At 74.1% G+C, this 112722-nt stretch carries 95 protein-coding genes, 1 tRNA gene and 2 riboswitches (1 of these 98 running past the window's edge); of the genes, 54 read left to right on the plus strand and 42 right to left on the minus strand.

Translation table 11 applies throughout. The features are described 5' to 3' along the window. Positions 1-578: the 5' portion of a LacI family DNA-binding transcriptional regulator gene (locus WA788_RS20630; RefSeq protein ID WP_335979443.1), read on the minus strand. It extends 508 nt beyond the left edge of the window; the window shows 578 of its 1086 coding nt (coding positions 1-578); it begins with the start codon at positions 576-578; its stop codon lies beyond the left edge, outside the window. Positions 579-733: 155 nt separating this feature from the next. Here WA788_RS20630 and WA788_RS20635 point away from each other — a divergent pair, with 155 nt between their 5' ends. The 3 genes from WA788_RS20635 to WA788_RS20645 all read left to right on the plus strand — a co-directional run bounded on the left by WA788_RS20635 (position 734) and on the right by WA788_RS20645 (position 3352). Further along, on the plus strand, positions 734-1171 hold the full coding sequence (locus WA788_RS20635; RefSeq protein ID WP_335979445.1) for a hypothetical protein: 438 nt from the start codon (positions 734-736) through the stop codon (positions 1169-1171). A 210-nt stretch (positions 1172-1381) separates the two neighbouring features. Then, positions 1382-2374, plus strand: coding sequence for an aldo/keto reductase (locus tag WA788_RS20640; protein WP_335979447.1), 993 nt, complete (start codon positions 1382-1384; stop codon positions 2372-2374). A gap of 102 nt (positions 2375-2476) precedes the next feature. Then, positions 2477-3352: a LysR family transcriptional regulator gene (locus WA788_RS20645; protein ID WP_335979449.1), complete on the plus strand. Its 876-nt coding sequence runs from the start codon at positions 2477-2479 to the stop codon at positions 3350-3352. On the opposite strand, the gene WA788_RS20650 is transcribed toward WA788_RS20645, so the two are convergent. Both WA788_RS20650 and WA788_RS20655 read right to left on the minus strand, forming a co-directional pair. Then, positions 3349-4116 (minus strand): alpha/beta hydrolase, encoded by a 768-nt coding sequence (locus tag WA788_RS20650; protein WP_335979451.1) that lies wholly within the window; start codon positions 4114-4116, stop codon positions 3349-3351. The genes WA788_RS20645 and WA788_RS20650 overlap by 4 nt on opposite strands. 413 nt (positions 4117-4529) lie before the next feature. Then, positions 4530-5063, minus strand: a complete 534-nt coding sequence (locus tag WA788_RS20655) for a MarR family winged helix-turn-helix transcriptional regulator (RefSeq protein ID WP_335979453.1) — start codon at positions 5061-5063, stop codon at positions 4530-4532. A 39-nt stretch (positions 5064-5102) separates the two neighbouring features. Between WA788_RS20655 and WA788_RS20660 the strand changes: the two genes are divergently transcribed. After that, positions 5103-6059, plus strand: coding sequence for a DMT family transporter (locus WA788_RS20660; RefSeq protein WP_335979455.1), 957 nt, complete (start codon positions 5103-5105; stop codon positions 6057-6059). On the opposite strand, the gene WA788_RS20665 is transcribed toward WA788_RS20660, so the two are convergent. After that, complete coding sequence (locus WA788_RS20665) at positions 6022-7407, minus strand: FAD-dependent monooxygenase (protein ID WP_335979456.1); 1386 nt, start codon at positions 7405-7407, stop codon at positions 6022-6024. The genes WA788_RS20660 and WA788_RS20665 overlap by 38 nt on opposite strands. An 83-nt stretch (positions 7408-7490) precedes the next feature. On the opposite strand from WA788_RS20665, the gene WA788_RS20670 reads away from it, so the two are divergent. Beyond that, positions 7491-8084: a TetR/AcrR family transcriptional regulator gene (locus tag WA788_RS20670; protein WP_335979458.1), complete on the plus strand. Its 594-nt coding sequence runs from the start codon at positions 7491-7493 to the stop codon at positions 8082-8084. Between the two features lie 79 nt (positions 8085-8163). Here the strand turns inward: WA788_RS20670 and WA788_RS20675 are convergent, their stop codons facing one another. Next, a complete protein-coding gene (locus WA788_RS20675) occupies positions 8164-8304 on the minus strand; it encodes a hypothetical protein (RefSeq protein ID WP_335979459.1) in 141 nt (46 codons plus the stop codon). Between the two features lie 200 nt (positions 8305-8504). On the opposite strand from WA788_RS20675, the gene WA788_RS20680 reads away from it, so the two are divergent. After that, positions 8505-9401, plus strand: a complete 897-nt coding sequence (locus tag WA788_RS20680; RefSeq protein ID WP_335979461.1) for an ABC transporter substrate-binding protein — start codon at positions 8505-8507, stop codon at positions 9399-9401. A 72-nt stretch (positions 9402-9473) separates the two neighbouring features. Here WA788_RS20680 and WA788_RS20685 read toward each other — a convergent pair whose 3' ends face one another. Together WA788_RS20685 and WA788_RS20690 are read right to left on the minus strand one after the other, a co-directional pair. After that, positions 9474-11855 (minus strand): phosphoketolase family protein, encoded by a 2382-nt coding sequence (locus WA788_RS20685; RefSeq protein WP_335979462.1) that lies wholly within the window; start codon positions 11853-11855, stop codon positions 9474-9476. A gap of 575 nt (positions 11856-12430) precedes the next feature. Then, entirely contained in the window at positions 12431-13201 is a 771-nt protein-coding gene (locus WA788_RS20690; protein WP_335979463.1) for an AraC family transcriptional regulator, read from the minus strand. 103 nt (positions 13202-13304) lie between these two features. Between WA788_RS20690 and WA788_RS20695 the strand changes: the two genes are divergently transcribed. Beyond that, on the plus strand, positions 13305-13472 hold the full coding sequence (locus WA788_RS20695; RefSeq protein ID WP_200823292.1) for a hydrophobic protein: 168 nt from the start codon (positions 13305-13307) through the stop codon (positions 13470-13472). A gap of 103 nt (positions 13473-13575) precedes the next feature. On the opposite strand, the gene WA788_RS20700 is transcribed toward WA788_RS20695, so the two are convergent. Further along, entirely contained in the window at positions 13576-13953 is a 378-nt protein-coding gene (locus WA788_RS20700; RefSeq protein ID WP_335979465.1) for a DUF6221 family protein, read from the minus strand. Between the two features lie 99 nt (positions 13954-14052). Further along, positions 14053-16050, minus strand: coding sequence for an APC family permease (locus WA788_RS20705; RefSeq protein WP_335979467.1), 1998 nt, complete (start codon positions 16048-16050; stop codon positions 14053-14055). A 327-nt stretch (positions 16051-16377) separates the two neighbouring features. Here WA788_RS20705 and WA788_RS20710 point away from each other — a divergent pair, with 327 nt between their 5' ends. Beyond that, positions 16378-19113, plus strand: coding sequence for a DUF4118 domain-containing protein (locus WA788_RS20710; RefSeq protein ID WP_335979469.1), 2736 nt, complete (start codon positions 16378-16380; stop codon positions 19111-19113). Continuing rightward, positions 19110-19802, plus strand: coding sequence for a response regulator (locus tag WA788_RS20715; RefSeq protein ID WP_335979470.1), 693 nt, complete (start codon positions 19110-19112; stop codon positions 19800-19802). The genes WA788_RS20710 and WA788_RS20715 overlap by 4 nt, the downstream gene beginning before the upstream one ends. 28 nt (positions 19803-19830) lie before the next feature. Here the strand turns inward: WA788_RS20715 and WA788_RS20720 are convergent, their stop codons facing one another. Both WA788_RS20720 and WA788_RS20725 read right to left on the minus strand, forming a co-directional pair. Then, the gene (locus tag WA788_RS20720) at positions 19831-21453 is read right to left on the minus strand and encodes an FAD-dependent oxidoreductase (RefSeq protein ID WP_335979472.1); all 1623 of its coding nucleotides are present in this window, start codon (positions 21451-21453) and stop codon (positions 19831-19833) included. A 129-nt stretch (positions 21454-21582) separates the two neighbouring features. Continuing rightward, a complete protein-coding gene (locus tag WA788_RS20725) occupies positions 21583-22653 on the minus strand; it encodes a LacI family DNA-binding transcriptional regulator (RefSeq protein ID WP_335979473.1) in 1071 nt (356 codons plus the stop codon). Positions 22654-22896: 243 nt separating this feature from the next. On the opposite strand from WA788_RS20725, the gene WA788_RS20730 reads away from it, so the two are divergent. The 9 genes from WA788_RS20730 (at position 22897) to WA788_RS20770 (ending at position 33922) form a co-directional block, all read left to right on the plus strand. Beyond that, positions 22897-24615 carry an extracellular solute-binding protein gene (locus WA788_RS20730; RefSeq protein WP_335979474.1) on the plus strand — a complete coding sequence of 573 codons (1719 nt, stop codon included), beginning with the start codon at positions 22897-22899 and terminating at the stop codon, positions 24613-24615. 11 nt (positions 24616-24626) lie between these two features. Further along, complete coding sequence (locus WA788_RS20735; protein ID WP_335979476.1) at positions 24627-25631, plus strand: ABC transporter permease; 1005 nt, start codon at positions 24627-24629, stop codon at positions 25629-25631. Next, on the plus strand, positions 25632-26540 hold the full coding sequence (locus WA788_RS20740) for a carbohydrate ABC transporter permease (protein ID WP_335979477.1): 909 nt from the start codon (positions 25632-25634) through the stop codon (positions 26538-26540). Between the two features lie 44 nt (positions 26541-26584). Beyond that, the gene (locus tag WA788_RS20745; RefSeq protein ID WP_335979479.1) at positions 26585-27796 is read left to right on the plus strand and encodes a glycosyl hydrolase; all 1212 of its coding nucleotides are present in this window, start codon (positions 26585-26587) and stop codon (positions 27794-27796) included. Next, on the plus strand, positions 27789-29399 hold the full coding sequence (locus WA788_RS20750) for a glycoside hydrolase family 26 protein (RefSeq protein ID WP_335979480.1): 1611 nt from the start codon (positions 27789-27791) through the stop codon (positions 29397-29399). Before WA788_RS20745 ends, WA788_RS20750 begins: the two co-directional genes overlap by 8 nt. 58 nt (positions 29400-29457) lie before the next feature. Then, positions 29458-31593: a glycoside hydrolase family 36 protein gene (locus WA788_RS20755; protein WP_335979482.1), complete on the plus strand. Its 2136-nt coding sequence runs from the start codon at positions 29458-29460 to the stop codon at positions 31591-31593. Between the two features lie 10 nt (positions 31594-31603). Beyond that, positions 31604-32638, plus strand: a complete 1035-nt coding sequence (locus tag WA788_RS20760) for a hypothetical protein (RefSeq protein WP_335979484.1) — start codon at positions 31604-31606, stop codon at positions 32636-32638. Positions 32639-32840: 202 nt separating this feature from the next. Next, the gene (locus tag WA788_RS20765) at positions 32841-33221 is read left to right on the plus strand and encodes a toxin-antitoxin system YwqK family antitoxin (protein WP_335979487.1); all 381 of its coding nucleotides are present in this window, start codon (positions 32841-32843) and stop codon (positions 33219-33221) included. Positions 33222-33313: 92 nt separating this feature from the next. Continuing rightward, positions 33314-33922: an NIPSNAP family protein gene (locus WA788_RS20770; RefSeq protein WP_335979489.1), complete on the plus strand. Its 609-nt coding sequence runs from the start codon at positions 33314-33316 to the stop codon at positions 33920-33922. A gap of 72 nt (positions 33923-33994) precedes the next feature. On the opposite strand, the gene WA788_RS20775 is transcribed toward WA788_RS20770, so the two are convergent. The 4 genes from WA788_RS20775 to WA788_RS20790 all read right to left on the minus strand — a co-directional run bounded on the left by WA788_RS20775 (position 33995) and on the right by WA788_RS20790 (position 40555). Beyond that, entirely contained in the window at positions 33995-37066 is a 3072-nt protein-coding gene (locus WA788_RS20775) for an alpha-mannosidase (RefSeq protein WP_335979491.1), read from the minus strand. Between the two features lie 74 nt (positions 37067-37140). Beyond that, the gene (locus tag WA788_RS20780) at positions 37141-38046 is read right to left on the minus strand and encodes a carbohydrate ABC transporter permease (RefSeq protein WP_335979493.1); all 906 of its coding nucleotides are present in this window, start codon (positions 38044-38046) and stop codon (positions 37141-37143) included. A 179-nt stretch (positions 38047-38225) separates the two neighbouring features. Then, positions 38226-39176, minus strand: coding sequence for a carbohydrate ABC transporter permease (locus tag WA788_RS20785; protein WP_443034071.1), 951 nt, complete (start codon positions 39174-39176; stop codon positions 38226-38228). Further along, positions 39173-40555, minus strand: coding sequence for an extracellular solute-binding protein (locus tag WA788_RS20790; protein ID WP_335979494.1), 1383 nt, complete (start codon positions 40553-40555; stop codon positions 39173-39175). Before WA788_RS20790 ends, WA788_RS20785 begins: the two co-directional genes overlap by 4 nt. A gap of 554 nt (positions 40556-41109) precedes the next feature. Here WA788_RS20790 and WA788_RS20795 point away from each other — a divergent pair. Beyond that, a complete protein-coding gene (locus tag WA788_RS20795; protein ID WP_335979495.1) occupies positions 41110-42369 on the plus strand; it encodes an ROK family transcriptional regulator in 1260 nt (419 codons plus the stop codon). A gap of 34 nt (positions 42370-42403) precedes the next feature. Here the strand turns inward: WA788_RS20795 and WA788_RS20800 are convergent, their stop codons facing one another. Then, positions 42404-43099 carry an alpha/beta hydrolase gene (locus WA788_RS20800; RefSeq protein WP_335979497.1) on the minus strand — a complete coding sequence of 232 codons (696 nt, stop codon included), beginning with the start codon at positions 43097-43099 and terminating at the stop codon, positions 42404-42406. Positions 43100-43182: 83 nt separating this feature from the next. On the opposite strand from WA788_RS20800, the gene WA788_RS20805 reads away from it, so the two are divergent. Beyond that, complete coding sequence (locus tag WA788_RS20805) at positions 43183-43800, plus strand: TetR/AcrR family transcriptional regulator (RefSeq protein WP_335979499.1); 618 nt, start codon at positions 43183-43185, stop codon at positions 43798-43800. A gap of 23 nt (positions 43801-43823) precedes the next feature. Here WA788_RS20805 and WA788_RS20810 read toward each other — a convergent pair whose 3' ends face one another. After that, positions 43824-44447, minus strand: coding sequence for a DinB family protein (locus WA788_RS20810; protein WP_335979501.1), 624 nt, complete (start codon positions 44445-44447; stop codon positions 43824-43826). 89 nt (positions 44448-44536) lie between these two features. On the opposite strand from WA788_RS20810, the gene WA788_RS20815 reads away from it, so the two are divergent. Further along, complete coding sequence (locus WA788_RS20815) at positions 44537-44932, plus strand: NUDIX hydrolase (RefSeq protein WP_335979503.1); 396 nt, start codon at positions 44537-44539, stop codon at positions 44930-44932. Positions 44933-44937: 5 nt separating this feature from the next. Here the strand turns inward: WA788_RS20815 and WA788_RS20820 are convergent, their stop codons facing one another. Next, complete coding sequence (locus WA788_RS20820) at positions 44938-45672, minus strand: peptidase E (RefSeq protein WP_335979504.1); 735 nt, start codon at positions 45670-45672, stop codon at positions 44938-44940. Between the two features lie 96 nt (positions 45673-45768). Beyond that, positions 45769-46737 carry an ArsR/SmtB family transcription factor gene (locus tag WA788_RS20825; protein ID WP_335979505.1) on the minus strand — a complete coding sequence of 323 codons (969 nt, stop codon included), beginning with the start codon at positions 46735-46737 and terminating at the stop codon, positions 45769-45771. A 211-nt stretch (positions 46738-46948) separates the two neighbouring features. Between WA788_RS20825 and WA788_RS20830 the strand changes: the two genes are divergently transcribed. Both WA788_RS20830 and arr read left to right on the plus strand, forming a co-directional pair. After that, positions 46949-47320 (plus strand): hypothetical protein, encoded by a 372-nt coding sequence (locus tag WA788_RS20830; protein WP_335979506.1) that lies wholly within the window; start codon positions 46949-46951, stop codon positions 47318-47320. Positions 47321-47613: 293 nt separating this feature from the next. Further along, entirely contained in the window at positions 47614-48024 is a 411-nt protein-coding gene (arr, locus tag WA788_RS20835) for an NAD(+)--rifampin ADP-ribosyltransferase (protein WP_335979508.1), read from the plus strand. 88 nt (positions 48025-48112) lie between these two features. On the opposite strand, the gene WA788_RS20840 is transcribed toward arr, so the two are convergent. Further along, positions 48113-48931: an SDR family oxidoreductase gene (locus tag WA788_RS20840; RefSeq protein WP_335979510.1), complete on the minus strand. Its 819-nt coding sequence runs from the start codon at positions 48929-48931 to the stop codon at positions 48113-48115. Between the two features lie 124 nt (positions 48932-49055). On the opposite strand from WA788_RS20840, the gene WA788_RS20845 reads away from it, so the two are divergent. The 3 genes from WA788_RS20845 to WA788_RS20855 all read left to right on the plus strand — a co-directional run bounded on the left by WA788_RS20845 (position 49056) and on the right by WA788_RS20855 (position 52985). Beyond that, positions 49056-49904: an MmyB family transcriptional regulator gene (locus tag WA788_RS20845; RefSeq protein ID WP_335979513.1), complete on the plus strand. Its 849-nt coding sequence runs from the start codon at positions 49056-49058 to the stop codon at positions 49902-49904. A gap of 393 nt (positions 49905-50297) precedes the next feature. Beyond that, positions 50298-51719, plus strand: coding sequence for a glycoside hydrolase family 76 protein (locus WA788_RS20850; protein WP_335979515.1), 1422 nt, complete (start codon positions 50298-50300; stop codon positions 51717-51719). A 93-nt stretch (positions 51720-51812) separates the two neighbouring features. Beyond that, complete coding sequence (locus WA788_RS20855; protein WP_335979516.1) at positions 51813-52985, plus strand: ricin-type beta-trefoil lectin domain protein; 1173 nt, start codon at positions 51813-51815, stop codon at positions 52983-52985. A 108-nt stretch (positions 52986-53093) separates the two neighbouring features. Here WA788_RS20855 and WA788_RS20860 read toward each other — a convergent pair whose 3' ends face one another. From WA788_RS20860 to WA788_RS20880, 5 genes are all read right to left on the minus strand, one after another. Then, positions 53094-53969 carry a geranyl diphosphate 2-C-methyltransferase gene (locus tag WA788_RS20860; RefSeq protein ID WP_335979518.1) on the minus strand — a complete coding sequence of 292 codons (876 nt, stop codon included), beginning with the start codon at positions 53967-53969 and terminating at the stop codon, positions 53094-53096. A 98-nt stretch (positions 53970-54067) separates the two neighbouring features. Beyond that, a complete protein-coding gene (locus tag WA788_RS20865; RefSeq protein WP_335979608.1) occupies positions 54068-55093 on the minus strand; it encodes a family 2 encapsulin nanocompartment cargo protein terpene cyclase in 1026 nt (341 codons plus the stop codon). Positions 55094-55158: 65 nt separating this feature from the next. Continuing rightward, on the minus strand, positions 55159-56598 hold the full coding sequence (locus WA788_RS20870) for a family 2B encapsulin nanocompartment shell protein (RefSeq protein ID WP_335979521.1): 1440 nt from the start codon (positions 56596-56598) through the stop codon (positions 55159-55161). 474 nt (positions 56599-57072) lie between these two features. Then, on the minus strand, positions 57073-58245 hold the full coding sequence (locus WA788_RS20875; protein ID WP_335979524.1) for a GDSL-type esterase/lipase family protein: 1173 nt from the start codon (positions 58243-58245) through the stop codon (positions 57073-57075). Continuing rightward, positions 58242-58844, minus strand: a complete 603-nt coding sequence (locus WA788_RS20880; RefSeq protein ID WP_335979526.1) for a TetR/AcrR family transcriptional regulator — start codon at positions 58842-58844, stop codon at positions 58242-58244. The genes WA788_RS20875 and WA788_RS20880 overlap by 4 nt, the downstream gene beginning before the upstream one ends. A 170-nt stretch (positions 58845-59014) precedes the next feature. Between WA788_RS20880 and WA788_RS20885 the strand changes: the two genes are divergently transcribed. Next, the gene (locus tag WA788_RS20885) at positions 59015-59959 is read left to right on the plus strand and encodes an NAD-dependent epimerase/dehydratase family protein (RefSeq protein WP_335979528.1); all 945 of its coding nucleotides are present in this window, start codon (positions 59015-59017) and stop codon (positions 59957-59959) included. A 59-nt stretch (positions 59960-60018) separates the two neighbouring features. Here the strand turns inward: WA788_RS20885 and WA788_RS20890 are convergent, their stop codons facing one another. The 6 genes from WA788_RS20890 to WA788_RS20915 all read right to left on the minus strand — a co-directional run bounded on the left by WA788_RS20890 (position 60019) and on the right by WA788_RS20915 (position 67563). Beyond that, entirely contained in the window at positions 60019-60948 is a 930-nt protein-coding gene (locus tag WA788_RS20890; RefSeq protein WP_335979529.1) for a GNAT family N-acetyltransferase, read from the minus strand. Between the two features lie 43 nt (positions 60949-60991). After that, positions 60992-63196: a peptidase C14 gene (locus tag WA788_RS20895; RefSeq protein ID WP_335979530.1), complete on the minus strand. Its 2205-nt coding sequence runs from the start codon at positions 63194-63196 to the stop codon at positions 60992-60994. Next, positions 63193-64038 (minus strand): SDR family NAD(P)-dependent oxidoreductase, encoded by an 846-nt coding sequence (locus WA788_RS20900; RefSeq protein ID WP_335979610.1) that lies wholly within the window; start codon positions 64036-64038, stop codon positions 63193-63195. Before WA788_RS20900 ends, WA788_RS20895 begins: the two co-directional genes overlap by 4 nt. Before the next feature lie 140 nt (positions 64039-64178). Then, entirely contained in the window at positions 64179-65027 is an 849-nt protein-coding gene (locus WA788_RS20905; RefSeq protein ID WP_335979531.1) for an amidohydrolase family protein, read from the minus strand. Next, on the minus strand, positions 65024-66211 hold the full coding sequence (locus WA788_RS20910; protein ID WP_335979533.1) for a mandelate racemase/muconate lactonizing enzyme family protein: 1188 nt from the start codon (positions 66209-66211) through the stop codon (positions 65024-65026). Before WA788_RS20910 ends, WA788_RS20905 begins: the two co-directional genes overlap by 4 nt. Then, positions 66211-67563, minus strand: coding sequence for an aspartate aminotransferase family protein (locus WA788_RS20915; RefSeq protein ID WP_335979535.1), 1353 nt, complete (start codon positions 67561-67563; stop codon positions 66211-66213). Before WA788_RS20915 ends, WA788_RS20910 begins: the two co-directional genes overlap by 1 nt. A gap of 216 nt (positions 67564-67779) precedes the next feature. Between WA788_RS20915 and WA788_RS20920 the strand changes: the two genes are divergently transcribed. From WA788_RS20920 to WA788_RS20970, 11 genes are all read left to right on the plus strand, one after another. After that, positions 67780-68658: an IclR family transcriptional regulator gene (locus WA788_RS20920; protein ID WP_335979536.1), complete on the plus strand. Its 879-nt coding sequence runs from the start codon at positions 67780-67782 to the stop codon at positions 68656-68658. Positions 68659-69247: 589 nt separating this feature from the next. Continuing rightward, entirely contained in the window at positions 69248-71062 is a 1815-nt protein-coding gene (locus WA788_RS20925; protein ID WP_443034073.1) for a peptidase C14, read from the plus strand. 100 nt (positions 71063-71162) lie between these two features. Continuing rightward, positions 71163-72467, plus strand: a complete 1305-nt coding sequence (locus tag WA788_RS20930; protein WP_335979538.1) for a Gfo/Idh/MocA family protein — start codon at positions 71163-71165, stop codon at positions 72465-72467. Between the two features lie 83 nt (positions 72468-72550). Next, on the plus strand, positions 72551-73807 hold the full coding sequence (locus WA788_RS20935) for an extracellular solute-binding protein (RefSeq protein ID WP_335979540.1): 1257 nt from the start codon (positions 72551-72553) through the stop codon (positions 73805-73807). Positions 73808-73901: 94 nt separating this feature from the next. Continuing rightward, positions 73902-74813: a carbohydrate ABC transporter permease gene (locus WA788_RS20940; RefSeq protein ID WP_335979544.1), complete on the plus strand. Its 912-nt coding sequence runs from the start codon at positions 73902-73904 to the stop codon at positions 74811-74813. 2 nt (positions 74814-74815) lie between these two features. After that, entirely contained in the window at positions 74816-75730 is a 915-nt protein-coding gene (locus tag WA788_RS20945; protein WP_335979546.1) for a carbohydrate ABC transporter permease, read from the plus strand. Between the two features lie 8 nt (positions 75731-75738). Next, entirely contained in the window at positions 75739-76860 is a 1122-nt protein-coding gene (locus WA788_RS20950; protein WP_335979549.1) for an NAD-dependent epimerase/dehydratase family protein, read from the plus strand. 150 nt (positions 76861-77010) lie between these two features. Continuing rightward, entirely contained in the window at positions 77011-78006 is a 996-nt protein-coding gene (locus WA788_RS20955) for a dihydrodipicolinate synthase family protein (protein WP_443034074.1), read from the plus strand. Then, the gene (locus WA788_RS20960) at positions 77990-79054 is read left to right on the plus strand and encodes a hydroxyacid dehydrogenase (protein ID WP_335979551.1); all 1065 of its coding nucleotides are present in this window, start codon (positions 77990-77992) and stop codon (positions 79052-79054) included. Before WA788_RS20955 ends, WA788_RS20960 begins: the two co-directional genes overlap by 17 nt. Before the next feature lie 91 nt (positions 79055-79145). Then, positions 79146-80006 carry a fumarylacetoacetate hydrolase family protein gene (locus WA788_RS20965; protein ID WP_335979553.1) on the plus strand — a complete coding sequence of 287 codons (861 nt, stop codon included), beginning with the start codon at positions 79146-79148 and terminating at the stop codon, positions 80004-80006. A 51-nt stretch (positions 80007-80057) separates the two neighbouring features. Further along, positions 80058-80909, plus strand: a complete 852-nt coding sequence (locus tag WA788_RS20970) for an SMP-30/gluconolactonase/LRE family protein (protein WP_335979556.1) — start codon at positions 80058-80060, stop codon at positions 80907-80909. Between the two features lie 12 nt (positions 80910-80921). Here WA788_RS20970 and WA788_RS20975 read toward each other — a convergent pair whose 3' ends face one another. The 3 genes from WA788_RS20975 to WA788_RS20985 form a co-directional block, all read right to left on the minus strand. After that, on the minus strand, positions 80922-81881 hold the full coding sequence (locus tag WA788_RS20975; RefSeq protein WP_335979558.1) for an ABC transporter substrate-binding protein: 960 nt from the start codon (positions 81879-81881) through the stop codon (positions 80922-80924). A 136-nt stretch (positions 81882-82017) separates the two neighbouring features. Further along, positions 82018-82791, minus strand: a complete 774-nt coding sequence (locus WA788_RS20980) for an amino acid ABC transporter ATP-binding protein (RefSeq protein WP_443034072.1) — start codon at positions 82789-82791, stop codon at positions 82018-82020. Beyond that, positions 82788-83927, minus strand: a complete 1140-nt coding sequence (locus WA788_RS20985; RefSeq protein WP_335979560.1) for an amino acid ABC transporter permease — start codon at positions 83925-83927, stop codon at positions 82788-82790. Before WA788_RS20985 ends, WA788_RS20980 begins: the two co-directional genes overlap by 4 nt. A gap of 572 nt (positions 83928-84499) precedes the next feature. Next, positions 84500-84614, plus strand: a riboswitch (SAM riboswitch). 36 nt (positions 84615-84650) lie between these two features. Here WA788_RS20985 and WA788_RS20990 point away from each other — a divergent pair. From WA788_RS20990 to cobF, 8 genes are all read left to right on the plus strand, one after another. After that, positions 84651-84794, plus strand: coding sequence for a putative leader peptide (locus WA788_RS20990; protein ID WP_335979562.1), 144 nt, complete (start codon positions 84651-84653; stop codon positions 84792-84794). Positions 84795-85076: 282 nt separating this feature from the next. Then, a complete protein-coding gene (locus WA788_RS20995; protein ID WP_335979564.1) occupies positions 85077-86282 on the plus strand; it encodes an LLM class flavin-dependent oxidoreductase in 1206 nt (401 codons plus the stop codon). A 35-nt stretch (positions 86283-86317) separates the two neighbouring features. Next, positions 86318-87757 carry an NtaA/DmoA family FMN-dependent monooxygenase gene (locus WA788_RS21000; RefSeq protein WP_335979566.1) on the plus strand — a complete coding sequence of 480 codons (1440 nt, stop codon included), beginning with the start codon at positions 86318-86320 and terminating at the stop codon, positions 87755-87757. Next, a complete protein-coding gene (locus WA788_RS21005; RefSeq protein WP_335979568.1) occupies positions 87754-88875 on the plus strand; it encodes an LLM class flavin-dependent oxidoreductase in 1122 nt (373 codons plus the stop codon). Before WA788_RS21000 ends, WA788_RS21005 begins: the two co-directional genes overlap by 4 nt. A 12-nt stretch (positions 88876-88887) precedes the next feature. Then, positions 88888-90021 carry an LLM class flavin-dependent oxidoreductase gene (locus WA788_RS21010; RefSeq protein WP_335979570.1) on the plus strand — a complete coding sequence of 378 codons (1134 nt, stop codon included), beginning with the start codon at positions 88888-88890 and terminating at the stop codon, positions 90019-90021. Continuing rightward, positions 90018-90713, plus strand: coding sequence for a flavin reductase family protein (locus tag WA788_RS21015; RefSeq protein ID WP_335979572.1), 696 nt, complete (start codon positions 90018-90020; stop codon positions 90711-90713). The genes WA788_RS21010 and WA788_RS21015 overlap by 4 nt, the downstream gene beginning before the upstream one ends. Before the next feature lie 52 nt (positions 90714-90765). Continuing rightward, entirely contained in the window at positions 90766-91581 is an 816-nt protein-coding gene (locus WA788_RS21020) for a DUF1684 domain-containing protein (protein WP_335979574.1), read from the plus strand. Positions 91582-91975: 394 nt separating this feature from the next. Next, positions 91976-92767, plus strand: coding sequence for a precorrin-6A synthase (deacetylating) (cobF, locus tag WA788_RS21025; protein WP_335979576.1), 792 nt, complete (start codon positions 91976-91978; stop codon positions 92765-92767). 58 nt (positions 92768-92825) lie between these two features. Here the strand turns inward: cobF and metE are convergent, their stop codons facing one another. Further along, the gene (gene metE, locus WA788_RS21030) at positions 92826-95144 is read right to left on the minus strand and encodes a 5-methyltetrahydropteroyltriglutamate--homocysteine S-methyltransferase (RefSeq protein WP_335979577.1); all 2319 of its coding nucleotides are present in this window, start codon (positions 95142-95144) and stop codon (positions 92826-92828) included. Between the two features lie 175 nt (positions 95145-95319). Further along, a riboswitch (cobalamin riboswitch) is annotated at positions 95320-95538 on the minus strand. A 95-nt stretch (positions 95539-95633) separates the two neighbouring features. After that, positions 95634-97127, minus strand: coding sequence for an MFS transporter (locus WA788_RS21035; RefSeq protein ID WP_335979580.1), 1494 nt, complete (start codon positions 97125-97127; stop codon positions 95634-95636). Positions 97128-97292: 165 nt separating this feature from the next. Between WA788_RS21035 and WA788_RS21040 the strand changes: the two genes are divergently transcribed. Continuing rightward, the gene (locus tag WA788_RS21040; RefSeq protein WP_335979582.1) at positions 97293-97970 is read left to right on the plus strand and encodes a TetR family transcriptional regulator; all 678 of its coding nucleotides are present in this window, start codon (positions 97293-97295) and stop codon (positions 97968-97970) included. A 118-nt stretch (positions 97971-98088) separates the two neighbouring features. Then, positions 98089-98511, plus strand: coding sequence for an SH3 domain-containing protein (locus WA788_RS21045; protein ID WP_335979584.1), 423 nt, complete (start codon positions 98089-98091; stop codon positions 98509-98511). Between the two features lie 82 nt (positions 98512-98593). Here the strand turns inward: WA788_RS21045 and WA788_RS21050 are convergent, their stop codons facing one another. Further along, complete coding sequence (locus WA788_RS21050) at positions 98594-99346, minus strand: phosphatase PAP2 family protein (protein WP_335979586.1); 753 nt, start codon at positions 99344-99346, stop codon at positions 98594-98596. Positions 99347-100281: 935 nt separating this feature from the next. On the opposite strand from WA788_RS21050, the gene WA788_RS21055 reads away from it, so the two are divergent. After that, positions 100282-102453 (plus strand): SpoIIE family protein phosphatase, encoded by a 2172-nt coding sequence (locus WA788_RS21055; protein WP_335979587.1) that lies wholly within the window; start codon positions 100282-100284, stop codon positions 102451-102453. A gap of 53 nt (positions 102454-102506) precedes the next feature. Here WA788_RS21055 and WA788_RS21060 read toward each other — a convergent pair whose 3' ends face one another. After that, positions 102507-103691 carry a type III polyketide synthase gene (locus WA788_RS21060; RefSeq protein ID WP_335979589.1) on the minus strand — a complete coding sequence of 395 codons (1185 nt, stop codon included), beginning with the start codon at positions 103689-103691 and terminating at the stop codon, positions 102507-102509. Positions 103692-104042: 351 nt separating this feature from the next. Continuing rightward, a tRNA-Leu gene (locus WA788_RS21065) sits at positions 104043-104127 on the minus strand. Positions 104128-104370: 243 nt separating this feature from the next. Here WA788_RS21065 and WA788_RS21070 point away from each other — a divergent pair. From WA788_RS21070 to WA788_RS21080, 3 genes are all read left to right on the plus strand, one after another. Next, entirely contained in the window at positions 104371-105708 is a 1338-nt protein-coding gene (locus tag WA788_RS21070; protein WP_335979592.1) for a M20/M25/M40 family metallo-hydrolase, read from the plus strand. A gap of 174 nt (positions 105709-105882) precedes the next feature. Beyond that, positions 105883-106116 carry a chaplin gene (locus tag WA788_RS21075; RefSeq protein WP_335979593.1) on the plus strand — a complete coding sequence of 78 codons (234 nt, stop codon included), beginning with the start codon at positions 105883-105885 and terminating at the stop codon, positions 106114-106116. A gap of 210 nt (positions 106117-106326) precedes the next feature. Next, positions 106327-106944 (plus strand): chaplin, encoded by a 618-nt coding sequence (locus WA788_RS21080; protein WP_335979595.1) that lies wholly within the window; start codon positions 106327-106329, stop codon positions 106942-106944. Between the two features lie 224 nt (positions 106945-107168). Here the strand turns inward: WA788_RS21080 and WA788_RS21085 are convergent, their stop codons facing one another. Further along, on the minus strand, positions 107169-107357 hold the full coding sequence (locus WA788_RS21085; protein WP_335979596.1) for a DUF5703 family protein: 189 nt from the start codon (positions 107355-107357) through the stop codon (positions 107169-107171). Positions 107358-107405: 48 nt separating this feature from the next. On the opposite strand from WA788_RS21085, the gene WA788_RS21090 reads away from it, so the two are divergent. Further along, a complete protein-coding gene (locus tag WA788_RS21090; RefSeq protein WP_335979597.1) occupies positions 107406-108011 on the plus strand; it encodes a hypothetical protein in 606 nt (201 codons plus the stop codon). Positions 108012-108106: 95 nt separating this feature from the next. Here the strand turns inward: WA788_RS21090 and WA788_RS21095 are convergent, their stop codons facing one another. Continuing rightward, entirely contained in the window at positions 108107-110452 is a 2346-nt protein-coding gene (locus WA788_RS21095) for a helix-hairpin-helix domain-containing protein (RefSeq protein WP_335979599.1), read from the minus strand. Between the two features lie 62 nt (positions 110453-110514). Beyond that, positions 110515-111492: an aldo/keto reductase gene (locus tag WA788_RS21100; protein WP_335979601.1), complete on the minus strand. Its 978-nt coding sequence runs from the start codon at positions 111490-111492 to the stop codon at positions 110515-110517. Between the two features lie 133 nt (positions 111493-111625). Between WA788_RS21100 and WA788_RS21105 the strand changes: the two genes are divergently transcribed. Next, on the plus strand, positions 111626-112681 hold the full coding sequence (locus WA788_RS21105) for an LLM class F420-dependent oxidoreductase (protein ID WP_335979602.1): 1056 nt from the start codon (positions 111626-111628) through the stop codon (positions 112679-112681). Positions 112682-112722 lie beyond the last annotated feature (41 nt).

Below are 112722 nucleotides of genomic sequence, written 5' to 3' on the forward strand. Positions count from 1 at the left end.
TGCCGGGTCGCCGCGAGGCCGCCCGGCCAGTTGGTGGCCCCCACCCAGGGCACGCCCGGCGGCGGTTCCTCGGCCGGTGCGATCAGCGCGAACGGCAGCCCCAGCCGGGCGAGTTCGGCCCGGTGCTCCTTCGTCAGCGACGGGACGACCAGGATCGCGCCGCGGGTCGGCCGCTCGGCCAGCGCGTCCAGCCAGTTGCGGGCCGGGCCGCCCTCGCGCTCGTGGGTCGCCGAGACGACCAGGCCCATCCCGACCGCGTGCAGGGCCGCTTCGGCGCCGCGCACCAACTGGGCCGCCCAGGGGCCGTCCAACTCCCCTATCACGAAGTCGATCAGGCCGCCCGGGGCGAGCGCGGTCGGCACCGCCCGCCCGCGCGGCGCGGCACCGTACCCGTGCTGCTCCAGCAGCCGCTGCACCCGCGCCCGGGTGCGCGAGGCGACGTCCGAGCGGCCGTGCAGCACCTTCGAGACGGTCGACACGGACACGCCCGCCTCCGCGGCCACCCGGGCCAGCCCGCCCGCGCCGCCCGCGTCGTCGGGTGCCGCCTCCCGCGCCTCCCGCGACGTGTCCCGCGCCATCGTTCCCCTGCCCTTCGCCTCACGCGCCTTCGCCTCACGCGCCTTCGCCTTACGCGCCCGCCCTGCCGGAGCAGTATCGCGAACCCGCGGCGGCGGCGCGCACAGGTGCCCTACGGTGGGAGGCGCGGGGCACCTGGGAGACGGGGGAGGCACAGGTGGAGGCGGAACTCACCGCGCTTGCGGCGTCCGGCGCGACCACGCTGGTGCAGCTCATGGTCCAGGACGGGTGGAGCCACGTCCGCGGCCGGCTCGCCGCCTTCTTCGCCCGCGGCGGCGACGGCACCGCGGTCGACGGCCAACTCGACGCAGCCCGTACCGAAGTGGTGACCGCCCGGCAGTCCGGCGACACCGGCACCGCGGCCGACGTCGAAGAGGAGTGGCGGGCCCGGCTGCGCCGCGTCCTGCGCGCCGACCCGGCGGCGGCCGCCGAACTGCGGGCGCTCCTGGCGGAGTTGGGCGCCCCGCCCGCGGCCGCCCCGATCAGCGTGGTCCACAACACGATCGACGGCGGCACCCAGAACGCCCCCTTCGTCCAGGCCCGCGACATCAACGGCGCCCTCACCCTGGGCACCCCGCCGCCCCCTCCCGCCTGACCGGCCCGGCCTCCGTACCGCCCGGGCCCCCGGTCCGCGCATGCCGTGCCCGCCGCCCCCGCCGTGCCGGCCGCCCCCGCCGCGCCCGACCCGCCGGCGGGGTGCGGGGCCTCCGGCTTGCCTTCGAGCGTTCTCCAGGTCCTAGCGTCAGCGGCGTCCACCAGCCCTCGACGTACCGCCCGGCCCGCCGGGCAGGAGGAGTATCCGCGCATGATCACCCGAACCACGCTCGGCTCACCCGGTCTCACCGTCAGCGCGATGGGCCTGGGGTGCATGGGCATGAGCGAGAGCTACGGCGCCGCCGACTGGGACGGCGGCCTCGCCACCATCGGCCGGGCCCTGGACCTGGGCGTCACGTTCCTCGACACCGCCGACGCCTACGGCACCGGGCACAACGAGGTACTGGTCGGCCGGGCCGTCCACGGCCGCCGGGACCAGGTGCAGCTCGCCACCAAGTTCGGCATCGACCGCAGCGGCGGCGACCGCGCTCGCCGCATCCGCGGCGCCCGGGACTACGTCCTGCGCTCCTGCGACGCCTCGCTGCTGCGGCTGGGCGTCGACGTGATCGACCTGTACTACGCCCACCGCCCGCCCCAGGACGTGGAGATCGAGGAGACCGTCGGCGCGATGGCCGAGCTGGTCCGGGCGGGCAAGGTCCGCCACCTGGGCCTGTCCGAGGTCGACGGCACGCTGCTGCGCCGGGCGCACGCGGTACACCCGATCGCCGCGGTGCAGAGCGAGTACTCGCTGTGGACCCGCGACGTCGAGGCGGTCACCCCGGTGATGGCCGAGCTGGGGGTCGGGCTGGTGCCGTACTCGCCGCTGGGACGGGGGTTCCTGACCGGCACCCTGGACCGCTCCGCGCTCGGCGAGAAGGACTTCCGGCGCGGCAACCCCCGCTTCGCCGGCGCGGCGGGCGAGGCCAACGAGCAGATCGCGCGGACCGTGCGCGAGGTGGCCGACCGGCTGGGTGCCACCCCGGCCCAGGTGGCGCTGGCCTGGGTGTACGCCCAGGCCGAGCGGCTCGGGGTGGCGGTGGCGGCCATTCCGGGCACCCGCAGCCCGGCCCGGCTGGAGCAGAACGCGGCCGCGCTGGAACTCACCCTGGACGCCGAGGCGCTGGCCGCGCTGGACCCGCTGAGCGACCAGGTGAGGGGCGAGCGCTACACCCCCGCGCACACCGCGGAGGTCGCCCGGGGCTGAGCGGTGGTACGGCCCCGGCCCCCGGGGGTTCCGGTCCGGCCGCCGTGCGGTGGTACATATCGCTGCAAGGTTGCTGAAACGGCGGATCGGTACGCTTCGCGGATGGCCGACGTGCTGGACATCGCTGCGCTGCGCAGCTTCACCTCGATCGCCGACTGCGGCGGGTTCCACCGGGCGGCTGCGGCGATCGGGCTGTCGCAGTCGGCGGTGAGCCAGCATGTGCGGCGGCTGGAGAAGGCGGTGGGGCGGCCGCTGGTGGAGCGGGTCGGGCGGGTGACGCGGCTGACGGCGCCCGGGGAGATCCTGCTCGCCGAGGCGCGGAAGATCCTCGCCGCCCATGACGAGGCGCTGGCCCGCCTCGGCCGGGGCGCGGGCGGCGCCGCGGGGGCGGGCACCCTCGTGGTCGGCGCCACCGAGCACGCCGCCGACCGCATCCTCCCGGCGATCACGGGCGCGCTCAAGGAGCACTACCCGGGCCGCGGGGTACGGTTCCGGCTGGACCGCGGCACCCGGCTGAGCGACGGCGTGGACCGCGGCGCCATCGACGTGGCCGTCTTCGTCGGCGACGCGGGCACGGGCACGGGCGGCAGCGTGCCGGCCGGGGAACTGCCGCTGGCGTGGTTCGCGGCGCCCGGCTGGCGGATGCCGGCGCCCGGGGTGCCCGTCCCGGTGGTCGTCATCGACCACCCCTGCACGATCCGCCGCCGCGCGCTGGACACCCTGGCCCGGCACGGCGTGGCGTCGGCGGTCGTCGTGGAGGCGGCCTACCTCGCCGGGGTGATGAACGCGATCCGCGGCGGGCTGGGCGTCGGCCTGCTCGCCGACGTCGGCCCGCCGCCGGAGGGGCTCCAGCGGTGCGCGGACCTCCCGCCGGTGCCGCCGGAACCGCTCCACCTGCGGACCAGGGCGGACGCGCCGCCGGGACTGGCCGGGGCCACCGCCGCCGCGGTGCGCGACCTGCTGGCCGCCGCCGTCTAGTCGGCGGCCCGCCCGGGCAGCGGCTCGCGCGTCGCGATGGGCGCGAGGTCCGCGCCCTGCCGCAGCCGTTCCAGGAAGAGCACGACGGTCGCGGCGGCACTGCGGTGCGAGATGTCGTTGAAGGCGTCGTGCCGCCCGTCGGCGAGGGTCACCAACTCCGCGCGGGGCGCGGCCGCGTAGGCGGTGCGGGCCGCGTCCACGGGGCTTACGGGGTCGGCCGCGCCGTGCAGGCCGAGCACCGGGACGGCCACCTTCGCGAACTCCGCGCGGTCGTACCACTGCGGGGGCAGCGGCCGGAACAGCGCGCCGCGCTCCAGCCGTTCGGCCGCGGCCAGCCGCCCCTGGTGCGTGGGGCACGCGGTGCGCGTCCCCAACTCCTCCTCCCACTCGGCGCTTTGGGCGCCATCGGCGTCCTTGTCCGTCGGGAGCCCGGCCAGCAGCAGCGCGTCCACGGCCACCTCGCCGGCGGCCACCAGCCCCACCGCGAACAGCGCGCCCGCGTCCGACCCGGCCAGCACCACCGGCCGCACCGTGTCCGCGTCCGCCAGCACCTCCCGCACCTGCGCCGCTGCCTCCCGCGGCCACCTGCTCGGGTCGGCCACCGCCCGCACCCGGTAGGCGTCCGCGGCCAGCCGCGTGCCGAACCGCTCATACAGCAGCGGGTCCTCGCCGCGGCCCGGCAGCAGCACGACGGTGCCGCGCGGACCCAGCGCCGGCGGGATCTCCCAGGCCGCGGGGGCGGGAGCAGCGTTCACGGAAGTCATGGCGGTGTCCTCGGGGGGCAGGGGCGCGCGGGCGCGTGCGTACGGTGACGGGTGCGGGGGTGTACGGGGACGTACGGATACGGGTGCGGCCGCGGACGAGCGGACCCGGGGATGCGCGCCGGCAGCGGGGCGCGGGTCATCCGCGCCAGCACCCGGGCGGCAGCACTGGCCCGCGACGGTCGGACGGTGCCGCTAGCCGCAGCAACAGAGCGCAGGCGCCCCGCCGCGTGCCGGGCCGCAGGGGCCGGGTCGGTCCGCGGGCGGGTGCGTCGTCATGTCCCGAAGCATGCAGCACACGCGGCGCGGCCGTCCAACGACGATTCCTGATCACAGCCGATCACGTATCCGCATCGGTCCGCCCGCCCGTCCGCGGGCGGTCCGCTCTCCTTGCGGAAGCGCCGCGTCGGCGGCGATCACCCTTCCGTGCGCGGCGGTTCGAGGCGGGAGAGCCAGGCGGTCAGGAGGGCTTCGAGTTGGGCGGCCTCCTGCGGGGGCAGCGCGTCGAGGAGGCGGCGCTCGTTGCGCATGTGCTCGGTGAACGCCCGGTCGATCAGGTCCTGCCCGGCGGGCGTGAGCCGGACCACGCGGCCGCGTCCGTCGGCGGCGGCGCGGCGACGGGTGACCAGGCCGCCGCGCTCCAGCCGGTCGATCCGCTTGGTCATCGCGCCGGTCGTGACCATGGTGTGCGCGGCCAGTTCGCCGGGCGCGCGCTCGTACGGGGCCCCGGCCCGGCGCAGGGCGGCGAGCACGTCGAACTCGCCCTCGCTCAGGCCGAACCGGCGGTAGACCACGCACAGTTGCTCGGTGAGCATGCCCGCGACGCGGTGCAGCCGGCCGATCACGCCCTGCGGGGAGACGTCCACCCCGGGCCGTTCGCGGGCCCACTCCGCCTGGATGCGGGCGATGTGGTCGAGCGGCGGGCCGGAGCCGGCGGGTTCTGCGGGCATGGCTTCACTATAGCTTCCGTGGAAGGCATAGTATCTTCCATGGAAGCTAATTTTCGGTGGGTGCTCCTCGCGGCCGTCGCCCCGGTGGCCTGGGGCGCCAACTACTACGTCACCAAGGCGGCGCTGCCCCCGGGCGACCCGCTCTACGGCGGGGCGATCCGGGCGCTGCCGGCCGGGCTGCTGCTGCTCGCGCTGCGCCGCCGGCTGCCGCGCGGGGCGTGGTGGTGGCGGTCCGCGGTGCTCGGGGTGCTCAACGCCGGGGGCTTCTTCGCGCTGGTGTACCTCGCCGCGCAGCGCCTGCCGACCAGCACCGCGGCGACCGTGATGGCCGCGGCGCCGCTGGTGATGGCGCTCATCGCGTGGCCGCTGGTCGGCGAACGCCCGCGCGCCGCCCACCTGTCGGGCGCGGGCGTCGGCATCGGCGGGGTGTGCCTGATGCTGTGGGGCGGGTCGGGCGGCGCGGACCTGCTGGGGGTGGCCGCGTCCGCGGGCGCGATGCTGCTGTCCTCGCTCGGCTACGTGCTGGCCAAGCGCTGGGGCACCGGGGTGGACGTCCTGGCCTCCACCTGCTGGCAGTTGCTCGCCGGCGGCCTCCTGCTGCTGCCGTTCGCCGCGGCCTTCGAGGGCGCGCCGCCCGCGCTCGACGGCCGCGCGCTGTTCGGGTTCGGCTATGTCGCGGTGATCGCCACGGCCGTCGCGTTCACCGCCTGGTTCGCCGCGCTGAGCCGGCTGCCCGCGGCGACGGTCGGCCTGGTGGGATTGCTCAACCCGGTGACCGGGGTGCTGCTCGGCACCGCCGTCGCCCACGAGCCGCTCACCGTACGGCAGTTCGCCGGGCTGCCGCTGGTACTGGCCGGTGTGCTGCTCGGCCGTCCGGCGCCGGCGTCCGGGTCCGCCGCAACTGGTGACGGCGCGGGGAGCGGGAGGATGCCAGGCGGCTTCCGGCGCCGGCGCTCGCTCAGCGGCGCCGGCCGATGTAGCCGTCGGGGCGGATGAGGAGGCTGGTGCCGTCCGAGGCGTCGTAGGCCCGGTAGGCGTGCCCGTGGGTGTCGATGACATGGGGGCCGGTCGCGGCTTGGCCGGGGCGGAGGACCGCGAAGGCGTGGGGGGCGTCCGGTGCGGGTGCGCCGAACGTCAGTCGGGTGGCGTGGGGGCCGCGGTAGAGGTCGAAGAGCCGTATGGCCCGGCCGTCGGCGTCGGTGACGGGTGCGTCCGGAGCGCGGTCGCCCGCCACGACCCGTCCCTCGGCCGTCCGGTAGGAGACGTCCAACTGACGGGTGTTCGCGCCGCGTTCATGGGCGTCCTCAGCTCCCTCCCGGTGCTTGCGCAGGAGTTCGGTGCTGACGGTGAGGACCTTCTGGGCGGTCGCGCGCCGCTCGCTCTCGTAGCTGTCGAGCAGTTCGGGTGAGCCGTCGGCCAGCTTCCAGCCGAGGTTGTAGGCGTCCTGCACACCGGTGTTGAGCCCCTGCCCGCCGGTGGGCGGATGCACATGGGCGGCGTCGCCCGCGAGGAAGGCCCGGCCCACCCGGAAGCGCGCGGCCAGGCGGATGTTCGGCCGCCAGACGGTGGACCAGTCCAGCCGGGTCAGCCGGACGCCCGCGCCGCGGGCGTCCAACGCGGCCTGGAGGGTCTCCAGCGTGGCGTCGTCGTCTTCCTCGACGAGCGGCGCGTTGAACTGGAACAGGCCGGGCGTGCCGGGCAGCGGGCTCAGGCCGACGCCGGCCTGCGGGGCGTCCGCGCGGGCGAACCAGTAGCCCCAGGCGTGATCCAGTCCGTCGGCGGTCACGTCGCCGAGCAGCATCCGGACGGTCTCGTCCGTCGTCCCCTCGAAGGGGACGCCGAGGGTCCTGCGGACGGTGCTGCGTCCGCCGTCCGCCCCCACCAGGTAGGAGGCGCGTACGGTCTCTCCGGTGGACAGGCGCGCCGCCACCCCGTCCTCGTCCTGGGTGAAGTCGACCAGCGCCGTGCCGAGTTCGACGCGCACGCCGAGTCCGGCGAGCCGGTCCCGCAGGATGCCCTCCGTCTGGGACTGGCCGAGCACCCAGGCGTTCGGGTAGGGCACGTCGGGAGTCGCTTCCATCAGTTCGGCCGTCCGCCGGTCCATGACGTGGGCGCCGTCGAGGTGGACGCGGACCGTTGCCACCGCGCGCCCTCGCGCGAGGACCGCGTCGAGGACCCCGAGGTCCTCGAAGACCTCCAGGGTGCGCGGTTGGAGGCCGTCGCCCCGCGAACCCGCGAAGTGCTCGCTCGCCTTGTCGATGACGCGTACGCCGAGCCCGCGCCGGGCGAGGTCGATGCCCAGGGTCAGGCCGGTCGGACCGGCACCCGCGATCAGTACGTCCATGATCTGACCTCTTTTCTGAATCACTATTCAGTGAATGTGGGTTCAGTATGCTCGTTGGTACTGTTCCGGGTCAAGGAGGTGCCGTGAAACGCAAGGAGAGGGCCGCGGAGACCGAGGTCGCACTGAAGGCGGCGGCCAAGCGGGTCTTCGCCGAACGCGGCTACCTGAACACCAAGATCACGGACATCACCGCCGAAGCCGGACGCGCGGCGGGCTCCTTCTACAACCACTTCGCCGGCAAGGAAGCGCTCCTGGAAGCGCTCATGGCCGACATGTCGGCCGAGGGCGACACCCTGGCCGCCGCCCCCGGGCACCGGTCGGACTTCACCGATCCGGAGGCCGTCCGCGCACACATCGCCATGTACGCGCACGTCTACCGGGAGCACGCCGTGACGATGCGCGCCGCGCAGGAGGCCGCGTTGGTGAGCGGCGACATCGCCGCGACACTGGCCAGGTTCGAGGCGAGCGAGATGGCCGACATCCTGGGCCACGTCACCTGTGTCGCCGAGGCCGGCCGCCCCCTGCCCGCCTCGCCGGAGACCTCCCTGCGCATGGCGTTCGACCTGATCCACGCCATCCTGCGGGCCCGCCCGCAGCGCGCCGGCCAGGTGGACGACGAGGCGATCGAGGCGCTGACCCGTTTCGTCTACCGCGGGCTGAACGGCTGCGACTACTGAAGCCCCACTGTCGCGTTCGACGGCGTACGGCCGGCCGACGGGTGCCGATGGCCGTTCGGCGACACAACATGGCAGGTGCTCAGTAGGCCTGGACGCTGGCGAGGACACCGTCCTCACCGTCCCGCTCCCGCACCCCTGCCGCGAGGTCTCCCTCGCCGGTCAGCGCCGCCCAGCGCCGGTCAGCGCCGGGCCGGACCGGCAACCGCGGGATCGCGAGCACGCACCTGGCCGCGCTTCCTCCTCCGCCGAATTCCCCTGCGTCGAAGGCTGATCGCGCGATCCGGCGGGCGAGGCGTCCTTGTCGCGAAGGCGGGTCGGGGCGCAGGGTGGAAAGCGCGGCGCGCAGGGCGGGGGCGGGCCGGCGCAGGCAACGCTGGAGGAGCGAGGCGTCCCGCACGGGACGTGAAGGGGGTGCCGGTGATGGCGGACGACAGGGCGCGGCAGGCGGGTTGGGAGTTCACCGACGACCGGGGCAGCACCGCGACCGGACCGGGCACGCCGCCCCGCGTGGTGGCGTACGTACGGGCCGGGGCGGCGCTGTGGGAGTACGGCATACGGCCGGTCGCGGTCTACGGGTCCGGCCACGACAGCGCGCGGGCCGACCCGGCCAAGCTGGGCGGGCTCGACCCGCGGGAGGCGGCGTACCTCGGCGGGGGAGCGGACATCACCGCGGAGGTGCTGCGCGAGCTGCGCCCGGACGTCGTGGTGGACGTGACCTACGACGGCAAGTCGGCGTACGCCCTCGCGGAGGACGCCGTTGAGCAGGCGGGCGTGCCGGTGGTGGCGCTCGGCGTCGGGGGCGGGGCGCCGCTGCGGACGATCCTCGGCCGGTTCGCGGAGCTGGCGGCGGCGTTCGGTGCGCCCGCGCCCCCGGCCGACGGTGAACTGGCCGCCGCCGAAGCGGAGTTGCGTGAGCTGGCGGCGGGCGCCGGCACCGCCGGGGTGGTCGCGCTGTCGCCGGGCGGGCCCGAGCAGGTGCACCTGGCCCGGCCGGAGACCTGGCCGGAGCTGAGGCACCTGGCCGACCTCGGGGTCCGCACGCCCGACCCCGGCCCCGGCCCGGGCGTCAACTGGCGGACCACCGACTGGGACCAGGCGCTGGAGGCGGTCGGCGGCGCCGGGGTGCTGCTCGCCGACGCCCGCGCCAACGCGGTGCCGCTCGCCGAACTGGCCGGGGTCCCGGCCTGGCAGCAGCTCGCCCGCACCGCCCAGGTGCTGCCCTGGAACCCCGAACTGCCGCCCGCGCCGGGCGCGTACGCGCAGTTCCTGCGCGCGGTGGCGGCCGCGCTGCGCGCACCGGGACCGGCGGCGGGCTGACCGGTGGGCCGCCCGGGACCGCGCGGAAGGGCGGACCCGGACGGCCGTACGGGGCACTTCAGCCCGGCGGGCTCACCCGTCCCAGCGCCACTCGGCGACCTCCGGCAGGTCGGTGCCGTGCGCGCGGATCCAGCCCCGGTGCCGCAGCCGGGTGTCCTCCATCAACTGCCGTACGGGGGCGGCGCGTACGGCCAGCCCCGGCACCCGGTCGATGACGTCCATCACCAGCCGGTAGCGGTCCAGGTCGTTGCTGACGACCATGTCGAACGGCGTGGTGGTGGTGCCGATCTCCTTGTAGCCGCGGACATGCAGCTCGCGGTGGCCGCTGCGGCGGTAGGCGAGCCGGTGGATCAGCCACGGGTAGCCGTGGTAGGCGAAGACGACCGGCCGGTCCGCGGTGAACAGCGCGTCGTACTGCGGGTCGGACATCCCGTGCGGGTGCTCCTTCTCCGGCAGCAGCCGCGCGAGGTCCACCACGTTGACCACCCGCACCGCCAGCTCCGGCAGGTGGTGGCGCACCAACTGCGCCGCGGCCAGCACCTCCTGGGTCGGTACGTCGCCCGCGCAGGCCAGCACCACGTCCGGTTCGCGGCTGCCGTCCTCGGTGCCCGCCCACTCCCAGATGCCCGCGCCGCGGGCGCAGTGCGCGCGGGCGGCGTCCATCGTCAGCCAGTCGAAGCAGGGCTGTTTGCCGGCCACGATGACGTTGACGTAGTCCTTTGACCGCAGGGCGTGGTCGGCGACCGACAGCAGCGTGTTGGCGTCCGGCGGGAGGTAGACCCGCACCACCTCGGGGGACTTGTTGAGGATGTGGTCGATGAACCCCGGGTCCTGGTGGGAGAAGCCGTTGTGGTCCTGGCGCCACACGTGCGACGTCAGCAGGTAGTTGAGCGAGGCGATCGGGCGCCGCCAGGGCAGCTCGCGGGTCACCCGCAGCCACTTGATGTGCTGGTTCACCATCGAGTCGACGATGTGGACGAACGCCTCGTAGCAGGAGAACAGCCCGTGCCGGCCGGTGAGCAGATAGCCCTCCAGCCAACCCTGGCAGGTGTGTTCGGACAGCACCTCCAGGACCCGGCCGTGCCGGTCCAGGTCCTCGTCGGTGGGCAGCAGCCGCTCCTGCCAGGACTTCCCCGACGCCGTGTACACCGCGTCGAGCCGGTTGGACGCCGTCTCGTCCGGGCCGACGATCCGGAAGTCGCGGCGCTGCGCGGTCGCCGCCATCACCTCCGCCAGCAACCCGCCCAGCACGCGGGTGGGTTCGTGCAGCTCGGTGCCCGGGCGCTCGACCGGCACCGCGAAGCGGTCCAGGTCGGGCACCGGCAGCTCGCGCAGCAGCAGACCGCCGTTGGTGTGCGGGTTCGCGCCCAGCCGCCGGTCGCCGGACGGCACGCACGCGAGGACCTGCTCGCGCGGTCGCCCGGCGTCGTCGAACAGCTCGGCCGGACGGTAGGACAGCAGCCACTCCTCCAACTGGAGCAGGTGCTCCGGATTGGTGCGGACCTCCGCCAGCGGCACCTGGTGGGCGCGCCAGGTGCCCTCCACCGGCAGGCCGTCGACCTCCGCCGGGCCCGTCCAGCCCTTCGGCGTCCGCAGCACGATCATCGGCCAGCGCGGGCGGTCCGTGCCGTCCGGGACCGGGCCCGCGCCATGGCGTGCCGCCCGCTGGATCTGCGTGATCCGCTCCAGCGCGGTGTCCATCGCCGCGGCCATCTCCCGGTGCACCGCGGCCGGTTCGTCGCCGGCCACCACGATCGGGTCGTGCCCGTAGCCGCGCAGCAGCGCGTCCAACTCGTCCTCGGGGAGGCGGGCCAGCACCGTCGGGTTCGCGATCTTGTACCCGTTCAGGTGCAGGATCGGCAGGACCGCGCCGTCGTGCGCCGGGTCCAGGAACTTGTTGGCGTGCCACGACGTCGCCAGCGGGCCCGTCTCCGCCTCGCCGTCGCCGATCACACACGCCACCAGCAGGTCCGGGTTGTCGAACGCCGCGCCGTACGCGTGCGACAGCGCGTAGCCCAGCTCGCCGCCCTCGTGGATCGAGCCCGGCGTCTCCGGGGCGACATGGCTCGGCACCCCGCCCGGGAACGAGAACTGGCGGAACAGCCGGCCCATCCCCGCCGCGTCCCGGGTGACGTCCGGGTACGTCTGCGTGTAGCTGCCCTCCAGCCACGCGTTCGCCAGCACCGCCGGGCCGCCGTGGCCCGGGCCCCAGACGCAGATCGCGTCCACGTCCCTGGCGCGGACGATCCGGTTCAGGTGCGTGTGGACCAGGTTCAGGCCGGGGGAGGTGCCCCAGTGGCCCAGCAGCCGCGGTTTCACGTGCTCCGGGCGCAGGGGTTCCTTCAGCAGCGGGTTCGCGTCCAGCAGGTAGATCTGGCCGACGGCCAGATAGTTCGCGGCACGCCAGTGGGCGTCCAGCGCGGACAGTTCCTCTTCGGTCAGGCCGCTCGGCATCCTCAGTGGTCCTTTGTCGGGCATGTGCGCTTGCTTCCGCATGCTCAGGCGTACCCAGCGGCGGCGTGCGGGCGTACGCCCATCCGAGCGAGCCCCTCCGGGCGGGCTTGACGGTTCCCCCCGCCGTCGGGGGTGCGGTGCGGTTCCGGCGCGTGCCTGCGGCGGCCCGCCGTTGGGGGTGCGGTGCGTTCCCGGCTGCCGGCCGGTGGGTGGCTGGTCGCGCAGTTCCCCGCGCCCCTGGTGGGGGTGCTCGGCGTGGTCGGGTGCGCCGGTGCGCTGCGGAGCAGCCGCACGTACCCCAGGGGCGCGGGGAACTGCGCGACGAGCCACGACGTACCGGCAGGTAGCAGCGCTCCGCAGGGGCACTCACGCAGGGGCGCGGGGAACTGCGCGACGAGCCACGACGTACTGGCAGGCGGTTGCGGGCCGGAGGGGGCACTTACGCAGGGGCGCGGGGAACTGCGCGGCCGGCCACCTCTACGGCAGCAGCTACTTCCTGCCCGCCGGCTACGAGGACGCGATCGCGGCACTCGGCGACTTCGAGAAGGCACTCGGTTCGCTGTGACGCGACGCGCTCACTTCGCGGTGAAGTACGCGCCCGGGGTGCGGCCGGTCTCCTGCCGGAAGGCGGCGACGAAGGAACTCGGCGTGGTGTAGCCGACGTGGTGGGCGACCGCCGCGAGCGGGCGGTTGGCCGCCATGTGCTCCAGGCCCGCGCGCAGCCGGGCCCGGGTGCGCCACCGGCCGAACGACATCCCCGTCTCGGCGCTGAACAGCCGGGCCAGGGTGCGGGCGCTGGCGCCCACCTCCCGGCCCCACTCCTCCAGCGCGCGGTGGTCGGACGGGCGGGCGAGCAGCGCCTCGGCGACCTTGCGGGCCCGCTCGTCCAGCGGCATCGGCAGCTCGATGGTGGTCACCGCCACCGGCCGCATCAGGTCGAACAGCACCGCCTCCGCCCGGGCCCGCGGCTGCGCGCCGAGGTCCGGGTCGCCCAGGTGGGTGATCAGCTCGCGCAGCAGCGGCGGCACCCCGACCACCGTCGGCTGGGTCCAGCGCACCGGGCAGCGGTCCGGCAGCAGGTAGACGCTGCGCATCTGGGCCTGGCGGGTCGCCCCCGTGGTGTGCGGCACCCCGGCCGGTATCCACAGCGCCAGCGTCGGCGGCAGCACCCACGAGTGGTCCGCGATGTCCACGGTCAGCACGCTCGCCGGGGACCACACCAGCTGGTGCGTGCTGTGCTCGTGCTCGCCGAACCGCTGGCCGCGGGCCAGGTCGAAGTTGATCACCCGCAGCGCCTCGGCGGGCGGGGCCGCGGGGCGCTGGGCGGGCCGGCTGGTCGGCGACATGGTCACCGAACATAGCGCATCCCGCCCGCCGCGGAACCGCCGGAGGTTGCCCGGTGTGGGGTGCGGGCGGCGGGGCAGGCGCAGGTCAAGGAGGCTGATAACCATGGGACCGTTGCTCGTCGTGCTACTGCTGGCGCTGCTGCTGTTCGGGATCGGGTTCGCCGTGAAGATCCTCTGGTGGGTCGCGGTGGTCGTACTTGTGCTGTGGCTGCTCGGATTCCTGATCCGGCCGGGGTCCGGCTCCGGGAGGGGCCGCTGGTACCGGTGGTGAGACGCGCGCGAGCCGGCTGCCTCGCACCTGGCCCGCGCGTCACGGTGGGCCGCTCCGATCGACCCGGGGCGGCCCACTGCCCTGTCCGGGCCCGGCGCGCGGGCTACGTCTGCGCGGGCGCGCCCGTCCACTGCGTGCGGTAGTCGGGGTGGGCCGCCCACTCCGCGGCCAGCGCCACCAGGATCTGCGCGACGACCAGTTCGCCGTCGCGGGCGCCGGGCCCGGGCGCCGTCCGCTCGAGGTGCCGTTCGCACCGGTCGAGGATCGCCTGCTTGGCCGCTACCGCCCGCACCACCCGGTCCGGGTCGTGGTGCGCGGCGTGCCCGGCCGCCGGCGCGCCCATCTCGAACGCGGCACCGGAGCCGACGACCAGGCGCGGCCCGTCGGCCGTCCACCGCCCGCCGTCCGCCGCGCCGCCCCACGCGCAGGCCAGATCCTCCGCCATGCGGGCACGCACGAAGGCCGTCAACTCCTCGATCACGGCGTCCCCTTCCACCCGGCCGCACGCCCCGGCCCTGCCGGCCGCCCCGGCGTCCTGGCATCGTACGGGCCCGCGCCCGGCGGCGGTGGGGGTGGTCCTTCAGGTGCGGCGGGCGGCGGCCGAGCCGTCGGGCGCGCGCTCCTCGTGCGGCTCGGCGACGTCGAAGGGCACGATCGTGGCGACCACGTCCGGCAGCCGGCCGACCGCGCGGGCGATGTGGTCGGCGGTACGGCGGTGCAGGAGGCGGCCGAGCACCGGGGAGTAGTTGCGCTCGGGGATGAGCAGGGTCACCTGCGCCCGCTGCTCGCGGACCCGGCGGTCGACCAGTTCCAGGACCGCGCGGCTGATCCGGCGGTCGGGGCACTCCACCATCTCCAGCGGCAGGTCGCCCACCTCGGTGCGGTTCCATTGCGCCGCGAGCCGCTTGGCCTCCTGGGCGTCCACCATGACGTGCACCGCGCGGATCTCGGCCGGGCGCAGCGCGCGGGCGTACCGGATGGCTTTGATCACCGCCAGGTCCACCCGGTCCACCAGGAGGTACATCACCTGGGTGCTGGCCCCCGGCAGCGTGGCGTCGGCGGGCGCGGCCGCCAGCGCGGCGGCCTCCTCGCGGTAGCGCTGGTTCACCTTGATCAGCGCCCACACGCCCAGCGGGAAGACCAGCACCACCACCCACGCGCCCTCGGTGAACTTGGTGACCGCGAAGATCAGGGCGACCAGCAGCGACACCCCGCAGGCCAGCCCGTTGAGCGCGAGCTTCGCCCGCCACCGGCCGTCGCGGGCCCGCCAGTGGTGCCGGACCAGGCCCGCGCCGGCCATGGTGAAGCCGGAGAACACGCCGATCGCGTACAGCCCGACGAGCGAGTTGAGGCTGCCCTTGGTGGCGAACAGCAGCGCCAGCGACACCACGGTCAGCACGATGATGCCGTTGGAGAACGCCAACCGGTGCCCGCGCCGGGTGAGTTGGCGCGGCAGGAAGGAGTCCTCGGCCACGAAGCTGGCCAGGAACGGGAAGCCGTTGAAGGAGGTGTTCGCGCCCATGTACAGGATCAGCGCGGTCGCCAGCTGCACGAAGACCAGGCCCGCGGTGCCGTACCAGCTGTCGCCGAAGGCCCAACTCGCCTCCTGCGACACGACGGTGGGGGTCTGCGCGACGTACGGCGTGGCGTGGGTGATGTGCGCGAGCAGCGACACCCCGAGCACGCCGGTGCCCAGGATGCAGGACATCGCGACCATGGTGCGGCGGGCGTTGGGGCCCTGCGGGGCGCGGAAGACGCTCACCCCGTTGGAGATCGCCTCCAGGCCGGTCAGCGAGGAGCCGCCGTTGGCGAAGGCGCGCAGCAGGATCAGCAGCGAGGCGCCGTAGAAGAAGCCGTGGGTGTCGCCGCCCAGGCCCACCATGCCCGGGGTGTGCACGTCGATCCGGGAGTGGTCGCCCAGCAGGAAGCGGGTGAAGCCGGTGACGATCAGCAGCGCCATCGCGCTCATGAACAGGTAGGCGGGCAGCGCGAAGGAGCGGCCCGCCTCGCGGATGCCGCGCAGGTTGCCCCAGCACAGCAGCAGCACCACCCCGACGGTGATGAACAGCTTGTTGTCGTCCAGCGCGGTCAGCCGGGCGTCGCCCCACAGCAGGTGGATCAGCGAGACCAGCGCGTCGGTGCCGGCCGCCGCCTGCACCGCGACGGTGACGATGTAGTCGATCAGCAGCGCGACCGCCGCGACCTGGGCGACCCGCGGCCCGAAGTTCTCCCGCGCCACCACGTAGGACCCGCCGGCCCGGGTGTAGGCCATGACCACGTCGCGGTAGGAGAGGGTGAGCAGCAGCAGGACGCACAGGATCGCGGCGGTCAGGGGTATCAGCGCGGTGAACGCGGCGACCCCGATCGCCGGGATCAGCACCACGAGCATCTGCTCCGAGCCGTAGGCCATCGAGGAGATGCAGTCCGAGGCGAGCACGCCCAGCGCGATCGGGTTGGACAGCCGCTCGGCCGTGAGCTGCTCCGTGACGAGCGGCGTGCCCAGCAGGTGCTTCTTCACCCGGTACCCGGGGCTCTCGGGGAGCGCGGCAGCCGGGGGCCGGGCGGGGGACGACAGCATGGGCGGTCCGTTCGGAAAGGAGTGCGGGCCCTTCTATGAGACGGCACGCAGTCCGGGCGAACCGGACATCCAGGGCGGCGGGCGCGGGATCTTAGCGCGTCCTTAACGCCTTTCCCTCTGGTGCCTTGGCGCGACCCCTTCCCCGTACCGCCCCGCGGGGGGCCGCGGCCGCGCCACCGCTGGTGGGAGGCGTTGCGGCGGCCTTCGGCGGCCTATGCTCAAGGGTGTCCGCGGAGCTTCGCGGCGGGCGCAGTGGTGGGTGCTGCTCGCGGGCGGAGTCCGTGGGCGCGGTTCGCGGGCGGAGCCCGTGGAGAGGGAGAGGCAGCGGTGGGCACGTCGCACGGCGGCAGTCTGCGGATCTACCTCGGCGCCGCGCCGGGGGTCGGCAAGACCTACGCCATGCTCGGCGAGGCACACCGCCGGATCGCCCGCGGCACCGACGTCGTGGCCGCCTACGTCGAGGACCACGCCCGGCCGCGCACCCGCGAGCTGCTGGCCGGCCTGGAGACCGTGCCGCGCCGCCATGTCACCCACCGCGGCGCGCAGTTCACCGAGATGGACCTCGACGCGGTGCTCGCCCGCCGCCCCAAGGTCGCGCTGGTCGACGAACTGGCCCACACCAATGTGCCCGGCAGCCGCCACGCCAAGCGCTGGCAGGACGTCGAGGAGCTGCTGCGGGCCGGCATCGACGTCGTCTCCACCGTCAACATCCAGCACCTGGAGTCCCTCGGCGACGTGGTGGAGGGCATCACCGGGGTGCGGCAGCAGGAGACCGTGCCCGACGAGGTGGTCCGGCGCGCCGCGCAGATCCACCTGGTCGACATGGACCCCGACGCCCTGCGCCGCCGCCTCGCGCACGGCAACGTCTACACCCCCGACCGGGTCGACGCCGCCCTCTCGCACTACTTCCGGCCCGGCAACCTCACCGCGCTGCGTGAACTGGCGCTGCTGTGGACCGCCGACCGCGTCGACGAGTACCTGCTGCGCTACCGCGCCGAGCACGGCATCGCCGCGACCTGGCAGACCCGCGAGCGCATCGTGGTCGGCCTGACCGGCGGGCCCGAGGGCGCCACCCTCATCCGGCGCGCCGCCCGGATCGCCGCCAAGGGCTCCGGCAGCGAACTGCTCGCGGTGCACGTCGTCCGCTCCGACGGCCTGGCCGGACCGGCCGCCGGCGACCTCGCCGGGCAGCGGCGGCTGGTGGAGGACCTGGGCGGCAGCTACCACTCCGTGGTCGGCGCCGACATCCCCGCCGCGCTGCTGGACTTCGCCCGAGGGGTGGACGCCACGCAGGTCGTGCTCGGCTCCAGCCGCCGCAAGGCGTGGCAGTACGTCCTCGGGCCCGGCGTCGGCGCGACCGTCGCCCGCGAGTCCGGCGACATCGACGTGCACATCGTCACCCACGAGCACGTGGCCGGCGGGCGGCCCCGGCTGCCCGGGCGGCTGCCGATCGGCCTGGGCCGGGCCCGCGCGGTCGGCGGCTGGCTGATCGGCGTCGGCGGCCCGCCGCTGCTCACCCTGCTGCTGCGGGCCGGCACCGGCACCCCCGGGCTCACCACGCCGCTGCTGCTCTTCCTCGCGCTCACCGTCGCCGCCGCCCTCGTCGGCGGGGTCTTCCCGGCGATCGCGGCGGCCCTGGTCGGCTCGCTCCTGCTCAACTACTACTTCGCGCCGCCCACCCACACCTTCACCATCTCCGACCCGCAGAACCTGCTCGCGCTGGCGATCTTCGTCGCCGTCGGCATCTCGGTCGCCTCCGTCGTCGACCTCGCGGCGCGCCGCGCCCAGCAGGCGGCCCGCAGCCGCGCGGAGACGGAGATCCTGGGGTACCTCGCGGGGGCTGTGCTGCGCGGGGAGGACGGCACCGACAGCATCACCGCGCTGCTGGACCGGGTCCGGGAGACCTTCGCGATGGAGTCGGCGGCGCTGCTGGAGTTCACCGCGGGCCCGGACGCGGGCGGGCCGCCCGCAGGAGAGCCCGGCGAGGGCGAGGGCGAGGGTGACGGCAAGGGCGAGAGTGACGGCAAGGGCGACGGTGGCGGTCGCGGTGCCGGTGACGGCGGCGGGGCGGGCGACGGCGGAACGACGGGTGACGGGGGCGAGGCGGCCGGGGGCTGGAGCACCGCGGCCTCGGTGGGGCCGCACCCGGCGCTGGAACCCGAAGCCGCCGACGTCGAAGTCCCGGCCGGGGAGCGGCTGGTGCTGGCGCTGAACGGCCGGGTGCTGCCCGCCGAGGACCGCCGGGTGCTGGTCGCGTTCGCCGCGCAGACCGCCGCGCTGCTGGAGCGGCGGCGGCTGGCCGAGCAGGCCGCCCGGGCCCGCCGCCTCGCCGAGGGCAACCGCATCCGCACCGCGCTGCTCGCCGCCGTCTCCCACGACCTGCGCACCCCGCTCGCCGGGATCAAGGCCGCGGTCACCTCGCTGCGCTCCGACGAGGTCGACTGGAGCGAGGAGGACGAGGCGGAGCTGCTCGCGGGCATCGAGACCGGCGCCGACCGCCTCAACCACCTCATCGGCAACCTCCTCGACATGAGCCGGCTGCGCACCGGCGCCGTCCACGCGCTGCTGCGCGAGGTCGCGCTGGAGGAGGTGGTGCCTGCCGCGCTCGCCGACGTACCCGCCGACGCCGTACGCCTGGAGCTGCCCGAGGCGCTGCCGCTGGTGCGGGTGGACACCGGGCTGCTGGAGCGGGCGGTCGCCAACGTGGTGGAGAACGCCGTCAAGTACAGCCCGCCCGGGCGGCCCGTGGTGATCCGGGCCGACCCGCTCGCCCTGCCGGACGGCACCCGGGTCGAGGTGCGGGTGATCGACCGCGGGCCCGGCGTACCGGAGGAGGCGAAGGACCTGGTCTTCGAGCCCTTCCAGCGCTACGGCGACGCGCCCACCGCCGGGACCGGCGTCGGCCTCGGCCTGGCCGTCGCCCGCGGCTTCACCGAGGCCACCGGCGGCACCCTCACCGCCGAGGACACCCCCGGGGGCGGCCTGAGCATGGTCTTCACGCTGCCCACCGCCCCCGGGCCGGCCCCGGCCCCCGAGCTGCGAGAGGCGGCGCCGGAACGATGACACGGGTCCTGGTGGTCGACGACGAACCCCAGCTGGTCCGGGCGCTGGTGATCAACCTCCGCGCCCGGCACTACGAGGTGGACGCCGCCCCCGACGGCACGGGCGCGCTGCGGCTGGCCGCCGCCCACAACCCCGACGTGGTGCTGCTCGACCTGAGCCTGCCCGACATGGACGGCGCCGACGTGATCCGCGGCCTGCGCGGCTGGACCCGGGTGCCGATCATCGTGCTGTCGGCCCGGCACGCCTCCAAGGAGAAGGTCCAAGCGCTCGACGCGGGCGCCGACGACTACGTCACCAAGCCCTTCGGCATGGACGAGCTGCTGGCCCGGCTGCGCGCCGCGGTCCGCCGCGCCGAACCCGGGACCAGCACGGGCGCCGACGACCAGGCGGTGGTGGCCACCGACGCCTTCACCGTGGACCTGGCGGCGAAGAAGGTGCACACCGCCGCGGGCGCCGACGTACGGCTGACGCCCACCGAGTGGCACCTGCTGGAGGTCCTGGTCCGCAACCCCGGGCGGCTGGTCACGCAGACCCAGCTCCTCCAGGAGGTCTGGGGCCCCTCCTACCGCTCCGAGACCAACTACCTGCGCGTCTACCTCGCCCAGCTGCGCCGCAAACTCGAACCCGACCCGTCCCGCCCCCGCCACCTCATCACCGAACCGGGCATGGGCTACCGCTTCGAACCGTGACGTCCCAACTGCCGTGCTCGCGCGCCCGTCAGTAGTACTGCTTGAGGCCGCGGACCCGCTGGGGCCAGGAGAGTTCGACGCCGTGGGCGGTCAGCAGGCGCTGGAAGTCGGCGAGACGGTCGGGGCGGGCGCGGACCTGGCGCGGCCGCAGCCCGGTGTCCAGGCAGTGGGCGGCGAGGGCGCCCGCGGCCTCGCCGATGTTCCACTCCACGGGGTGGAGCCGGTAGCAGCCGTTGGTGATGTGGGTGGTGCCGATGTTCTTGGCCGCGGGCAGGAGGTTGTCGACGCGGACCGGGAGGAGGGCGCCGAGCGGGATCTGGAACGGCCAGGTCTCTATGTCGACGAAGGTACGCGGCCCGCGGGTGCCGCCGGTGCTCGGGTGGAGGTCGATCCGGTAGGAGCCGATGCCGACGGTGTCGGCGAACTCCGCGGCGAACTCGCCCTCGCGCACGTGGGGTTCGCGGGCCTGGGTGCCGACGTGGAGCTCGGTGACGGTGAACTCCGCCCGGATGCGCCGTGCTTCGCGGATGTAGGGCGCCTTGGCGAAGCCGTCCTGGGTGCCGAGCACGTCCGGGCGCAGCCGCAGCCCCGGAAAGCCGGTGCCGCCCTGGGAGTTGGGCGCGTCGGTCTGCATCCAGTACAGGAACGACCGGCTGAGACCGCGCGCGGCGGCGAGGTGGCGGTCGCGCTCCTCGGGCAGCACCCCGACGATCGGGCCGAGCCAGTAGTCAATGTGGGCCCAGTTGACGAGCGTGACGTCGCCGATCCCGGCGGACTCCGCGAAGTGCGCCCGGGCCAGCACCCGACGGAAGTCCCACAGCCCGAAGCCGTCGGGGCGTCCGCTGGTGTCCACGAAGAGCGCCCGGCGGTACTCGCTGAGGTCCCACGGGTCGACCTCGGCCCAGCCCAGCTGCGGACCGGGCCAGAAGGCGGCGCGGTGGTCGCGCCAGAAGGCGTACTCGGCCGGCCGGTCGATGGTGTGGTCCTCGCCGGGCCGGTGCTCCAGCGCGAAGCACCAGCTCACCGCCTGCTGGTCGAGCGGTTCGGCGGCGCCGTCGAGGGCGTGCGGCTCGCCGGTCTCGGCCGCCGACTCCGCCCCGGTGACGTGCTCCACCTTGCCCAGCTCCAGCAGGTCCCCCAGCTCGGTGGCGTCGATGGTGTACGGGGCGGCGATCTCGACCTCCTGCCCGGCGGCGTCCCGCAGCGTCACCGAGGAGATCCGGTCCCCGTCGTGCCCGACGGCGACCGGTTCGTGGCGGGTGAGCAGCCGGATGCGGCCGGCCGCGCGGTAGGGGGCGAGCATCTCCTCCAGCACGGCCACCGCGACCCGCGGCTCGTGGCACAGCCGACTGACCCGGCCCGCACCGGGGTTGAGCCGCTCGTCGGCGCGGGCGGCCGCGGTGAGCGGGTAGTTGCGCCGGTAGTAGGCGCGCACTTTGTCGCGCAGCGTCCGGTAGCCGCGGGTGCAGCCGAACTCCTCGATCCACGGGTGCTCGTCGGGCGGCACCCCCTGCGTGGTCAGCTGGCCCCCGATCCAGTCGGTGGCCTCGGTCAGCACGACGGTACGGCCGTGCCGCGCGGCGGCGAGAGCGGCGGCGACCCCGCCGAGCCCGCTGCCGACCACCAGCACGTCACATCGGTCTTCGCGCATGGGACTCCTCGAATCAGCGGGGTGGGGCGGGGCGAGGCGGAGGGACGAGCGGAGCGGCGGTCGGGCCGTACTGGGCGGCCCGCGGCCCGCGGCCTGTGCGGACCGGTGGGCGGCAGGAGCGGCGGGTGGTCAGCGGGCGGGCGGTGCCTTGAGGGTCTGGCCGGGGCGCGTCCCGCAGGTCGCCACGGCCCGCCGCGGCGCGGTGTCCTGCGGCCTGGCCAGCAGGTCCGCCAGGAGGCGCACCGCCTGCCCGCCCATCTCCCGGCGGGGCGTGAGCAGCGAGGTGATCGTCGGGTCGTCCGGGCGGCTGCCGGCGAAGTCGCCGAGCGCGACGACCGACAGGTCCTCCGGCACCCGCAGCCCCAGCCCGATGGCCCCGGAGCGCACACTCGCGGCGTGGTTGGAGTCGTCGGTCACCACGCAGGTGACGCCCTGGTCGGCGAGGGTGGCCAGCAGGTCGGTGGCCACCGCGTCGGGTTCGACCAGGTGCACCGCGCCGGACTCCACCCCGGCGTGGCCGCGGCACGCCTCGAAGTACCCGGTCTCGCGCTCCAGCACGGCTTCGGAGGCGACCGTGCTGCGCAGCAGGGCCAGCCGGCGGTGGCCGAGCCCGGCGCACCGCTCCACCAGCCCGCGGGTGGCCGCGGCGTAGTCGGCGGTGACGTAGGACATCTCCCCGGAACTCAGCTCCCGGCGGCCGATGTAGACGAAGGGGAAGCCGGAAGCGACGAGTGCGGACAACTCCTCGCGGTCCTCGTCCTGGCCGAGCAGGACCGCGCCGTCGGTGACCTGGAGGGTGTTGACGCCGTCCTTGAAGATCGCCCGGCGGCGGCCGCCGTCCTGCCCGCGGCCGCGCGACCCGGTGAACAGCAGCAGGTGGCAGTCGAGTTCCTCGGCCGCCTCCTCGATCCCGGTCAGCGAGTCGTGGAAGAAGCTCAGCCGGTCGGTGGGGAAGACCGCCTCGTAGGTGAACACGCCCACGATGTTGTTGCGGCCCCCCGCGAGGCTGCGCGCGGCCAGGTTGGGGGAGTAGCCGAGTTTGCGGACCGCCTCCCACACCCGCCGCACGGTCGGCTCGCTGGCGCGCACCGCGCCGTCGTGCCGCCCGTTGACCACGGCGGACACCACCGACGGCGACACCTCGGCGAGCCGCGCGACGTCGGCCTGGGTGGGCCGGCGCGGCGATCGGGGGTTACCCATGGGCCATGTCCCTCTCTCGTCGTCCGGGCGCGGAACCCGACCGCGATGATAATGCGCATCATCAGAGGTCCCGCCATCCCGGCGTTGCTTCCACCTCCGTCGCGCCTGCACGAAAGTGTGACGTCATCGTACACGCTTGTTGACACCTGTGGAGCGCTGCTCATACCTTGAGCGCGCCGTTGATGTAGCGCATCATCACGCCGTTCTTCGACGGGCCGACCCATTCGGGAAGAGGTGACAGCAGTGAGCGGACCGGGCAACGACCCCCGCGATCTGGAAGGCGTCAGCAGACGCCGGGTACTGGGCATGGCCGGTGCGGCCGCAGGCGCGGCCCTGGGCACGGGCGCCCTCACGGCCTGCTCGGCCAGGACCGGCAGCCAGGTGCCGCACGGCGACGTGAAGGACCTGCGACTGCCCACGCAGGCGACCCCGAGCCCGGTGCCCGGGCAGGTGGTCAGCCGCACCGCGGGCGTACCGGCGGCCTTCACCCGCTACCCGCAGCCGTACCGGAGCGTCAGCGGGACCCCCGGCCGCGGCGGTACCGTCACGACGTTCCAGGTGACGTACACCCCGCCGCCGCCCGCGGACAACCGGTGGGCCGACGAGCTGGACAAGCGGCTCGGCGTGCACATCAAGCCGACCCTGGTCTCACCGGCCGACCTCGCGCAGAAGACCGCGACCGTCATCGCCGGCGGCGACATCCCCGACCTGTTCTACCTCAACACCGCCACCGGGCAGGCCCCCGCCGCCGCGCAGTCCGTGCTCCAGGGCGCCTTCACCGACCTGACCGACTACCTGTCGAGCGACGCCGTCCGCGACTACCCCAACCTCGCGCTCTTCCCGTCCTACGCCTGGCGGAACTCCTCGGTCGAGGGCCGCATCTACGGGGTGCCGCGCCCCGAACCACTGCTCCAGAGCGGCATCCCGACACTCCGGCTGGACTGGATGCGCAAGCTCGGCATGACCGCGCAGCCCGCGAACGCCGACGAGATGTTCGCCATGCTCACCGGCTTCAGCGGCAAGGACCCCAACGGGAACGGCAAGAAGGACACCTGGGCGCTGTCCTCGCTCCAGGTCTACTGGCAGTCCACGCCGATCCTCAACATGTTCGGCGTGCCCAACAACTGGCGGCTGGCCAAGGACGGCACCCTCACCAAGGACATCGAGACCGACGAGTTCGAGGCCGCCACGGAGTTCATCGTCAAGCTGTGGAAGGCCGGCGCCTTCCACCCGGGCGCCGCCGCCAACACCTACGACCAGCAGATGGCGCTGTGGAACGCCGGCAAGATCGGCATGTCCGGCGCGGCGCTGAACACCACCTACCTCCCCGACGTGCCGCCGATCCCCGGTGTCCGGAACTGGGCCACCGACCTCGGCCCGCTCATCGCCCCCGGCCACGACGGCGGCACCGCCGCGCTCTACCAGTCCAGCGGCATCTTCGGCATGTTCGCCATCCCCGCGAAGGTCGGCACCTCCGCCAAGGGCAGGGAGCGGGTCAAGGAGCTGCTGCGCATCCTCGACTACCTCGGCGCCCCCTTCGGCAGCGAGGAGAACACCTTCCTCACCTACGGCATCGAGGGCTGGAACTACGACCTGACGCACGGCATCCCGGTGAAGTCCACCAACACCGCCCGCCGCGCGGAACTGGCCGGGCAGTACTTCTGCGAGCCCACCGAGACCGTCCTCTACCTGCCCGGGCCGCCCAACATGTCGGTCACCGCGCAGCAGCAGGCCGAGAAGCTGATCCCGCACACCGTCGCCGACCCGACCGTCAACCTCATCTCGCAGTCCTCGGTGGCCAAGGGCCCCGCGCTCCAGCAGAACCTCAACGACGCATTCGTCGGCATCGTCACCGGGCGCAAACCGCTCAGCGCGCTGAAGCAGCTGCGCAGCCAGTGGGCCGCGCAGGGCGGCGACGCGATCCGCCGGGAATTCCAGCAGTCCCTGGCCAAGAGCCGGTAGGGCGGCCCACGGTGACCGTGCACAGCACCGACCGGCCGGCGGCCGGCGGCGCCCCCGGGCCGCGGCCCGCCCCCAGGCCCCGCACCCGCCGCACCGCCCACCCGGCCGCGGCCAAACGGCCGTTGCGGGTCCGGATCTGGCGCGAGCGGTGGATGTACGCCCTGTTCCTGCCGGGCGTGGTGTTCTTCGTCGTCTTCGCGTACGTGCCGCTGCTCGGCAACGCCGCCGCCTTCCAGGACTACTCGCCCTTCCTGGGCTTCCGCGGCTCGCCGTGGGTGGGCCTCGCCAACTTCCAGGACCTGTTCTCCGACCCGCAGGCGCTCACCGCGATCCGCAACACCCTGGTCATCAGCCTGCTCCAGGTGCTCTTCGCCTTCCCCGCGCCGATCGCGCTCGCCCTGCTGCTCAACAGCCTGGTCTCGCCGCGGATCAAGCGGATCGTCCAGTCGGTCGTCTACCTGCCGCACTTCATCGGCTGGGTGATCGTGATCTCCATCTGGCAGAACGTCCTGGGTGACACCGGCGGCGTCAACCAGCTCCTGTCGCACGTCGGGATGAGCACCTCCCACCTGATGACCGACGCGGGCACGTTCAAGGGCCTGCTCACCGCCCAGGTGATCTGGAAGGAGACCGGCTGGGGCACCATCATCTTCTTCGCCGCGATCTCCACCATCAGCACCGAGCTGTACGAGGCGGCCGTCGTCGACGGCGCCGGACCCTGGCGCCGCACCTGGCACATCACCCTGCCCGGCATCGCCAACGTGATCGCGCTGCTGCTCATCCTGCGGATGGGCGACGTGCTCACCGTCGGCTTCGAGCAGATCATCCTCCAGCAGAACGCGGTGGGCAACGACGCCGCGCAGGTCGTCGACACCTTCGTCTACTACAACGGCGTGCTCGGCGGGAACTGGGGCCTGGCCACCGCCGCCGGGATCTTCAAGGGCGTGGTCGGCACCGTCCTGGTCGTCGTCGCCAACAAGACCGCCAAGCGGTTCGGAACGTCGGGGGTGTTCTAGATGAGCAGCAGGACCGAACGGACCGGCTGGCGGGCCGAACTCCCGGCGTGGCGCGAACGGCCCGCCGCCGCCACCCAGTTGGCCAAGGCGGTGCTGATCGCGCTGATCGTCACGGTGATGCTCTACCCGTTCCTGTACGTGGTCGCGTCCAGCTTCGCCACGCCGGCGGCCGCCGACTCCGGCGGCCTGCTGCCCACCTCCTTCTCGCTGGACGCCTACCGCAGCATCTTCGCCGGCGACGTGGTCACCCGCGCGCTGCTGGTGTCGGTGGGGATCACCCTGGCCGGGACCGCCCTGTCGGTGCTGTTCACGGTGACCACCGCCTACGGGCTGTCCCGCACCAAGGACGTGCCCGGCGCGAAGGCCGCGCTCTACCTGATCCTGCTGACGATGCTCTTCGGCGCCGGGATCATCCCGCAGTATCTGCTGATCAGGAACCTCGGACTGGTCGACTCCTACTGGTCGTTGATCCTGCCGGGCATGGTCAGCGCGTTCAACCTGGTGGTGGTGCGCAACTTCTTCATGGAGATCCCCGCCGAACTCCTGGAGTCCGCGCGCATCGACGGCGCCGGCGAACTGCGCATCCTGCTGCGGATCGTACTGCCGCTGTCCCGGGCGGTGATCGCGGTGATCGCGCTGTTCTACGCCGTCGGCTACTGGAACAACTTCTTCAACGCGATGCTCTACCTCAACGACAGCACCAAGTGGCCCATGCCGCAGGTGCTCAACGAGTACGTCCTCCAGGGCGGGCAGCTGTCCACGGTCACCGACCTGCACCAGGCCGCGCCGCCCTCGCAGACCGTCCAGATGGCCGTGGTGGTCATCGCCACGGTGCCGATCCTCGCCGTGTACCCCTTCGCCCAGCGCTACTTCACGAAGGGAGTCCTCACCGGAGCCATCAAGGGCTGACGCCGCCGCGCGCCGCCCACCGCCCCACCGGAAGGAGCTGCACCATGAACGACCACACCCACGAAGACCGTACGCACGACCGTACGACCGGAACACCCGCCCGCCGACCGATGAGCCGGCGCGCCGCCCTCGGGCTGGCGGCGGGCGCGGGACTCGCCGCGACCGGCGCACTCGCCTCGCCCGCCGCGGCCGCGGCCCGTGCGACCGCCGCGGCCCGCCCCGCCGCGCAGGCCGTGGCGCCCGCCCGCACCGGGGTGCCGCACCTGGGCGCCTACCGGTGGGGGTCGCCGACCGGGCCGGCGAACGTCACCGCCTTCTCCCAGTGGGTGGGCGACCCGGCCGTGTGGGGGCTGGACTTCCTGGCCACCGACACCTGGGACAACATCGCCGACCCCAGCTGGCAGCTGCCCGCCTGGAGCAGCTGGATCGCCGCCGGCACCGGCCGCAACCTGGTGCTGTCGGTCCCGATGCTCGCCGGCGCCTGGGACCTGAGCGGGCCCGTCAAGGGCACCGCCGCGGGCGTGCCGGTGTCGCTCGCGGACGGCGCCGCGGGCGCCTACGACGGATACTTCCAGTCGCTCGCCAAGACCCTCGTCGCCAACGGCCTGGGCAGCGCGTGGCTGCGCGTCGGCTGGGAGTTCAACGGCGGCTGGTACGCCTGGCGGGCCTCCGCCGACCCCGCGCACTGGCCCATCGCCTTCCAGGCGATCGTCGGCTCCATGCGCGGGGTGGCCGGCGCCGACTTCCGCTTCATCTGGAACCCCGCGCTCGGCTACCAGCAGGAGCCCGCCGACCAGCTCTACCCCGGTGACTCCTACGTGGACTTCGTCGGCGTCGACGCCTACGACCAGTCGTGGGCGGCGGGCACCTACCCCTGGGCCGCGGGTTCCACCGCCGCGCAGATCGCCACCGCCCAGCAGACCGCCTGGGACACCGACATCCACGGCGGCGACCACGGCCTCGCCTACTGGAAGACCTTCGCGAGCGACCACGGCAAGTACCTGGTCGTCCCCGAGTGGGGCGTCTGCGACCGCACCGACGGCCACGGCGGGATGGACAACCCCGGCTTCATCCAGAACATGTACGACTTCATGGTCGGCGCGAACGTGCCCTACGCCTCCTACTTCGACGTCAACGCCTCCGACGGGGCACACCAGTTGTCGCCCGGCGTGGACGGCAGCGGCACCCCGATCACGACCGGGTTCCCGCAGTCGGCGGCGAAGTTCCTCGCCCTCTTCGGCGGTCCCGATGCCTGAGCGCGAGCCGGTGGCCGGGATCGGCCGGCGCGGACTCATCGGCGCGGCCGGCGCGGCCGCCGGGCTGGCCGCGCTGTCCGGGATCGCCGCGCCCGCCGCCGGAGCCGCCAGAGCCGTCGGGACCGCCGCCCGTGCCACCACGGCAGCGGCACCGCACGGCCTGCCCCCGGCCCGGCGGGGCCTGGGCGTCTACCACTGGGACCGGCAACCCGGCGCGATCAGCGACTTCGCCGAGTGGATCGACGGCGAGGTCGCCCACGCCGCGGACTTCCTGCTGCGCGACAGCTGGGCGTCGCTGGCCGGCGCCGGGCGGCTGGCGTTCTGGCAGCACACGCCGTGGGCGCGGCGGATGGTGTGGGCCGCCTACCCCTTCCCCGACGGCCAGGGCGACCTGGCGCAGGCCGCCGCCGGCGCGTACGACGGCCACTACGCCGACCTCGCCCGCAACCTCCGCGACGCGGGCATGGGCAACGCGGTGCTCCGCTTCGGCCACGAGTTCAACGGCAACTGGTACCCCTGGTCGCCCCTGCACGACCCGAACGGCACCGCGGCCGGGGAGACCGACTTCGCCGCGGCCTTCCGGCACTTCGCCACCGCCGTGCGCTCGGTGCCCGGCGGGCACTTCACCTTGGTGTGGAACCCGGTCCCGGGCCAGGACGGGGTGGACCTCGCCCGCTGCTACCCCGGCGACGCGTACGTCGACCACGTCGGCGTCGACCTCTACGACCAGGACTGGAACGCCTACACCCCCGGCGTCCCGCCCACCGACGCGCAGCGTGCGCAGGCGTGGCAGGACCTGCGCACCGCCGGTACCTGGAGCCTCGACGCGATCACCGGGCTGGCCGCCGCCCACGGCAAGCCGCTGGCCGTGCCGGAGTGGGGCGTGTGGCAGGACAAGGCCGGGCACGGCGGTGTCGACAACCCCTACTTCGTCCAGCGGATGTACGACTGGATGAACGCCCACGACGTCGCCTGGAACGTGTACTTCAACGTCTACGCCAGCGACGGCAACCACGACCTGTACGACACCTGCCTCTTCCCGGCCGCGTCCGCGCGCTTCCAGCACCTGTGGAACCCGCGCGGGCGGCTGCCCCGCCCCCGGCCGACCGCCACCGGCACCCTCCACCCCTCCGGCGCGCCCGGCCCGACGGCCTACCCGCGCGGCACCGCCGTCGTCGGCGCGCACACCGGCACCTTCACCCAGCCGCCCGGCACCAGGGCCCGGCCCTACGGCGACCCGTGGGCGCGGGAGCGGATGCTCGCCTCCCTCATCCGGGCCGGCGCGGGCGCCGCCCCCGAGGTGGCCTACCCGGGGTCGCCCGCGGCCGCCGCGCTGATGGTGCGCTACCTGTGCCCGGTCGACGGCGACCTGTACGTCTCGGTCTACGTCGACGGCGTGCCGGCCGCCGCGCACGTCCACCTCCCGGCGGTGGACCGGACCCTGCCCGCCCGGTACGCGATGGTCACCGTCCCCGTCGACATCCCCGCCGGCGCCACGGTCGCGCTGCGGATCGACCCGGACGACGACCGCAGCGCGGCCGGCGTCTGGGACTACGTCAACGTGGACACGATCGGCTTCGCCGCGGCGGCCCCCGCCGGCTGAGCCGCCTCCCGCACCGCCTCCCGCCCCGGCCGCCCCCTCACGATCGGACGCCGCCACCGTGCATCTGTTCTCCGTCCCCTGCGGGGACATGACCGCCCGCTACGACCACGACCCGACCTCCGGGGCCGTCGGGCTGACGCTGCTGCCGACCGCCGCCGCGGGCCGCGCGGCGCGGCCGGACGGCGCGGTGGAACCGCTGGTACAGCTGTCGGTCACCGGTGACCGGTCGGTGGACCTGTGGTCCCAGGGCGCGACGCTGCGCAACCGCTCCACGACCCGCGAACTCGCCCTCAGCGCCCACCGGGTGGAGCGGGCCGCGGACGGTGTGACGGTCACCGTGGAACTCGCCGCGCCCGGCGGCCTGCGCGCCGACCACGTGCTGAGGTGGCGCGGCGGCGAGCCCTGCGTCGAGGTCGAGACGGTCGCCGTCAACGGCACCGGCCGCCCGCTCACTCTCCAACTCCTCAGCAGCTTCTGCCTGGACGGCATCCCCGCGGCCGGCGCCCCCGCCGGCACCGTGGTGCACCGGATACGCGGCGGCTGGTCGAGCGAGGGCCGGCTCACCAGCCAGGACCTGGGCGAACTCGGCCTGGAGGGGTGGCCGCGCGAGGCGCTGCGGGTGCTGCGGTACGGCCAGCTCGGCACCATGCCGGTCCGCGACCACGCCCCCTGCGTCGCGGTCGAGGACCGGGCGGCCGGCGCGGTGTGGGGCGCGGCGCTGTGCTGGCCCGGGTCCTGGCAGATCGAGCTGTACCGGCGCGGCGGGCCCCTGTCGGTGGCCGGCGGGCTCGCCGACGGGGACTTCGGGCACTGGCGGAAGACGCTGGCGCCGGGGGAGCGCTTCGCCGCGCCGCGCGCCTGGCTGACGGTGAACCCCCTTGGCGGGGGCGCCGGTTCGGACGCGTCCGGCCGGGACGCGGTGGACGGCTGCTTCCGGCGGCTGGTCGCCATGCAGGACGCGCGCGGCCCGCGCGACCGCGCGGGGGAGTACGAACTGCCCGCCGTCGCCAACGAGTTCGCCACCACCTGGGGTCGCCCCAGCCATGACCGGCTGGTCGCGATGGCCGAACGGCTGGCCGGCACGTCCGTCGCGTACCTGGTGGCGGACGCCGGGTGGTACGCCGGCGGGCACGGCGACTGGGACCGGGTGAAGGAGGACGCCTTCCCAGGCGGGCTCGCGGCGACCGCGAAGGCGGTGGGGGAGCACGGGCTCGCGCTGGGGCTGTGGGTCGAGGCCGAGACGTGCGACGAGAACTCGACCGCCTTCTCCTGCACCGAGCACCTGCTGCACCGCGACGGTGTGCCGGTCACCGCGGGCCGGCGCCGCTTCTGGGACCTGCGGCGGCCGCGCACCGCCGCGCTGCTGCTCGACCGCATCGCCGAACTGGTCGACGCCAACGGCATCGGCTATCTCAAGATCGACTACAACGAACCGCTCGGCGCCGGCTGCGACGGCGCCGAGTCGCCGGGGGAAGGGCTGCGCCGGCAGGTCGCCGCCGCGCTGGACTTCTTCGCCGCGCTGCGGGCCAGGCTGCCGGGCGTGGTGATCGAGAACTGCGCGTCCGGCGGGCACCGGCTGGACCCGGCGAGCATGTCCGTCAGCGACCTCGCGTCCGGCTCCGACGCGATGGAGGGGGCGCACCTGCCGATCGTCGCCGCCGACGCCAACCGGCTGGTGCCCGGGGCCCGTTCGCTGGTGTGGGTGGTGCCGCGGGCCGCGGACACGCCGCGCGAACTGGTCTACAAGCTCGCCGCCGGGCTGCTGGGCCGCTTCTGCCTGTCCGGCGACTTCCTCGCCCTCGACGCCGCGCAGTGGGGGCTCACCGCCGAAGCGCTCGCCCTGTACCGCCTGGCCCGGCCCGCGCTCGCCTCCGGCCGGTGGCGCCGCCACGGTCCGCCGACCGGCGGCTACGGGGCACCGGCCGGCTGGCAGGCCCTGGTCCGTACGACCGCGGACGGCACCGGCGCCCTGGCCGTCCTCCACGCCTTCGCCGATCCCCCCACCACCCCGATCACCGTCCCCCTCCCCCCGGGTGCCCCCTTCGCCCCCGCCGCCGCCCTCCACCACGGCCCGCCGCCCACCGTCGAAGCCGCGACCCTGCGCTGGCACCCCCCGTCCCCCCACTCCGCGACCGCGATCTGGCTCCGCCGCCCCCGGCCCGGCCCTGACGCAAGGGGCCCGGACGGCCGATAGGGTGGGGCGGGTGACAGGCGCAGAGGGCAGTTTTGCGGGTGCGGTCGCCGACTTCGAGACCGCCGTGCGGGCGCGGGACGCGCACGCCTCGGGGGGCGCGTTCGGGCGGCTCCAGGAGATGTTCCAGACGGCGGACGACGGGGAACTGGCCGCTGTGGCACCGCGGTTGGCGGCGCTGGCGCCGGAAGTGCCGCTCGGGCCGCGGTCGGTGGTCGCGGTGGTGGTCGGCGCGGCCGTGGAGCGCGGCGCCGACCCGGCCGCCTGCGCGCCGAACGTCCTCGCCGGGCTCGGCGAAGCGCTCGCCGCCGCCGAGGAGTTCACCGCGCGGTGGGCGGCCACCGGCGGCGGCGACCTGCCCGACCCGCAGCGGACCAACCCCGAGGACGCCGTCTTCGACCGGGTCGGCCAGCCCGCCACCGAGGCGTGGTGGACGCTGCCGCAGTGGGAGATGGCCGCGGTCGCGGTGCTGAACCACAAGGCGGTGCGCCAGGCCGTGCCCGACCGCTCCGCGCTGATCGACGCCGCCGAGCGGCTCGGCGACGCGACCGGGGGCGGCCTGAAGTACCTGCGCTACATGCTCGCCGTCCTCGACGACGAGCCGCTGGTGGTGCTGCACCGCCCGACCGGCACCGGCTACCGGCTGCGGATCAGCGGCCTCGGCGACAACTTCCAGCTGCACACGCTGCTCGCCGCCGAACTCGTCGGCGGCGGCCACCTGCCCGGCGAGGCGCCCGCCGCGCCTGCCGCGGCCGTCTGCCGCGACGCGTCCCCGGGCACGCCCGCACCCGACACCACCGGCTCCTTCGACCTGGCGGCGGCCGACGGCACCGTGATCTGGAACGAGGGCATCCCCGCCGACATCCCGCCGGTGGACGGCGTCCGCGTGCTCGTCCTCGACCCGCCGTCGTACGTCCGCAGCTGGCCTGCCGGGCGGCTCTTCGCCGGAATGCCGGGTGAGGTGGCGCTCGAGGCGGTCCTCCCGCCCGCGGAGGCGGCCGCGTGGCTCGCGCGGACCTCCGAGCGGCCGGCCGCCGAAGTCGGCTGAGCGCACCTTCCGGGGCGCTTGGGGCCTGTCGGGCGATTCGGCACGATCGGCGGTCACCGAAGCGCCCCGGGGCGGCCATACTGGGGTCCAGGCAGGTCCGGTACGGTCTTCCGCCCGGCTGGTGGCGCGGGCGGACGGCCGCCGCCGCACGGGCGTCGCGGGGCGGAACGGAACAAAGGGGACTGGGACAGGAGTGAGGCCGGTGCAGCGCATCAACTTCGACGATCCGGACGTCGGCAAGGACGAGGAACTGCGCGTCGTGTATCGGAACGAACTGTTCACCGGCGAGGTGGAGGAGTTCGCGGGTGAGGCCCGGGTCGCGCTGAGCACCTACCGGGACGGCGTGCCCGACGGCCCGTCCATCGAGTGGTACCCGGATGGCACCCTCCGCTCGAAGGGCTCGCTGCGGATGGGCCAGGTGGTGGGCGAGTTCAAGGACTGGCACCCCAACGGCGTGCTCGCCGTCAGCCGCGTCTTCGACGAGCGCACCACGCTGCTGGAGCACTACGAGTGGGACCGCGAGGGGCTGCCCACCATGACGTGGCGCTTCGCCGACCAGGAGTCCGAGCACTCCGCCTGGTAACGGGGGCCCTGGCAGGGGGCGCCGACACGGTGTGGCGGGCCGCACGCGATCCTGGAGACCCGGAACCCCTCCTCCCGGAACGAGGACCGCAGATGCTGTACGAGATCGCCACCCTCCAGGTCACCCTGTTCGCGGTGCCCGACGTGCTCGGACCGCTGGAGTCCTACACGGCCGGCGCGCCCGGGCGGCTGCTGGGCTGCTGGGAGACCGAGCACGGCGAGATCTTCGGCCGGCTGCTGGTGCTGCGCGGCTTCGAGGACGCCGCCGAACTGGCCCGGGAGCGCGAGCGGTTGCTCACCAGCGCCGACCCGTTCGGCATCGGTGACCACCTGGACCACTTCACCGTGGAGACCTACCGCATGTTCCCCTTCCTCCCGGACGTCACCCCGGGCGCGTACGGGGGCGTGTACGAGTTCCGCACCTACCACCTGAAGCTGGGCGGCCTGAACCCCACGATGAGCGGCTGGCGCAAGGCGGTACCCGAACGGACCCGGATGTACCCGCTGACCGCGGCCATGTACGGCCTGGACGGCATCCCCAGGATCACCCACATCTGGCCGTTCCCGGATCTCAACGCCCGGCTGGAGATCCGCAAGGAGTCCTACGACCGGGGGATCTGGCCGCCGGAGAACGGCCCGCAGAACATCGCCCACGCCACTTCCAGCATCGGCATCCCGACCGCGATCTCGCCCCTGCACTGAGCCCGACCGGCGTGCTCGCCGAGGGCCGCCCGACCCCCGGGCGCGCGGACACCCGCGCGCCCCGGGCCGGTCTCAGGGCCGCCCCGGCGCCAGCCGCAGCGTCAGGATCTGGAACGGCCGCAGCGCCAGATGCACACCGGCCCCGTCGGCCGTACAGCTCCCGTCGTCCGCGAGCGGCCGCTCCAGCAGATCGGTGACCGTCACCGACGCAGGCGCGAACGACGCCGTCAGCGTGGCCCGCGCCCGCCGGCCGTGCGCCTCGTACAGCCGCACCATGACGTCCCCGGACCGGTCGTCGGCGAGCTTCACCGAGGTGACGACGACCCCGTCGTGGTCGACGGCGACCAGCGGCGCGACCGCCGCCGTACCCGGCACGCTCCGCTCGGGCAGGTTCATCCGGTAGCCCGCGCGGATCGCGTCCGGCACCTCGGCGCCGACGGCGAACGCGTACCGCAGCCGGTGCCGGCCCTGGTCCTGCTCCGGGTCCGGGAAGCGCGCCGCGCGCAGCAGCGACAGCCGGACCGTGGTGGTGGTGCCGCCGTCCGGCCGCACGTCCCGCGTGATGTCGTGGCCGTAGGTGGAGTCGTTGACCAGCGCGGCACCCCAGCCGGGCTCGCCGACGTGCAGGAAGCGGTGCGCGCACACCTCGAACTTGGCCGCGTCCCAACTGGTGTTGACGTGCGTCGGGCGCTCCACGTGGCCGAACGGGATCTCCGCGGTGGAGTGCGCGGCCCGCACGTCCAGCGGGAAGGCCGCCTTGAGCAGCTTCTCCCGCTCGTGCCAGTCGATCACTGTGTCGATGTCCACCTGCCGGGCGCCCTCGCGCAAGGTGAGCACCTGCTCGACCCGGGAGTCGCCGAAGCCGCGGACCACCCGCACCCCGCCCGCGCCCTCGTCCGCGGTGACCGACTCCGCCTCGGTCAGGTCGCGCACCGCGTTGCGGTAGAAGGCGTCGATGTCCCACGCGTCCCAGCGGTTCGGGAAGTCCTGGTGCAACTGGAGCAGGTTCGCCACCGCCCCCGGCGGCAGCGCCTCCCGCCCCGCACCCACGTCGTACGCCGACGTGATCAGGCCGCGGCCGTCGACGGTGACGCGCACCAGGCCGTTGTCGAGCACGAAACCGCCGCCGGACGGCACCGGCCGCACCGCGGCGGGGCCGGCGCCGCGCGGGGCGGCACCCATCGCGGGCACCCCGTCGCGGGCGTGCGGCGCCGCGTTGAACACCACCGTGCCGCCGCCGCCCCCGGCCAGCGCCCGCTGCGCGGTGTCCACCAGCTCCCGCAGCTCCCGCGTCACCTCGGCGTACGTCTGCTCCGCCTCCCGGTGCACCCAGGCGATCGAGGTCCCCGGCAGGATGTCGTGGAACTGGTGCAGCAGCACCGTCTTCCACAGCCGGTCCAGCGCGTCGTACGGGTAGGGCGCCCCGGTCCGCAGCGCCGCGGTCGCCGACCACAACTCGGCCTCCAGCAGCAGGTGTTCGCTGCGCCGGTTGCCCTGCTTCGTACGGTGCTGGCTGGTCAGGGTGCCGCGGTGGAACTCCAGGTACAACTCGCCCACCCACACCGGCGGTTCGGGGTACTCCGCGCGGGCCTTCGGGAAGAACTCGGCCGGCCCCTCCACACTCAGGCGCGGCGAGCCCTCCAGGTCGGCCACCCGCGCCGCCCGCGCCAGCATCTCCCGGGTGGGACCGCCCCCGCCGTCGCCGTACCCGAACGGCACCAGCGAGCGGTGGGTGTGCGCCTTGTCCCGGAAGTTCCGCTCGGCGTGCGCGAGTTCGGCCCCGGTCAGCCCGCTGTTGTAGGAGTCGACCGGCGGGAAGTGGCTGAAGACGCGGCTGCCGTCGATGCCCTCCCACAGGAACGTGTGGTGCGGGAAGGCGTTCGTGGTGTTCCAGGAGATCTTCTGGGTGAGGAACCAGCGCACCCCGGCCAGCTTCATCAGCTGCGGCAGCGCCGCGTTGTAGCCGAAGGTGTCCGGCAGCCACATGTCCTCGGTCTCCACCCCGAACTCCGCGAGGTAGAACCGCTTGCCGTGCACGAACTGCCGGACCAGCGACTCGCCGCCGGTGATGTTGGTGTCGGGCTCCACCCACAGGCTGCCGGTCGGCAGGAACTGCCCGGTCCGCGCCTTCTCCTGGGCCCGCGCGTACACCTCCGGGCGGTGCTCCTTCAGCCACGCCAGCTGCTGCGCCTGGCTCATCACGAACCGGAACTCCGGGTGGCCGTCCATCAGTTCGGTGACGTTGGAGACGGTCCGGGCCACCTTCCGCACTGTCTCGCGCAGCGGCCACAGCCACGCGGAGTCGATGTGCGCGTGGCCGACCGCGGAGACGCGGTGCGCTCCGGCGGACGCCGGGGCGGCGAGCGCGGGCGCCAGCACCTGGCGGGCGGCGGCCGCGGTGCCGCCGATGTCCTGGAGGTCGATGACGTCGAGCGCGTCCTCGACCGCCCGCAGGATCTGCCAGCGCCGGGTGGCCTGTTCGGGCAGCTCCCGCGCCAACTCGCCCAGCACGTCGAGGTCCTGGACCAGTTCGAAGACGCCGGCGTCGAAGACCGCGAGGTCCGCGCGCCGCAGCTGGTACAGGGGTTCGCCGCCGATGTCCGCGCCGCCCCCGCCGCCCTCGCCGCCCGCGAGCCAGCCGGCCCGGTCTCCCGCCGAGGTGACGCCGAACGTCAGCTGGTCCGGACCGGTGTGCATCACCACCGGGTTCGCCGCCGCCTCGACGTAGAACACCGCCTCCTCGCCGCCGGCCGCCGGGGAGGCGACCGGCAGATGCGTGTTGCGCGGGTTGAGCGCCTTCACCGCGGTGCCGTCCGGCCGGTAGGCGAGCCCCTCGGTGGAGAACCCGGGCGCGGTCGTGCCGAACCCCAGGTCCACCACCGCCTCCACCGGCAGCCCCGCCCACTCCCGCGGCACCCGGCCGGCGAGCCGGAACCAGCTCGTCGACCAGGCCGGCCCCCACCGGTCGCCGACCCGCGCCGGACCGTACCCGGCGGCCAACGCCTCGGCCACCGGCACCGGTTCCCCCGGCACGTGCCACACCTCCACGGCCAGCGGCACCGTCCGCGCGTGCACGGCCGGCCGCAGCCGCTGGTCCAGCACACGCCGCAACCGCTCCTCGATGGCGGCGGGATCGCTGTGCATAGCAGGGGCCCTCCCTCTGGGTGGACAGGTGCCCGGGCGGACGCCGGGCACCGGGGAAACGGAACGGCGGCCGGTCAGCCCTTGAGCGCGCCGCCCAGCGCGAACCCGCCGCCCAACCGCCGGGCGAGCACCAGGTAGAGCATCACCACGGGGATCGAGTACAGGATCGAGAACGCCGACAACTGCCCGTACTGCGTGTAGTCGTGGGCGCTGAGGAAGTTGAAGACGCTCACCGAGGCGGGCAGCTTCTCCGGCGTCAGCAGCAGGATGAACGGCACGAAGAAGTTCCCCCACATGCTGATGAAGGTGAAGATCGTCACCACGATCACCCCCGGCCACATCAGCGGCAGCACGATCCGCCACAGCACCTGCATGGAGTTGGCGCCGTCGATCCGGGCGGCCTCCTCCAGCACCACCGGCACCCCGTCCATGAAGTTCTTCATCAGCCAGATCCCGAACGGCAGCGCGGACGCGGCCAGGAACAGCGTGGTCGCCGGCATCGAGTCGATCAGGTTGACCTGCACGAACATGCTGTACACCGGGATCATCACCGCGGTGATCGGCAGTCCGGTGCTGAACAGGATCGTGTAGAGGAACGGCCGGCGCAGCCGCGACCGGAACCGCGACAGCGGATACGCGGCCAGGATCGAGCACACCACGCACACCAGGGTCCCGCCGCCGCACAGCAGCAGGCCGTTGAGCATCGGCCGGAACGTAGTGTCGTAGGTGAGCACATGGCGGAAGTTCGCGGTGGTCGGCGAGGGCACCGACAGCCTGAACGACGCGTGCGCGTTGACCGACGCCAGCACCATCCACACCAGCGGCACCAGGTACAGCACCGAGAACAGCAGCAGCAGCACGTTGATCACGCTGCGCCCGGCCCGCACCCGCCCCTTGCGGGTCCGCCCCACCCGCACCCGCACCGGTGCCCGCCGCCCGGCCGAGACCGCCGCGACAGGCGCACTGTCCGTAGCGGCCATCACCCCGCCCCTTTCATTGGTCGGTGTTCCTCCTCGTCTCCTCCGCGGACGGCCTCCTTCGTCGGCCGCCCACTGCGGTGACTCGCTCGTCACCCCTCCTCTTTGGTTGGTCGGTGTTCCTCCTCGTCTCCTCCGCGGACGGCCTCCTTCGTCGGCCGCCCACTGCGGTGACTCGCTCGTCACCCCTCCTCGATTCTGAGCATCCGGATGTACACCACCGAGAACAGCGCCCCCACCACCAGCAGCACCAGCGCGATCGCGGTGCCGTAGCCGATCAGACTGTTCTGGAACGCCTGCTGGTACATGAAGATCGGCAGCGTCTCGGTCTTGTTGCCCGGGCCGCCCCGGGTCATCGTGTAGATCAGGCCGAACACCGACAGCGTCTGCAACGTGATGAGCATCAGGTTGGTGAGGATCGAGCGCCGGATCACCGGCAGCGTCACCCGCCACAGCCGCTGCCACGGGTTCGCGCCGTCCACCTCCGCCGCCTCCACCAGCTCGCGCGGCACATCACCGAGCGCCGCGGAGAACACCAGCATCGAGAACGCGGTGCCGCGCCACACGTTGGCCAGGCACACCGCCAGGATCGGCAGCGTGTACAGCCAGTTCTGCTGCGGCAGGTGCAGGAAGCGCAGGATCGCGTTGAGCGAGCCCTGCTGGAAGAAGAACGCGTACATTAGGTAGCCCGCGACCACCTCCGGCAGCACCCACGCGGAGATCACCACCGCGCTGGTGAACGACCGCACCGGCTTGGACGCCTTCTCCATCAGCACCGCCAGCGCCAGCCCCAGCGTGTTCTGCCCGATCACCGCCGAGCCGATCACGAACAGCAGTGTCAGCTCGACCGCGTTGGTGAAGTCGGGGTCGCCGAAGGCGCGGGAGAAGTTGTGCAGCCCGGTGAAGTGGGTGCCCGACGCGCCGGTGAGCTGCATGTCGGTGAAGGCGTAGTAGACGCAGTACCCGATCGGCCCGGCGAGGAACACCGCCAGCAGCACCACCGACGGCAGCACCGGCAGCCCGCGCAGCAGTGCGGCCAGCGGCGCCGGCAGCGGCCCCCGCTCGGACCGGCCGCCGCCGGCCCCCTTGCGGCCGGCGGCGGGAGCGGTGGGGGCGGGCGCGGCGGAGGTCACTGCGCGCCCTGGACGGTGTGGTCCGCGCCCACCGCGGACTTGACATCGTTATCGAACGTACTCGCGGCCTTGTCGACGGAGGCCTGACCGGTCGTCACCGACTCCATGGCCTTCTGGATGGCGGTCGAGACCTGGGTGTAGGCCGGCACACCGGGCCGGTAGTAGGTGTCGGCGACCAGGGAGCTGAAGAACTCGTTGGTCGGCAGCGCCTTGAGGTACTTCGGGTCGGCGGCGACGTCCTGGCGGGTGGGGATGGTGGCGTTGACGTTGTTCCACTGCGCCGAGGCGGACTCCGTCTCCAGCGCCTGGAGGAACTTCCACGCCAGGGCGGTGTTCTTCGCCTTGGCCGGGATCGACCAGGCCCAGCCGCCGGACATGCTGACCTTGCCCTTGCCCTGTCCGTTCTGGGTCGGCATCGCGGCCTCGCCCATCGTGGTCTCCCACTGCGGCCAGGGCTTCGCGCCGGTGCGAATCCAGTTGTTGGGCATCCAGGAGCCGTCGATGTCGATGGCGAGCTTGCCCTGCGGGATCATCTCGGTGCCGACCTGGGCGCCGATGTTGACGCCGAGCGCGGTCTGCACCTTCGGGCCGAGGTTCTCGCTGTAGACGGTGTGCAGGAAGTCCAGCGCGTCCTTGAAGCCCGCGCTGCCCACCACCCACTTCTGCTGCGCCGCGTCGTAGAGGGAGTTGCCGCCGGCGGCCGTGCCGTACAGCAGCATCTCGAAGCCCTGCATCGAGGACTGCTCGCCGCCCGCGGTGCCGGTGTAGAGGTTCATCGGGGTGACGCCGGGCACCTTGGCCTTGATGGTGCGGGCCGCGGTGAGTACGTCGGCCCAGGTCTTCGGCTGCCAGGGCACTGCTATGCCGGCCTGCTTGAAGAGCGTCTTGTTGTACCAGATGCCGCGGGTGTCGGTGTTGTCCGGGACGCCGTAGGTCTTGCCGTCCTTGGCGTACTTCATCGCGGTCTTGGACGCCGCCGCGTACCGGCTCCAGTCCTGCCACGACGCCAGGTAGCTGTCCAGCGGCTTCAAGTACCCGCTGGCCACGTCGGAGTTGATGGTGGCGGTGTCCTCGTAGACCAGGTCGGGCGCGGTCACGGGGGAGCGCATCATCAGCTGGATCTTCGTGTAGTAGTCGTTCTCGCTGGCGGTGACGGGCACGAGCTTGACGGTGGTGCCGGGGTTCGCCTTCTCGAACGCCTTGACCTGCGCGGCCAGGAAGTCGGGCTGCACCGTGTTGCTGCTGTTGAGCTGCTTCTGGTAGACGACCTTGATCGTTTTTCCGGAACTGCCGGAACCGGAACCGCAGCCCGCTGCGGTCGCGCCCAGCAGTGCGGTGACGGCGGTGATGCCGGCGGCAACGGTGAGTCTCGTGCGCACGCTCAACCTCCGGTGGAGTGCCCGTACTCGGCCCGCGAGCGTGAGGTGACAGGGCGGGCCGGGCGCGGGACGCGGGTGTGCCACAGGGCGCCAACAGTCGGAAACCTGTGGCCGGCAGGGCGGGCGGCGCCCTGGTTGTCGGCGAAGCTAAATCCAATGGATGGAGTAAGTCAACGCTTCTGACATGTAAACTTCCCGCCGTCGGGGGGTGCGGAAGCGGGCGCGGGGCGCGCGGCGGGGCGGTTCGCCGCGGTCGCCGCGGGGCCGCGGGGGCGCGGGCGGTGCCGGGCGGGGGAGCGTTCCGGGCGGAGCGGGGGCGTAAGCGGAATGGGGCGCGGGCGGGTACGGGCGGGGCTCGCGAAGTCGGGTGCGGACGGCGGCCGTTGGGGGCGGCGGCTGCTTTGCGCGGCGACTTTGCGTGGCGGCTTCGTACGGCGGCGGCTTCGTACGGCGGCTGCTTCGTACGGCTGGCTCGTACGGCTGCTTCGTACGGGCGGCGCGCGGACGGGACGGGCGGGAGGCGTGACACGGCGAGGGGAGAGGAACGTGACACGGTGACGCAGGGTGGGACCAATCTGCCCCGGGTGGGGGGCTACAACCAGGCCGTGATCCTGGACGCGATCCGGACCGCGGGGCCGGTCAGCCGGGTGGAGCTGGCGCCGCTGACCGGGCTGACCAGCCAGACCGTCTCCAATGTGGTGCGGCGGCTGCTGGCGGCGGGCCTGATCACGGAGTCCGGGCACGCGCCCTCCAGCGGCGGCAAGCGCCGGACCCTGCTCTCGCCGCGCGCCGACGGGGCGTTCGCGGTCGGGGTGCAGCTCGATCCGGACGCCGCGGTGATCGTGGTGGTCGACCTCGCCGGCGAGGTGCTGGCCTCGCGCCGGGTCGCGCTCGCGGACTCCGCCGAGCCGGCCGACGTGGTGGCCCGGGTGGCCGCCGCGGCCCGGCGCCTGACCGCCCGGACCCGGGTGGACCCCGCCCGGCTGCTCGGCACCGGCATCGCCACGCCCGGACCGATCGACGGCACCGCGGGCGAGGTGGTGCACCCGCCGAACTTCCCCCGCTGGGGCCGGGTGCCGCTGCTGGAGATGTTCGGCGCCGCCACCGGGATGCCGGTCGCCATGGACAACGACGCGACCGCCGCGGCCATCGGTGAACGCTGGATCGGCGGCCGGGCCCGGGCCGGCAGTTTCCTCTTCCTCTACCTCGGGACCGGCATCGGCGCCGGGATCGTGCTCAACAACACGGTGCTCCACGGTGATTCGAGCAACGCGGGCGAGTTCGGGCACATGGCCGTCGAGCCGGGCGAACGGACCTGCCACTGCGGCGGCACCAACTGCCTGGGCCCGTACGTCAACCCGTCCGCCGTCCTGGCCGATCTGCTGGCCCGGTACGGCAGTTCGGCCGCCGAGCGGATCGGGCTCGCCTGCGCCGCGGACCCCGCGCGGGTCGAGGAGTCCGCGCACGCGGACTGGAAGCTGCTGTGCCGGGCCGCCCGCCGCGGCGACCGCGCGGCCTGCGACGTCGTCCGCACCGCCGCCGCCCGCATCGGCCAGGCCGCCCGCGGCGCCGTCGCCCTCCTCGACGTCGAGCGGGTGGTGCTGGGCGGGGAGGCGCTGCGCGGCATCGAGGACATCATGTGCGAGGCGGTCGAGGCGGCCGTCAACACGACATCGGTGACCCGGGTGATCCGGCGCGTCGCCGTCGAGCGCAGCGTGATCGGCGAGGCGGTGGGCGCGGTGGGCGCGGCATCGCTGGTCCTGCACGGCACCTACGCCCCGGGCTGGCGGATGCTGACGCAGCCGCGAGGCTAGGGACCGTTTGGGCAGGCGGCGCGGCGGTGGGTCGTCACAGGGCGAGCAGCAGGTCCCGGACCGCGGCCGGTTGGGACAGGAAGGGGTGGTGGCCGGCGTCGAGTTCGACGACGTCGGCGGCCCGCCGGGCGAACTCGCGCTGGAGCCGCGGCGGGGTGCCGCGGTCCCGGGCGCAGACGAGGTACGTCGAGGGCACCTGCTGCCACGCGGCCGCGCCGACCGGTTGCCCGGTCACCCGCACGCTCTGCGCGGCGAGGTGGTCCGCCGCCTGCGCCTGTACCTCGGGGCCGCAGTCATGGAGGAAGGTGTCCACCAGCAGTTCGGGGCGGACCGCGAAGGTGCCGGCATCGGGGTCGACGTCGAGGAACGGGGCGGGGCCGCCGTCCCCGAAGTCCGACAGGCTCTGCCCGGCTTCGGGCAGGTAGCTGGAGACCAGCAGCAGGTGGCGTACCGACCCGATTCCGGCAGCGGCCTCCGCGGTGACGATGCCGCCGTAGCTGTGGGCGACCACGACCGTCGGCTCGTCGCTGTCGCGCAGCACCCGGCGCACCGCGGCGACGTCCTCGACGAGCCCCGGACCCCCGGCGCCGCCGGGCGGGCCCGCCTCGCCGCAGCTCGGCAGCGCCGGGGCCACGCTCGGCACCCCCCGCTCCCGCAGCAGCTCGGCGGTGCGGTGCCACCACCACGACCCGTCCCGCACGCATGCCCCGTGCACGAACACGACCCTCATCCCAGCCTCCGTGTGTCTGTCTGTCGCGACCTGCTTCCCTTCCGACGATAGACGTAACGACAATTACGTGAAAAAGTCGGGGCGTGGGCAGACGACCGGAACCGCACATCAAGGACAGGCTGCTCGACGCCTGCGCCGACCACGCGCTCGCCCACGGCCTGCCCGACCGGCTGGAGCCGCTGGCCACCGCCACCGGCACCTCGGCCCGCATGCTGATCTACCACTTCGGCACCCGCGACGCCCTGCTGCGCGCCGTCTTGGAAAGGGCACGGCAACGCCAACTCGACGCGTTCGGCGACCTGCTGCGCGTGCGGCCCGGCGAGCCGTACCCGGCCACGCTCGATCGCGCCTGGAGCGCCATCACCGGCCCGGGCGGGCAGCCCTACCTGCGGATGTTCGGCCGGCTGCGCGAAAGCGCGGAACAGCGGCTGTGGCCCGACTTCCGCCGCACCGCGACGACCGACTGGCTCGGCCCGCTGGAGGAGGGCCTGCGCAGCATCGGCCGGCCGGACCTCGCCACGCTCGTGCTCGCGGTCATCCGCGGGCTGATCATGGACCTCGACGCGACCGGCGACACCGACCGCGCCGACCGCGCCTTCCGCCACTTCCTCGCCGCGCTCGAGCACCTGTCCGTCCCGGGGGAGCAGGGCGACGGCCGTCCCGCCCGCCCCGCCGGGCCCGACACGGCGGCGGAAGCCTGACCCCGCGCCGCCCGGCCGAGCGCTTACGCGGTGGCCTGTCCGGGGAGCGGGGCGGTGCGGGCGGTCGGAGCGTGGGCGGCGGCTTGTTCGACGCGGGCACGGTGCGCCTCCCACCACGCACGGTCCTGCTCGGGCACGCCGACGTTCTGCCGCGTCATCCCCACGGTGCCGTCGAGGAGTTCGCGCAGGATGTCCGCGTGGCCTGCGTGCCGTTGCGCGTCGGCGACGACCCGTACCACGGCGTGGTGCAGCGTCACGTCCCTGTGGCCGGCCGGCCACCACGGGACCTCGCCGACCGTGTCCAGCGGCAGTGCCTCGATCGTCGCGTCGGCGTGCGCCCACGCCCGGCGGTATCCGGCCACGATGAACTCGCGCGACTCCTCGGCGGTGGCCCACATGTCGGCGTTGGGCTCCGCGTTCTCGTCGCTCCACTGCGCGAGCTTGCCGGAGGGCCGACCGAACGTGTCGCCGAGGTAGCCCAGTTCGGCGCCGGTCACGTGCTTGACCAGCCCGAGCAGATTGGTGCCCGTCGGCGTCATCGGCCGCCGGATGTCGTACTCCGAGAGCCCGTCCAGCTTCCACAGCAACGCCTCCCGCGCGCCCTGGAGGTAGAGGTGCAGTTCGGCCTTCGCGTCGTGTGCGGTCATGCGGGTCATTCTGCCGTCCCGTAGGGTCGGCGCAGGCGAGTGGCGTACGGCTGCGGGGTCGGCCCCGTGCCGGGGAGAGGAGGGGCGGCGTGCTGATCGACACGGTCGCCTGGGTGCGGATCGAGGGCGGCCGGATTCTGTGCGCGCGGCCGCGCGGGAAGGGCGTGTTCTACGTTCCCGGCGGCAAGCGGGAGGGCGCCGAGACGGATCTGGAGACGCTGGTCCGCGAGATCCGGGAGGAGCTGACGGTCCGGCTCGATCCGCACAGCGCCGTCCACGCGGGCACGTACGAGGCCGGCGGGCCCAATCTGCCCGAGGGCGCCGTGGTGCGGATGGCGTGCTACACCGCCGCGTACGAAGGGCGGTTGGCGCCGAGCAGCGAGATCGAGGAGACGGCCTGGTTCTCGTACGCGGACCGTGAACGCGTCCCGCCCGTCGACCAGTTGCTCTTCGACGACCTCAACGCCGCGGGCGAGCTGGCCTGATCGCCTCACACCGGGGGCAGCCTGCGCGGCTCGATCCGCTCCTCCACGGCGGTGTCCCCCTCGCGGCGGACGACGTAGGCGCCCTTGCCCGGCACCTCCGCGACCGCCTCCACCAGTTCGGTGCCGCGGTAGACCAGCCCGACCCCGTCGTCCGTGCAGTGCGCCGCCGGCAGGGTGCCGTCCGCGACGAGCCGGTGGACCAGCGGCCGCCGGCCCGCGTCCGAGTCGTAGTGCACCCCGTTCCCGTACGGCAGCAGGCCCAGCGCGTCCGTCACCGGGCGCAGCCGCGGCCCGTAGGAGTCCGTGGTACCGCCCCGGAACCAGCAGATCGAGCCCGCGCTCACCCCGCTGAGCACCACCCCGGACTCCCACGCGCGCCGCATCACCGCGTCCACCCCGTGCGCCCGCCACACCGCGAGCAGGTTCACCACCGAACCGCCCATCACCCACACCACGTCCTGGGCCAGCACCTCGCCCTCGATGTCCGCGACGTTCGGCATCGGGAACAGGTGCAGCGGCGTCACGTCGAACCCCGCCACCCGTCCGGCCTCCACCGCCCGCGCCGTGAAGTGCTCCGCGTCCCCGATCGCGGTCCCCACGTACATCACCCGCGGCCGGCGCCCGTGCACCCCCGACAGCTCCACGGCGTGGTGGACGAGCGCGTCGAACTCCACCCGGGTCCGCCCGCCGGCCCGAAGCCCCCCGGACGTGGCGACAATGGTCGGCTCACCAGCGGTCATGCCCCCAACCGTACGCCGAACACGCCGACTCCGCCGCCGAGGAGCTGCCGCGCCGCACGGCCGAGTGCGCCTTCGGCAGGCGCGGTGCCGACGCGCTCAGCACAGTGCGGGCGTTGCCGCCGAGATCATGTCGAGCCCCAGCGCGGTGCAGCAGTGCGAGACGCTCCGGCCTTCGCGCCGGGTGGTGATCAGCCGGGCGTCCCGCAGGGTTCTGGCCTGCATGGAGGCCGCCGCGGGGCTGATGTCGAGCGCCTTGGCCAGGCCCGTGGTGGTGTGTTGCGCCGTCAGCAGCCGGAGCATCGCCGCGCGGGTGCTGCCGAGGAGGGCGTTGAGGGGGTCGGGGGTGGCGGCGGCCTCCTGGAGGGGCAGCGGGGTGACGGCCGGGTAGACGAGGAGCGTGGGGCCCTCGGGCTGCGGGGCGAGCAGCGGACCTGCGGTCCAGAGCAGCGAGGGGAGCAGCGTCAGGCCCTGCCCGGTCAGCCGGATCTCGCGGTCGTACGCGCGCGGGAACTCCAGGGCCATGCCGTCCCACCGGGCCGAGGGGGACAGCCCGGTCAGCGTGGCGAGCAGCCCGTGCCGGGCCAGGTACCGCGCACGCCATGCCGCTTCCGCGTGGAATCCGGCCCGGACCCGCGGCCAGGCATCGGCGAGCAGACTCGCGTAGGCCGCGGCCATCGACCGCTCGAGGAACTGCCAGGACTCGCGGTCGTCGTCGGCGAGCCCGCGGGCCCACCGGGCGCGCGGCCGCTCCGGAGCGCGCACCCTGAGCAGCTCGGAGCGAACGTAGGCGCGCGGCGCCGAGCGGACGGTGTCCATCCCCTCGGCGAAGCCCGCGGTGGGCGGGTCGAGGAACAGCGGGCCCGTACCGGTCGGCGACAGCAGGTCGAGCACCGGGCGGGCCTGCGGCGGGAGGGACCGCTGGGCGCGGTGCCGCCACTGGCGGAACACCGGGTCCGCCGGGCGTTTGAGCGTCATGAGCGCCAGGCCCAGTTCCATCAAAGGCGCGGGCTCGTCGGCCATCCGGACCCGTAACAGGTCCTCCGCGGTGACATGCACCCTCAGCACACGGTCCCCCCACCGTCCGGTCCCGCGCCTGACCCGTCCGACAGTTCAGCGGCAGCTGAATACATTGCCGCGGACGGCGCCCGACACGCACGCTGTGACGCGTTCCGGTCCAGTCTCTGCCGCCGGGGGATGGGTGCGGCAGGCAGAAACCGGACATCACGCTCGATCACGGGAGGGAACCCACGTGCTGAAAAGGACGCACATCGGACTCATGGCAGGAGCCGCACTGCTCGGCAGCGGCCTCGTCCTGGCGCCGTCGGCGTCGGCCTCGGCCTCGGCGCCGGCCGACGTATCGCCCAAGGTCGCCTGCGACTTCTACCACCACAACGCGGACGCGGGCAGCGGCACGGTCACCGCCGACAGCCTCGCCCGCCGCGAGGGCCCGTACACCTACTGCGACGCGTACGGCTATGCCGCCCACGGCGCGAAGATCTACTACTGGTGCTACGACACCGGCAGCTCGGTCACCTCGAACGGCCTCACGATGGACACCTGGACCTACGGCCGGATCTCCGGTACGAGCCAGGAGGGCTGGTTCAGCGACGTCTATCTCAGCAACCACGGAGCCACGCACCCCTGCTGACGACTCGGGCGCCGGCGGGCCGCGCCGGCTAGCCGGCGGCAGGGGCGGGCGTGCCCGCTGACCGTGCCTCGGTCAGCGGCGCGCGCGCCCGCTTGGGACGTCGCAGCCGGCGGCTGAGGCACCAGCTTCGGCGTCGAACCTGGTGCTGGTGCTGGTGCCCGGACCGCCCGTCCGGCGGGCGATCTCGTGCACCGGCACCGGCATCCCCTCGGCACGAAGGCCCCGCCGCGGTACGCGGGTCGGCCCGCGTGCGTACGCACCCTGTGCCCGCGGCGGCTTGGTAATCTGCCGCGATGAGCGAGGTGCTGGACGACGGGCCGTTCTTCCACGGGACCAGGGCCGATCTGCGGACCGGGGACCAGCTCACCCCCGGGTTCCGCTCCAACTACCGGCCCGAGGTCGTGATGAACCACATCTACTTCACCGCGTTGCGGGACGGCGCGGGGCTCGCCGCCGAACTCGCCGCCGGAGACGGGCCCCCGCGGGTGTACGCCGTCGAGCCCACCGGGGAGTTCGAACACGACCCCAACGTCACCGACAAGAAGTTCCCCGGCAACCCCACCCGCTCCTACCGCAGCAAGCACCCGCTCCGCATCCTCGGCGAGGTCACGGACTGGACCCGCCAGACACCCGAAGCACTCCGGATGTGGCGGGACCGGCTGTCCGCGACGCGCCAGGACAGCCGCGCCGAGATCATCAACTGAGGGCCGTCCCGCCGCCGATCGTTCGGGCGGCGCCGGACGGGGAAGCGACCCGCGCTCGTGCGACCCGTTCTCCCGCCCGCCGAGCGGATCAGTACTCCTGGGCGGTCGGCCGCAGCAGGATCTCGCTGACCGCGGAGCGCCGCGGCTGGGTGACCATGAAGACGACGGCACGCGCCACATCGTCCACGTGCAGCCAGTCCCGCTCGGTCATCGTGTGCCCGGCCTCGTCCCCGACGCCGGTGCCGACCGTCATGTCCGTGGCCACCATGCCCGGCTCGACGACACCGACCCGCACCTTGCGCAGCGCCACTTCCTGGCGGAACGCGTCGCCGAAGGCGATGACCGCGTGCTTGGCCGCCGAGTACACCGCGTTGCCCTTGATGGGCTTGCGCCCGACGACCGAGCTGATGTTGACCACGTCCGCGACGCCCGCCGGCCTGTCGGCCGCCCGCAGGAGGTGCGGCAGCGCGGTGTGCGAAAGGCGCAGCACAGCGCGGAAGTTGACCTCCACCAGGGTGTCCCACCGCGCCGGGTCGCTGTGCTCGACGAACCCGGGTGCGCTGGCGGCCGCGTTGTTCACCAGTACGTCCAGCCGCCCGAAGTGCCCGACGGTGTGCTCGACCACGGCGTCGACCTGCGCCGGGTCCGACAGGTCCGCCGGCAGCACCAGCACCGAGCCGCCGCGCGCCCGGATGCCCCCGGCGAGCTCCTCGAGCCGGTCGGCGCGGCGCGCGGTGACCGCGACCGCACCGCCCTGCTCTGCGACCGCCAGCGCCGTCGCCCGCCCGATCCCGCTGGAGGCCCCGGTGACCAGCGCGACCCGCCCGGCCAACGCCGGGCCCGACCCCTGCGGAGCACCGGCGGGGGCCCCGCCCACCTGGCTCGTACCGGACTGCGCCTGACTCATGATGGTGTCCCTTCCTCGGCCGTATCCGATCCGTCCCCACCTTCGATCCGGCCGGCGGCCGCAGCCAGAGCCCTGCTGATCACCAGAACGCCGGTACTACGCTGAGCGGGAGCGAGGAGCGAGCATGGATGAACCGACGCGGGCCGAGAACACGCTGGGCGAGGCGTTGCGTGCCTGGCGCGGGCGCCTGACCGCTGCCGACGTCGGGCTCCCCGCGACGCGCCGCCGCCGCACCGCGGGCCTGCGCCGTGAGGAACTCGCCGCGCTCGCCGGCGTCTCCGTCGACTACCTGCTGCGCCTGGAGCAGGGCCGTTCACGGCGCCCCTCGCGCGAGGTGCTCGCCGCGCTCGCCAGGGCGCTGCGGTTGAGCCCGGACGAGGCATGCCGCCTGCACCTGGTCGCCGGGCTGCTGCCGCCCGTACCCGGCCAGGTGCCCGACCAGGTGCCGGCGAGCGTCGCACGGCTGGTCCGGCACCTCGGCGACATCCCCGCCGGGGTCTTCGCCGCCGACTGGACCCTGCTGGCGTGGAACCCGTCCTGGGCCGCCCTGCTGGCCGACCCCGACCAGCACCCCCTGGCCCCGCGCAACCTGGTCCGGGCCCTGTTCGTCGATCCTCCCGCGCCCGGCGGAACAGCCGTCCTTCCGACCGGCGACGGCGACCCCGACTTCACCACCGCGCTCGTCGCCGAACTGCGCCTGACCCTCGCCGCCTATCCCGACGACCGCGATCTGGCCGGACTCGTCGCACAGGCCACCGCGGCCAGCGCGCACTTCCGCGCCCTGTGGAAGTCCCCGTCGCTCGGCGCGCGGATGGGCGGACGGCGAACCGCCGGACACCCGTCCGCGGGCCGCCCCGTCTTCCACTACGACGTCCTGAAACTGCCCGAGAACGACATCCGCATCATGACCTGCGCGCCGGCACGGGATTCCAGCGACGCCCACCACACCCTCGCGCCGCTCCACCACGCTTGAGCCCGCCCCCGACCGCGCCCGCCGACCGCGTCCCCGACCGCGCCTGCCGACCGCCCCCGGACCAGGCTCCGCAGACCTCCGACGACTGGTGGACGAACCGAGGCTGCCGGTACGGGAGTTCCGCCGGTGAACACTGAGGCAGCTCACCAGCGCCCGACGTCCTGCCCGGAGCGGGGCGGCCGGGCGCCGCTACGGGCACCCGCGCCCGCGATGCCCGAGTGATCCGACCATCCGCCCGGGTCCTTGACGCGCCCGCACCCGCTGGCTAGCTTCCGACCAGAGCCCCTTCCCCCCAACTCGCGTGTTCCCGCACGCCAGACCACGGCTCAGGAGCCCCCCATGCGAGCAATGAGAACACTGCGCGTCGCTGTCCTCACGGCCGTTCTGACAACGATGTCAGTCGCCGTGGCGCAAGGTGCCGCACCGCCGGAGCAGTCCTCGCCCGCGGTCAGCGCTGTCAGCGCGGCCACGACCGTCTGCAACAGCTACTGCGATGCCCGGGACCCCGCGCTCAGCACGCAGGACCGGCAGCCGGTGACCGCCTCCGTCGACTCCCGCTCGATCGTGCTGCACTTCGACGACAACGACGCCATGGCGTGGGGGTCGATCGGCAACGGCGGCGCCGGCGACCAGGTGTGGCTCGACCGGTCCTGGGACGGCGGCCGCACCTGGAGCGACGGCAGCAAGCTCGGCGCCACCTCCGTCCCGTCCGGCAACGGCGGCTGGCGCACGCTGATGTACAACGTCGACGACTGGAACAACGAAGGCGTCGGCGCGGTGCGCGCCTGCGGCGAGCCGGCCGGGACGAGCGACATCGCCTGCACCGCGTGGGCCCGCACCACCTGGAACGCCTGGTCCCGCGGCACCGCCGCGGCGACCGCGCTGATGATGTCCTACGACCGCGGCAGCAAGCTGTTCGGCGGCAACGGCTGGTGGACCAGCGCCAACGCGCTGACCGCGATCATCGACAACGCCCGGGTCAGCGGCATGCCGAGCTACAAGTACGCCATCAGCGAGACGTACAACGCGAACATCAACGCGCAGGACGGCAACTTCACCAACAGCTACCTGGACGACACCGGTTGGTGGGGCCTGGCGTGGGTGGACGCCTACGACGCGACCGGCGACAGCCGCTACCTGACCACCGCGCGGGCCGACGCCGACCACATGGCCGACAACTGGAACAGCACCTGCGGCGGCGGGGTGCGCTGGAACACCGGCGGCCAGTACAAGAACGCCATCACCAACGAGCTGTACCTCTACCTCAACGCGGCGCTGCACAACCGGATCTCGGGCGACACCACCTACCTGGGCCGGGCGAACACCGAGTGGTCGTGGTTCCAGAACAGCGGCATGATCAACAGCGACCACATGATCAACGACGGCCTCGACGACTCGTGCGCCAACAACGGGCAGACCACCTGGACGTACAACCAGGGCGTGGTGCTCGGCGGGTTGACGGAGCTGTACAAGGCGACCGGTGACTCGGGCCTGCTGACCACCGCCCGTACCCTCGCCGACGCGTCCACGGTCAAGCTCGTCTCCGGCGGGGTGCTGCGCGAGCCGGGCGAGGGCGACGGCTGCACCGGCGACGGCCCGAGCTTCAAGGGCGCCTACGTGCGGGGGCTGGGCAAGCTCAACACCCAGCTGTCCGACCACCCCTACGCCGCCGACCTCACCGCGTGGGCGAACTCCGCCTACGCCCACGACCGCAACGCGCTCGACCAGTACGGCCCGCACTGGGCCGGCGGCAGCGGCAGCAGCGACTACGGCTGCCAGCAGAGCGTGCTCGATCTGCTCAACGCGGCCGGCTGACCCGGCCGTTCGTCCCGCGCACCACCCCTTCCCTTCCCCCCACTTCCCGTCCACGCCTGACCGCGTGGACCCGTGAAGGAGCGTGGCACGACGATGAGAAGATCCCCCTTACTGCTCGCCCTGGCGCTGGCCGCCGCGGTCGGGGCCGGTGCGGGCACCGCGCTGCCGGCCGCGGCAGCCGCCCCGGCGGCTTCCCCCGCCTCCGCCTCCGCCTCCGCGTCCGCCGTGTCGTCCGCCGTCTCGCCCGCCGCCGCGTCGAGCCTGCGGGTGATGCCGCTGGGCGACTCGATCACCTGGGGCGTCGGCAGCAGCACCGGTGACAGCTACCGGTCCGCGCTGTGGGACGAACTGTCCGGCCAGGGACACGCGTTGGACTTCGTCGGCACCGGCCGCAACGGCACGATGGGCGACCCGGACAACGAAGGGCACTCCGGCTGGCGGATCGACCAGATCGCCGGCATCGCGGACGGTGTGCTCGACCGCTACCGGCCCGACGTCGTCACCCTGGAGATCGGCACCAACGACCTCAACCAGAACTACCAGGTCGCCACCGCCACCGACCGGTTGCACGCCCTGATCGACCAGATCACCGCGGACGTGCCCGGCGTCACCGTGCTGGTCGGCTCGCTGATCGTGTCGACCAACGCGGTGGAGGAGCCCAACCGGCCCGCGTTCAACGCGGCGGTGCCCGGCATCGTGCAGGCCGAGCAGAACGCGGGCAAGCACGTGGGATTCGTCGACATGAGCGCCCTGACCACCGCCGACCTGTCGGACGCGCTGCACCCCAACGACGGCGGCTACCAGAAGATGGCCGACGCCTTCGACGCCGGCATCCAGGCCGCGGACGCCGCCGGCTGGATCACGCCCCCGGTGCCGAACGGCGGCACCGTGCACTCCGGCATCGCGGGCAAGTGCCTCGACGACAACGGCGACAGCGCCACCAACGGCACCGCCGTCCAGCTGTGGTCGTGCAACAGCAGCGACGCCCAGTGGTGGCAGCTGCGCACCGACGGCACCCTGCGGGCGGTCGGCAAGTGCCTGGACGCGGCCGACCTCGGCACCGGCGACGGCACGAAGGTGCAGCTCTGGGAGTGCAACGGCGGCGCCAACCAGGTCTGGGAGCCCTACGGCGGGGGCTACCGCAACCCGGTGTCCGGTCGCTGCCTCGACGACCCCAACTCCTCGACGGCGGACGGCACCCAGCTCCAGCTGTGGGACTGCAACGGCACCGACGCGCAGAAGTGGACGACGCTGACCGCCATCTGACAGGCCGACACATTCGCTGCCCCGAGGGGCGGCATGACGGCGGCGCGGCCAGGCCACGGGGCACCCTCCCGTGGCCGGACCGCGCCGCTCGGCGTCCGCGCGGGCCCGCTACACCCGGTCGGCCACGATCAGCAGGTACTGGAAGCTGCCGTTCTTGTACGCCGTCAGAAACGGTTCTTCGATGCCCGTCACAAGGTGGTCGGCCTGCTGGCGCAGCTCCCAGTACGGGATCGCCGTCGCCGTCAGGTCCTCGACGTGCACCGGGACCAGCCGGTTGGCCGCCATCGCCCGGAAGTACCCCGAGCGCGGGTGGATGTCGCAGATGTAGTGCGCGTTGATCAGCGACACCTCGCGGGAGGCCCGGCCGTACGTGTCGTTGTAGCAGCCGGTGATCGTGACGTAGCGGCCACCGCGCCGCAGCAGCCGGGCGTGCTCGGCGAAGAGCAGCTCCAACTCCACGTACATCGTCGACTCGTTGTTCCAGGAGGCGGCGTAGGCGCCGGTCTGGAAGCCGGTGTCGAGCATGTTGCGGTGGTGGTAGCGGACCTTGCCGTCGATGCCGCGGGCGCGGGCCTGCGCGTTGGCGAAGTCCGCCTGCTTGGTGGAGAGCGTCACCCCGTCGGCGTGGCAGCCGTAGCGCAGGTGGGCCACCACGCTGCCGCCGCCGCGCCCGCAACCGGCGTCGAAGACCCGGTCGTCGGGGGTGAGCGGCCCGAGGTGGGAGGCGAGCAGCTCGGCCTGCGCGTGCTCCAGGCGGTGCAGTTCGGCGGTGATCCGGTCGCGCCGCAGGTTCGGGTCCGGCTCGTCGAGCACCGACCGGTCGGCGTCGCCGACGCCGTAGTGGTGGTGGTAGAGGTCGTCGATCTTGCCGAGTTCGAGGTTGACCGGGTTCTCCTCAGCGTTCCAGTAGTCCGCGATGCGGGTCTGGTACGTGGATTGGGCCGGCACCGGTGCGGTGGCGGTGCCGTGGTGGGACGTGGTCAACGCTGACTCCTTCTGTACGGGTGCATGGTGCTGGTGGTGCGGTGTTTCTGGTGGTGCGGTGTACCGGTGGCGCGTCTGGCGGTGGTGCGGTGGTGCGCCTACCAGTAGTTCGGCAGGTGGTATCGGTGGGTGTTGGTCGCGTGCCACTCGTGGTTGCCGGCCACCCAGTCCGACAGCCCCTTGGCGTAGCGGCCGACCAGCGGTGAGGTCACCGCCAGCGCGGCGGCCTCCTCCTCGAAGGACGCCATGATCTGGTTGTGGATCTCCACGCCCCGCAGGTAGGCGGACTTGAGCCCGCAACCCTCGTTGGCGGCCACCACCTGGGGCAGGTTGAGGTGCTCCGGGTCGGTCTCCAGCTCCTTGGTGAAGGAGTAGAGGTCGTTGACCAGGGTGGTCGCGTTGCACGCGAGCGCGGTGATCCGCTGGACCTCCGGCCGGGAGTAGAGCGGTTCGGGCAGTTCGTAGCCGTCCAGCGCGTCGACGATCGACAGGCAGGGGCGGAAGTTGTTGAACTGCCGCATGACCAGGTACTCCCAGACGGTGGGCACGTACTTCGTCTCGGCCCAGGCGGCTTCGGCGAGGTAGCCCATGTGCAGGCGGGCCATGTCGTGGACGAAGCGGGTGGTCTGGCTGGGCGTGGCGAAGGCGGCGTACCCCTTCATCGCCCAGAAGTACGAGCGCAGCGGTCCGTCCGCCTGCATGCCCTGCTGCCAGCCCGCTTCGGCCTCCGGTGTGCCGTGGTAGGGGTCGATCGCCGACTGGGCGAACAGCAGCGGTCCGCCCAGCCCCCGGTGCGAGCCGCCGCGGTCCTCCGCTTCCTCGCAGTAGCAGTCGTCCACGAGGTTCTCCGCGAGCAGGAGCTGGCCGGCGACGGTGAGCCGGTCCAGGTCCGCCGCGTGGGGGTGCTGGAGCACCACGGCCCGGCCGAACTGGAAGCCGGAGAAGTCCCCGGTCCACGCGGTGGGGAAGAGGTCGAGTTCGCGGGCCCACTCCTCCAGCCGGCGGTCGACCTCCTTGACCTTCTCCGGGTCGGCGGGCACGGCCGGCTGGTACCTCAGCCCCGGGATGACCCCGGTGCGGCGTGCGGCCGGGCGCGGGAAGCTCGGCGGTCCGGGCAGCGACAGGCGGGCCGGGCGGGCCGGTTGGGGGGACGCGGTCGCCGGGTTCTCCGCCCGGCCCTCGGACGCGGTCACTCGACCCGGCCGAGCTGGGCGTTCTCCAGGATGCCGACCGCGTCGGGCACCAGGATCGCCACCGAGTAGTAGGCCGTGACGAGGTAGCTGATGACCGCGGCCTCGTTGATGCCCATGAAGCGGACGTTCAGGCCGGGTTGGTACTCCTCGGGGATGCCGGTCGCGTGCAGGCCGACGACGCCCTGGTCCTCCTCGCCGGTGCGCAGCGCGATGATGCTGCTGGTGTGCCGTTCGCTGACCGGGATCTTGCCGCAGGGGAAGATCGGCACCCCGCGCCAGGCGGGCACCTGGTGGCCGCCGACATCGGCGCTGCCGGGCACCAGTCCGCGCTTGTTGCACTGCCGGAAGAAGGCGGCGATGGCCTTCGGGTGGGCGAGGAAGAGCTTGGTCTTGCGGCGCATCGAGAGCAGGTCGTCGAGGTCGTCCGGGGTCGGTGGGCCCGAGTGGGTGCTGATCCGCTGGCCGTAGTCGGTGTTGTGCAGCAGCCCGAACTCGCGGTTGTTGACCATCTCCCATTCCTGGCGCTCGCGGATCTCCTCGATGGTGAGCCGCAGTTGCTGCTGGGTCTGGTCCATCGGGTCGTTGTAGAGGTCGGCGACCCGGCTGTGCACCTTCAACACCGTCTGGGTGAGCGAGAGTTCGTACTCGCGCGGGCGCAGCTCGTAGTCGACGAAGCCGCTGTTGAGCACGGGTTCGCCGAAGTGGCCGGCCTGGAGCGGGATGTCCGCCTCGCCGCGGCGGTTGGTGGGCCGCCGCTGCTGCTCGGCGTACGCCGCCAGGTGCGCGGCCAACGACGGTTCGCGGGCGGAGAGTTCCTGGACGGTCTGCCAGGGCAGCACCAGCACGACGCCGGCGGTGTCGGCCCGCACGGTGGTCTTCCAGCGCGGTTCGGCCTGGCCGACCGCCTCGTCGCCGACCTGGTCGCCGTCGGTGAGGACGCCGACGACGCCCTCCTCGCCGTACATGCCCTCGGCGTAGCGGGTGAGCCGGCCGTGCACGACCAGGAACGTGTCGGTGATCGGCTGGCCGGCCTCGAAGAGCACCTCGCCCGGGCGGACGTCCCGGGGCTGGAAGCGGGCGGCCAGGTCGGTGAGGACGCCGGTGTCGGCGTAGCCGCGCAGCGGCGGGAGTTCGGTGAGGCTTTCGGGGATGACCCGGATGTCGTCGGCGCCGTTCTGCTCGAACGCCACCCGGCCGCGCCCGACGGTCAGTTGCAGCCGCCGGTTGACGCGGTAGGTGCCGCCCTTGATGTCCAGCCACGGCAGCATGCGGATCAGCCACCGGGAGCTGATCCCCTGCATCTGCGGTTCGGACTTGGTGGTGGTCGCCAGCTGGCGCGCCGCCTGGGTGGTGAGACTGGTGAGCTGTGCGCCGCTCGCCTGGTCGGCGGCGGGGTCGTCGGTGGTGGCGCCGGTGGGGTGTCCCGGTTCGGGCACGTTTTCTCCCGTAAGACGAGCTGGACAGGCAGCGTGAGAGGACCTGGTGACAGGTGAACGGGCTTGGTGGGCAACGGTGTTGGCGTACGCCGACGGTCGGGGCGGCGGAGTCCGCCGGTGGTTGCGTGCAGGGTCCAGCCAAGCAGCCGGGGATGTGCGGCGGTATAGCGGAAGGGGGGCGCCTTCGCGCCCCCGGTGGTGTAAACCTCGCAGGTGGAGCACCTGGGGGAGTGCGCGCAGGAGTGTGCCGCTGGCACGCAACGCGCGCCGGAGTGCGGGAGTGCACCCCCGGCGCGCGGGGGACCGTCGCACGCCGGGTAGGTACCAGGCAGGGTGCCCGGGTGGGCGCCTGGATGGGTACGCGGAACAGGCCCCGGGCGGCTGCCGCGCCCGGGGCCTGAATGATCCGCCCGTTCGGGCGATGTGTCTACAACGTGTTCGATCCGACCGTACGAGACGTTCCGCGGTTGCGGGCTACGCGCCGGCGAAGGCGCCGCCCGGGCCGAAGGCCAGCCGCGCGAAGTTGTCGCCGATCCGCAGGTGCGCTTCCTGGGAGGGGTGCACCTCGTCGGGCAGCGGCAGTTCGGCGTAGTCCGCGGCGCCGTAGAGCTCGCGGCCGTCCAGGTAGTGCAGGTGCGGGTCGTCCGCTGCGCGCTGCTTGACGATCCGGGCGAGTTCGGAACGGATGACGCTCAGCGTCAGGCGGCCCGCCGCGACGTCGGCGGGGTCGCCGGTCGCCTTGAAGCGGATCACCCCGTCGCCGAAGTCCGGCGCCAGCGGGCCGGGGGTGTCCTCCTGCACCGGGCACAGGATCGCCGACACCACCAGCAGCGGCGCGGTCGGGTGCCCCTCGCGGACGGTGTCGAGGAAGCCGTGGACCGCCGGGCCGAACGCGCGCAGCCGCATCAGGTCGGCGTTGACGATGTTGATGCCGAGCTTGACGCTGATCAGGTCCGCCGGGGTGTCGCGCATCGCGCGGGCGGTGAACGGGTCGAGCAGCGCGCTGCCGCTGAAGCCGAGGTTGACCAGGTCGACGCCGCCGCGGGCGGCGGCCAGCGCGGGCCAGGTGCCCGTCGGATGGGTGGCGTTGGAGCCGTGGCTGATCGAACTGCCGTGGTGCAGCCACACCTTGCGGCGGCCGGCGGCGAGCGGCTCCACCGGAGCGTCGGTGCGCAGCGCGATCAGCTCGCTGCCTTCGTTGTGCGGCAGCCAGATCTCCACGTCCTTGGCGTGTCCGGGCAGGCCGGTGAAGCGGGCGGTGCCCGCGGGCCCCTCCGTCACCTCCACGGCCCCGGTCGCCATGTCCGTGGTGCGCACCCGGCCGCCGGGCGCCGTGGCCTGGCCGGCGGGCTTCCCGTCCACCACCAGGTCGTACACGCCGTCCGCGGGCAGCGGCGCACCGACGTACGCCCGCTTCGTGGCCAGCGCGTCCAGCTCGATCACGGTCGCCCGGGTGCGGAACACCAGCCGTACGCCGGACGGTTGGGCCTCCGCGACGGCCAGCAGGTCGTTCTCGGGGATCTGCCGGCGGGCGGCGGCGGGCAGCCGGTGCGGCAGCAGTCCGTGCGCGGTGGGCTCGATGTCCACGGCGCCGCGCAGGAGTTCGGCGGTGACGGGGGTGGTGGTCAGGGGCTGCTCGGTGCTCATCGTTTCTGCCTGTCGGTCGAGGGGTCGGTGGTGGGGGTCGCGCGGTTGCGCAGGAGGAGGTCGAGCGAGTCGATCAGCCATGCCCATGACTCCTCGGCGGCGACCGGGGTGTGGCTGAACGCTCCGCTCAGCTCCAGGTCCACGTAGCCGTGGAAGGCGCCGCCGAGCATCCGTACGGCGTGGGTCTGGTCCGGCTCCGCCAGGTCATACCCGCGCAGGATCGCCCGGGTCATCTGCGCGTGCCGTACCCCGGCGCTGCGTGCCGCCGTCTGCGGGTCCAGCCGCAGGCGCGCCGCCTCGTAGCGGCCCGGGTGCTCCCGTGCGTAGTCGCGGTACGCCTCCGCGAACGCCGCGAGCGCGTCCTTCCCGGCCCGGCCCGCGACCGCCGCGGCCGCCCGGTCGGCCATCTCCTCCAGCGCCAGCAGCGCGATCCTGACCTTCAGGTCGTGGGAGCTGCGCACGTGCGAGTACAGGCTCGCCACCTTCACGTCGAACCGCCGCGCCAGCGCCGACACGGTCACCTGCCCGAACCCGACCTCGTCGGCCAGCTCGGCCCCCGCCCGCGCCAGCCGCTCCGCACTCAGCCCCGCTCGAACCATCGGCTTCCTCCCATCAACCTCCACCCATCATGCATCTGCCTACATCTTTTAGGCAAACGCCTACTGACCATGGGAGGAGCGGCACCGTGTACCGTGCGGACGGGCGCGGGCTGCTGGACGGCGAACCTCTCGCACCCCGCGGGCTCGTCCTTGGCGGAGAGGAACATCCGTTGCGTGTACTGGTCACCGGTGCCTACGGTTTCGTCGGCACCGCCGTGGTGCGGAGGCTCGCCGATGCCGGTCATGACGTCGTGGCGATGACCCACCGCGGCGCCGACGCCCCGCTACCGGAACTGCCGGTCACCGACGTCCTCCGGGCCGACGTTCTCGACGAGCACCGTGTGACGGCCGCCCTCGGAGGCGTGCACGGCGTGTGCCACCTGGCGGCCCTCACCAGGGTCCGCGAGTCCTTCGAGCGCCCGCACGACTACCAGCGGGTCAACGTCGGCGGCACGACCGCCCTGTTGAACGCGGTGGGAGCCGCACGTACCGGCCGGGACGTCCCCACCGTCGTCCTGGGCTCCACGGCCGCGGTCCTCGGCGCCCCGGAGCAGCAGCCCATCGGTGAGGACACCGCACCCGCCCCGGGCAATCCGTACGGCGCGTCGAAACTGGCCGCGGAGGATGTGCTGAGGGCTCGCGCGGAGACCGGCGCGGTGCGGGCGGTGAGCCTGCGGTGCTTCAACATCGCCGGGGCCGTGCAGGGGGTGGGGGACGCCGACGACACCCGGATCATCCCGAAGGCGCTGGCCGTCGCGGCCGGCCGGTTCCCGCACCTGGAGATGAACGGGGACGGCACCGCGGTCCGGGACTTCGTGCACGTGGACGACGTGGCGCGCGCGTACCTGCTGGCGCTGGAGTCCACCACCGACGTGCCCTACCGCGTCTACAACGTCGGCGCCACCCCGGCGAGCATGCGCGAGGTCGTGGCGACGGTCGAGCGCATCACGGCCCGCCCCGTCCCCGTGGTCCGCCGCCCTCCCCAACCCGAGCCCCCGCGCCTGGTGGCCGACATCGCCAGGATCACGAATGAACTCGGCTGGAAAGCCGAGCGGTCCGACCTCGCCACGATGATCCGCGACGCCTGGACAGCGGCGAATCCCACGAGCCACTGAGCCGGCACACGCCGGCCCTCGACGGCCGGTGGGCGGTGCCGGGCGCCCCCCGGGCGGGGTCAGAAGGAGTCGGCGGGCCAGTGGAAGGCGGTGGGGGACGTGGTGGTGGCGTGGACGGAGGAGGGGGAGGCGAGGAGGGGGCGGGACATGCCGTAGTGGGTGGGGGAGAAGCGGGGGGCGGCGAGGAGGTGGGGGAGGGCGGCGCGGATCGCGGGGTCCGCGGGGAGGTGGACGGTGGCGGTGGTGAGGTGGGCCTCGCGGGCGTGGATGGCCGCGGCTGAGAGGAGCGCCGGGGCCGCGACGGCCTCGTGGCCCGGGGCGAGCGCGATCTCGGCGACCTCGACGGAGTCGGCCGCGGGGCGGCGCAGGACGACGAAGCCCGTGCCCGCGTCCGTCAGCAGGATCTGCGTCGGGGGCGCGTACCAGACGGGGACGCGGTGGGCCCAGTCGGCCGGGGTGCGGACGGTGGTCAGGGGGCGGGTGGCGTCGAAGGCGGCGCGCAGGGCGCGCAGGGTGGGCAGGTCGGCGGGGGTGGCGGGGCGGACACCCGCGGCGGCGGGGTGCGGTGCGGCGGTGGTGAGGGGCCCGGACCAGCCGGGTGCGGCGAAGGACCGCCAGCCGGCGCCTTCGTAGACGCGCGGGGTGCCCGTGAACAGCAGGGACCAGGCGCAGCCGTCGGCGGTCATCGCGGCGACGGCGGCGGCGAGGAGGTGGCGGATGTGGCCCTGGCCGCGGGCGTCGGGGTGGGTGGCGACGCTGCCGACGCAGCCGACGCGCTGCGGTGTGCCGGCGGCCGAGCGGAGGGGCCGGGGCAGGTAGTGCAGGACGGAGACGAGCCGCCCGTCGCCGGTCTCGGCGACGAATGTGCGGCGGTGGCGCCCCGGGTCGCGGCCCCAGAGCGTGGTGACGGTGGGCGCGTCGGGGAAGACCGCCGCCCACAGGGCGTGCAGGGCGCCCTCGTCGGCCGGAGCCGCGGTGCGGTAGCACATGGCGGCGGCCTCCCTTCCGGAGGTGGTGCGGGTGGGCGGTCGGTCAGAGGATCAGGTTGCCGCTGGTGGCGCTGACCCGCTTCCCGTCCGCGGGCAGGTGCTCGCGGGCCACCTGGTCCTCGGTGCAGGCGGTGTGCAGCAGCGCGGAGGAACCGCCGAACGCGGCCGCGGCCAGGGCGAGTCGGCCGCCGGTGAACCGGGCGCCGACCGCGCTGTAGCGGTTGGTGCCGTCGGTGACCCGTACGTGCGCGGTGTCCGCGTCGGCCGCCTCGCTGCGCAGGTCCGCCAGCTCCCACACCACGGTGGCCCCGGTGCCGGTGTCACGGGACAGCAGCGCGCCGGCCGCGTTGGTCCCGGCCAGCCGTACGCCGCCGCCGACGCTGATCCGCTGGTCGCGTACGGCGCTGAGCGCGATGCCGGTATCGGTGAGGCTGCCGCCGTCGACGGTGACCTCGGACGCGCCGACCGACAGCGGCGCGCCCTTCGCGCTGCCGGTGAGGCGGCAGTCGGTGAAGTGCACCGGTCCGCTGCCGCGCAGGACGTTGCCGTCGAGCCCGGTGAACGTGGTCCGCACGAAGTGCACGGGCGCGGTGACCGGGGTCTGCACGAGCACGGACGCCTTCGGCAGGTCGAAGACGCAGTCGGTGACGGTGGTCGGCCGGCTGGAGCGGGCCGAGCGCTGGGCGACGGCGAAGAACGCACCGGTGCAGCCGCGCAGTTGGGCGCCGTCGGCGTTGATCACCAGGGTGCCGTCGGGGTCGAAGGTGGGCCGGGGGATCACCTTGACGTTCTCCAGCGTCAGGTCGGTGATCAGGGTGTTCGCGGTGAACCAGGAGCAGACGTGGTTGCGTACGGTGATCCGCTTCGCCGAGTTGCCCCACTGGGCACCGGAGTTGGCGATGTCCATCAGCCCGGAGTTGCCGTCGAAGAGCAGGTCGTGCTCGTACTGCCCGTGGGTGGTGAAGGGGTTGCCGCCCTCGTCGTCGCCGTCGCCGTGGCAGTTGACGACCTGGCAGTAGGCCGACGCCGTCAGGTCGTTGAGGTGGCGGACGTTGCTGCTGGTGCAGTCGGCGACGTGGCCGTACAGGCAGTAGATCTGCTGGGTGAGGTAGCCGGCGCCGCCGTACATCACGGTGGGCGGGTTCTTCAGGCCGCACTGGAGGGTGCGGTAGCGGGTGCACCAGCGGCGCATGATGACCGGCCAGAAGGTGCCGGTGGCCTGGATGCGGGAGACGTCGCAGTCGACGGCGTACTCGTAGGCGACGGGGTGCGAGCCGGTGTACTCGTCGTCGACCGCGCCGGTGTCCTGGCCGGCGCCGAGGAAGACGAGGTGCTCCACCCGGGCGCCGACGACCGGTTCCACCCGGCGCCAGGTAAGGGTGCGGCCGGCCGCCAGCGGCCAGCCGTTGAGGTAGTCGACGCGGATGTGGGTGCCGTCGATGATCTCGGTGACCTCGACCATCTTCTGGAGCTCGCGCTCGTCGCTGCCGCCGCCGGCCACCTCGTCGCTCTGCACCGCCCACCACTGGCCGACCTCGAAGGCGCCGGAGTCGGGCACCGGGAAGGCGTCGGTGAGTTCGATGACGCCGGCGGGCAGCGCGTGGGTGACGGTGTCGCCGGTGACGGTGCCCTGGAAGAACAGGACGGCACCGAACGGGTTGTCGTGCGTGTTGCGTTCGATGCCGCCGGTGTGCACCGTGTGCCCGCCGAAGTCCAGGGTGATCCGGGAGCGGTGGTAGGTGTGGCGGCGCCGGAAGAGCAGGTCGGTGTGGGCCTCGACGCGGTGTACGGACGGGTCGCCGACCATGGCGTCCAGCGCGTCATCGGCCGGGGTGCCCGCGTCGAACAGGCCGAAGCCGCGGAAGTCCAGCACCCCGTCGTGCACGCGGCGCCAACGGCCGTGCGCGGGGCGGTCGTCCGGCCGCAGGACGAGGCCGCCGTCGGGCGCGAGGGTGCTGGCGGCGTCCCAGCGCAGCGTCATGCCGCCGCCGTCGCCGGGCGCGTGGTAGCCGGCGACGACCGCCACCGCGCCGGCCCGCAGCGACGCCGACGGGGCGGCCAGCAGGTCGGCGACGGTGGCCGCCGATGTCGCGGCCGGGCGCCCCGCGGCCGGGGCCCCGCCCTGGTCGTCCTTCGTGCTGCCCGCGGGCTCGGCCGCCTGCGCGGGCACCGTGGCCAGCGCCCCGGCCGCGACGGCCGCCGCGCCGAGCCCGCCGGAGCGCAGCAGGTGCCTTCGGGTGGTGTTCATGATGCGGTGCCGTCCTTCCGTCCGGGACCGCCCTGCGGCCCGGGGTCGAGTGACGTGCGGTACGGGGGCATGAACTCGGTGCGCGGCATCTGGTCGGCCAGCACCCCGCCGTCCACCACGATGCGGGTGCCGGTCAGGTAGCCGCCGCCGTCCCCGGCGAGCAGCAGCAGCGCGCCGGTGCACTCCTCGGGCCGCGCGTAGCGGCCGAGCGGGATGCGGTGGCGGTAGGCGGCCTCGAACGCCGCCCGGTCGAACGGGAACTCGCCGTCGATCGGGGTCTCCACCATGCCCGGGGCCAGGCTGTTGACGGTGATGCCGTGCGGCGCCAGCTCGACCGCGAGGGTCTGCGTGAGCAGGTCCACCGCAGCTTTGGAGGCGTTGTAGTGCGCCAGCCCTGCCTCGGCGACCAGCGCGTTCTTGGAGGTGATGTTGACGATCCGGCCGGGCACGCCGTCGGCGACCATGTGCTCGGCGACCCGCTGGGTGAGGAAGAACACCGCGTCGAGGTTGACCCGCATCACGCGGTACCAGCTGTCCGGGGTGATCTCGTTGAACCGCTCCAGGGCCGCGGTGCCCGCGTTGTTGACGAGGATGCGGATCGGGCCGGCCTGGGCGCGTACCTCGTCGGCGAAGCCGTGCAGCGCCCCGATGTCGGACAGGTCCTGCTCGACGACGAGCGCGCCGCGCCCCAGGTCCCGGACGAGCGCGGAGGTCTCGGCGAGCCCTTCGGCGCCGGGCAGGTCGGTGAGGACCAGGTCGGCGCCCGCCTCGGCCAGCGCGGTCGCGAACGCCCGGCCCAGGCCGCGGGCCGCGCCGGTGACCAGCGCGGTGCGGCCGGTCAGGTCGAAGCGGCCCGCCGCCGTGCCGACCGCTGCCGCGTCAGCGCCGTCGGGCCGCGCCCGGTCCGTACGAGCCCGGTCCGCATCCGCCCGGTCCGTCCCGGAGCGCCCCCCGCCCGCGCCGCCGGAGGCACCCGCGCCGGTCACGGCCCCTCCAGGCCGAGCAGCTCCAGCGACGGGCGGTGGATCAGCGTCTCCACCGCGTCCTGGTCGAGCGGGTCCAGCCCGGGGATGCCCGGGATGCGGGCGATCCGGCGCAGCCCCTCCACCGAGTCGTCCACCGTGGTGAAGGGGTAGTCGCTGCCGAAGAGCAGCTTGTCCCACACCCCGTAGTCCTGCACCAGGCGCAGGCTGTGCCACAGCTGGAACGGCCGGTAGTGCAGCGCGCTGACGTCGGCGTAGACGTGCCGGTGCTTGCGGATCACCGCGATGCACTCGCCCTCGAAGGGGTGGCTGAGGTGGGCCAGCACCATCCGCAGCTCCGGGTGGCGCATGGCCACCCAGTCCAGGTGCCGCGGCATGGCGTACTCCAGCGGCGCCTGCGAGACGAACGTGGTGCCGGTGTGCACCAGCAGCGGCAGCCCGTGCCGCTCGGCGTAGGCGTACAGCGGCTCGTACGCCTCGTCGGCCGGGTCGAACCCGGCGTACATCGGCATCAGTTTGATCCCGCGCAGCCCCAACTCCTGGTGGCCGTGGCGCAGTTCGTCCTGCCAGCCGGGCTGGGTCGGGTCGATGGAGAGATAGCCGATCAGCCGGTCCGGGTGCTTCGCGACGTAGCCGGCCACGGCCGCGTCGTCGACCCACAGGCCGCTGCGGCGTGCCTTCCCGCCGACCACCACGGTCCGGGTGCCCTCGGGCGCGCTGGCCGCGTACTCCTCGTACCGCACGGTGAGGTCGACCTCGCCGGCGTGCGCCCGGGCGGACTCGGCGCGGAAGACGTCGTCGAAGTCGTGGCTGTGCCGGAAGAGATGGGAGTGCACGTCGACGATCATGTGCGGTTCCTCTTCTCCCAGCCGTCCGCGAACATGTTCCAGAACCGGTGGGTGGGCGGGTGCTCGGCGAAGACCTCGTCGACCAGCTCGATGCCGAGCCCGGGCGCGGTGGGCAGCTCGATGTGCCCGTCGGTGATCGGCAGCGCGCCGCGCACCGCGTCGAAGACGTACGGCTCCAGCAGCCCGTCGAAGGTCTCCAGGATCTTCAGATTGGTGATGCCGAGCGTGGCGTGCACCGAAGCGGTGGTGCACAGCGGCGAGTTGGAGTTGTGCGGGGCGACGAGCATGCCGTGCGCGTCGGCCTGGGCGGCGATCTTGCGCAGCTCGGTGAAGCCGCCGGCCATCGACAGGTCGGGCTGCACGATGTCGACGGCGTCGGTGGCGAAGAGCTGTTTGTACTCGTAGCGGTTGTGGAAGTGCTCGCCGCCGGAGATCGGGAAGGCCGCGATCTGCCGCAGCTCGGCGTAGCGCTCGATGTGCGTCCAGGGCAGCGGCTCCTCGAACCAGCCGATGTCGTACGGCGCCAGCTCGTGCACCAGCCGGCGGGCGGTGGCCATCGCGAACCGGGCGTGCCCCTCGACGAAGAGGTCCACCTCCGGGCCGACCGCCTCGCGCACCGCGGCGACCAGGGCCAGCGAGCGGCGCAGCTCGGTGCGTTCCAGCTCGTGCAGGCCCGCACCGAACGGATCGAACTTCAGCGCGCTGAAGCCCTTGGCGACGGTCTCCTGCGCCTTCGCGGCGAACTCGGCCGGCTCCCGCTCGCCGGTGTACCAGCCGTTGGCGTAGACCCGGACCCGGTCGCGGGTGGCGCCGCCGGTGAGCCGGTAGACCGGCACGCCCAGCGCCTTGCCCATCAGGTCGTACAGCGCCTGGTCGACGCCGGAGACGACGACGCCGCCGATGTCGCCGCCGCGCAGGAAGTCGCCCTGGTACATGCGCAGCCAGAGCTCCTCGACGTCGAACGGGTCGGCGCCCAGCAGGTGGCGGTGGCCCATGGCCTCGGCGAGCCGGCAGGTCTCGTCCACCCGGTAGGGGTGGGTGATCTCGCCGACGCCGGTCAGGCCCTCGTCGGTGTGGATGCGCACATAGCCGAAGTCGCGCCAGGCGGTGCCGAGTTGGAGGGTCTCGACCTTGCTGATCCGGCCGGCCGGGCCGGGCGGGCGGGTGGTGTTGACGGTGAGCATCAGCGGGCTCCGTTCGGTGCGGCGGCGCCGCCCATGGTCGAGGTGTGCGCCAGGTCGCTCGGGCCGCCCTCGGCGAGGGTGCGGGTGACGGCCGCCTCGGTCGCCTCCAGCAGCCGGTCCACGTCGGCGTCGGTGTGCGCGTAGGACAGGTGGCTGCGCTTGAGGTTGAGCGGCAGTTCGAAGACGCCGTGCTCGATCAGGTGGCGGCGGTAGCCGACGAACAGCGCGGTGTCGTTGGCGAGCAGGTCGTCGTAGCTGAGCGGAACCGGGCCGGGCATGAAGTAGCTGACGAAGACCGAGCCGTAGCCGGTGACGACCGCGGGCACGCCGATCCGCCGGTAGAGCGCGGCCAGTTCGGTGCGCACCCGCTCGCCCAGCCGGAAGACGTGCTCGTGCACCGGCTCCTCGCGCAGCTTGCGCAGGGTGGCCAGCGCGGCGGCGACCGGCAGCGGGTGGCCGTTGTAGGTGCCGGCGAAGAACACCGGGCCGCCGGGCCGGCTGCTGAAGTGCTGCATCAGGTCGGCGCGGCCGCCGAGCGCGCCGATCGGGGCGCCGTTGGCGATCGCCTTGCCGAGGGTGGTCAGGTCCGGGGTGACCCCGCTGATCTCCTGGTAGCCGCCGAGCGCGTGCCGGAAGCCGGTGATCACCTCGTCGAAGACCAGCACGCTGCCGGCGGCGGTGCACTCCTCGCGCAGCGCGCGCAGGAACTCCGCGGTCGGCAGCAGCGCGCCGACGTTGTGCGGGACGGGCTCCACGATCACCGCGGCGATGTCGCGGCCGTGCGCGGCGAAGACCTCGCGCAGCGCGGCGGCGTCGTTGAAGCGCAGCACCAAGGTGGCGTCGAGGACTTCGGGCAGGATGCCGGTGGAGGTGGGGTCGGGCCGGCCGACCCGGTCGGGCGCGGAGATGACGTTGAGGCTCACCGCGTCGTGCCAGCCGTGGTAGCAGCCCTGGAACTTCACCACCAGCCGGCGGCCGGTGACCGCGCGGGCCAGCCGCAGCGCGTGGAAGGTCGCCTCGCTGCCGGTGCTGGTGAGCAGCACCTGCTCGATCGAGGGGACCAGCTCGGCCAGTTGCTCCGCGAGCAGCACCTCGTCCTCGGTGACGGCGACGCCGGTCAGCCCCAGCCGGCCGGAGGCGTCGGCGACCGCGGCGGCCACGTCCGGGTCGTTGTGGCCGAGCAGCGGCGGCCCGAAGGCGGCGTGGTAGTCGGTGAACTCCCGTCCGTCGCTGTCCCAGAACCGGGAACCCGCGGTGCGGGTGATCACCAGGTCGGTGAGGCCGGGAATGCTGCGCTGGCCGCTGTTGACCCCGCCCGGTATCACCTGGCGGGCCCGCTCGGCGAGCGTCATGTGGTGCTCCTCGCGTCGATGCTGTGGGTGACGGTCCCGGCCCTGCCCGGTCGGGACCGCGGGAGGCCATCCGCCCGGCAGGTCGTCGCAGGAATCGTTCGCTGCACTGAAGGAACGATTTTCAAGAACACTGTTCTGAATATCCGAACAGTGAGGGGATCTTAGATCCGGTTTCGCGCCCCGGTCAAGGGGGAACCGGTGGTAAACTGTTTCGCTATGCAGAACAGTGGTGCGCAAGGGTCCGCGGACGAGCAGGGACAGGCACCGGGAGCGGAGCCGAAGTACCTGGTGAAGACCGTGGCCAGAGCCGCGGAACTGCTGGAGGTGCTCGCCGCCGGCGGACCGGGCGCGGGACTGAGCGTCACCGAGGTCGCCCAGCGCAGCGGCGTCTCCAAGAGCGCCGCGTTCGGGCTGCTCCAGACCCTGCGGCACTACGGGCTGGTGGCCGACGAGGGCGAGGGCATGAACCGCCGCTACCGGCTGGGCATGTCGCTGGCCCGGCTCGGCGACCGCGCCCAGGCGCAGGTCTCCCTGCGCGACGTGGCCCGCCCGCTGCTGCGCGAGCTGACCGCCGCCACCGGCATGGCCTCGCGCGTCGCGGTGCCCCAGGACGGCCAGGCGGTCATCGTCGACCAGGTCGACGCCGGCGGCGGACTGCGGCTGGACCTGCGGATGGGCGCCCGCGAACTGCCGCACTGCACCGGCATCGGCAAGGCGCTGCTGGCAGCCATGCCCGAGGCCGAGGCCCGCGAGCTGATCGCCCGCACCGGGCTGCCGCGCCGCACCTCGCGCACCATCACCGACGAGGCGACGCTCTTCTCCCACCTGGCCGACATCCGCGCCACCGGCTACGCGCTGGACGACGAGGAGGACGCCGACGGGATCTTCTGCATCGGCAGCGTGGTCCGCGACCACCGGGACCGGTGCGTCGGCGCGATCAGCATCACCGGGCTGAAGCTCGACCTGCCCGGCTGGCGGTTCCGCGAACTCGGCCTCCAGGTACGGGACTTCGCCGATCAGATCAGTCAGAGCCTCGGGCACGGCGGCGCCGGGGCGACGTCGGAGGGACGCACCGCGGCCACCGCGGGGTCTTGACCGATTCACCGGCCGGGGCATAACGTCTCGCCCCATCGGACGGTGCCGCGTCAGCACCCTGCTCCTGGTCTGCGCTTTTCCCGCACCGGTCCGTCACCGCCATCCGCCCCTCCGGCAAGCGTCACGGGACTCGTCCTCACCTAAGGCCCATCGAAGGCTGAGGCACACCGTGAACGTTTCTCCTGGCCCCGTGCCGGGTTCCACCACCGACCAGAGCCCCGAGTCGAGCTCCGAACCGAGCCACCCGGACACCTCCCGCCGCAGGCTGCTGCGGGCCGGCGGCATCGGCGGGCTGCTGCTCGCGGCCACCACCACCGCGGTCGCCGCCGGCACCGGCACCGCCTCGGCCGCCGACAAGTCCCCCGCCCCGATCGCGGTGGACACCGTCGCCCACCTGCTCGCGCTCAACCCGAAGTCGCTCGCCGACGGCGCGGTCGCGTTCGTCTCCGGCTACCACGCCCCCGGCGACGGCGGCGGCCTGGCCGCCCGCTGGGACGCCGGCGCCACCACCGCCCCCAACGGGGGCACCGTGCTGCGCCCGGCCGGCCTCACCGGCAAGGGCCGCTGGCTCATGGTCCACGACGGCCTGCTGGACTTCCGCCAGTTCGGCATCGCCGACGCCTCCACCCCGGCCGACGACGCGCTGGACGCCATGATGGACGACCCGGCCGTCCACCGGATCGAGGCACACACCGACCTCAACTTCACCAAGCGGCACACCTTCTCCCGCTCCCGGATCGAACTGGACTTCGGCGGCCACCTCGTCACCACCGACGGGATCGAGCCGAACAGCTACAACAACCCCTTCGGCGCGGTGCTCTACTTCCGCGGCACCGTCACCGACACCACGGTGAAGTCCGAGCTGTCCGCCGCCATGCCCGACCTCGCCGACATCTTCGAGGTGCCGGGGAGCGCGTCCTTCACCGTCGGCCAGTGGTGGACCGTCGAGATCGACGCGGCCGCGGGCACCGGGCTGTACGAGAAGGAGGTGCAGAAGCTCGTCCAGGTCACCGAGATCGTGGACGGCACGCACATCCGGGTCAACTACAAGATCGGCTGGGACCTGGCCGCCGGGCGCACCTTCACCTGGACCCGGGTCGAGCCGGTCGAACGCGCCCACGTCCGCAACATGGTCTTCCAGGGCGTCCCCGACGTCGCCGACAACGACACCGTCACCGGCTCGCACCCGCTGGCCTACGAGTACGCCGTCTCCTGCGACGTCTCCGGCATCGACGCCACCGGCACCTTCTGGCCGGTGATCATCCGCCGCTGGTGCACCTACTTCCGCACCTCCGAGTGCCAGCTGAAGAACCCCGCCTCGGTCACGTACGGCGGCGCCGGCTACCTCACCCAGCAGATCTACTGCCTGTACGGCCACGTCGAGGACTGCCACGTCGCCAACGCCCGGCACCTCAACGACTGGACCGCCTCCGCCTACGGCTACGTCACCAACTGCCACGGCGACGGCGACGACCAGGGCCCCTTCGTCACCCACGGCCAGTTCGAGCACGACCTGACCTTCACCGGCAACTCCGGCCTGATGACCTTCGCCAACTCCGGTGCCGCCTGGGGCGGCGCGGCCAAGCGGGTCACCGTCCGCCGGCACGCCTGCTCCTGGTTCGTGGCCCGCACCAACATCACCGACCTGACGCTGGAGGACATGCTCGTCATCGGCAACGCCCAGGCCGGCTCCGGCATGATCTGGGTCAACGCCGACGGCGCGCAGCTGCGCGGCTGCGTCGCCTCCGGGCCGCTGGTGGTCTCGCAGGCGTCCGCGCGCTCCAAGCGGCCCACGGTGATCGCCGACTCCGCCTTCACCCAGGGCAAGGCGTCCGAGGTCACCGCGGCCACCGTCAGCTCCGACGTGCACCTGATGCGGGTCACCCTGAAGAACCTGGACGGCGCGCAGTTCAACGGCACCGGCGACCTGGTACTGGACCACTGCACCTTCACTGGCGCGGGCGACGGCGCCGCCCCGAGCACCGTCGCACACGCCGACACCGCGGTGCACGGCGGCACCTTCGCCGACACCGGACTGGTGCTGGACTCCGCCAAGGACCAGCGGCTGTGGATCGACGGCGGCGCCCGCTTCACCGGCACCAACAGCTCCGCCGCCTTCCTCGCCCGCAGCGGCGCCGACCGCACCGTCAGCTGGCAGCTCGACGGCCTGGACTCCCGCGCCTCCGACGGCAAGACCGCGCACCTGCTGATCACCGACGGCGTCAACCACTACCGCGCGGGCGGCTCGTCCTTCACCGGCGGCCGCATCGAACTCGACCCGGCCGCGTTCACCGGCGCCGGCTACCTGCTGCACACCGGCTGCACCGAGGACGGCGTCACCCGCACCAAGGTGCCCGCCGAGGGCGACCGGGTCCGGCACACCAGCGGCAACCTGCTGGTCTGAGACCGCCGGCCGGGCCCGTTCCACCTCCCGGGCCCGGCCGGCCACCACCCCCTGGTACCCGTTCCCGCAGCACCGCCACGTCCACCGTGAGGAAGAGACCATGGCCACCGACCAGCGCAGCACCGGCGGCACCCCGATCCAGGGGCGCCCGGTGCGGATCGCCCTCGTGGGCGCGGGCAACCGCGGGATGACCTACGCCGGGTGGATTCGCGAACACCCCGAGCGGGCCCGGATCGTCGCCGTCGCCGACCCCCGGCCCCAGGCGCGCGCCGCCCTGCCGTCCGCGACCGGCTACGGCGACTGGCGGGAACTGCTCGCCGCGACCGAGGCGAACGGCGGCCCGCTGGCCGACGGCGTCATCGTGGCCACCCAGGACCGCGACCACGCCGCACCGGTGCTCGCGCTGGCCCGGGCCGGCTACGCGGTACTCACCGAGAAGCCGCTCGCCCCCACCGAGGAGGAGTGCCGCGCCATCGTCGAGGGCGTCGAGGCGACCGGCGTGCCCTTCGCCGTGTGCCACGTCATGCGCTACACCCCCTACACCGACCTGGTGAAGAGCGTCGTGGACAGCGGCGTGCTGGGCACCGTCACGGGCCTGGACCACCTGGAACCGGTCGGCTGGTGGCACTATGCGCACTCCTACGTCCGCGGCCCGTGGCGCCGCGAGGCGGACTCCTCGCCGATGATCCTCGCCAAGTCCAGCCACGACCTGGACTGGATCGCCTACGTCACCGGCCGCCGGATCGAGACCGTGGCCAGCTTCGGCGCCCTGACCCACTTCCGCCCGGAGAACGCCCCGGCCGGCGCGACCGCCACCTGCCTGGACTGCCCGGCCGAACCGGCCTGCCCGTACTCCGCGCCCAAGCTGTACTACCCGGCGCTGCGCACCACCGGCGGCGCCTGGCCGATCGACCACGTCACCGAGCACGCCACCGGCCCGCAGGACGAGCCGGTCCTCACCGAGGCGCTGCGCACCGGACCGTACGGGCGCTGCGTGTACCGCGCGGACAACGACGTGGTGGACAACCAGGTGGTCGCCATGCGGCTGTCCGGCGGCGCCACCGCGGTGTTCACCATGACCGCCTTCACCGAGCAGACCCACCGCCAGACCCGGATCTTCGGCAGCCACGGCTGGCTGCGCGGCGACGGCGAACGGGTCACCGTGCACGACTTCCGCGACGACACCGTCCAGGTGCTCGCCGTGGGCGCCAGCGGCTCCAACGCCGCCGACGGCCACGGCGGCGGCGACACCGTCCTGGTCGAGTCCTTCGTCACCGCGCTCGCCACCGGCGACCGCTCCCACATCCGCTCCGGCCCGCTGGAATCCCTCGGCAGCCACCTCGCCGCCTTCGCCGCGGAACGCTCCCGGCACCGCGGCACCGTCGAGACCGTGCCGCTCCGCTGACCCCGCCCAGCCGACCCCGCCCGCCCCGCCCGCGCCCGTACGACCGCCAACGCCCGCTCCACGCCCGGAAAGCGAGAACCACCGTGAGACGCCGTAACACCGCAGCCTTCGCCCTCTCCGTCGCCGCCGCCCTGACCGCCACCGCCGTCGCCGGCTGCGGCTCCGGCACCGGCTCCGGGTCCAGCTCGAAGAAGACGATCAACACCTGGGTCTACCCGGTGATCAATGACGCGAAGGCGAACTCCGCGTACTGGGACGGCCTGGTCAAGGGCTTCGAGAAGGAGAACCCGGGGGTGACCGTCAAGGTCTCCACCTACCCGTGGGCCAACCGCGACACCGCGCTGGCCACCGCGATCGCCGCCGGCAAGGGCCCCGACGTGGCCTACCTGATCCCCGACCAGCTCTCCGCCTACCAGCGCAACCTGATCCCGGCGGCCAAGTGGATGTCCGCCGCGGACAAGGCCGCCTACCGCCCGGCCGCGCTCAAGGCGGTCACCGTCGACGGGCAGGCGTACGCCGCGCCGGTGCTGATGTCCAGCTACCCGCTGCTGTGCGACAAGAAGGTCCTGGACGCCGTCGGCGAGACGACCGCGCCGACCACCTGGGACCAGCTCGCCGCGCTCGCCCCGAAGCTGAAGGCCAAGGGCTTCTACGCCACCAGCTACAGCGGCGACACCACCGCCACCCTCAACATGACCTTCTACCCGCTGCTGTGGCAGGCCGGCGGGGACGTCTTCTCCGCCGACGGCAAGAAGGCCGCCTTCAACAGCGCGGCCGGCGTCAAGGCCCTCACCTGGCTGAAGACCTTCGTGGACAACGGCTGGACACCCAAGGACCTGGTCACCACCACCCCGCAGATCGAGCAGACCGACCTCGCCAAGAACAAGGTCGCCTGCACCTGGCAGAACACCGCCGCCGAGGTCGAGCCGTTCTGGGGCAAGGAGAACATCGAGGTCGGCCCGGCGCTGACCGCCGCCAAGTCCGTGGCGTACGGCACCGTCGGCACCCTCGCGGTCTTCAAGGGCGCCAACCAGGAGCTGTCCGGCAAGTGGATCTCCTACGTGTCCCGGCCGAAGAACTCCGCCGGGCTCCAGACGCCGGGCGGCTACTTCTCGCCGCGCACCGACGCCACCGCGCTCTACCCCGGCGACGCCATCCAGCAGGCCACCGAGAAGGTGCTCGGCAGCACCGACGTCGGGCCGCTCAACAAGGCCGCGCGTGACGTGATGGGCCTGCTCGCCCCGCAGATCCAGGCCGCGCTGCTCGGCAAGACCACCCCGCAGAAGGCGCTGGACGACGCGGCGCAGGCCGCCGACCAGCTGATCGCCCGCAAGCGCTGACCGCCCCGCCGCCCACCGCCCGTACGGCTGCGGGCCGCCCGCCCCCGGTGGGCGGCCCGCCCGGCAGCACCCGCCGCTTTCCGAAGGAGGTCCCGTGGCCGCAGTCGCGGAACGTACCACCCGCCCGCAGAAGAACCGACGCGGACCGCACGCGCGCCGGGAGGCCCGGATCGGGCTGCTGTTCGTGCTGCCCTGCTTCCTGCTCTTCCTGGCCTTCCGGTTCGGCCCGGGCGTCGCCGGGCTGGTGCTCGGCTTCACCGACTACACCATCGGCGACACCACCCACTTCACCGGGCTCCAGAACTTCCAGCGGATGGTGCACGACCCGCTGTTCTGGTCCTCGCTGCGGGTGACCGTCGTCTACAGCGTGATCGCGGTGCCCTTCACCATCCTCGCCTCGCTCGGGCTCGCGCTGCTGACCCGGCGGGCCTTCCGCGGCTCGCGGCTGTTCCGGTCGATCTTCTTCCTGCCGGTGGTCACCAGCCTCATCCTGGCCTCCACCGTCTTCATCTGGATCTTCTCCACCAAGGGCCCCTGGTCGGACCTGATGGGCCTGCTCGGGCTGCCCGACCAGTCCTGGCTGACCGACTCCGCGCTGGTGCTGCCCGCGATCGCCCTGGTCGGCATCTGGTCCCGCTGCGGCTACGGCATGCTCATCCTGCTCGCCCGACTCCAGGACGTACCGAGGGAGTTGGAGGAAGCCGCGCTGATGGACGGCGCCGGGCCGTTCCAGCGCTTCCGGTACATCGTCGCCCCGCAGCTGAAGCCGGCGTTCTTCTTCCTCGCGGTGATCGAGACCACCAACAGCTTCCAGATCTTCGACGCCATCTACGTGATGACCGGCGGTGGCCCGGCCAACGCCAGCTACAGCCTCGTGTACCAGCTCTACGACGCCGGCTTCAAGTACAGCGACCTCGGCTACGCCAGCGCGCTCGGCTGCGTGCTGTTCGTGATGACCGTGGTCGTGGCGCTCGTGCAGCGGCTGGTGCTCGGAAAGGAGAAGTGACCATGGCGAACGCGACCGTGCGCGCCGCCCGGCTCCGCCGGGCCGACCGGCCCCGCCGGGCCACCCGCACCCGCGAGCGCGACACCGTGCCCCGCGCGCTGCAACCCACCGCCGCCGGGCGGATCGTCCGCGGGGTGCTGCTCGCGGTCGCCTCCGTGGCGACGGTCTTCCCCTTCTACGCGATGCTGGTGCTGTCGCTGAAGCCCGGCGCCGCGGTGTCGCTGCCCGGCAGCCTGCTGCCCTGGCACCTGTCCGGCTCCTCCTACAGCGCGGTGCTCGACGCCCAGGACGTGCCGCGCTGGCTGCTGAACACCGTCGTCTACTCGGTGGTGTCGGTGGTCGGGGTGCTGGTGCTGTCCTCGCTGGCCGGGTACGCCTTCGCGAAGAAGCGGTTCCGCGGCCGGGAGACCATGTTCTGGTCGTTCCTGTCGATGGTCATGGTGCCCTACCACGTCACGATGATCCCGACCTTCATCATGATGGCGAAGCTCGGGGGCGTGGACACCTACTGGGGCCTGATCGTCCCCACCCTCGCCAACGCCCAGGCGGTCTTCCTGATGCGGCAGTTCATCAGGGACCTGCCCGACGAGATGTTCGAGGCGGCCCGGCTGGACGGGTGCAGCGAACTGCGGATCTTCGTCAGCATCGTGCTGCCGCTGCTCAAGCCGATCCTCGCCACGCTCGGCACGTTCGTCTTCCTGTGGCACTGGAACGACTTCCTGTGGCCGCTGGTCATGGGCCAGAGCAGCGACATGCGCACCCTCACCGTCGGCATCGCGTCGCTGCAACAGCAGCAGGTGCCGCTCAGCCAGGTGCTCGCCGGTTCGGTGATCGCCTTCGTCCCCATCTTCGCCGCCTACCTGGCCGGCCAGCGGTACTTCACCGAGGGCGTCACCGGTTCGGCCGTCAAAGGATGACCACGCACATGCCTCACACCTCCCCGAGCACCTCTCCGACCACCTCCCCGAGCGCCTCCCCGTCCCCCGCCGGCTTCCCGGAGGACGAGCAGCAGCTCGAAGACCTGCTCGCCACGCCGTCACCCGCCCTGGTGGCCGACCTCGCCCGCCTCGACGGCGACCTGGTCGTCCTCGGCGCGGGCGGCAAGATGGGCCCCAGCCTGTGCCGGCTGGCCCGCCGCGCGCTGGACGCCGCGGGCCGCGGCGACCTCGCGGTGCACGCCGTGTCCCGCTGGTCGGACCGGAAGGCGGCCGACGCGCTCGCCGCCGAGGGCGTCCGCCCGGTCGCGTTCGACCTGCTCGACGGCGACCCGGCCGAACTGCCCGACGCGGGCAACGCGGTCTTCATGGTCGGCGCCAAGTTCGGCTCCGCGGGCAACCCCGCGCACGCCTGGGCGGTCAACGCCGCCCTGCCGGACCGGATCGCCCGCCGCTACCGCGACGCGCGCATCGCCGCCTTCTCCACCGGCAACGTCTACCCGCTGGTCGACACCGCCTCCGCCGGGTCCGCCGAGACCGACCCGGTCGGCCCGGTCGGCGAGTACGCCATGTCGTGCCTGGGCCGCGAACGCGTCTTCGGCCACCACGCCGCCGAACACGGCACCCGCGTCGCGCTGCTCCGGCTCAACTACGCGATCGACCTGCGGTACGGGGTGCTCGCCGACATCGCCGCCACCGTGCACGCGGGCGAGCCGGTCGACGTCACCACCGGCCACGCCAACGTGGTCTGGCAGGGGTACGCCAACGAGGTCGCGCTGCGCGCGCTGCTGCACGCCGACGCCGAAGCCTTCACCCTCAACCTCACCGGGCCGGAGACCGCGTCCGTACGGCGGCTGGCGCACCTGTTCGCCGAGGAGTTCGGCCGGGCGGCCACTACTGGCGGAGAACCAGCCCTGGAACAGGCATCCTTGACGACGGGTCAGGAATCCGGCACGGCCCTGCTGTCCGACGCGAGCCGCTGCCACGCCCTGTTCGGCTATCCGCCGGTGCCGCTGCGCACCCTCGTCGGCTGGCAGGCCGAGTGGATTCGGCGCGGGCTGCCGCTGTCGGGCCGGCCCACCAAGTTCCACGTCCGCGACGGAAGGTTCTGACCCACCGTGTCCACCCGCACCCCCGGCACCGCCGCCCCCACCGGCACCGACGGCGCCCCCGCAAGCGTTTCCGGCCGCACCCCGGACGCCGCTCCCGGCAGCGCACCGGGCGGGGCGAGCCCGCTCGACCTGCTCGCCGCCGGCACCGTCATACCCGCCCACCCGCTGGCCCTCACCGCCGAACGCCGTCTGGACGAACGGCGCCAGCGCGCCCTGACCCGCTACTACCTGGCCTCGGGCGCCGGCGGCATCGCCGTCGGCGTGCACACCACCCAGTTCGAGATCAGGGACGCCGCCGTCGGCCTGCTCCGCCCGGTGCTCGAACTCGCCGCGGAGACCGCCGACAAGGAGGCCGGCCGCCCCGTGGTGAAGATCGCGGGCGCCTGCGGCTACACCGCGCAGGCCGTCGCCGAGGCCGAACTCGCCGCCGAACTCGGCTACGACGCGGTGCTGTTGAGCCCCGCGGTGCCCGGCGCCGACGAGGCCGGGCTGCTGGAGCGGGCCCGCGCCGTCGGCCAGGTGCTGCCCGTGGTCGGCTTCTACCTCCAGGAGGCCGTCGGGGGCCGCTACCTGTCGGCCGGCTTCTGGCGGGCGTTCGCGGAGATCCCCTCCGTGGTGGCGATCAAGGCCGCGCCCTTCGACCGCTACCGCACCGCCGAGGTGATCGCCGCCGTCGCCGCGAGCGACCGCGCCGGGCAGGTCGCCCTGTACACCGGCAACGACGACGCGATCCTCCACGACCTGCTCACCCCCTACCGCACCTCCGGCGGCGAACTGCGCTGGTTCGCCGGCGGGCTGCTCGGGCAGTGGGCGGTGTGGACCCGCGGCGCCGTGCGGATGCTGGCCGAGGTCCGCGCGGCCCGCGCCGGCGACCAGGACCTCATGACCGACCTGCTGCGCCGGGCCCCGCAGCTCAGCGAGGCCAACGCGGCGGTCTTCGACGTCCGCAACGCCTTCCGCGGCTGCATCCCCGGCGTCCACGAAGTCCTGCGCCGCCAGGGCCTGCTGGCCGGCACCTGGTGCCTCGACCCCGCCGAACGGCTCTCCCCGCGCCAGGCCGAGGAGATCGCCCGCGTCGCCGCCGCCTACCCCTGGCTGACCGACGACGCCTTCGTGGCGGAGCACCGCGATGCCTGGCTCTCCTGACCCCGGCGGCCCCCGGCCTCCCCTCGCCGGCGGGGAGTCGGCGCGGGGCGGGCGGGCCGTGGTCGTCGTCGCCGTGGGGCAGGCGCTGCGTCGGCAGCTGTTCACCGGCGCGTCCTGGGAGCGGCTGACCGGACTGGCCGAGGTCGTGGCCGTCGAACACCCCGGCGACCGGGCGGAGCTGGCGGCCGCCCTGCGCGCGGCCGACGTGCTCGTCACCGGCTGGGGCACCGCCCGGCTCGACGCCGAACTGCTCGCGGGCGCACCTCGGTTGGGGCTGGTGGCGCACACCGGGGGAGCGGTGAGCCCGTATGTCACCCGGGAGGTGTTCGCCCGCGGGGTGCGCGTCACCCAGGCCGGCGCCGCCATGGCCCGGCCGGTCGCCGAGGTCGCCCTCGCCTTCACCCTCGCCCTGCTGCACCGCGTCCACCGCTTCGACCACGCGCTGCGTTCCGGCGCGCCCTGGGAGCAGGCCGAGGCGGCGCCCGAGCGCCACCAGATCCTCGGCTGCCCGGTGGGCGTGATCGGCGCCTCCCGCACTGGTCGCGCGTACATCGCCCTGGTCCGCGCGCTCGGCGCCGAGGTGACAGTGGCCGACCCGTATCTCGACCCGGCGGACGCGCACGCGCTCGGGGTGCGGGTGGCCGGGCTGGACCAGGTGCTGGCCGGCAGCCGGATCACCGCGGTGCACGCGCCCGCGCTCGCCGAGACCCGGCACCTGCTCGGCCGCAGGGAGCTGGCCCTACTCCCCGACGGCGCCGGGCTGGTCAACACCGCCAGGTCCTGGCTGGTGGACGAGGCCGCGCTGCTGGCCGAACTGCGTACGGGCCGGATCGACGCGGCCCTCGACGTCTACGACGACGAACCGCTGCCCACCGGCCACCCGCTGCGCGCCCTGCCCAACGTGCTGCTGACGCCCCATCAGGCCGCGGCGACCGTCGAGGGGCGGCACGCGCTGGGCGACAGCACCGTGGCCGAGGTCGAACGGCACCTGCGGGGCGAGGAGTTGCGGCACGCGGTGGACCGCGACGCGCTGGCACGCGTCGAGTAGCCGTACACCCGGCACCGGCCGGCACCCGCACCCGTACCCCTGCCCGCACCCCGATGCGCACCCGCATCACCCGCACGAGGAGAGAACACCAATGCGCCTGATGCGCCTGGGACCGGCCGGCGGCGAGCGCCCCGTGCTCGGCACCGCCGACGGCCGGACGTACGACCTGTCCGGCCTGACCCCCGACATCGACCCCGCCTTCTTCGCCGCCGACGGCCCCGCGCGGGCCCGGGACGCGCTGGCCGCGGGCGCGCTGCCCGAACTCCCGGCCGCCGACCTCGCCGGGCTGCGCGTCGGCGCGCCCGTCGCCCGGCCCGGCGCGGTGCTGTGCATCGGCCAGAACTACGCCGCCCACGCCCGCGAGTCGGGCGCCGAACCGCCCACCGAGCCGATCCTCTTCCACAAGAGCCCCAACACCGTGGTCGGTCCGCAGGACACCGTGCTCATCCCGCGCGGCTCGCGGCAGACCGACTGGGAGGTGGAGCTGACCGTGGTGATCGGCCGCCGCGCCCGCTACCTCGCCGCGGACGACGACCCGCTGGCGTACGTCGCCGGCTACGCGCTGGGCGACGACGTCTCCGAGCGGGCCTTCCAGCTCGGCACCCCCGGCGGCCAGTGGGCCAAGGGCAAGAGCTGCGAGACCTTCCACCCGCTCGGCCCCTGGCTGCTGACCGCCGACGAGGTGCCCGACCCGCAGGCGCTGCGGCTGCGCTCCTGGGTCAACGGCGAGCCCCGGCAGGACTCCTCGACCGCCGACATGATCTTCGGCGTCGCCGAGATCGTCCGGCACCTGTCCCAGTACCTGGTCCTGGAGCCGGGCGACCTGATCGACACCGGCACCCCCGAGGGCGTCGCGCTCTCCGGCCGCTTCCCCTACCTGTCCGCCGGCGACGTGGTCGAGATGGAGATCGACGGCCTCGGCCGGCACCGCTCGGTGTGCGCCGATGCCTGAGCGCGCCCGACGCGGCCCGGACCGGCGCGGCGGCCGCCCGGTGACCGCGCGGTGCTGACCTTCGACGCCCGGCCGGTGCGCACCGGCGGCTTCCGGCTCGCCGAGGGCCCGGTCTGGGACGGCCCGCGCGAACGGCTGCTGTGGGTGGACATCGACGCCGGACTGGTCCACGAGGGGCGGCTGCGGCCCGGCCGGGTGGAGGTGGTGCGCAGGCACCGCCTCCCGGGCCCGGCCGCCGCGGTCGCCTGCGCCGCCGACGGCCGCCTGCTGGTCGCGGGCCGGTACGGCCTGACGGTGCTGCTGCCCGACGGCACCCGCCGGGCCGGCGCCCGGGTGCTGCCGCAGGGCGCCCCGGCCCGGCTGAACGACGGCGGCTGCGACCCGACCGGGCGCTTCCTGGTCGGCTCGGCCGCGCTCGACGGCCGCCGCGGCGCGGACATCCTGGTCCGGCTCGCGGGCGACGGCCGCCCCCGCCCCCTGGACACCGACCTGACCTGCTCCAACGGCCTGGCCTGGTCGCCCGACGGCACGCTGATGTACAGCGTGGACACCGGCGCCGGACTGGTCCGGGTCCGCGGCTACGACCCGGTGACCGGCCGGGCCGGGCCGCGCCGGGGCTTCCTCGCGGTGCGCGGCGGGCTGCCGGACGGGCTGTGCACCGACCGCGACGGCAACCTGTGGCTCGCGGTGTGGGGCGCGGGCGAGGTGCGCTGCCACGCGCCCGACGCCCGGCACCTGGCGACCGTACGGGTCCCCGTGGCGCACCCGTCGAGCGCGGCCTTCGCCGGGCCCGGCCTCGACACGCTGCTGATCAGCGCGGGCGGGCCCGACGGCGGCCTGTTCGCGGTGCGCCCGGGTGCGCGGGGCGCGCCCCTGCCCGCCTGGGACGGCGTGAGCCGCTGAGCGGGCCCCGGGTCAGAAGGTCGTGGCCGGGTTCAGCTCGGACTTGGTGATGCCGGTGCCGGGCACCCCCCACTTGGCGAAGATCTTCGCGTAGGTGCCGTCGGCGATCAGCTTGTTCACCGCGTCGCGCAGCGCCGGGGCGATCGGCGAGTTGCGGGCGGTGACGAAGCCTACGGCGGTGGTGCTGATCTGGCCGAGGAACCTGGTGCCCGCGATCCGGGTCGCGTCGTACTTCAGGCCGAGGGTCGGGCCGAACATCACATCGACCTTGCCGTTGGCCAGGCCGAGGAAGATCGGCGCGCTGTCGGCGAAGTACTGCACCTTGTAAGGCTTCTTGCCGGCCTTCGCGCAGTCGCCGGCGCCGTCGGTGAGGATCTGCTGGAAGGTCGAGCCGGGCGAGGTGGCGACGGTCAGGCCGCACAGGTCGGTGAGCTTCTTCACCGACGTGAGGGAGACGGTGCGCGAACCGAGGAACGCCTGCCCGTCGTTGAGGTAGGTCGCGAAGTCGACCACCTTCTCGCGTTCCTTGGTGGCGCCGAAGTTGTCCTGGCCGACGTCGTAACGGCCGTTCTGCACACCGGGGATGATCGTGGGGAAGGTGCCGTTCTGCACCTTCCAGGTGACGCCGAGCACCTTGGCGACGGCGTTGCGCAGGTCCACGTCCAGGCCGACGTCCTTGCCGTTGTCCTGGCCGGCGTGCGGCAGGCCCTGCACGCCCGGCTGGAGGGTGGTGCCGAGCGTCAGGGTGCCGCTGGCGCGGACCTTGGCGGGCAGTTCGGCGGTGAGCTTCGGGTCGGCGGTGACGGCGGAGACCACGTCCTGGGTGGGGATCGCGGTCGAACTCCCGCCGCTGGCAGCGGGTTTGGCGCCCGCGTCGGAGGAGGTGCCGGCGGAGTCGCCGGAGGAGCCGCCGCAGGCGGCGAGCAGCGCGAGGGCGGCCGCGGTGGCGGCGGCGGTGGCCGCGAGTCTCACGGAGCGGCGGTGGGAACGGCGTTCGGTGGTCACGGGAGTGCCTTTCGGGGAGACCGGCGAAGGGCGCCGGCGGGTGCGCGGCAGCAGGGGGCCGCGGGGGAGCAGGCGGGGTGCGGGCGGGGTGCGGGCGGAAGAGTCAGAGGACCGCGGCGAGGAAGGAGCGGGCGCGTTCGTGCTGTGGCGCGCTCAACACGTCGGCGGGGGCGCCGGATTCGATGATCCGTCCGCCGTCGAGGAAGACCACGGTGTCGGCGGCCTTGCGGGCGAAGCCGATCTCGTGGGTGACGACGATCATCGTCATACCGCTGACCGCCAGGTCCTGGATCACCGCCAGCACCTCGCCCACGAGTTCGGGGTCGAGCGCGCTGGTCGGCTCGTCGAAGAGCAGCAGCCGCGGGTCCATCGCCAGCGCGCGGGCGATCGCCACCCGCTGCTGCTGGCCGCCGGACAACTGCCGGGGATAGGAGTCCTCCCGGCCCGCCAGGCCCACCCGTTCGAGCAGTTCGCGCGCCCGGGCGGCGGCCTGCTTGCGGGGGACGCCGCGCACCGCCACCGGTGCCTCGACGATGTTGCCGAGCACCGTCAGGTGCGGGAAGAGGTTGAACTGCTGGAAGACCATGCCGACGTCCGCCCGCTGCCGGGTGACCGCGCGCGCCCGCAGCTCGTGCAGCCGCCCGCCGTCGTGCCGGTAGCCGACCAGCTCGCCGCCGATCTCCACGAACCCGGCGTCCGGCCGCTCCAGGTGGTTCACGCAGCGCAGCAGCGTCGACTTCCCGGACCCGGACGGCCCGAGCAGCACCGTGACCTCGCCCTCGCGCACGTCGAGGTCCACACCGTCCAGCACGGTGTGCGCGCCGTAGCTCTTGCGCAGGCCGCGCACCCGCACCAGCGGCCGCCCGTCGGCGCTCATGACAGCCCCGCCGCGGTGGAGGTGCCGGCCGGCCCGAACAGCGGTACGTTCGCGCGGGCCACCTGCCAGAAGCCGCGCGCGGTACGGTCGCCGGGCCGCTCGCTGCCGCGCGCGTAGTGCCGCTCGACGTAGTACTGGCCGACCGACAGCAGCGTGGTCAGGATGACGTACCAGAGGGTGGCGACCAGCAGCAGCGGCATGATCAGGAAGTTCTGGTTGTAGATCAACTGGCTGGAGTACAGCAGGTCCTGGACCGCGATGACGCTGACGATCGAGGTCGCCTTCAGCATGCCGATCAGCAGGTTGCCGGAGGCGGGGATGATCGCGGGCATGGCCTGCGGCAGCACGATCCGGCGGAAGATCCGCCCCTCGCCCAGCCCCAGCGCCCGCGCCGCCTCGCGCTGCCCGCGGTCGACCGACAGGATGCCGCCGCGGACGATCTCCGAGGAGAACGCGGCCACGTCCAGCGTCAGCCCGACGTAGGCGGCCAGCACCCCGCTGAACAGGTGCGCGGTCGAGACGCCCGTGAACTGCGGCCCGAACGGCACCCCCACCGACAACCGCGGGTACAGCGAGGCCAGTTCGTACCAGAAGAGCAGTTGGACGAGCGGCGGGACCGAGCGCACCAGCCAGACGTAGCCGAAGCTCAGCGCGCGCAGCACGGGGTTGCGCGACAGCCGCATCGCGGCGACGCCGACCCCCAGCAGGTAGCCGCTGGCCATCACCGCGCCGGTCAGCCACAGGGTCAGCTCGAGGCCGTGCAGGATCGAGGAGCTGAGGAAGTAGTGGCCGACCACGTGCCATTGGAAGCGCGGGTTGGTGGCCAGGGTGTGGACGAGCATCGCGAAGAGCACCAGCAGCACCGCCGCCGAGAGCCACTGCCCCGGCCGCCGCAGCGGCACGATCCGGGCGGCGAGCAGCGAGGCGTCGGCCGGGCGGACGTCCAGCGCGCGGAACTCCGGGGACGGCGGCCGGTCGGATTTCGGCTCAGCGGGCTGATCGGCTGCGGACGTGGTGGGCCGGTCGGACGCGGGCCGGCCCGCGTCCGCGGGTTTGCCGGGCGCGGTCGGGTCGGGCGGGGGCGGCGGGTGGCCGGGGGCGGCGGTGACCGGCCCGGAGGTGTCGTGCTGGGGCATCGTCGGGGTTCCCGTCTCGTCGGGGAGCGCGGCGGCATCCGGGCATGGCGGCCCCGCGCGGGGCCGGCCGGCCGGGCGGGGCCACCGGGAAGGAGGGCAGGGGCGGGCGGGAGTTCAGCCGGCCGCGCACGCCGGGGAGTGGGCCGCGGCACCGATGGCGCGGCGGTGGGAAAGCGGGAGGTGCGGGAGGTGCGGAAGGAACGGCGGCGGGCCGTCAGCGGGCCGCGGGCGTCCCCGGACACAGGGCGCTGCACACGCGGAGCAGGTCGACATGGCGCCGGACCACCCGGGTCCGGGCGAAGCCGCGGGGACACTGCGCCAGGCCGCGTCGGTCTGCGTCCATGCCCGTCCCCTCGCTGTCTTCGGCGCTGTGGGCGCCGGGCCTGACGGCCGGTGGTACGACCGCGGACACCGGTCGTGGCGGGCCGCGTGACACCGGGCCCGTGCCCTCAGCACGTTAACCGCAGGGCGGCGGCCGGGCAATCCCCCTCGGCGCCCGCCGGATGTGGCGCGGATCGCGTCCGGCGAGGGGGGATTGTGTTCGAACACGGCACCGAGTTACCGTGCTTGCAGGTCATGAGCGTCAGCAACCAAGGCCCTGGCCGGCTGACCGGCAACCCTCCGTCGCGGTGGGGTGCTCCAGGTGACGACCCGGCGGAGCCGACGGCGGCTCGGCAAGCGCGAGCTCGGCAGGCGTGAGCCGATCGAGGCGGGAGGTGCGAAGTGCGCGGCGACAGCGAGCAGTCGACGCCCCCCGGCGTACCCGGCCTCGTCACGTACTCGCGCCGCCACATCGACCTCCAGCGCGTCGCCGGCGCCCTGTGTCCGGGCACACCGACGGCCCGGCTGCCGCGTACCGCCGGCTGAGCCCGCTCCACCCCCCCGCTTCACCCTGGCGCTCTGCGCGCATCCTCCGTCCTTCCGCCGGCCCACCCGGGGACGACGCCGTTCCCGGTGCGGGCCCGTCCGGTTCCCTCCGGCCTGCCCGCCGCCGGCCCCGCGGCCGCCGGTCCGCCGCGTGCGGAGGGGACCTGCGGCCCGGCGCCCTCGTAGGCACCCGATGCCGTACGCACTCCGATCCGTCCACACCCCGACCTCCATGCCCCGGCCGTTCGCCCGCGGCCCGTCCGAGCAGGAAGCGGTACGTCCATGTCCCGATCCACCACCCCCCTCCACCTCGCGGTCGCCCTCGACGGCGCCGGCTGGCACCCCGCCGCCTGGCGGGAGGCCGACGCGCGGCCGGCCGAGCTGTTCACCGCGCGCTACTGGGCCGACCTGGCCGCCGAGGCCGAACGCGGCCTGCTGGACCTGCTCACCATCGAGGACTCCCTCGGCCTCCAGTCGTCCCTGCCCACCGGCCCCGACGAGCGGACCGACCAGGTGCGCGGCCGGCTGGACGCGGTGCTGACCGCCGCCCGGATCGCACCGCTGACCCGGCACATCGGCCTGCTGCCGGTCGCGGTGGTCACCCACACCGAGCCGTTCCACCTGTCGAAGGCGATCGCCACCCTCGACTACGTCAGCACCGGCCGCGCCGGGGTCCAGGTGCGGGTGTCCGCCCGGCCCGACGAGGCCGCGCACTTCGGCCGCCGCACCCTGCCCGGGCTGTCGCTCGACGCGCTGGACACCCCGGACGGCAGGGCGCTGCTGGCCGAGCTGTTCGGCGAGGCCGCCGACTACGTCGAGGTGGTGCGGCGGCTGTGGGACAGCTGGGAGGACGACGCGGAGATCCGCGACGTGGCCACCGGCCGCTTCATCGACCGCGACAAGCTGCACTACATCGACTTCGAGGGACCGCACTTCAGCGTCAAGGGGCCCTCCATCACCCCGCGCCCGCCGCAGGGTCAGCCGCTGGTGGCCGCGCTCGCGCACCGCACCGAGCCCTTCCGCCTGGTCGCCTCCTCCGCCGACCTCGGCTTCACCACCCCGCACGGCATCGGGCAGGCGGCCGCGGTCGTCGGCGAGATCCGCCAGGCGCAGGAGGAGGCCGGGCGGGGCGGCCAGACCGTGCACGTCTTTGCGGACCTGGTGGTCTTCCTCGACGAGGAGCCCGGCCGGGCCGCCGAGCGCCGCGCCCGGCTGGACGCCGAACTGGACGCGCCCTACGCCAGTGACGCCCTGGTCTTCACCGGCACCGCCGCCGAACTCGCCGACCTGCTGCTGGAGTTCGCCGCCACCGGGCTGACCGGCTTCCGGCTGCGCCCCGCGACGCTGCCCTACGACCTGGCCCGGGTCAGCCGCGACCTGGTGCCCGAACTCCAGCGCCGCGGCGCCTTCCGCGAGTCGTACCAGGCCGACACGCTGCGCGGGCTGCTCGGCCTGCCCCGCCCGGCCAACCGCTACGCCCCCGCCTGAGCGACCCGCGCGAAGCCCCAGGAGGCAGACCCCGCATGAGCAGCACCGACCGGACCGGCACACCCGGCAGCAATGGCAAGCCGCGCAAGCAGATCCACCTCGCCGCGCACTTCCCCGGCGTCAACAACACCACCGTGTGGAGCGACCCGGCCGCCGGCAGCCAGATCGACTTCAGCTCCTTCGTCCACCTGGCGCGCACCGCGGAACGGGCGAAGTTCGACTTCCTGTTCCTGGCCGAGGGGCTGCGGCTGCGCGAACAGGGCGGCCTCATCCACGACCTGGACGTCGTCGGCCGCCCCGACACCTTCACGGTGCTGGCCGCGCTCGCCGCCGTCACCGACCGGCTGGGCCTGGCCGGCACCATCAACTCCACCTTCAACGAACCCTACGAGGTGGCCCGGCAGTTCGCGTCGCTCGACCACCTCTCGGGCGGTCGCGCCGCCTGGAACGTGGTCACTTCCTGGGACGCCTTCACCGGCGAGAACTTCCGCCGCGGCGGCTACCTCGCCCAGCCCGACCGCTACGAGCGGGCCCGCCAGTTCCTCACCGCCGTACGGGAGTTGCTGGACTCCTGGCCGGGCGGCGAGGTCATCGCGGACCGGGCGGGCGGCGCCTTCCTGCGGGCGCCGGGACCCGGCCGGTTCGACCACCGCACCACCCAGTTCGACATCCGCGGCCACTTCAACGTGCCGCGCGGCCCGCAGGGCCACCCGGTGGTCTTCCAGGCCGGCGACTCCGAGCAGGGCCGGGAGTTCGCCGCCTCCGCCGCCGACGCGATCTTCACCCGGCACGGCACCCTGGAGGCGGGCAAGGCGTTCTACGCCGACGTCAAGGGCCGCCTCCCGAAGTACGGCCGCACCGCCGAGGAGCTGCTGATCCTGCCCGGCGTGAGCTTCGTCCTCGGCGACAGCGCGGCCGACGCCGAGGAGAAGTCCCGGGTGATCCGCCGCCAGCAGGTCAGCGGGGCCACCGCGATCGCCTTCCTGGAGCGGCTGTGGAACCGCGACCTGAGCGCCTACGACCCGGAGGGCCCGCTGCCGGACGTCGAGCCGCTGACCGACGCCGAGCCGATCGGCCGCGGCCGCGCCGACGCCCACCGCGAGGACCGCGCGCAGACCGCCGCCCGCTGGCGGGCCGTCGCCGAGGAACGCAAGCTCTCCATCCGGGACCTGGTGATCGAACTGACCGGGCGGCAGTCCTTCGTCGGCACCGCCGAGCACGTCGCCGCTCAGCTCGACGCGTTCGTCCAGGCCGACGCCAGCGACGGCTTCATCCTCGCGCCCCACCTCACCCCGGGCGGCCTCGACGAGTTCGCGGACACCGTGGTGCCGCTGCTCCAGGAGCGCGGCGTCTTCCGCACCGAGTACGAGGGCGAGACCCTGCGCGACCACCTGGGCCTGGCCCACCCCGACCGCCCGGGCCCGGTCCGCGCCGGAGCACCGGCCGCGGCCGGTGAGGTGAGGGCCGCGTCGTGAAGTTCCTCGCCATCACCCTGATCGTTCACGCGCCCCACCCCGTCACCGGTGAGCGCAAGTCCACCCGCGCCCGGTTCCAGGAAGTCGTCGACAACGCCCTGCTCGCCGAGGAGCTGGGTTTCGACGGCTTCGGCGTCGGGGAGCGCCACGAACGGCCGTTCATCTCCTCGGCGCCGCCGGTGGTGCTCAGCCACCTCGCCGCCCTCACCTCCCGCATCCGGCTGTTCACCGCGGTCACCACGCTCAGCCTGCTCGACCCGGTACGGGCCTACGAGGACTACGCCACCCTCGACCACCTCTCCGACGGCCGGCTGGAGCTGATCGTCGGCAAGGGCAACGGCTCCGCCCAGCGCGAGCTGTTCCACGTCACCACCGACGACCAGTGGGACCGCAACGCCGAGAGCTACGAGCTGTTCCGCACCCTGTGGCGGCAGGACCGCACCACCGCCCGCCCGCGGTTCCGGCCCGCCCTGGAGGAGGCCGAGGTGTGGCCGCGGCCGTTCCAGCAGCCGATCCGGGTCTGGCACGGCAGCGCCACCAGCCGCGAGTCGGTCGACCTCGCCGCCCGCTACGGCGACCCGCTGTTCTCCGCCAACGTCACCAACCCCATCGAGCCCTACGCCGAGTTGGTGCGCTACTACCGGGAGCGGTGGGCGCACTACGGCCACGACCCGGCGCTCGCCACCGTGGGCGCGGGCAGCGCCGGCTACTACGCCGCGCGCACCTCGCAGGAGGCCCTGGCCGCCTACCGCCCCGTCTTCGAGGGCCGGCTCGCGTTCTCCAAGCGGCTCGGCCTGGAACCGGTCTTCCCGACCCTGGAGGACTTCGTCGCGCGCAGCTCGGCGCTGATCGGCAGCCCGCAGCAGATCATCGACAAGGTCCACCGCTACCACGAGCAGTTCGGCCACAGCGTGCTCCACCTGCACGCCGACGCGGACGGCCTCACCGACACCCAGCACCGCGACGCGCTCGCGCTGTTCCAGTCGGACATCGCGCCGACCCTGCGCCGGGACATCCCCGACCCACCGTGGCCCTGGGGCCCGGTCGGCGCCCCGGCCGCGCCCGACCCCTCCGCGCCGACGTCCGACCCCGCCGCGGCCCCGTCCGCGGCCGCCTGACAAGGAGCATCCGTGGCCCCCACCCCGCTCGCCGTCCTGGACCTGGTGCCGATCTCCACCGGCTCCAGCGCCGGCCAGGCCCTGCGCAACAGCATCGACCTCGCCCGGCAGGCCGAACAACTCGGCTACACCCGCCACTGGTTCGCCGAGCACCACCTCAACCCCGGGGTCGCCGGCACCTCCCCGGCGGTGGTGCTCGCCCTGACCGCGGCCGCCACCTCCACCATCCGGCTCGGGTCGGGCGCGGTGCAGCTCGGACACCGCACCGCGCTGTCCACCGTCGAGGAGTTCGGGCTGCTCGACGCGCTGCACCCCGGCCGCTTCGACCTGGGCCTGGGCCGCTCCGGCGGGCCGGTCCCGCCCGCGGCCGGCCGGCAGCCCGCGCTCACCGCCACCACGCCCGTCGTCGACGGCCGCACCCCGAACGGCCTGCGCATCCCCGCCCGGTTCGCCCCCGAGAAGCTGCTCACCTCGCCCCGCTTCGCCCTGCACCAGCGCCTGATGACCCTGCCCGGAGCCCAGCCGCAGCCCTACGCCGAGCAAATCGCGGACATCCTCGCGCTGCTCGGCGGCGACTACGCCACCGAGGACGGCACCGCCGCCCACGTCGTCCCCGGCGAGGGCGCCGACCTCCAGGTGTGGATACTCGGCAGCAGCGCCGGGATCAGCGCCCAGACCGCCGGCGCCCACGGGCTGCGGTTCGCGGCGAACTACCACGTCAGCCCGGCCACCGTACTGGAGGCCGCCGAGGGCTACCGGGCGGCGTTCGTGCCGTCGGCGGAGCTGGACCGGCCGTATGTGAGCGTGTCCGCCGACGTCGTGGTGGCCGCGGACGAGGGCACCGCGCGGGAGCTGGCCGCCGGCTACGGCCCGTGGGTGCGCAGCATCCGCACCGGCGCGGGCGCCATCCGCTTCCCCACCCCCGAGCAGGCCCGCGCCCTCGCCTGGAGCGACGAGGACCGGGACCTGGTCGCCGACCGGGTCGAGACGCAGTTCGTCGGGACGGCGCGGCAGGTCGCCGACCAGCTGGAGACGCTGCGCGACGCCACCGGCGCCGACGAACTGCTGATCACCACCATCACCCACGATCACGCGGACCGGGTCCGCTCGTACCAGCTGCTGGCCGAGGAGTGGACGCGACGATGACGACGACCAGGGCGCAGCGCAGGGACGAGCGGCACGACGGGCGCGGTGCCCGCCAGCCGGCCCGTCCGCCCGCCGCCGTCCACCGCGACGACCCCGTCCACCTTGACGACCCCGCGCACCGCGCCGACCCCGCCGCCCGGCCGCCGCACCCCGACCGGCCGCAGCGCCGGCTGCCCACCGGGGAGGAGGCGCTCTCCGCCACCGAACTGCGCCGGGTGTTCGGCGCGTTCCCCACCGGCGTGACCGCGGTAGCCGCGCTGGTCGACGGGGTGCCCACCGGCATGGCGGCCAACTCCTTCACCTCCGTCTCCCTCGACCCGCCGCTGCTGTCGGTGTGCGTGGCGCACACCTCCACCACGTGGCCGGCGCTGGCCGGCCGCGCCCGGCTCGGCGTCACCGTGCTCGGCGCCGACCAGGAACGCGACTGCGCGCAGCTCGCCGCCCGCGGCGCCGACCGGTTCGCCGGGCTGGACTGGCATGCCACCGCCGACGGCGCGGTGCTGCTGGACCGCGGCAGCGCCTGGTTCGACTGCTCCGTCGAGCAGCTGGTCCGGGCCGGCGACCACGACATCGTGCTGCTGCGGGTGCACGCGCTGGACGCCGACCACGCGGTCACGCCGCTCGTCTTCCACGCCAGCCGGTTCCGCCGCCTCGAACAGGCCGCCGACCGCGAGAACACCGACCACCGCTGAACCGACCCCGGCCCGGCCCGCCCGGGCCCGTCCGACCCCCGAACGGAGCGCCATGACCGTACAAGCCGAAGCGACCGCGCAGGAGACCTTCACCCGCCAGTGGGAGGAGTGGCACACCGCGCACGAACGGGTCCTCGCCGACCCGCACGGCTTCCTCGCCGTCACCAGCCTGCGCTGGCTCGACGCCACGCCCACCCGCTTCCCCGACGCGCCCGGCGCCTGGTCGGCCACCGAGGACGGCGTGGTGGTCGACCTCGCCGACGGCGAGGAGCTGACCCTCGACGGCCAGGTCCTGCGCGGCCGCCACGCGTTCGGCGTGATCGCCGAACGCGACGGGCTCTTCCCCACCGCCGGGGACGCCGTCATCGAGATCGCCAAGCGCGGCGGCCACGACATCCTCCGCCCCCGCCACCCCGACAACGCCCTGCTGCGCGACTTCACCGGCACCCCCGCCTACGCCCCCGACCCGCGCTGGGCCCGCACCGGCCGCTACCTGCCGTTCGACGCCCCGCGCCCGACGACCGTCGGCGCCGCCGTCGAGGGCCTCCAGCACGTCTACGACGCCCCCGGCGAGGTCGAGTTCGAGCTCGACGGCACCACCCACCGGCTCACCGCGTTCAACGGCCGCACCCCCGGCAGCCTGCTGGTGCTGTTCACCGACGCCACCTCCGGGGTCACCACCTACGCCGCCAACCGCTCCCTGTCGCTGGCCGCGCCTGACGCCGACGGCACCGTCCTGATCGACTTCAACCGGGCCGCCAACCTCCCCTGCGCCTACACCGACCTGGCCACCTGCCCGCTGCCGCCGGCCGAGAACCACCTGCCGGTGCCGATCGAGGCCGGCGAGAAGACCCCTGCCGGGCGGTGACGGGCGGCCGGACCGTGCCTGACCCGTAGCGTCGTCCCGCCCAAAGGTCGGGGGCCGACGGGGTCTGGTGCTCCCCCGTGGCCTACGGCATGGGCGGTGCCCCCCGATCGCACGGCGGAGGATGGGGGTAGCCCAGGCGAAGCGCTGGGGAACAGAGCGCGGCGGGCCGCGCCGACGACCGGCAACGCTGGGGGCGCCTCCCGCCGGAGGCAGGGGGGAGCGTGCGTGCCGGGCCCCGCCGGGCAGGCGGGATGTGTCCGGCACGGCCTGGGACGCCACGGCCCGCTGACGGGCGTGGCGCGGCGCAGCGTACGCTTCGTGCAGCGCGCCCCCGGCGGGCGCGCGGTTGCCGCGGACCAGCGGTTTCTCCACCGACCACCTGGAAAGCCCGCAGATGAGCACGGAGCAGCGCCACCTCCTCGTCATCGGCATCGGAGCCGGCGACCCCGACCACCTGACGCTCGGCGCGGTGCGCGCCATCCGCCGCGCCGACGTCTTCTTCCTGATCGGGAAGGGGCCGGTCAAGGCGTCCCTGACGGACTTCCGGCGGGCCGTGATCGAGGAGCACTCCGACCGGCCGCACCGGATCGTGGAGACGGAAGACCCGCCGCGCGACCGGGCGGCCGCCGGGCGCGGCGCGTACACCGCCGCCGTGCACGACTGGCGGAGCAAGCGCGCGGACGCCTGCGAGCAGCTGATCCGCGACGAGTTGGCGCCCGGCCAGGCGGGCGCCTTCCTCGTCTGGGGCGACCCGGCGCTCTACGACGGCACGCTCAGCATGCTCGACGAGATCGCCGCCCGCGGCACCGTCGCCTTCGACGTCGAGGTGGTGCCCGGCATCAGCAGCGTCTCCGCGCTGGCCGCCCGGCACCGGATCGGCCTGAACCAGGTCGGCCGGCCCGTCCACATCACCCCCGCGCGCCGCCTCCCGGAGATCTTCCCCGGACAGGAGGGCGGCGTGGACAGCGACGTGGTCGTGATGCTCGACGCCCACGAGTCCTTCACCCAGGTCGAGGGCGACGGCGTCTGGATCTACTGGGGCGCCTACCTCGGCACCCCGGACGAGATCCTGGTCGCCGGCCCGCTCGCCGACGTCGCCGACCGCATCCGGGAGGTCCGGGCGCAGGCCCGCGCCCGGCACGGCTGGATCATGGACACCTACCTGCTGCGCCGCACCCGGCCGTGACCCGGCGCCCGGCCGCGGACCGGCGGGCCCTCGCCCCCCGACCCGCGGCCGGGCCGGGTCAGTTCGCGGCCAGCTCCGCCCGGACCGTGCGGGCGGCTGCCACCAGGTGGGCCAGGGACGCCCGGGTCTCGGGCCAGCCGCGGGTCTTCAGGCCGCAGTCCGGGTTGACCCACAGCCGCTCGGCCGGGATGGCCTCAAGTCCCTTGCGCAGCAGGGCCGCCGCCTCCTGCGCGTCCGGTACGCGCGGCGAGTGGATGTCGTAGACGCCCGGACCGGCCTCCCGCGGGTAGCCGCGGCCGGCGAGTTCGGTGGCGACCTGCATGTGGGAGCGGGCGGCCTCCAGGCTGATGACGTCGGCGTCGAGGTCCTCGATGGCCTGCACGATGTCCCCGAACTCGGCGTAGCACATGTGGGTGTGGATCTGGGTGGCCGGACCGGCCGCCGCGGTGGTGAGCCGGAAGGCCGTGGTTGCCCAGGCCAGGTAGGCGGGGCGGTCGGCCGCGCGCAGCGGCAGCGTCTCGCGCAGCGCCGGCTCGTCGACCTGGATCACCGCCGTCCCGGCCGCCTCCAGGTCGGCCACCTCGTCGCGCAGTGCGAGGGCGACCTGCCGGGCGGTGTCGCCGGGCGGCTGGTCGTCGCGGACGAAGGACCAGGCGAGCATGGTGACCGGGCCGGTGAGCATGCCCTTGACCGGGCGTGAGGTCAGCGACTGCGCGTAGGAGGTCCAGCGCACGGTCATCGGCCCGGGCCGGGAGATGTCCCCGGCCAGGATCGGCGGGCGCACGTACCGGGTGCCGTAGGACTGGACCCAGCCGTGCCGCGTGGCGAGGTAGCCGGTGAGCTGCTCGGCGAAGTACTGGACCATGTCGTTGCGCTCGGGCTCGCCGTGCACCAGCACGTCCAGGCCCGTCCGCTCCTGGAAGGAGATCACCTCGCCGATCTCGGCCCTGATCCGCTCCTCGTAGCCGGCCGGGTCGATCCGCCCGGCGCGCAGGTCGGCGCGGGCGGTGCGCAGCTCGGCGGTCTGCGGGAAGGAGCCGATGGTGGTGGTGGGCAGCAGCGGCAGCCCGAGGCGGGCCCGCTGGGCGGCGGCCCGCTCCGGGTACGGCTGGGCGCGGTGGGCGTCGGCGTCGGTGACCGCCGCGACCCGGGCGCGTACGGCGGGGTCGCGGGTGATCGGGGAGGCCGCGCGGGAGGCGAGGGCGGCGCGGCAGGCGGCGAGTTCGCCCGCGATGCTGCCGGTGCCCTCGGCCAGGCCCCTGGCGAGCGTGGCGACCTCGGCGGCCTTCTGCCGCGCGAAGGCCAGCCAGCGCCGCACCTGCGGGTCGATGTCCCGTTCGGGCGCGGTGTCCAGCGGCACGTGCAGCAGCGAGCAGGAGGCGGCGACGTCGACGCGGTCGGCGAGGCCGAGGAGGGTGCCGAGCGTGGACAGCGACCGTTGGAGGTCGTTGATCCAGATGTTGCGGCCGTCGACGACACCGGCGACCAGGCGCTTGCCGGGCAGCCCGCCGACGGCGGCGAGGTGGTCGAGGTTGGCGGCGGCCGGGCCGGTGAAGTCCAGTGCCAGGCCCTCGACGGGGGCCGCGGCCAGCACCGGCAGCGCCTCGCCGAGCCGGTCGAAGTAGGACGCGACGAGCAGCTTCGGCCGGTCGGCGGCGCCGCCCAGCGCGCGGTAGGCGCGCTCGGCCGCGGCCAGTTCGGCCGGCGTGCGGTCCTGTACGAGGGCGGGCTCGTCGAGCTGCGCCCACGCCGCGCCGGCGGCCCGCAGGTCGGCGAGCACCTCCGCGTACACCGGCAGCAGCCGGTCCAGCAGGGACAGCGGCTCGAACCCGGCCGGCGCGCCGGGCGCGGCCTTGGCGAGCAGCAGGTAGGTCACGGGGCCGACGAGCACCGGCCGCGCGTCGTACCCGAGCGCGAGGGCCTCGCGCAGCTCGCCGACCTGCTGGGAGGAGTCCGCGCGGAAGACGGTGTCCGGACCCAACTCGGGCACCAGGTAGTGGTAGTTGGTGTCGAACCACTTCGTCATCTCCAGCGGCGCCGTGTCCTGGGTGCCGCGGGCCATCGCGAAGTAGCCGTCGAGCCGGTCGGCGGCGACGGCCGCGCGGTGCCGCTCGGGCACGGCGCCGACCATGACGCTGGTGTCGAGCACGTGGTCGTAGTACGAGAAGTCGCCGGTGGGCAGTTCGTGGAGGCCGGCCCCGGCGAGCTGCCGCCAGTTGGCGCGGCGCAGGTCGGCGGCGGTCTGCCGGAGGGCGTCGGCGCCGACTTGGCCCTTCCAGTAGCCCTCGACGGCCTTCTTCAGTTCCCGGTGCTGTCCCTGGCGGGGGTAGCCGTACACGGTGGCCCGTGCTGCCGCGGCTGCGGACTTCGCTGACACGGAACTCTCCTTCGCGAGATGTCTCCCTGGCATCCCGGCGACGGGACGAGGGTGCGAAGGCGGCACACCGGACCGGTACGGACCCGGCGCACCGACGACGGCGCGCGCTCGTCCACCTGCCTGCCCATGTACGCCGACCCGCCCACGAGGTCACCGGGACTTCCGCACGCGAGTGGTCGCGTACGGGCAACGGGCAGGTCTTCGGACTCGCGGGCACGCCTGCCGGGGGCAGACACCTACTGGCCGTCGCTTCCCAGGTCCGAGGCGGACCCAGTGCGTCTGACGGCGGTCGTTCCCACTCACCGCTGCGGGGCAGTCCCGGATTCCCACCGGGTTCCCTCTTGCGACGCGCCTGCCTGGCGGGCAGGGGCGAACCAGCTGCACCCGCCAGCATAGATCGCGCGGGCGCCGCCGGGCCGCCCCTTTTCCCGTCCCGGCGGCCCCGGCCGGGGTGTTCCACCCGGCCGGGGGAGCATCAGGCGGGGAGCGTCAGGCCGGTACCGGTTCCGCCTGCGCGGCTTCCTCCTCCTGCGGCGAGGTGGGCACCGTCAGCGCGATCAGGGCGCCGAGCAGGGCCGCGCCCGCGCAGATCCCGAAGAGCAGCCGGTAGGCGTGCAGGGAGGGTATGGCCTGGCCGCCCAGCACGATCACCTGCGAGGCGAACAGGGTGCCGCCGACCGCGCTGGCCAGCGAGCTGCCGACGGAGCGGAAGAGCGAGTTGAGGCCGTTGGCGGCCGCGAGGGCCGAGCGCGGCGCGGCGAGGTTGATCAGCGCGGGCATGGCCGCGTACGCGATACCGGTGCCGGCCCCGGCGATGCTGGTGCCGAGGATGATCTCCCACAGGTGGCCGGTGAGCGCGATCCGCACCACGAAGCCGGCCGCCACGATGGTCGCGCCGATGGCCAGGGTGATCTTCGGCCCGACCGCGTTGGTGATCGCCGCCGAGGCCGGCGACAGGATGAGCATCGCCACGCCGCTGGGCAGCAGGCACAGGCCGCCCACCACCACGGACGAGCCGAAGCCGTAGCCGGTCACGCGCGGCGCCTCCACGTAGGAGGCGGTGCCGATGAGCGTGGCGAACAGCGCGAAGCCGACGCAGACGGACGCGACGTTCGTCAGCAGCAGCGCGGGCGCGGCGTTGACCCGGACGTCGACCAGCGGCGAGGCCGCGCGGCGCTCCCAGACCACGAACCCGGCCAGCAGCACCGCCGCGGCGACCAGCAGGCCGATCGTGGTCGGCGACGACCAGCCCCAACTGGACGCCTGGCTCAGCGGCAGCAGCAGGCAGACCAGGCCGCCGGCGAGCACCACGGTGCCCGGCAGGTCGAGCCGGCCGGTGGAGCGCCCGGGCGGCTCGCTGAGCAGCAGCCAGGTGCCGAGCACCGACAGCGCGCCGCCGGCCGCGCAGATCCAGAAGAGCAGGTGGTAGTCGGCGTGCTCGCCGATCCACGCGGCCATCGGCACCCCGAGCGCGCCGCCGATCCCGAGCATCGCGCTGACCAGGGCGATCCCCGCCGATGCCCGCTCGCGCGGCAGGATCGAGCTCAACAGGCTGATGCCCAGCGGGATCACGGCCATCGAGACGCCGACGATCGCGCGGCCGACGATCATCGGCACCAGGCCGTCGCTCAGCGCGGAGACCAGCGAGCCGACGCAGAGCGCGGCCGCCGCCGCGATCAGCGTGACCTTCTTGCCGTACAGGTCGCCGAGCCGGCCGGCCACCGGCACCGCGACGGACGCGACCAGCAGCGTGGACGTCAGCAGCCACTGCACGTCGCCGGTGGAGCTGTGCAGGTCGGTGGTGATCTTCGGCAGCACCGGGATCAGCAGCGACTGGGTGAGCGAGGCGAGCAGCCCGGCGAGCGAGACCACCGCGAGCGCGGCGATCTCGGCCGGTTGCCAGCCGGGCCGCGAGCCGGCCCGGCCGTCGCCGTCGGCGGCCGCCTCCGACGCCTCGGGGGCGTGCTCCGAGTTCTTCACCACGGTTGCTCCTCGCTCTGGACATGCCCTGGCCTGCGCGGCCGTCCGGCGGCCCGCGCGGATTTCGTGGCACACGGTGCCATGTGGCATACGGTGCCACGAACGTGCATAGGATTCAATCGGATCGTTGACGTACGGCCGTACACCGAGGAGGCGCACATCGACGGGATGCGCGAACGCAAGCGCGCGGACAACCGCGCGGCGACGATCGAGGTCGCCTTCCGGCTCTTCGGCGAGCACGGATACGACGACGTGACCGTGGCCGCCATCTGCGAGGCCGCCGACATCGGGCGGCGCACCTTCTTCCGCTACTTCGCCTCCAAGGAGGAGCTGCTGAACGTGCCGCTCCAGGAGATGACCGCGCGGCTCGACCAGTCGCTCGCCGCCACGCCCGCCGGGTCCGGCGAACGCGAGGCGGTCCGCTCGGCGATGCTGGACCTCGCGGACTACGCGCTGGCTCACCGGCGGCAACTCGGGCTGTACCGGCGGATCATCACCAGCTCCGCCGACCGGCGGTTCGACGCGTTCTGGCATCTGCCGCAGCAGGAGCAGCGGTTCGCCCGGCAGGTGCGCAACCGGCACGGCGGCGCCGCGGAGCCCGGCCTGCACACCCGCCTGCTGGTGGCGCGTGCGGTCGCCGCTTTCCGGGTCTGGCTCGACGAGGCGGTGCGCGGAAACCACGACCTGCCCGCGGACGAGGCCCGCGCGCTGTTCCACCACGTGCTCGACGCCGATCCCTGGCTGGCCGGGCCGGGGCCCGGCACCGTACCTGGCGGCGGCACCGTACCCGGCGGCGGCCCCGGCCCGGTCGGCCGGGTGGCCGGGGACGGGTCCGCAGACGGGTGAGCGCGGCTCGCACGTTCGGCTGAACGCGGCGATTTCCCCACGTTGTCGCCGGAACGTGCGGCGTAGCTTCTGCGGTGCCCCATGCGTCTCACCGCACCCCAGGAACAGGAGAAGTCCCTTGGCGACATCCGCTGCTCTTCCTACCCTCCGAGGCCGCATCGTCACCGCCGCGGGCGCGCTGGCCGCCGCCGCCGCGCTCGGCACCACCCTGCTGGGCGCCACCGCCGCCCAGGCGGCCCCGGCCGCCCCGGCCAAGCCCTACGGCACGGTCGTCGCCGGCAATGGCGTCGTCCAGCGCCAGTTCCCCAGCACGGACTCCTCCGTGAAGGGCTCGCTCGCCTACCGCCAGCAGGTCGGCCTGCGCTGCAAGGTCCGCGCCCAGAACATCGAGGGCAACGACATCTGGTACCTGCTCCGGGACAACTCCAACTGGGTCTCGGCGAAGTACGTCGACAACACCGGCTACGTCTCCTACTGCAAGGACGTGCTGCGCAGCGGCAGCGACGTGATGAACGCGGTGCCGAAGGGCGCCAAGGGCTGACGGCCCCGAAGCACGCGGGCATCCCGGAGCCGCGGCAGGTCCCGCAAGCGGCTCCGGGGCGCCGCCCTCCCGCCGCCTCCGGTCAGTGCCGCATCCCGCCCGGGGGCGGAGCGGTCCGCGCCGCCGCCGGACGGCCGGCGAGCGCCGACAGCAGCGGCAGGGTCAGGGCCAGCCACGCCGCACCGAGCAGCCAGCCGCCCAGCTCGTCGGTGGGCCACTGCACCCCCAGGTAGATCCGGGTGGCGCTGATCGCCGCCACCCAGCAGCCGCAGCTCAGCACGTCCAGCCGTACGGCGCCGCGCGGCGCGTCACTGCGCAGCGCCGCCCAGGCCAGCAGCCCCGCGGTCAGCGCGGCCGTGGTGGCGTGGCCGGACGGGAACGCCCAGTCGGTGCCGAGCACCGCCCAGTCCGCCACCGGCGGGCGCGGCCGGTCCAGGGCGAAGACGACCGCCAGCCGCAGCGCCTGCCCGGTCAGCAGGATCGCCACCCCGCACAGCGCCGCCGACACCTCCCGCCGCGACGCCGTCCGCTGCGCGCACCCGGTCCACCCGGCCAGCGCCGCCGCGACGTAGGGCAGCGGGCCGGCCCCGGTCGTGTCCAGCAGGCGCGAGGCGGCGACCACATCCGCGGAGCGGTGGGCGACGGCCCACTGGTGCACGGCGCGGTCCGGCCCGAGCGGCGCGCCGCCGCGCGCGCCGAGCGCCCACACCAGGAGCGTGAAGAGCGCCGCGCACAGCGTGAACGCCCCGGCCGCTGCGAAAGCCCCGCCGCCGTGCGGCGCGAGCGTCCGCAGCCGCCGGTGGGCGAAGGCGCGCGTGGTGAACGCTGAGGACATCCTGCCTCGGCCCCGCATCCTTGGTCCGTTGCCGCCCCGGGCCGCACGTGCGTGAAACCCGAATGACTACAGCACTGTAGACGTAGGCCCCGCCCGGGTCGACGCCGCCCCCACCGGCGTGCCCCCCAACCCGCCGCCCAGCCGTACCCCCGCGCGACCCACCACGGCCCAGCCTCAGCCCGGACCCGTCCCCCCGACCTCCGGCCGTGGTCCGGGGCCCGTCCCCCCGCCGCCGTCCGTCCGTGAACCTGCGCGGGGCCCCCGTCGGTGCCTGGCCGTGGTTCCGCGCCCATCCGGGGTCGTGCCCCGCCTCGCCTCGCGCCTGTCCTGTGCTTTGCTCAGTCGTCGGCGCGCGCAGCGTCCGGCCGACGTCCGGCGCCCGCGCCGCCCGCGTCCTGCGCCCTGCCCGGCCACGCTCCCGCGCGGCCCGCCGCCGTCCAGCCGTGGTCCTGCGCGGGTCTTCCGTGGTCCCGCCCACGTCCGGGGTCGTGCCCCGTCCCGGTCCCGCTTCGCGCCTGTCCTGTGCTCTGCTCAGCCGTTGCCGCGCGCAGCGTCTGGCCGACGTCCGGCGCCCGCGCCGCCATCGCCCCGCCGCACCCCCGTCCTGCGCCCTGCCCGGCCGTCGTCGCGCGCAGCGTGGGGCCGTTCACCCGCCGCCGTGCGGCCGGCGCTCCGCGCGCGTCCTGCTTCGCCCCGCCCGGGTCAGGGCACCGCGGGAATTCGGGCCCGCGGCAGAGCGCCGTTGCGGGGGATTCACGGGGCCGGGGAACGCAGGGTGTCCGGGTGTGTTCGAGGCGTGGCCGACCGTGCGAGCGCGGCGGCGTCGAGTGTTATTCAATGGGTGTGCGGTAGGGGATCTCGGGGCTTCTTCGCACGCAGAAACCGGGCATGCCTCCGGCCACGCACCGGGGCCGGCCAGCGAGCTGAGAGAGCGTATGGACTCGACACCATCCCCCTCGTCTTCGTTGCCGTCCGACCAGGTCAGTCGCGCGCTGGGAAACTACGGCCCGCACGGCGGCACCGGGCCGGCGGCCGGCGCTGCCCGGGCGCAGGAGGCCGCCGTGCCGGGCGGCGGCACCGGACACCACCCCGAGAGCCAGGAGCAGATCCTCGGCTCCGTCGACCTCGACCGCGAGCTGAACATCACCCGCCGCAACCTGGAGGCGCCCGCGTTCGCGGGGCTGAGCGTCGCCGCGGGCCGGCCCTTCGCCGACCTGCTGCCGCCCGGGGACATCCCGACCGTCACCCGCCGGCTGCGGCAGGTCGCCGAGACGAAGGAGCCGCACGTCGCCCGGGTCCAGCGGCTGCTGCGGGACGACGGCACCGAGCTGGTCGTCTCGATGAGCATCCTGCCCGCCGCGCCGCCCCAGGAGGGCCTGACCGTCTCCCTGATCGCGATGGCCAAGCGGCTGCACCTGTACGCCGCCGAGACCGCCATCGGCACCTCCCTGGACATCGGCGACACCGCGCAGTCCCTGGCCCAGTCCCTGCTGGCCTGGGCCGACGTCGCCGCGATCGACCTGGACTACGCGGTGTGGACCGGCGAGGCCGTCACCGAGCAGCCGGCCGGGCGGGTCCGGCTGCGCCGCGCGGCCCTGGTGCCGGACCGGGCCTGGCCGGAGGGCTACCTCACGCCCGGCGACAACCTCCCCGGCGAGGCGAACCGCCTGCTGGCCGAGGCCGTCAAGCGCGACGGCGTCACCCGCCCCATCGTCATCCCCGACCGGGCGTCGATCGAGCGGGCCCTGGGCGGCGACCCGCTGCTGATCCGTGCCCTGGTGCCGGGCGACCGGCCGGTCAGCCTGGCGTGCATACCGCTGGTCGTCGAGGGGCGGGACGGCGCCGCGCCGATCGTGCTGGGCGTGGCGGAGATCTGGCGCCGCCCGGACCGCCCCTTCCGCGACAGCGAGCTGCTCGACCTCCAGGAACTGACCGCGCGCACCGCCCACCACGTGGACCTGGCCCGCCAGCACCAGCGCGAGCACGCCCAGGTGCTCGCGCTCCAGCGGCGGCTGCTGCCGCGGGCCGGCAGCGACACCATCGACGTCGCCAGCGTCTACCAGCCGACCACCCCCGACAGCGCCGGCGTCGGCGGGGACTGGGTGAACAGCTTCCCGCTGCCGGGCGGGCGCACCGCGCTGGTCGTCGGCGACGTGGTCGGCCACGGCCTGGGGGCCGCCGCGGCCATGGGCCAGCTCAGCATGGAGGCCCGCGCGCTGCTGTCGGCGGGTCTGGCCCCCGACGAGGTGCTGGAGCACCTGGACGAGACCGTGACGCTGCTGGACGACGCGGAGGCGGGGCTGGCCGCCGGATACAGCGCCCTCGGCTCGACCTGCTGCATCGCGGTGTACGACCCGGTCGGCCACCAGGTGGTGATGTCCAGCGCGGGCCACCTGCCGCCGGTGCTGGTGCTGCCCGACGGCACCGCCGAGGTGCTGTCGGCGCCCCCGCACCCGGGGCTCGGCACCGAGTTCGCGCTGCGCGAGCCGTTCGACACGCACACCTTCGCCGCGCCGCCCGGGTCGCTGCTCGCCCTGTACACCGACGGCCTTGTGGAGGACCCGGCGGTGCCGATAGACGAGGGCATCGCCCGGCTCGCGGAACTCGTCGGCCGGGTGCACCCCTGGGACGACCTCCAGCAGGCCGCGCGGCGGCTGGTGACCACCCTCACCGCGCGCAGCCACCTTCGCGACGACATGACGCTGCTGCTGGCCCGGATGACCGGCCGCCGCAAGCGCGACGTGGCCACCTGGCGGCTGCCCGCCCGCGCCGACGCCGCAGGGCAGGCCCGCGCCCTGGCGGCGACCCGGCTGCGGCAGTGGCAGGCCAGGGACGAGACGCGGGACAACGCGCTGCTGCTGATCAGCGAGCTGGTGACGAACGCCGGCCGCTTCGCCACCGGGCCCATCACCGTACGGCTGATCAAGGACGTCAGCGGGCTGCTGTGCGAGGTGGGCGACACCGGCAACGGGCGGCCCCGGAAGGGCCGGACCGGGCTGCTGGACGACAGCGGCCGCGGCCTGTACGTCGTCCACAAGGTCACCACGCACTGGGGGGTGCGCTGGACGGAGACCGGCAAGGTGGTGTGGGCCGAACTCGCCTGGTAGCCGCGGCGGTTGCCGGTGCGGCCCGGCCGGGCAAGGCCGGGCCGGTCAGGCGGTCAGAGCCACTCGGCTTCCACGGCGGTGGCCGTCAGCCCGGGCGCCGCCGCGTACAGCACGGTGCGGCTGCCGGGCCGCTGCCCGGCGTCATGGGCGCGCCGCAGGATGTCGAAGACGGCGGCGCCGCCGCGGTTGCCGGTGCGGTAGCTGTCCCGGCTGTGGCTGAGGACGTCGGTCGGCCAGCCCTCGGGCATGGTCTGCTCCATGTACTCCAGCACGCGGGTGCCGCCGGGGTGCGCGAGCAGCAGGTCGGGGTGCCAGGGGGAGTCGTCGCCGGCGTGGCGGCGGCGCAGCCACTCCCACATCGCGCCGACGGTCTTCTGCACCGCGCGCGGGCCGTGCCGGTCCATCACGAAGTGCGTGCCGTCGGTGCGGGTCTCCAGCCGGTGCAGGGCCTGGGTGCCGGGCAGGGTGTGGTGCCAGGACGCGTCCAGCCGCAGCACCGACTCCGGGCGGCGGCGCCCGGTGACCACCGCGGCCACCGCGGTGTCGGCGAACAGCAGCCGCACGATGAGGGATTCGAGGGTGTCGTCGGCGGGCTGGTAGGTGGTGCTCAGCGCCTCGGATATGACGACCAGCACCACCCGGTCGGGGTCGGCGGCCACCAGGTCGGCGGCGAGCGCGAGGGAGCGGGTGCCGGCGATGCACGCCCACTGCGCGGCCGGCAGCAGCAGCGCGTCGGGGCGCAGCGGCAGCTGGTTGGCGAGCGAGACGTCCAGGCCGGGCAGCGCGGGGGTGGTGGAGTTGCTGGTGATCAGGCAGTCGACGTCGGAGGCGTCCAGCCCGGCGATCTGGAGGGCGCCGCGGGCCGCGCGCTCGCCGTACGCCTGCACGGCCTCCCACGCGGGGGCGGTGCGCTCCTGCACGGTCTGCGGCGCCGGCACCGCCTCCAGGGCGGCGATCGCCCGCTTCACCTCTTCCTCGCCGAACCCGTCGCGGGCCAGCGCCTCGCGGGCCAGGTCGGGGTCCGGGGTGCGCAGGCCGCTGCCGGCGCCGGGCGCGACGGCCGCCTCCAGCGGCAGCATCCAGCCGCGGGTGTCGATCCCGGTGGAGCCCGCGATGCCCTCGATCCGCGACAGCCACGGCGCCTGCGGGTGCCGCGCCCGGACCTCCGCCAGGATCTGGCCGGTCGTCACGGCGTGCTCGCCATGGATCACCGCCGGGGGAGAGAGGTAAGCGGCCACGGGACACACCTTTCGACGCAGTACCAGGGATCGCTGCGAAGTATATGAAACACGTCACTTCGCACGCTGATGATCAATTGCGGACAGCAGCTGACCACTTCGGAATTTATAACCTAAGTCGGGGCGAATTGGACATGGTTCGAGCGAATCTGTGGCCGATGCCACTCGACGCACCGCGGCTGGAAGAAGTGCGCGGTCCACCGGGGGGTTTGGGGATGCCGGCGCGCAACGGCGCCGTGCGCGGGGCTCGTTGACCCTGCCGGGGGCCCGGGCGGTGGCCTGCGGGCGGGCGGACAGCAAAAAGTCCGGGCCGAAGGATTTCGACCCGGACGATGCCGTGATGACTGTGAGTGTCCGAGGGGGGACTTGAACCCCCACGCCCGATAAAGGGCACTAGCACCTCAAGCTAGCGCGTCTGCCATTCCGCCACCCGGACCGGGTGTGTCACCGCGGCGACGTGGCCGGGGCGACGAGGTAAACCATAGCAAAGATCCAGACCGTGAAAGCACCTCCGCCGGCGGGCGCCGCCGGGCGCCGGGAACGGGGGAGCGGCCCGGGCGGGGCCCGGCGGGGCCGGTCCGGGGGGTGGGCCGGGGGTGGGAAGACGGCAGGCGGCGAGGGAGGATGGGAACAGGCACCGGTCGCGGTCGCGGCGGCGGGGAACGAGCGAGGAGACAGCGTGAGTGAGTCGGGGCCCGCAAGGGCGGAGAACGGGAGGGTCGCGGGCGAGGACGAGGTCGTCGACCTGTGCGCCGAGCTGATCCGGATCGACACGAGCAACTACGGCGACCACTCCGGCCCGGGGGAGCGCGCCGCCGCCGAGTACGTGGCGGAGAAGCTCGCCGAAGTGGGCCTGGAACCGGAGATCTTCGAGTCCCACCCGGGCCGGGCGTCCACGGTGGTGCGGATCGAGGGCGAGGACCGCAGCCGGCCCGGACTGCTCATCCACGGCCACACCGACGTGGTCCCGGCGAACGCCGACGACTGGACCCGGCACCCCTTCGCCGGCGAGGTGGCCGACGGCTGCGTGTGGGGCCGCGGCGCGGTCGACATGAAGGACATGGACGCGATGACGCTCGCCGTCATTCGCGACCGGGTGCGCAGCGGCCGCAAGCCGCCGCGGGACGTCGTGCTGGCCTTCCTCGCCGACGAGGAGGCCGGCGGCACCTACGGCGCCCGGTACCTGGTCGACAACCACCCGGGCCTGTTCGAGGGCGTCGACGAGGCGATCGGCGAGGTCGGCGGCTTCTCGTTCACCGTCAACGAGAACCTGCGGCTGTACCTGGTGGAGACCGCCGAGAAGGGCATGCACTGGATGCGGCTGACCGTGGACGGCACCGCCGGCCACGGCTCGATGACCAACAACGACAACGCGATCACCGAGCTGTGCGAGGCGGTCGGCCGGCTCGGGCGGCACCAGTTCCCGGTGCGGCTGACGAAGTCGGTGCGCGGCTTCCTCGACGAGCTGTCCGACGCCTTCGGGATCGAGCTGGACCCGGAGGACATGGAGGAGACGCTCGTCCGGCTCGGCGGCGTCGCCCGCATGATCGGCACCACCCTGCGCAACACCGCCGCCCCGACCATGCTCGGCGCCGGCTACAAGGTCAACGTCATCCCCGGCCAGGCCACCGCCCATGTCGACGGGCGCTTCCTGCCCGGATACGAGGAGGAGTTCCTCGCCGACCTCGACCGGGTGCTCGGCCCCCGGGTGAAGCGCGAGTCGCTGCACTCCGACAAGGCGCTGGAGACCGACTTCGACGGCGCGCTGGTCGACGCGATGCGCACCGCGCTCAAGGCCGAGGACCCGATCTCCCGCACCGTGCCCTACATGCTCTCCGGCGGCACCGACGCCAAGTCCTTCTCCGACCTGGGCATCCGCTGCTTCGGCTTCGCCCCGCTGCAACTGCCGCCCGAGCTGGACTTCGCCGGGATGTTCCACGGCGTGGACGAGCGGGTGCCCACCGAGGGCCTGAAGTTCGGGGTCCGGGTGCTGGACCGGTTCCTCGACAACTGCTGACCGCGGCCGGCGTCCACCGAGCACGCCGTTCGCTTTCCTGTACCCGTACCGGCGGCCCGGGTCGCCGGTACGGGTGAATGATCGACTCTCTTCGTTGCCCTGCTTCCTCCGTGTCGTTACGCCGGGTGTGGTCCGCTGCTGAGGGGACCACACCGCCCCATTCAGGAGGAAGTAATGATCAAGAAGGTCGTGGCCACTGCGGCCGCCACCGGCGGTCTGGTGCTCGCGGGCGCGGGCCTGGCTTTCGCGGACGCCGGCGCCCAGGGTGCCGCCGTGCAGTCCCCGGGCGTGCTGTCGGGCAACGTCGTGCAGATCCCGGTGCACGTGCCGGTGAACGCCTGCGGCAACACGATCAACGTGGTCGGGCTGCTCAACCCCGCCTTCGGGAACACCTGCGTCAACAGCTAGGCACCGCCTGGCCACCAGCACTGGTACCTTCCGCGGCCGCCTCAGGCCGCGGCTCGGGAACCCTTCCGCGCCCGAGGGCGCGGTGAGGCCGGCCCCGGACGCCCTCGCGGCGCTCCGGGGCCGCTCGCCATTTTCGGGGAGGTGCGGGGCATGGATGTTCCCCCTGCCCGCTCCGGTCAAGAGTCGAATCGAAGGTAGGGAAACGAACCCATGCGTCAGGTCATGACGAAGGGCCTGCTCACCGCGGTCGCCACGGGCGGTGTGCTCGCCGCGACCGGTGGGCTCGCCGTCGCGGACGCCGGTGCGGGCGCCGCGGCAACCGGCTCGCCCGGCGTGGTGTCGGGCAACAGCGTCCAGGTGCCGGTCCACGTGCCGGTGAACCTCTGCGGCAACACCGTCGACGTGCTCGCGCTGCTGAACCCGGCGTTCGGCAACAGCTGCGGCAACAGCAGCAGCGGTACGACGACGCCCGGCACACCCAGCAGCCCGGGCACGCCCGGCAACCCCGGCACCCCGGGCACCCCGGGCACGCCGACGACCCCCGGTACGCCGACCACCCCCGGCACCCCGGGCACGCCGACGACTCCCGGTACGCCGACCACCCCCGGCAACCCCGGCACCACCAACGGCTCGGGCGGCTCCGGCCACACCGGCACCACCACCGACGACGCCGTACCGGCCGCGCAGACGATCACCCCGACCGGCGCCACCACCCCCACCCTCGCCCACACCGGCGCGGACGACATGGGGATGATCGCGGGTGCCGCGGGCGCGCTGCTGCTCGGCGGCGCCCTGCTCTACCGCCGCGGGCGCGCCGCACGGCGCTGACCGCCGACGGCAGGCGGACCCGCGGGCCCCGGCGATCCACCGATCCGGCCCGCGGGTATCGATGAGCCGCTCCACTCCACGTGGTCTTGGTCACATGCCCCGGTCATACCCGGCCCCGCCGGGCGCCCCGGCTGCGCGGGCGGACCACCCCGCGCAACGACCGGCGGCACTTCACCCGGCCCCGGCCGCGCCCTCCCGGCAGGGCACGGATATCCCCTGGTGGATCACCAGGTGGCCCGCATCTGGCGGATGATCCGGCGCCGCAGCCGCACCCGGCGGCTCCCGTCCGGGTAGAGCCGCACCCGGTCCAGTTCCCAGTGCCTGTACTCGGCCTCGTCGGTCAGCAGACGTGCCGCTTCCTTGCGCGAGGTACCCCGCGGCACGTACATCTCTCTGAATTCGTATTCCGGCATCGCAATCTATTGTGCGGGCAACGCCCCTCTGCGGATAGCGTCTGCTCCATGTCTGATGACGTACAGCCCACCGTCGCCGAGGTCCGTGCCGCGGCGGAAGCGCTCAAAGCCGCGCTCGACCGCCACCTCGACGCCATCGAGAACCGTGCCGGGGACGACGACCCGTCCGTCTACGCGGCGTTCGAAGCTCTGGCCTCGGCCGCCGAGTCGTACGACGAGCTGCTGTACGACGCGTACGACGAGGTGACCCCGTTCGAGGTGCCCGCGGGTGACGGCGCACCGGAGTACACCGGCCCCGAGGACCCCGAGTCGATCAGCGTGCTGATCCGCCGCGACTACACCGTGGTCGAGCCGGAGCGGCTGCTCGCCCAGGCCCGCCGCACCGCCGACGGCGACGCGGAGGCCGGCGAGTCGGTCACCGCGGCCGTCGCGGCGGTCTTCGGCGAGTACGAACCCGACGAGATCGCCCAGCGGCACAAGGAGTTCGGCCTGGAGGAGGGCGACTCCACGCTGTGGGTGTGCGCGGCCGAGCCGACCGAGCCGGGGGAGTGGCTGGACGCGCCCTTCGACCAGGCCGACCCGCAACTCGCGCTGTGCCGCTTCGACATGAGCCTGGCCTTCGAGGACGAGACGGACGCGGTCGAGTCCGAGTGAACCCGGGGGCGGGGGCGCCGCGCCGCCCCCGCCCCCCGCCCCCCGCCCCCGGCCCGCCCGCCGCCGCCCTCGCTGCCGCTCCTGCCCCCGCGTGCCTACTGCGCGGCCAGCTCCCGCAGCACCGCCGCCAGCCGCGTCGTGCGCTCCTTCGCCACCGGCCCGGCCACCGCGGCCGCCAGCGCCTGCTCCGCGCCCTGCACGACCGACAGGTGCCGCTCGCCGCGACTGAAGGCGGTGTAGACCCAGCCGCGGGTGAGCAGCGGCCCCGCGTCGCCCGGCACCACCACGACCGCCGCCGGCCAGCGGATGCCCGCCGCCTGGTGGCCGGTGACGGCCCAGCCGTGCCGGACCGTGGCCCCGACCTCCGCGCGCGGCACCAGCACCGGCCCGTCCGCGCCCGCCAGCCGCAGCCCCTCCTGGTCGGCGCCCACGACGGTGGCCGGATACGTACGGCCCGGCGCCGGCACATGGACCACCCGGTCGCCCGGGTCGAAGCCGCCGAACCGGCCGGGGCCGGGGTTCAGCCGCTCCTTGAGCGCCGCGTTCAGCGCGCGGGTGCCGACCGGGCCGCCGTGCGCGAGGGTGATCACCTGCGTGTCGCCCGGCGGCACCCCGAACGCGCGCGGCACCGAGTCCGCGACGAGCTGCACCGCGCGGTGCACCGCCTCGCCCGGCGCCCGCACCGGGACCACCACGACCTCCTTGCCCGGCGCCTCCACCGCGGCCAGCTCCCCGACCGCCACGTACGAGGTGAGCTCGCCGATCGGCCCCGGGTCCGGCGTGCGCGAGGTGACCCGCGGGAACGCCTTGGAAGCGAGCAGGTCGGCGAACGCGCGGCCCGGACCGGCCGACCACAGCGTGTGCGGGTCCCCGCTGAGCACCAGCCGGGCACCGTCCGGGACCGCCTCGACCAGCGTGGCGGCCTCCTCGACGGACAGCTGCGGGGCGTCCAGCACCGCGAGCAGGTCCAGCGGCAGGCTGCCGTCGGCGGCCCGGCCCCCCGCGAGCAGCTCTACGACCGTCCGCGCGCCCTCCGCGCCGATCCCGGGGACCTCGGCCAGCCGCCGCCGCCCGCTGTCGGTGTAGGCGGCGGCGTATGCCCGCAGGCCCGCCGCCCGGGCGGCCGCCACCAGCGCGGCGGGCTCCGCGCGGGCCGCCTCGCCGCCGGTGTGCAGGACCAGGCCGCTCCCGGCCGCCGCCCGGATCAGCTCGGCCGCGGACGGCGACGGGGCGGCGGCCGCTGCGGCCTCCCACCCGGGCGCCTCGTCCTCCCGCGGGCCCTCGAAGGACCGCAGCAGCCGCACGCAGCCGTCGGCGAGGCTCTCCTCCGCCAGGGCGTACCGGTCCAGGCCGAACAGCAGCCGTACGGGCGCCGGTTCGCCGTCCTCGCCGTCCGCGCCGTCCGCGCCGCCCTCGGCATCGCCGGCGTGCTGCGCGGCGCCCTCCGCACCCTCGGGCGCCTCGCGGAAGGCCAGCACCCGGCCCTCCTCCACGGCCGCCGCGAGCCCGGCGTCCGGGTCCGGCACGGAGTAGCGCGCGAGCGCCGTACGCAGCGTGTCCGCGCCCAGCGCGGTGTGGCCCTGCTCGGCGGCCCGGTCCAGCACATGGCTCACCAGCGCCCGCACCCGCCGCTCGTCACCTGGGCCGACCGCCTCGCCCAGCACCGCCCGCGCGAACGCGTCCACCTGCTCCACGCCGACCCGTACCCCCGGCAGGCCGAGCACGCTCCACGGGTCGGCTCGCACCAGCTCCGCCGCGCCCTCCCCGAGCGCCCGCACCACCGGCTCCGCCAGCTCCCCGGGCGCCCCGCCCCCGGCCAGCACCTCCCGCGCGGCCGCCACCGCCACCGCGTCCAAGGGGCCCCGCACCGCCGCACCCGCGGCAGCGGGGCGCGGCTCCGGCCGCTCCCGGACGGCCCCCACGGCCTCCTTGCCGAGCGGACCGGACGACGACGGCTCCCCGCCCCGGGCGTCCACCTCGGCGCTGTCCGTGCCTTCGGGCGCGGCCGGGTCGCTGTGCGGGCTCTCCCCGTCGTCGTCGCCCGTGCCGCCCGCGTCGGTGGCGGTGGCGGAGGCGGCGGCGGGTTCGGGGCCACCGTCAACGGCGTCCGGCGCGCTCGGGCCCGCGTCTGCGTCCGGCGCCGCGGAACCACCCGCCGGGACGGCCTCCGCCGCCTCCAGGGCCTGGAGGCGGGCGGTCTCCTCCGCCATCGCCTCGCGCCGCTTGCGCCGGGCCTCCGCCGCGTCGCCGCGCGGGGCGGGGGCCGCCGGGCTCTCACCGCGCTCGATGGAGCGCATCGCCGCCGCCAGGCTCGCCAGGTCCGGCTTCCCGGCCGGGCCGGGGCGCGCGGCGGGCACGGCGGGGCCGTCCGCGGTGGCGGCGGTGCCGGTGCCGGTGGCCGGGGGCGCGGTGGAGTCGTCGGACGGGGTCGGGGTGGTCACGCGGAAAGCCTCCGTGGAGCGGGACGACCGCGCCGTACAGCACTCAAGGAGCCGTACGGCGCTCAGAGAGTGGTCCAGTCGTGGTCCGGGTAGCGGTGCAGCGGCGCCGAGACGTCGTCCAGGGCCGAGCAGATCTCTTCCGGCAGCGTAAGGCCCTCCACCGACAGCGCGGTGCTCAGCTGCGCGGCGTTGCGCGCGCCGAGGATGGGCGCGCTGACCCCGGGCCGGTCCCGTACCCAGGCGAGCGCGACGTGCAGCGGGGACACCGCCAGCCCGTCGGCCGCTATGGCCAGCGCGTCCACGATCAGCCCGGCGGTCTCGTCGAGGTAGGGCGCGACGAACGCGGCCATCTCGGAGGAGCCGCGCGAGCCCTCGGGGGTGCCGTTGCGGTACTTCCCGGTGAGCACCCCGCGCCCGAGCGGCGACGACGGGAGCAGCCCCACCCCGAGGTCGACCGCGGCGGGCAGCACCTCGCGCTCGACCCCGCGCTGGAGCAGCGAGTACTCCATCTGCGTACTGGCCAGCGGGGTGCGCCCGGGCGACGCGAGCTGCCAGGACGCGGCCTTGGCGAGCTGCCAGCCGCAGAAGTTGGAGACGCCGACGTAGCGGGCCCGGCCGCTGCTGACCGCGATGTCGAGCGCCTGGAGGGTCTCCTCCAGCGGCGTGTCCGGGTCGTAGGCGTGCACTTGCCACAGGTCGACGTGGTCGGTGCCGAGCCGCTGGAGCGAGGCGTCGAGCGCGGCCAGCAGGTGCCCCCGGGAGGTGTCGAACCGCCGGTCCGGGTCGGGCACGCTGCCCGCCTTCGTGGCGATCACCAGGTCCGAGCGGGGCACCAGGTCCTCGATCAGCCGACCGAGGAGGTATTCCGCGCCTCCGTCCGCGTACACGTCAGCGGTGTCGACCAGTGACCCGCCCGCCTCCCAGAAGGACTTGAGCTGGTCGGCGGCGTCCCGTTCGCCCGTGTCGCGCCCCCAGGTGAGCGTGCCGAGCCCGAGCCGGGACACGCGGAGGCCGGTGCGGCCGAGTTGCCTGTGCTCCATGACCGCTGAGGCTAGCGAACGGCCCCGCAAATGGGGAGCAGTGACGTACCCGACAGGCGCGTTCGCCGGGCCGAGGCGCTAAAGTCCGGGGGGACAACGACGTTACTGGCCAGTACGCAGTTAGGGGAGCGCTATGCGGCTCGGGATCAACCTCGGCTACTGGGGTGCCGGGATGGACGCGGACAACCTCGCCGTCGCGCAGGAGGCCGACCGTCTCGGGTACTCCGTGTGCTGGGCCGCCGAGGCGTACGGGTCCGACGCGCCGACCGTGCTGTCCTGGGTGGCCGCGCAGACCGAGCGGATCGACGTCGGCTCGGCGATCCTCCAGATCCCCGCGCGCACCCCCGCGATGACCGCGATGACCGCGGCCACCCTGGACAGCCTGACCGGCGGCCGGTTCCGGCTGGGCCTGGGCGTGTCCGGGCCGCAGGTTTCCGAGGGCTGGTACGGCGTCAGGTTCGACAAGCCGCTGGCCCGCACCCGCGAGTACGTCGACATCGTCCGCAAGGCGATGACCCGCGAGCGGCTGTCGTACGAGGGCGAGCACTGGACGCTGCCGCTGCCCGGCGGCCCCGGCAAGGCGCTGCGCCTGACCGTGCACCCGCAGCGCGAGCACATCCCGCTGTACATCGCGGCGATCGGCCCGAAGAACCTGGAGCAGACCGGTGAGATCGCCGACGGCGCCCTGCTGATCTTCCCGTCCGCCGCGCACCTGGCCGAGACCGCGATCCGCCCGCTGCGGGCCGGCCGGGAGAAGGCCGGGCTGACGATGGACGGGTTCGACGTCTGCCCCACGCTGCCGCTGTCGCTCGGCTCCCTCGCGGACCTGCCGAAGCTCGCGGACACCTTCCGCCCGTACACCGCGCTGTACGTCGGCGGCATGGGCAGCCGCAAGCAGAACTTCTACAACCAGCTCGCGCGGCGCATGGGGTACGAGCGGGAGGCCGCCGACATCCAGGAGAAGTACCTCGCCGGCGAGAAGGAGGCCGCCGCGGCCGCGGTGCCGCAGGAACTCATCGACTCCACCTGCCTGTTGGGGCCGGTGGAGCGGATCGCGGACCGCATGAAGGAGTACGCCGCCGCGGGCGTGACCACGCTCTCGCTCGCACCGTCCGGGTTCACGCTGGAGGAGCGCCTCGCCGGCCTGCGCGCGGGCGTGGAGGCGCTGACCCTGGCCGGACTCGCCTAGGGCCTGTCGTTTGGATCTCCGCGGCGTCGCGTCGCCCGGTG

The organism is Streptomyces sp. CA2R106, from assembly GCF_037034245.1.
Taxonomy (GTDB): Bacteria; Actinomycetota; Actinomycetes; order Streptomycetales; family Streptomycetaceae; genus Actinacidiphila.

Excerpts from the sequence above, each read along its gene's own strand:
- WA788_RS20650 (WP_335979451.1), bottom strand. The coding sequence starts at position 4,116 with ATGACTTCCGTGAACGCTGCTCCCGCCCCCGCGGCCTGGGAGATCCCG.
- WA788_RS20750 (WP_335979480.1), top strand. The coding sequence starts at position 27,789 with ATGCCTGAGCGCGAGCCGGTGGCCGGGATCGGCCGGCGCGGACTCATC.
- WA788_RS20950 (WP_335979549.1), top strand. The coding sequence starts at position 75,739 with ATGCCTCACACCTCCCCGAGCACCTCTCCGACCACCTCCCCGAGCGCC.
- WA788_RS20660 (WP_335979455.1), top strand. The coding sequence starts at position 5,103 with ATGGAAGCTAATTTTCGGTGGGTGCTCCTCGCGGCCGTCGCCCCGGTG.
- WA788_RS20720 (WP_335979472.1), bottom strand. The coding sequence starts at position 21,453 with ATGCGCGAAGACCGATGTGACGTGCTGGTGGTCGGCAGCGGGCTCGGC.
- WA788_RS20820 (WP_335979504.1), bottom strand. The coding sequence starts at position 45,672 with ATGACCGCTGGTGAGCCGACCATTGTCGCCACGTCCGGGGGGCTTCGG.
- WA788_RS20680 (WP_335979461.1), top strand. The coding sequence starts at position 8,505 with ATGGCGGACGACAGGGCGCGGCAGGCGGGTTGGGAGTTCACCGACGAC.
- WA788_RS21085 (WP_335979596.1), bottom strand. The coding sequence starts at position 107,357 with ATGCCGGAATACGAATTCAGAGAGATGTACGTGCCGCGGGGTACCTCG.
- WA788_RS20690 (WP_335979463.1), bottom strand. The coding sequence starts at position 13,201 with ATGTCGCCGACCAGCCGGCCCGCCCAGCGCCCCGCGGCCCCGCCCGCC.
- WA788_RS21075 (WP_335979593.1), top strand. The coding sequence starts at position 105,883 with ATGATCAAGAAGGTCGTGGCCACTGCGGCCGCCACCGGCGGTCTGGTG.
- WA788_RS21040 (WP_335979582.1), top strand. The coding sequence starts at position 97,293 with ATGCGCGAACGCAAGCGCGCGGACAACCGCGCGGCGACGATCGAGGTC.
- WA788_RS20920 (WP_335979536.1), top strand. The coding sequence starts at position 67,780 with ATGCAGAACAGTGGTGCGCAAGGGTCCGCGGACGAGCAGGGACAGGCA.
- WA788_RS20905 (WP_335979531.1), bottom strand. The coding sequence starts at position 65,027 with ATGATCGTCGACGTGCACTCCCATCTCTTCCGGCACAGCCACGACTTC.
- WA788_RS20830 (WP_335979506.1), top strand. The coding sequence starts at position 46,949 with ATGGCAGGAGCCGCACTGCTCGGCAGCGGCCTCGTCCTGGCGCCGTCG.
- WA788_RS20780 (WP_335979493.1), bottom strand. The coding sequence starts at position 38,046 with ATGGCCGCTACGGACAGTGCGCCTGTCGCGGCGGTCTCGGCCGGGCGG.
- WA788_RS20655 (WP_335979453.1), bottom strand. The coding sequence starts at position 5,063 with ATGCCCGCAGAACCCGCCGGCTCCGGCCCGCCGCTCGACCACATCGCC.
- WA788_RS21020 (WP_335979574.1), top strand. The coding sequence starts at position 90,766 with ATGACCGTACAAGCCGAAGCGACCGCGCAGGAGACCTTCACCCGCCAG.
- WA788_RS20800 (WP_335979497.1), bottom strand. The coding sequence starts at position 43,099 with ATGAGGGTCGTGTTCGTGCACGGGGCATGCGTGCGGGACGGGTCGTGG.
- WA788_RS20725 (WP_335979473.1), bottom strand. The coding sequence starts at position 22,653 with ATGGGTAACCCCCGATCGCCGCGCCGGCCCACCCAGGCCGACGTCGCG.
- WA788_RS20855 (WP_335979516.1), top strand. The coding sequence starts at position 51,813 with ATGAGAAGATCCCCCTTACTGCTCGCCCTGGCGCTGGCCGCCGCGGTC.
- WA788_RS20895 (WP_335979530.1), bottom strand. The coding sequence starts at position 63,196 with ATGAACACCACCCGAAGGCACCTGCTGCGCTCCGGCGGGCTCGGCGCG.
- WA788_RS21050 (WP_335979586.1), bottom strand. The coding sequence starts at position 99,346 with ATGTCCTCAGCGTTCACCACGCGCGCCTTCGCCCACCGGCGGCTGCGG.
- WA788_RS20640 (WP_335979447.1), top strand. The coding sequence starts at position 1,382 with ATGATCACCCGAACCACGCTCGGCTCACCCGGTCTCACCGTCAGCGCG.
- WA788_RS20890 (WP_335979529.1), bottom strand. The coding sequence starts at position 60,948 with ATGTGCTACCGCACCGCGGCTCCGGCCGACGAGGGCGCCCTGCACGCC.
- WA788_RS20985 (WP_335979560.1), bottom strand. The coding sequence starts at position 83,927 with ATGCCCCAGCACGACACCTCCGGGCCGGTCACCGCCGCCCCCGGCCAC.
- WA788_RS20910 (WP_335979533.1), bottom strand. The coding sequence starts at position 66,211 with ATGCTCACCGTCAACACCACCCGCCCGCCCGGCCCGGCCGGCCGGATC.
- WA788_RS20695 (WP_200823292.1), top strand. The coding sequence starts at position 13,305 with ATGGGACCGTTGCTCGTCGTGCTACTGCTGGCGCTGCTGCTGTTCGGG.
- WA788_RS21105 (WP_335979602.1), top strand. The coding sequence starts at position 111,626 with ATGCGGCTCGGGATCAACCTCGGCTACTGGGGTGCCGGGATGGACGCG.
- WA788_RS21080 (WP_335979595.1), top strand. The coding sequence starts at position 106,327 with ATGCGTCAGGTCATGACGAAGGGCCTGCTCACCGCGGTCGCCACGGGC.
- arr (WP_335979508.1), top strand. The coding sequence starts at position 47,614 with ATGAGCGAGGTGCTGGACGACGGGCCGTTCTTCCACGGGACCAGGGCC.
- WA788_RS20965 (WP_335979553.1), top strand. The coding sequence starts at position 79,146 with ATGCGCCTGATGCGCCTGGGACCGGCCGGCGGCGAGCGCCCCGTGCTC.
- cobF (WP_335979576.1), top strand. The coding sequence starts at position 91,976 with ATGAGCACGGAGCAGCGCCACCTCCTCGTCATCGGCATCGGAGCCGGC.
- WA788_RS20715 (WP_335979470.1), top strand. The coding sequence starts at position 19,110 with ATGACACGGGTCCTGGTGGTCGACGACGAACCCCAGCTGGTCCGGGCG.
- WA788_RS20705 (WP_335979467.1), bottom strand. The coding sequence starts at position 16,050 with ATGCTGTCGTCCCCCGCCCGGCCCCCGGCTGCCGCGCTCCCCGAGAGC.
- WA788_RS20840 (WP_335979510.1), bottom strand. The coding sequence starts at position 48,931 with ATGAGTCAGGCGCAGTCCGGTACGAGCCAGGTGGGCGGGGCCCCCGCC.
- WA788_RS20740 (WP_335979477.1), top strand. The coding sequence starts at position 25,632 with ATGAGCAGCAGGACCGAACGGACCGGCTGGCGGGCCGAACTCCCGGCG.
- WA788_RS20915 (WP_335979535.1), bottom strand. The coding sequence starts at position 67,563 with ATGACGCTCGCCGAGCGGGCCCGCCAGGTGATACCGGGCGGGGTCAAC.
- WA788_RS20945 (WP_335979546.1), top strand. The coding sequence starts at position 74,816 with ATGGCGAACGCGACCGTGCGCGCCGCCCGGCTCCGCCGGGCCGACCGG.
- WA788_RS20875 (WP_335979524.1), bottom strand. The coding sequence starts at position 58,245 with ATGAGCACCGAGCAGCCCCTGACCACCACCCCCGTCACCGCCGAACTC.
- WA788_RS20930 (WP_335979538.1), top strand. The coding sequence starts at position 71,163 with ATGGCCACCGACCAGCGCAGCACCGGCGGCACCCCGATCCAGGGGCGC.
- WA788_RS20880 (WP_335979526.1), bottom strand. The coding sequence starts at position 58,844 with ATGGTTCGAGCGGGGCTGAGTGCGGAGCGGCTGGCGCGGGCGGGGGCC.
- WA788_RS20645 (WP_335979449.1), top strand. The coding sequence starts at position 2,477 with ATGGCCGACGTGCTGGACATCGCTGCGCTGCGCAGCTTCACCTCGATC.
- WA788_RS20685 (WP_335979462.1), bottom strand. The coding sequence starts at position 11,855 with ATGCCGAGCGGCCTGACCGAAGAGGAACTGTCCGCGCTGGACGCCCAC.
- WA788_RS20845 (WP_335979513.1), top strand. The coding sequence starts at position 49,056 with ATGGATGAACCGACGCGGGCCGAGAACACGCTGGGCGAGGCGTTGCGT.
- WA788_RS20810 (WP_335979501.1), bottom strand. The coding sequence starts at position 44,447 with ATGACCGCACACGACGCGAAGGCCGAACTGCACCTCTACCTCCAGGGC.
- WA788_RS20665 (WP_335979456.1), bottom strand. The coding sequence starts at position 7,407 with ATGGACGTACTGATCGCGGGTGCCGGTCCGACCGGCCTGACCCTGGGC.
- WA788_RS21055 (WP_335979587.1), top strand. The coding sequence starts at position 100,282 with ATGGACTCGACACCATCCCCCTCGTCTTCGTTGCCGTCCGACCAGGTC.
- WA788_RS21100 (WP_335979601.1), bottom strand. The coding sequence starts at position 111,492 with ATGGAGCACAGGCAACTCGGCCGCACCGGCCTCCGCGTGTCCCGGCTC.
- WA788_RS20960 (WP_335979551.1), top strand. The coding sequence starts at position 77,990 with ATGCCTGGCTCTCCTGACCCCGGCGGCCCCCGGCCTCCCCTCGCCGGC.
- WA788_RS21015 (WP_335979572.1), top strand. The coding sequence starts at position 90,018 with ATGACGACGACCAGGGCGCAGCGCAGGGACGAGCGGCACGACGGGCGC.
- WA788_RS20775 (WP_335979491.1), bottom strand. The coding sequence starts at position 37,066 with ATGCACAGCGATCCCGCCGCCATCGAGGAGCGGTTGCGGCGTGTGCTG.
- WA788_RS20770 (WP_335979489.1), top strand. The coding sequence starts at position 33,314 with ATGCTGTACGAGATCGCCACCCTCCAGGTCACCCTGTTCGCGGTGCCC.
- WA788_RS21000 (WP_335979566.1), top strand. The coding sequence starts at position 86,318 with ATGAGCAGCACCGACCGGACCGGCACACCCGGCAGCAATGGCAAGCCG.
- WA788_RS20850 (WP_335979515.1), top strand. The coding sequence starts at position 50,298 with ATGTCAGTCGCCGTGGCGCAAGGTGCCGCACCGCCGGAGCAGTCCTCG.
- WA788_RS20745 (WP_335979479.1), top strand. The coding sequence starts at position 26,585 with ATGAACGACCACACCCACGAAGACCGTACGCACGACCGTACGACCGGA.
- WA788_RS21090 (WP_335979597.1), top strand. The coding sequence starts at position 107,406 with ATGTCTGATGACGTACAGCCCACCGTCGCCGAGGTCCGTGCCGCGGCG.
- WA788_RS20995 (WP_335979564.1), top strand. The coding sequence starts at position 85,077 with ATGTCCCGATCCACCACCCCCCTCCACCTCGCGGTCGCCCTCGACGGC.
- WA788_RS20980 (WP_443034072.1), bottom strand. The coding sequence starts at position 82,791 with ATGAGCGCCGACGGGCGGCCGCTGGTGCGGGTGCGCGGCCTGCGCAAG.